The sequence below is a fragment of the Actinobacillus seminis genome (assembly GCF_002263215.1).
Taxonomy (GTDB): domain Bacteria; phylum Pseudomonadota; class Gammaproteobacteria; order Enterobacterales; family Pasteurellaceae; genus Actinobacillus_B; species Actinobacillus_B seminis.
Map to the genome: position 1 here is coordinate 115343 of NZ_NLFK01000004.1, position 97560 is coordinate 212902.

Genomic DNA, 97560 nt, shown 5'->3' on the forward strand with positions numbered 1-97560 from the left:
TGATGCCATAAAACGTTGTGAACGATCGGTTACATAATCCTCCGGGAAATGATGTACGCCGGGACGCAATGAAGTGCGGACGATTTTTTGCAAGTTTTGCACATTATTACCACGCTGCGCCGAAATTGGGATAATTTCCGCAAAATTAAATTTTCGGCTGATTTCCGTAATAAAAGGCAGCATATCATCTTTATTTTTGATATTGTCGATTTTATTGATGGCAAGTACGACAGGCGCTTTGGCTTGACGCAATTTGTTCAGCACCATTTCGTCATCATCCGTCCAGTGAGTACCATCCACGACAAAAATAATCAGATCCACATCACCGATAGCACTACTCGCCGCGCGGTTCATCAAACGGTTAATCGCGCGTTTTTCTTCAATATGCAATCCCGGCGTATCTACGTAAACCGCTTGGTAAGAACCCTCGGTGTGAATACCGACAATGCGATGACGGGTGGTTTGTGCTTTGCGCGAAGTAATGGAAATTTTTTGCCCTAAAATTTTATTTAATAATGTGGATTTTCCCACATTTGGGCGACCTACAATGGCGATAAATCCACAATAGGTTTGTTCAGTTTGAGTTGTGAGGTTTTCAGTCATTTAATATCCAGTTGTTGTAAAATTTCTTCCGCCACCATTTGCTCCGCTTTGCGGCGGCTGGAACCTTTACCAATAAAAGTGCGGTCAATATTCGGCACGTTACATTCCACCGTAAAGGTTTGGCAATGAGCCTCTCCTTGAATCTCGATCACATTGTAAGTTGGTAACGGTAAACGTTTTCCTTGCAAATATTCTTGCAAACGGGTTTTCGGATCTTTTTGGTTATCGCCCGGTTTCATTTCCTGCAACAAAGCTTGGTACCATAGGCGTACCACCGCAGAGCTTTGCGCCGGCGTGCTATCCAACGAAATAGCACCGATCACAGCCTCAACGCAATCCGCTAAAATAGATTCGCGTCGAAAACCGCCACTTTTTAATTCGCCGGGTCCCAGCAGCATGTACTCGCCCAATTCAAACTCGCGTGCTAATTCGGCAAGGGTTTGCTCGCGTACCAATGTCGCTCGCATACGACTAAGTTCACCTTCGTTGTTGTGAGGAAACCGGTGGTAGAGCGCTTCGGCAATGGTGAAATTCAAAATTGCATCCCCCAAAAACTCAAGGCGTTCATTATGTACTTTCGCCGCACTGCGATGAGTTAAGGCTTGTTTTAACAACCCTTCTTGCTTAAATTGATAACCAATTTTGCGTTGCAGTCTATCTAACTGTTTCATCATTATTTAATTTCGCTGAACATTCGATCAAAACGTAATCCTTTCGGCCACTCGCCCTCGGATTTATCTAAACTTAACCAAATATAACTTGCTTTACCGACAATATTTTTTTCCGGCACAAATCCCCAAAAACGGCTGTCGGCACTGTGATTACGATTATCGCCCATCACAAAATATTGTCCTTCGGGAACTAACCATTCTGTTTCATAATTTTGCTGTCTAACAAAATCTTTGTACATATATAGCGCAAAAGGCGGTTCCGGATCCCAGTGGATTTGATGTTCAACATTGCCATTTTCCGTTACTGCTAACGGATGAAAATTGCCGAAAATGGGTTTGTTATTGCTGGTGCCGACACGCACCCAAAAGTCTTTATCAGGTTGCGGATCGCTATAAGTAAATTCTTTGCTGACGCAATCAACGCTGCATTCTTTTCCGTCCTTACCATAGATCACACTGATATGGCGAGTCGCTTCATTATAAATTACACGATCGCCCGGCAGACCGATAACCCGTTTAATATAATCAACGTTTGGTTCCGGCGGCGCTTTAAACACAATAACATCACCTCGTTGCACCTTGCCGGTTTCTACGATCGTATTTTGGAAAACCGGATCTTTAATACCATACGCATATTTTTCAACCAGCAAAAAATCCCCTACGCGCAACGTCGGCTCCATGGATCCGGAAGGGATTTGGAATGGTTCAACAATAAATGAACGCAAAATTAAAACAAAGGCCAACACCGGAAAAAGAGAAGATAAAAACTCAACACTTTCCGGCACCGGCTCAATTTTAGCTTTTTCTTCTTCGCTTAAGGCTTTGCCCGAACGTTGTTCGGCACGCGCAATTTGGCGTTGGCGTTTCGGTTGCGCAATAAAGCGATAGTGGCACCATAACGCTCCGCAAAGTGCGGTCAAAATAATTAATAAAATGGTAAAAGTATTTGGTAACGCAAGGTAATCCAGCCATTTCCAAACACCATAACCCAAGGCAATTAAAATAATGAAAAACAGATTGGATTTAGACATAACTATCCTTAATTATCTTTTCCTACATGTAAAATCGCTAGAAATGCCTCTTGTGGAACCTCAACGTTGCCTAAGGATTTCATGCGTTTTTTACCCTCTTTTTGTTTTTGCAACAATTTTTTCTTCCGACTCACGTCGCCACCATAACATTTCGCCAAAACGTTTTTACGTAATTGTTTCACCGTCGAACGCGCAATGATATGGTTACCGATTGCCGCTTGAATAGCAATATCAAACTGTTGACGAGGAATGAGCTCACGCATTTTTTCCACCAACTCACGTCCACGATATTGCGCATTATCTTTATGGACAATCAACGCGAGTGCATCCACGCGCTCACCGTTAATCATAATATCCACGCGCACCATATCAGAGGCTTGGAAACGTTTAAAACCATAATCCAAGGAGGCATAACCGCGTGAGGTGGATTTTAAACGATCGAAGAAATCCAATACCACTTCGCCCATTGGGATTTCGTAAGTTAACGCCACTTGGTTACCATGGTAAACCATATTAGTTTGTACCCCACGTTTTTCGACGCATAGGGTGATCACATTCCCCAAATAACTTTGCGGCAATAACATATTACATTCCGCAATCGGTTCGCGAATTTCCGCAATATTATTCAGTGGCGGCAATTTTGCCGGACTATCAACATAGACAACTTCCCCGTTGGTTTGTTCCACTTCATATACGACCGTCGGCGCTGTTGTAATCAAATCCAAGTTGTATTCACGTTCCAAACGCTCTTGGATAATTTCCATGTGTAATAAGCCCAAGAAGCCGCAGCGGAAACCAAAGCCAAGTGCGGTAGAATTTTCCGGTTCATAGAACAATGACGCGTCGTTTAAGCTAAGTTTGCCCAGCGCATCACGAAATGCTTCATAATCATCAGAACTGATCGGGAAAAGCCCCGCATACACTTGCGGTTTGACTTTTTTAAAGCCCGGTAACACCGAGATTGCCGGATTGTTGTGTGAGGTTAAGGTATCGCCTACCGGTGCGCCCAAAATATCTTTGATCGCACAAACCACCCAGCCGACTTCGCCGCAATTTAATTGCGCGGTATCCACTTGTTTCGGTGTAAAAATCCCCAAGCGATCCACGTTATAAGATTGACCGGTGGACATGACCTTGATCTTATCTCCTTTGCGTAATATGCCATTTTTAATCCGCACCAAGGACACAACGCCCAAATAATTATCAAACCAAGAGTCAATGATTAAGGCTTGCAACGGGGCATTCGGATCGCCTTCCGGTGCCGGAATTTTACGCACAATTTCTTCCAATACATCATCAATGCCTTGTCCGGTTTTAGCAGAACAACGCACCGCATCCAGCGCATCAATGCCCACAATATCTTCAATTTCTTCGGCAACACGTTCCGGATCTGCTGCCGGCAAATCGATTTTGTTTAAAATCGGCACGACTTCCAAATTCATCTCAATGGCGGTGTAACAGTTAGCCAAAGTTTGCGCTTCCACCCCTTGCCCCGCATCCACCACCAACAGTGCGCCTTCACATGCGGCTAAAGAACGAGAGACTTCGTAAGAAAAGTCCACGTGTCCCGGCGTATCGATAAAATTTAATTGGTAGGTTTCGCCATCTCTTGCTTGGTAATTTAAGGTCACGCTTTGCGCTTTAATGGTGATTCCGCGCTCACGTTCTAAATCCATTGAGTCTAAAACTTGCTCCGCCATCTCACGATCGGAAAGCCCGCCACAGGTTTGAATTAAACGATCCGAAAGCGTTGATTTACCATGATCAATGTGAGCAATAATTGAAAAGTTTCTGATATTCTGCATATTTTTAAATAATGTAATACTTAAATTTAACTAAGGTTTAACTATGGGATTTTACCTGAATATCAAGAAATACGCCATACGAATAGCGGAAAGTGCGGTAATTTTTTAGCAAATTTTTTGTGACGATAAAATGCACAAATTTAATATAATGATTTTAACACCGCAAAACGATAAAGCGAATAAAAGCGCTCTTCGGATCCTTTGTCCTTTAAAATTGAACTAAATAAAAATGTAATTGGAGCATAATATAGGGGTAGTTCAATTAATTAAAGCATTAAGAAAGAAATAAAAAAGCTCTTACCTTGGCGACAAGAGCGTGATATAACGTTTTTCGAGCAATTATAAACTTTCAGTGAAAGTACGGGTAATGACATCGCGTTGTTGTTCCGGCGTCAAAGAGTTGAAACGCACGGCATAACCGGAAACACGGATAGTTAATTGCGGATATTTTTCAGGGTGTTTTACTGCATCCTCTAAGGTTTCGCGGCGTAATACGTTTACGTTTAAGTGTTGACCACCTTCTACTTTTACTGTCGGCGCAACGTCAACCGGTAATTCGCGATATTCAATTTGACCTAATTCGCTTACTGCAACCACTTGATCTTCAGCAAAATCGCCTTTGGCACATAAACAACGAGCTTCATCTTTTTCACTGTCTAATAACCAAAATGAATTTAATAGATTGTCATTCGCCGCTTGTGTAATTTGGATACCTTTAATCATAATGCCTCCTAAGTTGGCGTGTTAGTTTGTTTAAATTGGCAACAATTTTAGCAAAAAATTTGAGACTTTCAAATATTTTGATATAAATCAGATTGTTTTTTAAAACTAATTTATTGAAATTGATACAAATCAAAAAATATTAAAATTAATAAGATTTATTGCAACCAAAATTTAACATTTTATTTTCCTTGCACTAACGCTATGCAATAAATCTATTAATTTTATGTGAGGTTATTTATAATGAGACACATAGCTATTCCAGTGATAAGGGGGAAATATGAAAACGTGGAAAGAGGCAATTGGTCAAGAAAAAGTACAGCCTTATTTTCAACATATTTTACGCCAAGTACAAGAAGCGAGAAATGCCGGCAAGGTAGTTTTTCCACCGATAGAAGATATATTTACTGCATTTAAACTGACTGAATTTGATCAGGTAAAAGTAGTGATTTTAGGGCAAGATCCTTACCACCGTCCCAATCAGGCACATGGATTAGCATTTTCTGTACGCCCGGGGGTGCAACCACCACCTTCGTTACAAAATATTTATAAAGCCTTGTCAAATGATTTTTCTGATTTCGTCATCCCTAATAACTATGGTTACTTAGTACAATGGGCTCAACAGGGGGTATTGCTGTTAAATACAGTATTGACCGTTGAACAGGGACTGGCAAATTCACATGCTCATTTTGGCTGGGAAACGTTTACCGATCGCGTTATTGAGTCACTTAATCAATATCGTGACCATTTGGTATTTTTGTTGTGGGGAAGTCATGCGCAAAAAAAGGGGCAGTTTATTAACCGGCAAAAACATTATGTGCTAACTGCGCCACACCCCTCGCCATTATCCGCTCATCGAGGTTTTTTTACTTGCCGGCATTTTTTAAAAACCAATGCTTATTTGCGTCAACATCAATTAACGGAAATTAACTGGCAAATTACGCCTCAATAAATACGAAATTCATTATAGGAAAATTCATATGTTAGCCATTATTTCTCCGGCAAAAACGCTGGATTTTGAAAGTGCGGTGCAAAATTTACCGTTTTCACAGCCTTTATTAACAGAATATAGCGAACAGCTTATTCAAATTTGCCGTCAATTAAGCCCGGCGGAGGTCGCGTCGCTGATGTCAATTAGCGATAAATTAGCGGGGCTCAATGTGGCGCGTTTTGCTCAATGGCAACGTGAGCATACTGAAGAAAATGCACGTGCTGCTATTTATGCCTTTAAAGGTGATGTTTATACCAGTTTGGACGTGGAAACCCTTTCCGCCGAAGATATTTTGTTCGCGCAATCTCATTTACGGATGTTATCCGGTTTGTACGGGCTTTTACGTCCACTGGATTTGATGCAGGCCTATCGTTTAGAAATGGGAACTAAATTACATAATCCGCAAGGCAAAGATTTATATGCATTTTGGGGCAATATTATCACTCAATATTTACAACAAGCCATTGATGAACAAGGGGATAATATTTTAGTCAATTTGGCCTCTGACGAATATTACAAATCGGTGCGTAAAACGCAGTTAAAGGCAACGATTATTAAACCGGTGTTTTTGGATAATAAAAACGGGAAATATAAAGTGATCAGTTTTTATGCTAAAAAGGCGCGTGGATTAATGTGTCGCTATATCATTCAAAATCGTTTAACCGAAGTCGAACAATTAAAACAATTTGATTTAGGCAGTTACCGTTTTGACGAAGCGGCATCAAGTAAACAAGAATTTATTTTTAAACGGGATTTAGCAGAATAAGATGAAAAAAATTGTCGTTATTTTGACCGCACTTTTGTTAAGTGCTTGCGCATCACACTCCCAATTATCCGCGCCAAAAATGATTAATCATGGCAATAAAAGCTTTTATTTGGCGTTGCAACAGGATTTGGGTAAAGTAGGACATTATATGTATTTAAAAAAAGAAGATACGCTGGAAAATTGGCAAAGTGCGGTGGAATTATTGTTAGATCGTAGCCCCAAACGCGATTTTAAAGAACGCATTGCCTTGCGCAAGAATGTGTATAAAAAAACTGGCGTCGAATATTTTAAATTATATGAAAAAAATCATACGCTGTATTCTTATGTGATTTATGCACCTTCCGCACGCAATAAAAATTGGCAAGTAGATGTGGCTAAAGGAAAAAATATACCACAATGTGGATTTGTCCAATATCAATACTCCCTTAAAGTGGCAAAAAATAAAAAGCTGATGAATATGAACAATGTCAAAATTGCGAACTATTTAAAACGCTATGTGGTTGATAAAGAATTGAAAAATTTAATGAAAGCCAATTGGAATTGGGGATGTGGTAATGAATAATGTCTATTCAAAACAAGTAAAAACTGCCGCGAATTTGGCAGTTTTTACTGCCCTTATATTAATTTTGATCAAAGGTTTAGCTTGGTGGAAAACCGGATCAGTCAGTATGTTGGCGTCCATTACCGATTCAATGTTGGATCTGTTGGCTTCCTTTATGAATATGCTGATTTTGCGCTTTGCCTTAATGCCGGCGGATGACAATCATTCCTTTGGTCATGGCAAAGCGGAATCCTTAGCGGCGATAGCACAAAGCGCATTTATTTCCGGATCGGCAATTTTTCTCTTACTACAAGGTATTCACCGTCTCCATGCCCCACAACCGCTAACTAATACCCATCTCGGTTTGGTAGTTATCGCTTTTTCTATTCTTGCCACGTTATTTTTAGTGTGGTTTCAAGGGCGTGTTATCCGACAAACAGACAGCCCGGCGATCAAAGCAGATCGCCTGCATTACAAAACTGATTTGTTTATGAATATCGTCATCTTATTGTCCTTACTTTTAACCGATTTTGGGTTTATCCTGGCAGATGCCGTTTTTGCGATTTTGATTGCTTTGTATATTTTAGCCAGTGCATTAAAAATGCTATTTGATGCTATTCAGTTATTACTCGATCGCGCTTTGCCACAAGATGAAATTGATCAAATTACACAGATTATCCTGGATGATCCTAATATCTTAGGTTTTCATGACTTGCGAACTCGCCGTTCCGGCGCAACACGCTTTATTCAATTTCATTTGGAATTAGATGATAATTTGTCCTTTTTAGCTGCCCATGAGATTACGGATAGGTTGGAAAAACGCTTAACTAGCGCCTTTTCTCATGTTGATATTGTTATCCATCACGAGCCGACCGGCGTGGTTCAACAGAAAAATCATAAGCCGGATTAAAATGTGGTGTAATTCATAAAGATTTTTGTAGAGCAGAAATCATGAATAGTGTAATCTAGGCGCAATTTTAGTATTTATTTTTAAACTTAAATAGGTGTAATCTATGATTAGAAAAATTGCAGTTTTAACCAGCGGCGGTGACGCACCGGGGATGAATGCCGCGATCCGAGGCGTGGTTCGCGCAGCGTTATCGGAAGGGCTTGAGGTTTATGGTATTTATGAAGGATATAAAGGACTTTATAACAATAAAATCAAGCAGTTAACCCGTTACAGCGTTTCTGACGTCATCAATCGTGGAGGTACTTTCCTTGGTTCGGCACGTTTCCCTGAATTTAAAGATCCGGCAATTCGTGCTAAATGTGCGGAAATTTTACGTTCTCATGGCATTGACGCCTTAGTCGTCATTGGTGGGGACGGTTCTTATATGGGAGCAAAATTACTGACCGAGGAACACGGTTTCCCTTGTGTTGGGATCCTGGGAACCATTGACAACGATGTCGCCGGAACAGACTATACCATTGGCTATCAAACTGCGCTTGAAACTGCAGTAGAAGCTATCGACCGTTTACGTGATACCTCAAGCTCTCATCAACGCATTTCCATCGTAGAAATTATGGGCAGACATTGTAGCGATTTAACTATCTCTGCCGGGATTGCTGGAGGCTGCGAATATATCGTGGCATCAGAAGTGGAATTTAATCGCGAAGAACTGATCCAACAAATTGAACGTAGTATTATTAAAGGTAAACGGCATGCCATTATCGTAATTACCGAGTTAATTTGTGATGTAAATGCGCTTGCTAAAGAAATTGAAGCTCGTGTCGGACATGAAACGCGTGCCACTATCCTCGGTCACATTCAACGTGGCGGTACACCTTGTGCTTTTGACCGTATCCTCGGCTCCCGTATGGGCGTTTATGCGGTCGATTTATTATTACAAGGAAAAGGCGGCTATTGTGTCGGTATTCAAAATGAGCAATTAGTTCACCACGATATTATTGACGCCATCAATAATATGCGTCGCGAATTCAAAGCCGATTGGCTCGCAATGTCTGAGCGTTTGTATTAATCCATACAAATCCTACGACAACAAATAGTTAGGTTTTACCAAATTTATCCAATAAGCCTCCCTAATGGCTTATTGGATATTATGTTTTCTATCAATCACAAAATATTACCAAAGTATCTGATTAATTCCCCTTATCTATTCGTAATCTATTTTTTCACTTCTCTAATAATATCAATATAACCTGACAATAAACGTTGAATACAAAATTTGAACGCATGATGAAATTTATTTTTCAAAAATTTAAAAATAATATTTTTATAAAATTTAAACTTTATTGATAATAAAAGTAATAATTTGATTATTATTAGGATTTTCTTCAGCTTTATGATTTTTGTGATACACTAATCAAAATTAAAATTTTGAAATTTATCTATTTCAGAATTTATGTTTTAATTAAGCTGTATTTTTAATTTGGGAGACTAAATATGAATGCGGAAATTAAAAAACGTTATTTATTTAAAACATTAATAGAAGATGTTGGAAAAATTGCATTGGATTTTTACATTAATCGTAACCAATTAGAAGTTCAGTGCAAAAAAGGGGAAAAACAAGATCTCGTCAGCATAGCAGATCAAACGGTTGAAAAAGAAATTAAGCGTGCATTGCTGGCTCATTTTCCTGATGATGGCTTTCTTGGAGAGGAAAGTGGTGCAGACGGAATAGATCGCGAGTTTTGCTGGGTTGTAGATCCCATAGATGGCACAAGTCCGTTTTTATATGGATTACATGCTTGGTGTATTTCAATAGCGATAATGTATAAATGAGAGATTGTTGTAGGTGTAATTTATGATCCCTTACATCAAGAACTATTTCATGCCATGAAAGGACAAGGCGCATTTATAAATCAACAACCCATTTCTGTGGCTCAAGCCAATTCACTAAAAGATGGACTGGTTGGTTTAGGAATGTCTCATCGAGTACCTGCAACAACATTTGTTCCTTTTATAAATCAAGTTTTACTTGATGGCGGAATGTATGTTCGCAATGGTTCCGGTGCCTTGACATTAGCTTATGTAGCAGCCGGTAGATTAATTGGCTATTTTGAACCTCATATCAATGCTTGGGATTGTTTAGCCGGTATTTTACTTGTAATGGAAGCCGGTGGAAAAACTAATGATTTTTTAAATAATGATGGATTATTAAAAGGTAATTATATTTTAGCAAGTTGTAGTGCTGTATTTGAGAAATTAGAAACGATTAGAAACTCAATTTAAACAAGGAGTATATTATGTCTGTTTTAAACTTTTTTAAAGCTAGCCCAGCAATTCCATTAAAAGATTATACCGATAAAATGTTTAAAAGTACGAGGATGAAATCTTTTTGGGCATTTTCTTTTGCATATGCTATTTATTATGTATGCCGCCTCTCTTTTAATGTCGCTAAACCCGCTTTAGTCAATAATAATGTTTTGACGCCTACCGAACTTGGTGTTATTGGTTCAGCTATCTTTGTAACTTATGCGGTAGGAAAATTTGTAAATAGTGCGGTAGCAGATCATTCCAACATAGTTCGTTATCTTTCTGTAGGATTATTCTTTTCTGCATTATGTAATTTTATTATGGGAATGAATACCAGTGCCATTGTCCTCACCATTATTTGGGCGTTTAATGGTTGGGTTCAATCCATGGGGGTTGATCCTTGTGTTGTAGCGCTTTCTCGCTGGTATGATGATAAAGAACGAGGTTCTTATTATGGCTTTTGGTCTGTAGCACACAACGTTGGTGAAGGTATTACTTTTGTTGTCACCGCGGCAATTATTACTACATTCGGCTATCGTTTCGGCTTTACCTTTGCTGGAATTATGGGATTACTCGGGGTGTTAGTCGCCTTGATGTTTATGAAAGATTCACCGGCTGCTTGTGGCTAAACCTATCATCCCAATGGAAAAACAAGAGGAGCTGGATAACAAAGAAGTTTTAAAACACCAATGGGCAGTTATCAAAAACCCTGCAATTTGGGTATTAGCGGTTGCTTCTTGCTGTATGTATATTGGGCGCTATGGTGTGAACAGTTGGGGAGTATTTTTCTTAGAAAATGGAAAAGGATATACCGCTATAGAAGCTGCATCTATCATTAGTGTGAACAGTATCGTTGGTATTTTAGGTACTATCGTTTCAGGTTGGTTATCAGATCGCTTTTTAAAAGGTAAACGCAACATGATGACTGTCGTAGTGAGCCTATTAAATGCAATGTCACTAGCCGCATTCTTATTTGCACCGGCAGGAAATACATGGTTCTCAATTATTGCTTTATCTGTATTCGGCATTACATTAGGCATTCAACTTTGCTTCCTCGGCGGATTATTAGCAACAGACATTTCACATAAATCAGCCTCCGGAATTGCACTAGGCATGATGGGCGTATTTGGTTATGCGGGCGCTGCCGCCGGGGAAATTTTAACGGGTATTATGATCGATAAAACCACCATTATCGATGCAGCCGGTAACAAAATTTATGATTTCAACAGCCTATCTTATTTCTGGGTTGGAGCTGATTTTATGTCTGTACTTGCCGCTATTATCTTTACGATACTTGTCGCTTATCAGACAAAACAAAAAGCAAAAGTAGCATAATCTTTCATCTATAAATAAAAATCCTTGTGACCAAAACACAGAGATTTTTTATTTAAAGTGCGGTCAAAATTTTACCTATTTTACCCAAATAAAACAGATATTACCCAATCTTCAAATGAGTATTTTCCATTATCTATGCCTCAGTACTCATATTTGTTACAGTAATGGTTTGCTATTATTGACCGTAGTAGGAATTTTTACCGTGTTTACGCAGATAATGTTTATCCAACAAATCTTGTTGCATTGGTTGTAAACCTGGGTTTAATTGACGACTAAATAAATTCATATAAGCGATTTCTTCCAACACAACAGCATTGTGTACCGCATTATCCGCATCCGTTCCCCAAGCAAAAGGTCCATGGCTATTGACCAATACCGCCGGAATATCTTTCGGATCAATACCGCGCTTTTGAAAGGTTTCTACGATGACTTTGCCGGTTTCCCATTCGTATTCGCCTTGAATTTCCGCTTGAGTCATGCGGCGGGTACAAGGAATGGCGCCATAGAAATAATCTGCGTGCGTAGTCCCTGCGGCAATGAGATCTTGTCCTGCTTGCGCCCAAATGGTGGCATGGCGCGAATGGGTATGCACAATACCGCCAATCGTTGAGAATTGGCGATATAATTCCAAATGTGTCGGGGTATCGGAGGAGGGTTTTTTGCTGCCCTCAACGACTTTACCGCTGAATAAATCCACTACAACCATATCTTCCGCCGTCATCACGTCGTAGTCCACGCCGGATGGCTTGATCACCACAAGATTTTTTTCGCGATCGATTGCTGAAACATTCCCCCATGTAAAAGTAACCAAGTTATGTTTTGGTAACGCTAAATTCGCTTCTAATACTTGCTGTTTAAGTTGCTCTAACATTGAAAACCCCCGTCTTTCATTTTTTGTTCGATCCATTGGCGCGCTTGAATAATATCCGCAATCGGTTCAGCAGATTTTTCCGTCCACATTTCAATTAAAAAGGCGCCACGATAATTTAATTTTTGCAGGGTCGCAAAGCAGCTGACAAAATCCACGCACCCGTCACCAAATGGCACGTCGCGGAATTGCCCTGGGCAAGTGTCAGTCACTTTGTAAGTGTCTTTTAAGTGAATTGCCGAAATCTTATCAATGCCTAATTGCAATTCCTCCACCACGTTATCATTCCACGCGGTTAAATTACCCAAATCCGGATACACAGTAAACCAAGGCGATTTGATGATCTCATCCCATTTTTTCCAACGGGAAATCGAGCTCATAAATTTTGTATCCATGATCTCAACCGCGAGCATCACCTGATTACTTGCCGCTAATTCAGTTGCCCATTCTAAACCTTGTTGGAAACGGGCAATGGTTTGCGCATCCTGTTCTTCATAATAAACATCATAACCCGCTAATTGAATGGTACGAATGCCTAAATCCACTGCTAATTGAATGGCTTTTTCCATAATTTCATAGGCCTTTTGACGCGTTTTTTCATCGCGGCTGCCAAATGGGAAACGACGATGACCGGATAGACACATAGACGGAATAGTCACGCCGGTAGTAATAATGGCTTTAACTAATTCAATACGTTCTTCTTTTGTCCAATCCAAACGCGCTAAACGTTCGTCAGTTTCATCAATGGAAATTTCCACGAAATCAAATCCGCACACTTTGGCAATAGATAAACGATCTTGCCAACTAATATTTTTAGGTAATGCTTTTTCATAAATACCGAGTTTATGTTTTCTCATCCGAGACTCCGTTTCAGTAGCAATTAAAGTAATCTATAACAATGTTTTTAACGCATTAACAAATTGTTGATAACGCTGATATTTTTTATTGTAAGCCGCAAAATGTTGCGCATTTGGGGTAAATACTTGCATCTCCGTGCGCAACGCTTGCGGTTCTTCAGTCAATCCCGCTGCTTGCATTGCCATCCAAGCTGCACCAAGACAACCGGTTTCCTCAACCGCCGGTACTTCTAAACGACGACCGGTCAAGTCGGCTAACATTTGCATCCACACTGCCGATTTCGTTGGACCACCGGTCACTCGCAGCACATTCGTTTGCGGAAAACGTTGCAACATCCGTTCCAAATGATGCATCAAGCTAAACAGCACTCCCTCGTAGACAGCTTGTAATAAGTGCATTTGGCTGTGATGTGCTTGCATTCCGTAAAAGCCCGCTTGCATCCCTAAGCCCGCATTGGAACCATATAAAAACGGAACAAATAACACGGAACTGCTTGCAGGCGCCAAATCGGAAATGCCTTGGTTAATTTGTTCATAACTTAAATGACCGAATTGTTTCACAAACCATTCTAAGTTACCGGATGACGTCGGGCTGGCTTCATGCACAATATATTGCCCTTTTTTAGCATAACGTCCGTACACAAACGGTAAATTTTGCTGAGGATCGATATAATCGCTAATGCCGCTGACCACAGACCAAGTTCCCAACACCACATTTAATTTCGTTTCATCATCCAATCCCGCACAAAGTGCGGTGGAAACAACGTCAAATAATCCGCCTGCCACCGGCGTTCCTTCTACTAAACCGCATAATTCTGCCGCCTGTTTGCTGACAAAACCGGCGATTTCATTAGATTGTACCACTGGCGGTAATTTATCAAAAATACTTTCTAATCCTAATAATTCCGCCAGCGATAAATCATAACAACCTTTTGCTATATTGTATAAATTGGATTCGGAAATATTGGTTTCTTCACAATGCAAACTGCCGGTTAAGCAAAAACGTAAATAATCGTGCGACATTAATACGGAACCAATTTGTTGATAACGTTCCGGTTGATTTTCTTTGACCCAACGTAAAATTGACACGGGATGCCCCGTCCAAAGGGTTTGGCGTGTAATCGAGTATAATTTTTGCGGAATTTCTTCTGCTTGCCAGCGTTTGACAATATCTAATGAACGCTGATCAGAAGATAAAATCGCACGTCCCAACGGTCGATTTTGCTTATCCAGCAAAAACGCCCCTTTGCCTTGCGCAGAAATACCGACGCCTTTAATCAACGTCGACGCTACGCCGCTTTGCTCGATAGTTTGACGTACTACCTTGGCACACACTTGCCACAATTGCTCCATGTCACGTTCGGCATAACCCGCCTGTTCACTGATAACCGACACATTCTCTCGCACCATGCCAAAAAGTTGCCCATGTTGATCAAACAATGCGCTTTTGACAAAGGTTCCGCCGCAATCTATCCCTAGGTAGTAATTCATTTCTTATTCCTTGCTTAAGTAGTAAGAAAAGTGCGGTCAAAATTTTAAGATTTTTAACCGCACTTTGATGCGAAAAAATTATTGTGCTAATGCATCCACTTGTTTAATTAACTCATCACCATTTTGATCAATGAAAGATTTACGTACTTTGTCTTCCACAATCGCTTTAAATGGCGCTTTGTCAATGGTTTCTGTCACTTCTACGCCTTCTTTACGCAGATTTTCGATAATTTCTTTCTCGTTTTTCACGTTCAAATCACGTTGGAATTTACCGGCTTCTTGCGCCGCTTCAACCATCGCTTTTTGTAATTCAGGAGAAAGCGCATCGAATTTCGCTTTGTTCATCACCACAATTAACGGAGTATAACCATGGTTAGATAAGCTTAAATATTTTTGTACTTCGTATAATTTAGATGACCAGAAAATACCAATCGGATGTTCTTGCGCATCCACTGCACGGGTTTCCAATGCGGTATAAAGTTCAGATAATGGCATTGGCACTGGATTGCCGCCTAATAATGTAAAGGCTTCAATATACATCGGATTTTGGTTAGTACGCACTTTCAAACCTTTAATATCTTCCGGTTTGGTCACGGTATGTTTGGAGTTAGAAAATGCACGGAAGCCCACATCCCAGAAAGCCAAGCCTTTTAATCCGTGTTGTTCTAATTCTTTCAATAAACCTTGACCAATTTCACCATCTAATACTTTATACACGTGTTCACGATCTTTGAAGATAAACGGAATATCGATGACATTTAAGCGTTGTACTAAACCGGTAAAGTTTGGTGAACCCGACATTTCAAGATCGATAGTACCGCCACGTACACCGGAAATCATGGTTTGTGCATTACCTAATGTACTGTCTGGGAAGAGTTTTAATTTAATTTCCCCGTTGGTTTTTTGTTCCAACAATTCATTGAATTTTTTAGCAGCAACGTGTTGACTGTCGCTACGTGGTGCTTCATAACCAAAACGTAGCCTCATTTCGGCAGAGGCGGTATTGGCGGTAAATACAGCGACACCGACAACTAAGACAGCAAGTTTTTTTAAATCGAAAAGTTTCATAAGTTTCTCCTATTGAGCATTATGTTGGGTAACATGTGATCTGTGTTACTCGTCGCTGGCATTATTACGACATCCAGCTTAACGGGACTAAAATCAGTGACGGGAAGATAAGAAATAAAATTAATAAGCAAACCATCATTGCCATATAAGGTAAAACTCCGTTTGCTGCTTGATCAAATGGCAACTTTGATACGCCGGTAATCACGTTCAGTACGTTGCCGACCGGTGGTGTAATCAAGCCAATTGAGGTATTAAGAATAAATAGTACACCAAAATAGACCGGGTCAATTCCTGATTCTTGGATTAATGGCATTAATACCGGTGTTAAAATCAATACCGTCGGCGTTAAATCCATCACCATGCCGATAATAAATACAGCTATCATAATTACTACTAACAATAATTGCGGTGAATCAATTAATGGTTCAAGTAAATCGGTCAACATTTGCGGTAACTCGGCAACGGTGATTAACCAACCGGTCACGTTAGCAGATGCTACCAAGAACATCACTACCGCCGTCGTTTTACCCGCGGCTAAGACTACGCGATACAAATCTCTAAATTTCAATTCACGATAAACAAACAGCGAAACCACTAGCGCATAGAACGCCGCCACAGCACCGGCTTCCGTCGGCGTAAACATACCGGAGCGGAACCCACCGATAATAATTACCGGTAATAATAATGCCCAAATACTGTTTTTAAAGGAAATGCATAGCTCTTGTTTAGTTGCTTTAGAGAAAGTCATCAAATTCAAGCGTTTTGCTTGCCACCACCAAAGTGCGGCTAATGCCAATCCCATTAATATTCCGGGAAAAATACCGGCTAAGAATAATTTAGTAATGGAAACCCCACTTGCTACGCCGAATACGATAAACGGAATGGACGGTGGAATAATCGGCGCGATAATCCCAGCGGTACCAATCAAACCGGTAGAACGGTTCATCGGATAACCGGTGGTTTTCATCATAGGTAACAACATTGCGGCAACCGCGGCGGTATCCGCCACTGCGGAACCGGAAAGGCTCGCCATAATCATCGCGGCAAGAATTGCCACAAAACCTAAACCGCCGCGTTTGTGTCCGACTAATTTCATTGGCAAATCAATAATCCGTTTTGACAAGCCACCTTCATTCATGATTTCACCGGCCAGTACGAAAAACGGAATCGCCATTAACGAAAAGCTATCCGCACCGCTCACCAATTGTTGCGCTAAAATTTGAGAATCAAATAAATCCAAATGCAACATTAAGGCGATACCGCAAATCAACAGCGAAAACGCCACCGGAATACCCAGAATAATCGCACCCAATAATACGACAAGGAAAATGACAACTGCCATCTTATTGTTCTCCTTTCACTAATAAACCCACTCTGGAAACCCAGCGTGCGATTAATAAAACGCCCATTAATGCGCCTGCAATCACACCGGCTAAGAACGTAATCCCTTGTGGTAAACCTGAAATCGGCGCGTAATTATCCAAATTCAATACATATTGAATCCAACCGCCATCGATAATTAAATAACAGCAATAAAGCATCGCTAAATCGGTCACAATACCTAAAATATTGCGTTTTTTCGGCGATAATTTATCCACCAAAACGCCCACGTTGACGTGCCGGTTTTCATTAAAGGCTAAAATCGTGCCTAAAAACGCCAACCAAACAAACATATAACGTGAAACTTCTTCGGTCACATTGATACTGCTGTTAAAGCCATAGCGTAATACCACGTTTAAAAAAACTAAAATTGACATTGCAGATAAAATCAGTACCACCAGAGCCTCAATTGCTTTGCCAACCCAGATTGCAAAGGATTTCATAATTGACTCCTACAATTCGCTTACCGCAATTTTCACCACGACTTTTTTAATTTTTCCGGTTTCTTCCGCCCGACAAGCGCCACGATGCACATCTTCAGGGAAGAAAACCGCAAAATTCCCTTCGCGACAAAAGATTTCCTGTTCATTTTCAACGTCGGCGTAAAACAAAATATCCCGTTTTGCATCATAATCTTGCGCCACCTTATTATTGCCTAAATCCGGCGCCACACCCATGCGTTCACTACCACGATGCCAATACTGCACATCCAAATATTGACGATGCACTTCAGGTAAATAATTTTCTTTTGTCTGCGTTTCCAGATCCAACACTTGCACATAGCTTTCGCCATGCAACGGATAACGCCCCGCCGCCAATTTATCAAAATCGGTATTTTTAAGATAATCTAATGCAGCAAGTACCGCTTTCGGATAGCGATTTTCTACAACTTGAGAAATATGTCCAAAAAACATAATTACCTCTTTTAAAATAGTAAAATTTTTGACCGCACTTTATATAAATGAAGGATGTGGTCGCCACATCCTATTCATTTTAAAGCGATTTTAATTTTGCCCACACAGTCTCATCAACCGGAATACCATTTGCTTTATTGTCGGCTAAAATGGTCGTAAATTCATGTCCCGGTAAACGTACAGGCACATTTGGATCTACCGGTTCTGCGGTTCTGACATATTCCATAATGCGATTTAATTTTTCATCCTTGGTTTTGCCATCAATTAAACGATCTACTTCAATTGCAATAAAGACTTGAGATACGCAGTATTCATCGTCTTTATCTTCGGTTACTGCAGCGGTTGATTCCCCGTTGGAAAGCAAGGTTGCAATCATATCTAATACGATAGATAAGCCGGAACCTTTCCAAAAGCCCATCGGCATCAAACGACGGTTTTTCTCTACCGTTGCCGGATCACGCGTCGGATTGTTATCATCATCAAAACCGGCATCCACAAAGGTTTGACGTCCGGCTAAACGGTGAACTTCCAACATTCCGTAAGAATACATAGAACAAGACATGTCGACCATCGTAATTGGCGTCGTTGGCACAGCAACGATAAGCGGGTTTGTCCCGATACGACATTCTTTCGCTCCCCAAGGCGGCATCACTGCCAAAGCGTTGGTCCAACAAATCCCGATATAGCCTTGCTCGGCGGCTTGCCATCCATAGCTACCGCCTCGCATCCAGTGGTTGGCATTACGCAACGCCACAATACCAACACCATGTTGTTTCGCCACGTCAATGGCACGATCCATCATTTTTTTCGCGGTCAAATTACCAATCGCTTGATGCGCATCCCATTGCTCAATCGCACCTAATGACAATACTTTTGTCGGCTCGGCATCCGGCACAATATCACCGTTTTCCAATTGCTGAATAAAGCGCGGAAAGCGGTTTACCCCGTGCGAATAGGCGCCGGCTTGCGTGGTATCAGCAAATACTGTCGCACATTCTTCCGCAATGTCTTCACGCATATTGCGGGATAATAAAATGCGTTTAAATTCGGCTTTCAATTCATCGTAAGAAACTCTCAATCCCTTTTCTCCTTCGTTATCGGTTTCACATTATGAAATAATGTTTCAAAATTTACATGTTGTTGGTCAAAAAGTCAACTAAACAAAATAAATAAAAACCTTTATTAATCAATAATTTAAATTATATTTTCTTAATTTGTGATCTGGATCCCATTTTTATCAGATAGTATTTTTTTATCGGCGGCGCTCTCGTTATACTAAAACGACGAACCCAATTGGAGAAAAAAATGACAGAAGAAAGAAACGGGAAAAATCAAAGCCTCGTTCGTGGATTAAGGCTGATTGATATTTTAAGTAACTTCCCGAACGGTTGTCCGTTGGCAAAATTAGCCGAAATCTCGGAACTCAATAAAAGTACGGTACACCGCTTGTTGCAAGGGCTGCAAGATGAAGGATTTGTACAACCGGCAAGTTCTACCGGCAGCTACCGCTTAACCACCAAATGCCTCGGCATTGGGCAAAAAATTCTTGCCTCACTCAATATTATTCATATCGCCTCACCACACTTAGAAAGACTGAATTTAGCGTTAGGAGAAACCGTCAACTTTTCTAAACGTGAAAAAGATCATGCCATCATGATTTATAAATTGGAACCGACCATCGGAATGTTGAGAACACAAGCCTATATCGGGCAACGGTTGCAACTTTATTGTTCCGCCATGGGCAAAATTTATATGGCGTACGAAAGCAATAAAAATTACTTAGATTATTATTGGAATACGCAACAAAACGCCATTCAGCAATTAACCGAACATACCATTACGGATTTAACGGAAATGGAAAAAGAGCTGGCAACGGTGCGCCAAGAAGGATTTGCCATGGATCGCGAGGAAAATGAAATTGGCGTGATGTGTATCGCCTGTCCGGTTTTTGATTTCTTCGGCAAGGTGGAATATTCAGTTTCAGTTTCCATGTCAACCTACAAACTGCAACAAATCGGCATTGATTTTTTCTTACAGGAAATTCAACAAACCGCGCAAGATATTTCACGTGAGCTGGGCTATAATCTTCCCTAACAATAGGTTAGCCATACCAAACAAAAATCCTTGAGCTGTCACTCAAGGATTTTTTGTTAAGTAGCAAAGTGCGGTCGAAATTTATAAAATTTCTTTTGCTTTCGCGACCACGTTTTCTACAGTGAAACCAAATAATTTAAATAATTGGTCTGCCGGTGCAGATTCACCAAAGCTATTCATGCCCACAATGCGACCTTCAAAGCCCACGTATTTGTACCAGAAATCGCTAATGCCCGCTTCAATTGCCACACGTTTGGTGACATGACTTGGCAAGACTTTTTCACGATACGCCGCATCTTGTTTGTCAAACACATTGGTATTCGGCATAGACACCACGCGGACTTTTGTTCCTTCCGCATCCAACGCTTCCGCCGCTTTCATCGCTAATTCCACTTCGGAACCGGTTGCAATCAAGATCAAATCCGGGCAATCGCCTTTTTCACAGCATTCACGCAAGATATAACCACCGCGTTTCACGTTTTCCAATTGCTCGGAAGTGCGGTTCATTTGTGCGAGGTTTTGGCGCGTGAAAATTAATGCACTCGGACCATCTTGACGCTCAACTGCCGCTTTCCACGCAATCGCGGATTCCACTTGGTCACAAGGGCGCCATGTTTCAAGATTTGGAATTAAACGTAAGGCGCCGGTTTGTTCAACAGGTTGGTGAGTCGGACCATCTTCACCCAAACCGATAGAATCGTGGGTATAAACAAATAATGCACGTTGTTTCATCAACGCCGCCATGCGCACGGCATTGTGTGCATATTCCATAAACATTAAGAACGTCGCACCGTAAGGGATGAAGCCGCCATGCAATGCAATCCCGTTCATGATCGCAGACATACCAAATTCACGCACACCGTAGTTGATATAGTTACCATCGACGTTTTCAGTAGCACGAATTGGTTTGGAACCGGACCATAAGGTTAAGTTGGATCCTGCTAAGTCTGCTGAACCGCCTAAAAATTCCGGTAATAATTTCGCATAGGCTTCAATCGCATTTTGTGAGGCTTTGCGGCTGGCAATATTCGCCGGATTAGCTTGTAATTTTTCTACAAAGGCTTGGCTTTCTTGTGCCCAATTTGCCGGTAATTCACCGCTTAAACGACGTTTTAATTCCGCGGCTAATTCCGGATAGGCTTTCGCATATGCCGCGAATTTTTCATTCCATGCGGCTTCCGCTGCCTGACCTTTCGCTTTGGCATCCCAGTTAGCATAAATTTCCGCCGGAATTTCAAACGACGCATAGTTCCAATTTAAATTTTTACGGGTTAAGGCAATTTCTTCATCACCCAATGGCGCGCCATGGCTATCGTGGCTGTTTTGTTTGTTCGGAGAACCGAAGCCGATAATGGTTTTGCAAATAATTAGCGTCGGTTTGTTTTTCTCTGCTTGCGCTTGTTTTACGGCATCTAAAATTTGTTCGGAATTATGTCCGTCAATCGCAGGAATTACGTGCCAACCGTAAGCTTCAAAGCGTTTTTGCGTATCATCCGTAAACCAACCGTCCACATGACCATCAATCGAAATATTATTATCATCATAGAACGCAATTAATTTACCCAAGCCTAAGGTTCCCGCTAATGAACAGGCTTCGTGTGAAATCCCTTCCATTAAACAACCATCGCCCAAGAACGCGTAAGTATAATGATCAATGACTTCATGACCCGCGCGGTTAAATTGTGCCGCTAAGGTTTTTTCCGCAATTGCCATACCCACTGCATTGGTGATTCCTTGACCTAATGGACCGGTTGTGGTTTCTACGCCCGGTGCATAACCGTATTCCGGGTGCCCCGGCGTTTTTGAGTGTAATTGACGGAATTGTTTTAAATCTTCAATGGAAAGATCATAGCCGGTAAGGTGTAACAGGCTATAAATCAACATGGAACCATGTCCGTTAGAAAGCACAAATCTATCGCGGTTTGCCCATTTCGGATTGGTTGGATTATGCTTTAAAAAATCACGCCATAATACTTCTGCAATGTCCGCCATGCCCATTGGTGCGCCGGGGTGACCTGACTTCGCTTTTTGGACGGCGTCCATACTTAAAAAGCGAATTGCATTGGCTAATTCTTTACGTGTTACCATTTTGTTCTCCTTGTGTAGTTACTTTTAAACCGCTTTTAGCGATTTGCTCAATCATATTCAAATAAAAATTCAAACTCAATTATTGTACTCTATTTTAATTTAAAAAAGACGAATTAATGCTATTGGTGGCAAAAATGATACAATTTTTTACCGCCCTTTCCCTCGCTTATTGTCGTCATTCCGTTTCGTCCACATTTTGTTCGGTATTTATCGCCTTTTAGTAATTATTTCGGTAGAATTAGGCGTCTAAATAGTAATTGAGATATTTTTATGAGTTCTACCCCAAACATTGGTTTTGTCAGTTTAGGTTGCCCAAAAAACTTGGTGGATTCCGAGCGCATTTTAACGGAATTACGTGCTGACGGTTATAACATTATCCCGAGCTATGAAAATGCCGATTTAGTTATCGTCAATACTTGTGGTTTTATTGATAGTGCGGTTCAAGAATCTTTAGAAGCGATCGGCGAAGCATTGGAAGAAAACGGGAAAGTGATCGTCACAGGTTGCTTGGGCGCTAAAGAAGATCGTATTCGCGAAGTGCATCCAAAAGTCTTAGAGGTTACCGGTCCGCACAGCTATGAAGCGGTGATGACACAGGTATATAAATATGTACCGAAACCGGAATATAATCCATATCTCAACCTAGTGCCGGCACAAGGGGTGAAATTAACACCGAAACATTACGCCTATCTTAAAATTTCCGAAGGCTGCGATCATCGTTGTACTTTCTGTATCATTCCGTCCATGCGCGGCGATTTGGACAGCCGTCCTATCACCCAAATTTTGGATGAAGCAAAACGCTTGGTTAATGCCGGCGTTAAAGAATTATTGGTCGTATCGCAAGATACATCCGCTTATTCCTTAGACCAAAGGCGCGAAAATCAAAATAAAACTGTCTTTTGGGACGGAAAACCGATTAAAAATAATTTAATCAGTCTATGTGAACAACTCGGTTCTTTAGGCATTTGGGTACGCCTGCATTATGTCTATCCTTATCCGCACGTAGATGATCTTATCCCATTGATGGCTCAAGGAAAAATCCTACCTTATTTGGATATTCCATTACAGCACGCCAGCCCGAAAATTTTAAAAGCAATGAAACGGCCCGGCGCCATTGAGAAAACTCTCGAGCGGATTAAAAAATGGCGCGAAATTTGCCCGCACTTAACCTTGCGATCTACCTTTATCGTCGGCTTTCCCAGCGAAACGGAGGAGGATTTCCAATTATTATTAGATTTCCTTAAAGAAGCGCAATTAGATCGTGTCGGTTGCTTTAAATTTAGCCCGGTTGAAGGCTCGGTTGCGACCACTATGCCGGATCAAGTACCGGAAGAGGTGAAAGAAGAACGCTTTCATCGCTTTATGCAATTGCAACAGCAAATTTCTGCAGCACGTTTGCAGCAAAAAATCGGACAAACCTTAAGTGTAATCGTGGACGACATTGATGAAGACGGGATTATTGGTCGCTCCATGGCAGATGCGCCGGAAATTGATGGTGTAGTTTATGTTGAAAACCGTTCGAATTTGGAAGTAAAAGTAGGGCAATTGATTTCCGTGACCATCACCCAAGCCGATAATTATGACTTGTGGGGAACATGTTAAACCTATCAGTTACAACACTTAGAAACAATTTATGTCAGAAAATACGAATTCACCAATCCAAACCAAAGGCGAAAGCAAAACGCAAGCCTACGACCAAGAAAAAGGTCTGAAATTACAGTGACACTAGTAAAAAAATGGTTGGTGGAAAGTAGTTTAAAGCCTTATGTTACAGGCTTTAAACCACTATTTTTAAATTAGGGGGTGTCCTCAAATTTCCTTTAAACATCTCTACGTAAAGACTGTTTTCGATAGATGAATAGACGTAAACATGAAAATGCTGCAGTCATTTTGTTTACATTTACTCACTATGTGGCTGTTTTGGCGGTAACGCCGGTAACAAAAACAGTTCAATGAGTTTATTTTGTTTATGCTGACTTAGATGACTTTTTCTCATTGGGTTATCTTAACTGAAATATAGTTTTTAGTTGTTATCTAGGTCAGCCCCTTAAGTTATACTATTTTGCCAATTTTGCACGGATATCAGAGGCAAGCTGTAGGCTGACTTTCTCAAAGTGCGCCAATTGTTTTTCTACTACTGCAGGATCAGTAACTTCCGCTAAACTTGCAGCAAAGTTGCTTGCCAAGCGAGATTTTTGGTTCGTATCGAAAAGATGATACAACGCCGCTGGTTGGCTGTAGTAATCTTCATCATATTCACGGAAATCAAAATGTGCGGCTTCGCGTTCCAACTGCAATGAAAGCTGATCATGCGTTGGAACATAAGTATCAAAACGGTTTGGTGCATAGTTCGGATGTTCTCCACCGTTATTATCCACGCGCATTGCCCCATCTCGGTGAGTAGTATGGTATGGACATTTCGGTGCATTAACCGGAATTTGATGGTGATTTACCCCGAGACGATAACGTTGCGCATCTTGGTAAGAGAACAAACGACCTTGGAGCATACGATCCGGCGAGAAGCCAATTCCGGGCACGATATTAGACGGTGCAAATGCGGCTTGTTCCACTTCGGCAAAATAGTTTTGTGGGTTACGATTTAATTCCAACACACCAATATCAATAACCGGATATTCTTTGTGTGGCCATACTTTAGTTAAATCAAAGGCATAATTATGTTTCGCAGCGTCTGCTTCCGGCATAATTTGGATTTGCACATTCCAGCGCGGGAAATCCCCTTTAGCAATAGCTTCATATAAATCTTGTTGGCTGGATTCACGATTTTCACCAATCACTCTTGCCGCTTCTTCATTGGTAAAATAGCGATGTCCTTGTTGGGTTTTGAAATGGAATTTCACCCAAAAACGCTCATTGTTGGCATTAATAAAACTATAGGTATGACTGCCATAACCATTCATATGACGCAATGACGCCGGAATACCGCGATCGCTAAATAAAATCATGATTTGATGCATGGATTCAGGATGGCGAGACCAGAAATCCCACGCCGCCGTAGCATCACGTAGGTTTGTTTGCGGATTGCGTTTTTGTGTATGAATAAAATCAGGGAATTTAAGCGGATCACGAATAAAGAAAACCGGCGTATTATTACCCACTAAATCCCAGTTCCCTTCTTCAGTATAAAATTTTAAAGAGAAACCGCGTACATCACGTTCCGCATCCGCCGCACCGCGTTCCCCTGCCACGGTTGAAAAACGCAATAACACTTCCGTTTTTGCACCCGGCTTAAATACTGCCGCTTTGGTATATTGTGTTATATCTTCGGTCACCGTAAATGTCCCATATGCGGCAGAGCCTTTAGCGTGAACCACACGTTCAGGAATGCGCTCACGAGCAAAATGCGCTAATTTTTCTTGAAACCAAACATCTTGTAGCAATAACGGGCCTTTCGGACCGGCTGACATGGTATTATCGTTATCTACAACCGGTGCGCCGGCGGCATTCGTTAATGTTTTAGATTGATGATCAAATGGACATTTTGACATAAATTTACCCCTTTTTTCTTGTATTTACGATTTTGGATTAACAATCTGAAATCAAATGAGCGACTGCTCATAGTTGATTATAGTATTATCCGGAAAACGAAGGCAATCTATCAGTTTAATCGAACTTGACGATTAAATTTCAATTATTGAACTATTAAAACTATCAAAATAATTTGATATAGACAAAAGTGTGATCAGTTTTCTATCTATAGTTTGTGCTTTATGGCAGCATATAGCAAAATTTTAGCTAGACTCTTCACATATTTAACCCATTTCAAACCATATATTCGGTACAATACCGATATGAATTAAGTCGTAGACCAAGTGCACAGTTATCAGCCGTTATTAGCGAAAAATAGGATTCAACAACGTATGTCTAGAAAAGGAAAAAGCCTAGATGATAATGCAACAATAGAAAGTTTTTTCGAACGAATGAATACAGAACATGTTTACGGAAAACCTTGAATATATTGATAGACTCAAACAGGCAGTCCATGACAATCGACGTTACTATAATGAAGAACGAATTCAACTAAAACTAAAAAAACTGACTCCGATACAATATCGAAATCAGTCCTTTGAATGATTGTCCGGCTTTTTGAGAGCAGATCAAAAAACATACGTTTTTTACATAAAAAGTGCGGTTAACTTTTGAAAAGTTTTCTAATTTCTACCGCACTTTATTCCTCTTAGTAACAAATATCCTGCACCACAAATTGAAGTACGTGTCGAGCGGCACGTCTGGCTTTACTCTGTTTTAAGCGTCTTATCCGTGCGGTGCGTTGTGATAAATTATTAATTGTACTTTTCTTTTTCAAAAATGTTTTGCGTTTAAGCATAATATACCTCTAGTCTTTTTCATTATTGTTGTTATTTTTTAATTCATTTTCATTTGATACGGGCTCCTGTGACACTGTCGGAGCTTCTGCCGGCGTTACATTTTCTTCCTGCAAGTTTTGCTGAACACGATAATAATTCATGATACTATTCATATAGCGACGGATATTTTCCACATATTGATAAGCTTCGTAGCCACGCGCATAACCATATTTCAAATGGGTATAATAGCGTTTCTCCGCCAATAACGGTAAATTTTTCTTTACATCCAACCAATTATCTTGATTGCCGCCCAAATTTTTCGTCAAACGGCGCGCATCCAATAAATGCCCTAAGCCCATATTATATGCTGCTAAAGCAAACCAAATTCGATCTTCTTGCATAATACTATCAGGCAGTTGCGATAAGAGTAAATGCAAATATTTCGAACCGGCTTTGATACTTTGTTCCGGATCTAGACGATTGGTGATTTTCATTCGATCGGCGGTGGCTTTGGTTAACATCATCATACCTCTCACACCGGTCGGCGAGGTCGCCTCTGGATTCCAGTGGGATTCTTGATAAGCAATGGCTGCCAATAACCGCCAATCCAAATCACCGCGATATTTTTCAAATAAAGCAGCAAATTTGGGTAACACCGTCTCAATTGCATTCAGATAGGAACGCGTATCTACATAATCAAATTCAGCCAAGTGACTAAAATATTTTTCTTCAATGCGAGCAATCAGACCGTTTTCAATGGATTGATTCATAAAATCCAACAATGCCGCTTGCAATTCACTATAAGCATGATTAACCAAATACCAATGTACCGTAGCTTCATCCGCCACATCAAACGCAACAGCAATTTGCGGTTTAATCTGCTGCGTAACAGAAACATTGATGGAATTGGCAATAGTGTAATCTAATTTACCTTCGGCGACTTGTAACAATAACTCTTCCGGTGATCGATCCGAGACTGTCCAAGTTAAATTAGGCAATTTTCCTTTTAATTCGGATAACAAGGTATTGATTTCCGAACCTTTTGAAATAACTAATTTTCCATTTAGCCCGTTTAAGGAAGAGGGACGAGTTTTGCCTTTTTGATAAACCAATTGCCAAGAAGCCGAGTAATATGCCGGTCCCAGTTGAAAATGATCAATTTTCTGCTTTTGATATAATAAATTTGCGGCCGCAATATCAATTTTGTGGCTTGTCAATGCAGAAAATAATTCATCCTCAGTGGACATAGGAACAATATCTAATTCAACATTAAGATACTCGGCAAAGGCTTTTGCCAGTTCATATTCCAATCCTGCCGGACCGTTTGAACCGATAAAATAAGATACCGGATTATTTATTGTTCCAACGACGAGTTTACCTCGAGTTTGAATGGCAATATAAGGGTTTTCTTCCGATTGCATGATCCGTTGCCAAGGAAATACCATGTCAATCGCCCAAAGCAGCAATGCGACAGCACAAATCAGTCGAATAAATAAACCTTTCAAATACGACTATCCTATTTTCAATTGATTATATTGTTTCTTCATTAGATGGCCAAGATGTGACCACCGCCTTTACCAAGGTCGCCAGTGGGATCGCAAAAAATACCCCCCAAAATCCCCATAAGCCACCAAAAACTAAGACCGCGATGATAATGGTTAACGGGTGTAAATTCACTGCTTCGGAAAATAAAAAGGGAACCAGTAAATTTCCGTCCAAAATTTGGCTAATCACATAAATAATTATTAAATACCAAAATGCTGAGGTATCTCCAAATTGAAACGCTGCAACCAACACAACAGGAATCGTTACTAATACAGCACCGATATAAGGCACCAGTACCGATAACCCCACTGCAACCGCCAACAACAACGGATAATTTAAACCGAAAAATAAAAAGATGGCATAGGTCACCCCGGCGACAATCAAAATTTCCAACAATTTACCGCGGATGTAATTGGCGATTTGCACCTGCATTTCCATCCAAACTTTAGAAGCTAACCCGCGATTACGTGGCAAAAAACCGCTGATGTAGGTCATCAACTCCTTTTTATCTTTCAATAAAAAGAAGATCATTAAAGGAACTAAAAACGCATAAATCCCCAAGGTCACCAAGCTAAGCAAGGAACTGACCGAAAGTTTTAGCGCCGATTCCCCGGCACCCAGTATTTTTTCCTTGATAGTACTGAATACCGAATCGACCATTTGATAATCCACCAATTCAGGATAAGATTCCGGCAGCGATAATAACCATTCATTCAACTTATTAAACATATGCGGCAAATCGCTAAACAAATTCACGGTTTGGTTAACCAACATTGGGATCACAATCAATGCGGTCAGCAATGCCACGCCGATAAAACCGCCTAAAATGAAAATTGTCGCTAACATGCGCGGAAACTTTAATTTTTCATGTAAAATACGGATCGGCCATTCCAATAAATATGCCAACACAATGGCGATTAATAGTGGTGCTAAAATATCGCTGAAAAAATAGATCGCAATAAAACAAAACAGTAAAATGGTTAATAACGCCATCGCCTGCGGATCCGTAAAGCGGCGAATGTACCAATTTTTCAACATTTCCAGCATAATTAATTTTTCCCTCGTTCTAACCGCAAGATTTTTAAGCGATTATAAGGTAAAATGAACAAAATTTATATCAGCAAAGGAATTTTTCTATGAGCATTACGATCTATCACAACCCCCGTTGTTCTAAAAGCCGAGAAACGCTTGCCTTACTGGAACAACAACATATTCAACCCGAAATTGAATTGTATTTGCAAAAACAGTATTCCGTAGAGCATTTGCAATCCTTGGCACAAAAATTACAAATTGACGACATTCGCCACATGATGCGAACCAAAGATGAACTTTACCGTTCGCTGCACTTAGATGATCCCAATATTACGCAACAACAGTTATTACAAGCCATTTCCGATCATTCTGCTCTATTAGAGCGCCCGATTGTAGTGAATGGCGACAAAGCAAAAATTGGACGTCCGCCGGAAAATGTTTTAGCGATTCTATAAATTTCATCTATAATAACGCCCGCTCAACGCGAGCGTTATTATTTATTTTCATTCAAAGAGAGGACATTATGACTAAGAAAAATCGTCAATCCTCGTCGCAACTACTTGATATACAAACACAAACGGTATATCAACATCAGCGCGGCGTTATTAAAGATAATGCATTGCATGCATTATTACACGATCGTTTATTTCGTCAACGCATTGAGAAAAAACGGAAAGGCAAAGGCAGCTACCAAAGAAAAGCCAAACATGTCATAAAATATGTTGAAAAGCCCGATTATCAGATTTTTGATTTCAGAAATTTAATAATCGGGTTTTTCTTAATAAACAAAATGCAAACAGACTAAACGAGGTAATACTATGTCAGTTAAAACCGAAATTTTATTTAATCATGAGTGGAATGTGCGGATAAGCGATCCGGGTGAAGAAGGGGCAAACAGCCATTTTTTTGAAAAAGTGTATATCACCTTAGTGGCGCACATTGCCAATGATAACATCAGCTACGAATTTATTCGTAAAGTAGAAGATCAAGTAAAAATTGACCGCACTTTCACGGAATTAAACGAGTTATTTAAATTCTTAAGCGATTATTTAGACGCGGTTTCACTCGGCTTACTCGGCGTAAAAATCGGACAACTCGGCGAAAAAGCGGAATAACAAAACGCTCATCAAAATAAAAGTGCGATTAAAAATTTATAATTTTTCAATCGCACTTTTTCATTAAATCAACTAATCGCTTTCTTTTTCATCCATTTTATGCAATTTTTGTTTATAGGCATAACTGCCCCATAAAGCATAAGCCAGCGCTTGTTTTTTCATTTCTGCCGGAATATCCGTCGGAATAAGTTCGCCGCTTTGCGGGTGATAAGTATAGCCTTTGGCCTCTTGGGATTGTTGCAAAATCGCTACACGATCGCCGCGCATATAAGCAAAGGTTTTATCAAATTGAATTAACGCACGATTCGGATCTTCTGCTTTGGTTAAATCATAGCCTAACATTGGATAATTGCCACTCGCACCGACCAATGATAATAACGTGGTCGGCATATCAATTTGGCTTACCAAACGAGCATCACGTTTGGTGTCGATTCCTTCGCCTAAAATTAATGCCGGAATATGGAAATGTTTCACCGGCACCAAACTGCTACCGTATACGCGGGAATCATGATCGGCGATCACTAAAAAAACCGTATCTTTCCAATAATCCGCCTGTTTTGCCAATTTAAAGAAATGCCCCAAGGCATAATCGGCATATTTTGCCGCATTGTCGCGAGTTTGTTTCGGTTGGTCGTATAACTCAATTTTGCCATCCGGAAACTCAAACGGATCGTGGTTGCTTGAAGTAAAAACGAGGCTGAAAAACGGTTTACCTTGTTGGTGTAATTGTTTAAAAGTTTCATCCGCTTTATCAAATAAATCTTCGTCGCTTACGCCCCACGTTGCCACAAATTTTGGATTTTTATAATCAGTCTGATCGATAATTTGTTGAAATCCGTTACCATAGAAGAAATTTGCCATATTATCGAAATGTTTTTCGCCGCCATAGATAAATGAGGTGTGGTAACCTTGTTTACCCAAAAATTCAGCAATGGAGAAAAATCCGTGCTGGCTGCCGGAAAGTTTAACCACCGCACGCGCCGGCGTTGGCGTAAATCCGGAGATCACCGCTTCAATACCGCGTACGGAACGGGTACCGGTGGCGTAGAGATTTTCAAATAACCAGCCTTCTTTGGCTAATTCATCAAAATTCGGCGAAAGCGGTTTACCGCCTAATGTGCCGATAAATTGCGCACCTAAACTTTCTTCCAAAATAATGACTAAATTTTTTGGTTTTCCTTGATAGGTGGCTTGGTTATAGGTCAAGGTTGGAAGTGCGGTCGAAATATAATCCGTTTCTGCACGTCCACGCGCTTGTTTCAAAGTATTGACAACCTCTGCCAATTCCATTCGGCCATAGATCTCTGATGAATTTTCTTCATCTTTCATTTGTTGTACAGCAAAAATCACCGAATACCCTGAGTTTAATACCAACGAATTTACTAAAGGATCGGAAGAAAATGCCACCATAGCGGGGTTGATACCGCGGTGTTGAAAAGTTGAACGTCCACCGATAAAGGTTAAAAGTCCGACAATAACAAAAAAGACGGGACGCCAATACCATTTCGGATACACCAAATCTTGTGTCACTCTGCCGGAGACTTTCCAAAAGAAAGTCGCGAATAAAACAGTTAAAATCGGCGTTGCCACTAACGCGAACAGATGCCCGTTCGCCAACATGGTAAAGACTTCTTTTGGATTAACCAAATATTCCACAAATAAAATATTCGGACGGAAATCATAGGTTTCGATAAATGCCGGAGTAGCAATTTCCATAAAAATAATGAAGATACTCGCGATCGTTAACCATAAGCGGATAAACACTAACGCGACATTGCCGACCGCATGATGACCGGTAAGAAAAAATGCCGCCACAATCGGCACGGAAAACAGCCAACACAAGCTGGATACGTCAATTCGTACCCCTTGCAGCAATAGCTGTCCCCAACCGTCAACCGCATTCACCCGCTTGCTTTGCCATAACCCTAAACCGATTCGGCTAAGCGAGAGAATGATTAAATTCAGTATGAAAAAAATAATGATTGGATACATCGAGCCGAGGAAGGATCTCATGGAAGACATTCAAAAATTCCTTGTAAATAACAAATTAGACGAGCCATCTTGTAATAAGTTCATCTAGGTGAAAAAAATGGATTCCGGTTTACACTAAAATCCACTTTTTTTGACCGCACTTTTATGCTTTTTCTACTTCTAAGCGTTCAAACACCAGCACGCGGTGTTCCAATTTGCGTAAAAGTAGCGTGGTAATTCCGGTGATGATCAGATAAATCAGACCGGCAATCCCATAAATGGTCAACGCATCATATTCCGTTCCGTATAAACGTCTGGCATACCCCATAATATCCAAAATAGTGATTGTTGATGCCAATGAGGTGCCTTTAAATACTAAAATAATTTCGTTACTGTAAGATGGTAACGCACGTTTTAAGGCGAAAGGAACCAAAATTTTTAAGGTCTGCCAACGCGTTAATCCTAAGGCGGCACAACTTTCCCATTGTCCTTTGGAAATGGCTTTCACGGCGCCATAAAAAAGCTGCGTCGAATACGCCGCACTGTTTAACGCCAGCGCTAAAATCGCGCAAAACCAAGCACTGGACAGCAATGACCATAAGGGACCTTCCGTAATCCAAGTAAACTGGGCAGGTCCGAAATAAATCAGGAAAAACTGAATAAGCAGCGGCGTTCCGGTAAAGACGGTTAAATACAGATTAATCAGACGACTTATCGCTTTATTATTCATGGACAATAAAAAAGTCAATCCAACCGCTAGGACAAAGGCGATCACCAACGAGACGACCGTCAACATCAAACTCGCCGGAATGCCTTGTGCGATAGTCATAAAATAGTCTTTAAACATTATTTTCCCCCTCTTTCAAAGCGGGTAAAACGCCACTCCAATTTACCGATAAAATATTGGCTGATTAACGTGATCATTAAATAAATCAAGGCGGAAAAACCGTACCAAGTGAACGGCTCTTGGGTATTGGTATTAATTAATTGCGCTTGGCGCATAATATCGTGTACACCGATTAAGGAAACTAATGCAGTATCTTTTAATAACACCAGCCATTGATTGCTTAACCCCGGCAAGGCATGACGCCATACTTGCGGCATCACAATATTGACAAAAGTATAGGCACGACTTAATCCTAACGCGGCGCCGGATTCCCATTGTCCTAAGGGAATCGCTTGAATTGCACCACGCAAAGACTGCGAGGCGTAAGCTGCAAAAATAATGGACAATGCTACTACACCGCAAATAAATGGACCCAGTTCAATATATTTTCCGGTAATCAGTTGCAAAATTTCAGGCACACCGAAGTAAATTAAAAATACCACTAAAATTTCCGGAAGGCCGCGTAATAACGTGATGATAACCGAAGTTGGTTTGCGCACACATTGCCATTTGTTGGTTTCCAACACGACAAAAAGGATGGAAAGCACCAGCCCTAATAATAACGAACAAACCGCTAACCCTAAGGTCATTAGGGTTGCGGTGTACATTAAAGGAAGATAATCAAAAAACATAAAGATTATTTAGTCATCCATTTATCATAAATTTTTTGGTATTCACCATTGGCTTTAATTGCTGCCAAACCTTTATTTAAACTGTCTAACAAGGCAGTATTTGATTTGTTTACTGCAATACCCAATCCATTATTAAAATAGCGTTTGTCAGTCACACGCTCACCCACGAAAGCTAACTCAGGATTTTTGTTAATCATATCTCTTAACACATCTGTATCACCAAAGATCAATTGGATACGTCCACCTTTTAAGTCTTTGATCGCATCTTGTAAACTTTGGTAAGAGCTGGAAGTATATTGGGTCGCTTCTTTGGTCGCATATTGTTCATAAGTGGTACCGATTTGCACACCGATATTTTTCGCACTCGCTAAATCCGCTTTATCTTTCACCCCAACAAAACTGGCGGAACTTTCATAGTAAGAATCACTAAACGCGACTTGTTTGGCACGCGCTTCGGTAATATCGATAGCGGAAATTGCCGCATCAAATCCACGACCTTTGATTAAAGATGGGATTAACGCATCAAAAGCTTTCGCTGTGAAAGAACAATTCGCTTGAATTTCTTTACAAATTGCAGTTGCGATATCCACATCAAAACCAATAATTTCGCCTTGCGTATTGGTCATTTCAAACGGAGGATAGCTCGGCTCCATGGCAAAGGTGATATCTTGTGCGCTCGTGGCAATGGCTGATCCTGCTAAAAGGGTCGCTAAAAGAAGTTTTTTCATAATAAATTCCTTAATAAGAGTGAGATAGATATTGTTTAAATTGTTCTGTTTGTGGATGTTCAAAACAACTTGTATCGCCCATTTCCACAATATGCCCTTGCTCCATATAGACAACTTTGGTAGCAACTTTTCTCGCCATTGCAACCTCATGGGTTACAATCACTTGAGTAATTCCGGTTTCTTGTAATTCCTGAATAATTGAGATAATTTGCGCGGTAATTTCAGGATCCAATGCGGCTGTCGGTTCATCAAACAACAACACTTGCGGTTTCATCATCAAAGCCCGTGCAATCGCCACACGTTGTTGCTGCCCCCCGGATAAATGCAACGGAAAACGCTCGGCGAACTCTTCCAAACGCAAACGAGAAAGTAATTCCATTGCCTGTGCCTTGGCTTGCTCTTTATCCAAATTCAATACTTTAATAGGCGCTTCAATCAAATTCTCAATCACGGTTAAGTGTGGCCATAAATGATATTGTTGAAAGACCATACCAACATCTTGGCGCAACTGACGCATTTTCTTCGGATTGGCTATCGCAACGGATAAATCAAATTGATTGTTAGCAATCATCAACTCGCCGGATGTCGGTACTTCCAGTAAATTTAACGTACGAATAAGGGTACTTTTCCCCGCACCGCTCGGACCGAGTAACACTAAGGTATCGCCATCTTCCGCACTTAAATTAATATCAAATAAGGCTTGAGACGAACCATAAAAGAAGTTTAAATTTTTAACACTAATTGTCATTTTGTAATAAAGAGATCTCTGCTTTTATCGAATTGTGGGTATAGTATTATTTTTTGCATACTTATGCAATAGTAGCACATAAAAATTTAATATTTGCTAAATAATTTTATATTAATGAAAACAGATTTTCTTTCTTCCATAACCCGTGCCAATTATCATTTGGATATGACTCCCAACACGCTATGTGACTTGGTTGTCATATATTAAAATAATAAGAATTGCTATATGTATAGCGCGATTTGATTTCCTTTTCTAAATCGAATCGCACGATCAACTGCATCCTCAAGTAAACGTTTTCTCGTATTGCTTTTCATCATCGCTACCAAAAATTTGTGCGTAGATTAGGTTTAATTTTCTACGGGTATTTTAGTTAATGATTGATCTAAGACAATGTTCTAATTATTTATTTTTGTATAATAAAAACCTTAAATAAGTTGTTTAGCTATAGTTTAGTATTTCAACAGGTTAATAATTGAGAGATTTTTATCGTATTTGAGGGATTTTGATGAAAATAATCCAAACAATAAAACGCATCTTTTTTACTAAAAAATTTGCCGCTTTGCTGTTAGCGGCAATTGTGGGAGCAGCCGGTTGGCAGTTATTTAATGATGGTCTTGAATATACCAGTCAAGAGGAGTTTTGTGTCAGTTGTCATTCTATGCAGCAACCGCAACAAGAATTAAAACAGACCGTGCACTGGTCCAATGCCAAAGGGGTAACAGCAACTTGTGCGGATTGCCACTTGCCGCATGACAAATTAAACAAATATATTCGCAAAGTACAAGCATTAAAAGAAGTTTACGCCGAAATGACCGGCAAATTTGCCGGCGAAGGAGAATTTGACAAGCATCGTTTGGAAATGGCGGAGCGGGAATGGGCAAGAATGTCGGCGAATGGTTCTAAAGAGTGTAAAACCTGCCATAACTATCAACGAATGGATTTTACAAAAATGTCAGCGTCGGCACGTAATGCGATGAAACCTGCTGCAGAAAGAGACCAAAGTTGTATTGATTGTCATAAAGGTATTGCGCACCATCTGCCAAAAGCAACAAAAAATACTGATATGGGAACACCATCTAAATTTGAACATTTGGTAGTAAATTCCTTAACTCCTGCGAAAAACTATTATACGAAAAGTAAAGTTGAGCTGTTCGCTGATGAAGCAATGACACAAAATATCGGGAATTTGGAAACAGCTGTTCCAGTTACTTTTGTGAAAGCCGGTGAGAAAGCTGATTTAATAGAACTGAAAATGTGGCGTAAAGCAAAAGGATTTGGACGTATTTGGTACAATGATTTCGGCAAGAATATTACCGATGCAATATTAAGTAAGGCGTTTATGTCATCAACTCCTCAGTTTGAAGTAATAGAAAGTAAAGATGATCCAATTACCGGATTAACTTGGCAGAATGTAAAAATGCAAGCATGGATTGCAAAATCAAATCTGATTGAAAATATTAGTGCAGTTTGGGAAGACGCTGAAAATAGTTATAAAACACAATGTAGTACTTGTCACAGGCAGCCGGAAGTTACCCACTTTGATTCTAATACTTGGATTGGTTTATTTAAAGGAATGGTCGGGTTTACTAATATGAACAAAGGAACCGCCAATGAAGTGCTGCGTTATTTACAAATGCATTCTTCAGATTTTAATTCACATGCTGAAAATATGCCTAGTGAGAATAAATAAGGAATATACAATGGAACAATCTCGTCGTCAGTTTTTAAAAAATATGTCTGCAATGGCAGCGACTTTTACCATGCCAAACTTTCTTATCGCAAAAAATGCCGTTGAGAATACAAAAATGTCTGAATGGAAAATAAGCGGTTCTCATTGGGGGGCAATTCGTGCAAAAGTGGTAAATGGAAAAGTCAGTGACATACAACCATTTGAGTACGATAAGTATCCTACTGAAATGATTAAAGGGATTAAGGGACTGATTTACAGTAAATCAAGAATTCGTTACCCGATGGTAAGATTAGATTGGCTAAAAAAACGCCAAAATAGCGATGTAACGCAACGCGGTGATAATCGCTTTGTACGTGTAACTTGGGATGAAGCTCTTGATTTATTTTATGAGGAGCTTGAACGTATTCAACAAAACTACGGTCCATGGGCTTTGCATACCGGTAATGTTGGTTGGCGTTCAACCGGTCAATTTCACAGTTGCGGTAACCATATGCTTAGAGCAATTGGAATGCACGGACACAGTGTCGGCACAATGGGGGATTATTCAACCGGTGCAGGACAAACTATTTTGCCTTACGTACTGGGTTCGACCGAAGTTTATTCGCAAGGTACTTCTTGGGAAATCATCTTGCAAGAAAGTAAAAATATTATCTTTTGGGCAAGCGATCCGGTGAAAAATTTACAAGTTGGTTGGAATTGTGAGACTCACGAAGCTTATGTTTATTTAGAAAAATTGAAACAAAAGGTTGCAGAGGGAAGCATTAATGTCATTTGTGTCGATCCGGTAAAAAGTAAAACACAAAATTATTTAGCCTGTACCCACCAATATGTTAATCCGCAAACTGACGTAGCATTCATGTTAGCTCTTGCTTATACTTTATATATTGAGAATTTGTATGATAAGCAATTTATTGACATGTATACTATTGGATTTGAGAAATTTCTACCCTATTTATTGGGCGAAAGCGAAGATAAAGTCGCAAAAACTCCGGAATGGGCAGAGGAAATTTGCGCCATTCCGGCAGAAGATATTCGCCAATTTGCTCGTATGTTAGTAGCAAAACGTACCCAACTCATTTTTGGTTGGGCAATTCAACGTCAACAACATGGTGAACAACCATACTGGATGGGGGCGGTACTCGCAGCAATGTTAGGGCAAATTGGTCTGCCCGGCGGAGGAATAAGCTATGCACATCATTACAGTTCCATTGGCATTCCCGAGTCCGGTGCAGCAATGCCGGGATCTTTTCCTCTCAATATAGATGAAGGGCAACAACCAAAGTATGATAATACAGATTATAAGGGATACAGCGCCGCAATTCCTGTTGCAAGGGCTTCCGACTCCCTACTTTTTGCGGGAAAAACCATTGATTACAATGGTCAAAAAATTGTATATGCGCCTTATAAAATGGCGATTTTTACCGGCTGTAACCAATGGCACCGTCATTCAGAACGCAATAAAATGAAACGTGCTTTCCAACAATTGGAGACTATTGTATCAATTAACTATAGTTGGACTGCAACCTGTCGTTTCTCCGATATTGTACTTCCCGCCTGTACACCGTTTGAGAGAAATGATATTGATTCTTATGGTTCATACAGCAATCGCGGCATTATTGCTATGCAAAAACTGGTTGATCCGTTATATCAATCTCGTTCGGATTTTGAAATTTTCCGAGAGCTTTGTCGACGGTTTGGTAAGGAAAAAGAATACTGTCGCAATATGGATGAAATGGATTGGGTTGAGAAACTTTACGAAGATTGTCGCAAAGAAAACCAAGGAAAATTTGATATGCCTCCGTTTGATCAATTCTGGCAACAAGGTTATATATTATTTCCACAAGGAAAACCTTGGGTGCGTCATGCTGACTTCCGCGAAGATCCGGAATTACATGCCTTAGGAACGCCGTCAGGATTTATTGAAATCTTTAGCAATAAAATAGCCGGTTACGGTTATGCCGACTGCAAAGGACACCCGATGTGGTTTGAAAAAACAGAGCGTTCTCACGGAGGTCCGCAGTCAGATAAATTTGACTTTTGGCTTCAATCGGTTCATCCGGATAAACGTTTACATTCACAGTTGTGTGAATCCGAAGAATTACGCAATACGTATACGATACAAGGACGGGAACCGCTATTTATCAACCCTGAAGATGCAAAAAAACGAGGCATTCAACATGGCGATCTTGTTCGTGTATATAACGATCGCGGACAAGCAATCGCCGGTGCGCATATTTCAGATAATATGTCTGTAGGTGTACTGCGTTTACAAGAAGGTGCTTGGTACTCTCCGTTGGATGAAAAAATCGGTGCTATTGATACTTATGGTGATCCAAATACGATGACGCTCGACATCGGCACATCCCGTTTAGCTCAAGCTGTATCTTCTAATACCTGTTTAGTTAATATTGAAAAATATCAAGGCGATGCACCACAACCTACCGGTTTTAACGGACCAATTGAAATTGAATTATGATAGCATTATCCTACGAAGAAAAAGCTTTCATCTATTCATGGCTTAAAAATCTTTTAAGTCATGAATTGACGGAAGAACAATTAATACAATATCAGCAAGGCGAATTTTCCCCACTGTTTGATTTTCTATCTGCAGAAGGTATGGTGGAGGAAACGCAGTTAATCCGTAATGAACTGATGAAATTACGCAAAATTCCATTTTCACATTTAGAATTAGCTGCTGATTTTTCCCAACTTTTTCTGTTAGATTTGACTGCCAGCGCACTTCCTTACGCCTCGGCTTATTTAGAAAAAGATGTCTTAACCGAGCATTTAGCTTTTTTAGACAAATTATTATCGACCTTACAACTTGCTATCAATAAAGTGACCAAAGAACCGAGTGATCATTTAGCAGTATATCTTGAAATCTTGATACATTTAGAAAAAAACAATGATAATGCTCAAGTTGTCCATTTTATTAACGCCTACTTTTTGTCATGGTTAAAACCGTTCTATCATAAAGCATGTTCAATTCACACTCAGACCCGTTTTTACCAATATGTCATTATGTTACTAATTACATTGTTGACAAAACGAATAGGCTAGATGATCCCGTCACAATGATTCACCCATCTTTCATTTGGTGATATGTCGAATTTGAACCGACTTTAACTTGAATTTAAAGTCGGTTTGATTTTTCCTGACAATTAAGCCGCTTTTGCCATTTCAAATTCAATCAACATCATCAAAATATGGATGACTTTAATATGAATTTCCTGAATGCGATCAGCGTAACGAAAATGTGGTACACGAATTTCTACATCCGCTAATCCTGCCATTTTGCCCCCGTCTTTACCGGTCATAGCAATGACTTTCATGCCTTTTTCTTTTGCTGCTTGAATAGCATTCAACACATTTTTTGAATTCCCTGAAGTGGATAAACCAAATAGCACGTCACCTTTTTGCCCCACCGCTTCTACATAGCGAGAAAACACATAATCATAGCCAAAATCATTACTCACACAACTTAAATGACTCACATCAGAAATCGCAATCGCCGGATAACCCGGGCGGTTTTCCCGATAGCGACCGGTTAATTCTTCGGCAAAATGCATTGCATCACAATGAGAACCGCCATTCCCGCAAGACAATACTTTGCCGCCTTGTTTAAAACTATCAGAAATTAACAGCGCTGCCTGTTGAATTAATTTCATATTATTTTCATCATTAATAAATTTATTTAATACATCTTGTGCTTCTACCAATTCAGCTTTGATTTGAGCTAAGTACATAAATGACTCCTTTATTTTGTGTAAAATACTGTCCTGATTTTACGTGATTAACATGCATTATTCCAGTAACTGTTTTAGCAAATTCTCGATGAATTCCAACCGCACTTTATGCTCGTTCAGCGGTGTATTAAAACGGAATTTTGTCGGACCATCAAATTTAAACACAGCCGGTTGTTGTTGAATTAACGTAATAAATTTCATTGGATCCGAATCCGCATTTGCCGCAAATTCAATAAATCCGCCTTGTAAAGTGGCATCAATTTTCGTAATTTTTAACACTTTCGCCGCCAGACGCAATTCTGCAATACGCATTAAATTTTTTGCTGCTTCCGGTAATAATCCAAAGCGATCAATAAGTTCCACTTTCAGTTCATCCAATTGATGTTTATGGCTCACACCGGCAATACGTTTATAAAAAGACAAGCGCATATTCACGTCGCCTAAATAATCTTCCGGTAATAATGCCGGCAGCCGCAAATCGATTTCCACTTGTTGTTGCGTCAATTCATCCAAAGACGGTTCGCGCCCCTCTTTTAACGCATTGACCGCACTTTCCAACAATTCCATATACAACGCAAAGCCGATACTTTCAATTTGCCCGCTTTGCTCATCTCCCAACAATTCACCGGCGCCGCGAATTTCCAAATCATGAGTCGCCAACATAAAACCGGCGCCCAAATTATCCAAGCTTTCCAACGCTTCCAAGCGCTTCAATGCATCTTTAGTCATCACTTTTGGATGTGGCGTTAATAAATAAGCATAGGCTTGATGATGTGAACGACCGACGCGCCCGCGTAATTGATGCAATTGCGCCAACCCAAAATGATCGGCGCGTTCAATAATAATCGTATTGGCGGTTGGCACATCAATCCCGGTTTCAATAATCGTCGAACAAACCAATACATTAAAACGCTGATGATAAAAATCCGACATCACTCGTTCCAACTCACGTTCGCGCATTTGCCCATGCCCAATCGTAATCCGTGCTTCCGGTATAAGTGCGGTCAATTTTTCTGCACAATTTTCAATACTCGCCACATCATTATGCAAATAATACACCTGTCCGCCGCGCAAAATTTCGCGCAAAATCGCCTCGCGCACTACATTATCGTCTGCTTGGCGCACAAAGGTTTTGATACTCAAGCGACGTGCCGGTGGCGTTGAAATAATCGACAAATCGCGAATTCCGTTCATAGCCATATTTAAGGTGCGCGGAATCGGCGTGGCGGTGAGAGTCAAAATATCAATATTGGCGCGCAATTGTTTAATTTTTTCCTTTTGACGTACGCCAAAACGGTGTTCTTCATCAATGATCAGCAAACCGAGATCATGAAATTTCACATCGGATTGGATCAATTTATGTGTTCCGATCAAAATATCGACTTTCCCTTCCGCCAAATTTTGTAAAATTTGTTTCTGCTCCTTGGCAGTCTTAAAGCGTGATAAGACTTCTACATTCACTGGCAAATTAGCAAACCGATCCTTAAAATTATCATAATGTTGTTGCGCTAATAAGGTGGTCGGCACCAACACTGCCACCTGTTTATGGTTCATTACGGCTAAAAATGCCGCGCGCATTGCCACTTCTGTTTTGCCAAATCCCACATCACCACACACCAAACGATCCATGGCTTTCGGCCGGCACATATCAGCAATTACCGCATTAATCGCTATCTCTTGATCTTGGGTTTCTTCAAATGGAAATGTGGCGGAAAATTGGCGAAATTCGTCGCGATCATAGTGAAACGCAAACCCTTTTTTCGCTTCCCGTTGAGCATACATGTCTAATAATTCTGCTGCTACATCACGGATTTTCTCCGCCGCTTTGTGTCGTGTTTTAATCCAAGCATCACTGCCCAATTTATGCAATGGTGCGGTTTCATCCGAACCGCCAACATAACGACTGATCAAATGCAAGGACGCCACCGGCACATATAATTTGGCTTGGTTTGCATAATTTAATAGCAAATATTCTGCCGCCGTTCCCGCATTTTCCAAGGTGACCAAACCACCATAGCGCCCCACCCCGTGTTCCAAATGTACGACCGGTTGCCCAATTTTTAATTCGGCCAAATTGCGAATAAGGGTATCCGGATTGACGGATTTTCGTTTATCGCGTGTCCGTTGCTGCACCCGCTCGCCCAATAATTCCGTTTCACAAATCACCGCCAAAGGCACCTCTTGTTCGAGAATAAAACCTCGATCTAAGCGACTGACAAGTAAGTTAATTTTCTCTTTTGTTGTCGAAAAATGGGTTACTTGTTTCGGGTTTAATTTTAACGGTCGCAGCAAATCCAACAGGGTTTCTCGCCGTCCTTCCGTTTCTACGGAAAATAAAAGATTGCCGGAAAATTGTTCGATAAATTGTCGCAACAATTGCAACGGTTCTTTTTGTTGCGATTGAATAGTCAGTTGGGGTAAGGTTTGCAGTGGTAAATTTTTCTGCCGCACAGAGGTTCGCACTTTTTCCGTTTTTAAACTCAAGCGTGGGTAATATTTGAGTTGGCGGTTGACATCTTCTAGGGGCAACCACAACTGATCCGGAGGCAATAGCGGGCGCATCGGATCAATGCGGCGGCTTTCAAAACGTTGCTGCGCATCTTGATAAAAACGCGCGCCTTGTTCTTGCAATTGTTCCAATTCAACAAATAGCGTATGTGTCGGCAAATAAGAAAACAAGCTTGCCATTTGATTGAAAAATAAAGGTTGCCAATACTCAATCCCTGCAGCGAAGGTGCCTTTACTAATCTGTTGATAAATATGTTCCGGATCGCGACGGATTTCACCGAATGTCTCCCGAAATTGAGCGCGGAAAAATTCGATCCCCTTGTTATCTGTTGGAAACTCGCGTGCCGGCAGTAAATTAATTGCCTCAATTTCCGTTTGTGTGCGCTGCGTATCTACATCAAAAATACGGATACTGTCGATTTCGTCATCAAAAAAATCTAAGCGAAAAGGCACTGCACTTCCCATGGGAAACAAATCCAACAAGGCGCCGCGCACTGCATATTCGCCATGTTCCAAGACTTGCTCCACCGCGCGATAACCGGCGTTTTCCAATTGCAAACGCAATTTATCAATCAGCAAATTATCGCCTTTTTTAATTAATAAAACGTTTTGTTGTAAAAAATCCGGCGGACATAATCGTTGCATCAGCGTGGAAATGGCTAAAATCAAAAAGCCTTGTTTGACATTTTGTAAATAAAATAAAGCACTTAAGCGTGCCGACGTAATATTTTGGTGGGGCGAAAAATTATCATAAGGCAAAGTTTCCCAATCGGGAAAAAAGGTGACCGGCAGACAAGTAAATTCCGTTAAAACTCGCTCTAAACGTACCGCACTTTTCGTATCCGGCGTCACCACTACCGTTAAGCCGGCATATTGTTCAGCAATTTCGGCGATAGCAAGACTATCAGCGCCGGCAAGTACGTTGCCGATAATTTTATGATCTTGCGGTTGAATGGGAATATCGAGATTAAAATACTTCATAAGTGCGGTCAAAATTTACTTAATTTACAAATAAGGTGTTAGTTTAACGGAAATTCAGCGCTTTTTAAACGATTAAGCGCACGAGTGCAATAACTCGCGTGGCAAAATAAAACTACAACAACTTTTTTCCCACTTCGCTACTGATTTACCGCTGCGCTTTGTACTGTTCTAAAGCGTGTTTTACCAAAGTTTGCCGTTAAACCTCGTCCTTTAGGGAGGTGATATTTAAAGCCTTGTTGTGAGAGAAACCAAATAACCATTTCTCGGATTGCATGTTCATTTTCAACCGCTAATGGCGTTTTTGACATGTCTTTTCCCGTTTTAAGCCAAAAAATAAGGGAAATTGATACGCCAATTTCCCTTTATTTTCTACATTAATGATCTTTCTTTTCGAAATAAATCCACTCTGCCACTTGTTTAGCAAAGTAGGTCAAAATGCCATCCGCACCGGCACGCTTAAAGCAAAGCAAGCTTTCCATAATCGCCTCTTTTTCTTTTAGCCAGCCATTTTGAATTGCCGCCATCAACATAGCGTACTCGCCGGAAACTTGGTAGGCAAACGTCGGCACGCCAAAATAATCTTTCACGCGATACACCATATCCAAATAAGGCATTCCCGGTTTGATCATTACCATATCCGCCCCCTCTTGCAAATCCAATGCCACTTCTTGCAAGCCTTCGTTGCTATTGGCGGGATCCACTTGATAGGTTTTCTTATCGCCGCCTTTCAAATTTGCCGCCGAGCCGATCGCATCGCGGAACGGTCCATAATAACAAGAAGCATATTTAGCGGAATACGCCATAATTTGCGTATTAATCCATCCCTGTTCTTCAAGTGCGGTGCGAATTTTGCCAATTCTACCGTCCATCATATCACTTGGCGCCACAATATCCGCACCGGCTTGTGCATGAGACAAAGCTTGTTTTACCAACACTTCTATGGTGATGTCATTTAACACATAATTATCGTCATCAATAATGCCGTCTTGCCCATGCAGCGTGTAAGGATCTAACGCCACATCAGTTAATACTCCTAATTGCGGATAATGAGATTTCAGCGCTTTTACCGCACGTTGCACCAAGCCATTAGGATTATAGGCTTCTTCCGCCATCAATGATTTTTTATCTTGTTCCACCACAGGGAACAACGCAATCACCGGCACACCGTATTTCACCAATAATCCCGCTTCAATCAATAATTGATCAATGGTTAAACGTTCAACCCTCGGCATGGACGGAACCGGCTCACGATAATTTTCACCTTCAATAATAAACACCGGATAAATTAAATCATCCACCGTTAACTTATTTTCCGCCACTAAACGACGACTAAAATCATGTTTGCGTAAACGACGTAAACGACGAGTCGGAAATCCGGTAAAAATTTGTTTTGTCATAATCTTCTCTCCAAATATGAAAGGCATTTACCTTTTTACTTTCTTTTGTGATGTTTATTTCTCATTAACGTTTTCCGCGCGTTCATCTTCCTCGGCATCATCTTCTTCATCCTCTTTCGAGCGATAGAAACGGGCGCAAATAACGCCAACTTCAAATAACAAACACATTGGCACCGCGAGTAACGTTTGTGAAATCGCATCCGGCGGCGTTAGCAACATGCCGATAAAAAACGCAGCAACGATAATATAAGGACGTTTTTTCTTCAAATCTTCCGGCGTCGTCACCCCGGACCAACACAGCAAAATAATCGCCACCGGCACTTCAAAACACACACCGAAAGCCAGGAAAATTGCCAACACAAAATCCAAATAACTGCTGATGTCTGTGGCAATAGCAACGCCCTCCGGCGCCGTTTTGGTCAAAAAGGCGAACACCAACGGGAAAACCACATAATAAGCAAACGCCACACCCAAATAAAAGAGCAAGGTACTGGAAAATAGTAAGGGATAAACTAAGCGTTTTTCATGTTGATACAACGCCGGCGCCACAAACGCCCAGATTTGATAAAGTAAAAATGGAACAGAAATAAAAATAGCCACCACCGCAGTCAATTTAATCGGCGTAAAAAATGGGGTAGCGATATTGGTCGCGATCATGGTCGCCCCCGCCGGCATAACTTCCAATAAAGGCGAGGCAACAAAGTTATAAATATCGTTAGAAAAATAAACTAACGCCAAAAATACTAAAGACACAAAAACGACGCTACGCAACAAGCGGTTGCGTAACTCGAGTAAGTGAGTGATTAGCGGTTGAGTTTCTTCAACAGTCATAAATCTTCTCGTAGGTTATGATTTTTCTGACGGGGTCTTATTGGATGGAGATAACTCCATTAACGCTTCATCTTCGGGATAATATTGCGTCGCGCTAAGCGTAATCGGATCTGCTTGTTCGGCAAGTTCGGCTTGTTCCTCCGGCGAAAGTGCGGTGGTTTTTGACGAAGTTTCAGCAAGATGCTCCGCCGGCTGAATTTTAACCGGCGCCGTCGCTGCAGTACTTTGATCTTCAACCTGTTGCACTTTCGACCGCTCTTCAATGCTTGGCGCCACGGCTTTTGCTGCGTTTTCCGCCGCTGTTGAATGACTTGATTGAATTGCCGCTTTCAACGCTTTTGCTTGTTGTTCAAAGCTGGTATTGGTTTCCGCTGCTTTTTTCTCTAAGTCAGCTTTAATTTTTTGCGCAGACTCACGCAACTCCTCCACCGTTTTATTTAATTCCGGCGAAAGCTGTTGTAAATTTAGGTGTTCCGCTTTTTTGATGCTTTCTTGCAATTCCTGCAATTTCAATTCTTGGCTTAGCTCGTTTTGCACATTCGCCGCCAAACCTCGAATGGTACGCACCCAACCCATCACAGTGCGAATTGCCACCGGCAACCGTTGCGGACCAAGTACGATCAAGCCCACAATAAATAGAACAACTAATTCTGAAAAGCCGATATCAAACACGAATTATGCCTGCTCTTTATCTTTCACTTTATCACTTTGATTGGTTTGTGCCGCTTCATCTTTAATTTTTTTGAATTCCGCATCTTTGGTCGCACTCGACTCATCTTCGCTCATTGCTTTTTTGAATCCTTTCACCGCCGCGCCTAAATCAGAGCCGACATTTCTTAATTTTTTAGTACCGAAAATCACGATAATAACTAATAAAAAAATGAATAATTGTTGCCAACTGATTCCCATTTTAAATCTCCTAGGGTAGAATGAAATAGACAATAAATTGCCGCTCAATATAACTTTTTTAATCTTGATGAACAATAGCCAAATCAGATTATTTTAAAAAAGCTCTGCTTATGGCAAGAGAAAACCAATCAACCAAATCACAAAACTACACAAAAATAACACCGCACTTAGTCCAAGCGGCAACACGTTAAATTGCCATAAGGTACCAATAAAAATAATCCCACCGGTCAATGCTGCAAAGGCTTTTTTGTGGAAACGTTGCTGTACACTTAATTTTTGGTTAATTTCCCGCAATTGCCGGTTAATTAATTTCTGTTGTTTCATCGCCTCAAGTACGGTTTCCGGAAAATCAGGAAAATTCTCATACCAATAAGGCAGTTTTTGTTTCATCTTTTTCAACAAGGCGTTGGCGCTCATTTGTTGGTTCAGCCAATCTTGCAAAAACGGTTTCGCGGTATCCCATAAATCCAATTGCGGATATAATTGACGCCCCAAGCCTTCAATATACAGCAAGGTTTTTTGCAACAATACTAACTGTGGCTGTACTTGCATATTAAATTCGCGCGCCACATTAAATAAATTCAACAACACTTGTCCAAAAGATATTTCCGACAAAGGTTTAGCAAAAATCGGTTCACACACTTCGCGAAAGGCTTGCTCAAACGCATCAATATTGGTGTCTTTCGGCGTCCAGCCGGCATCCACGTGCATCTGCGCCACACGTCGATAATCACGATTGAAAAATGCGACAAAACTTTCTGCCAAATAGCGTTTATCGTTATCGTTTAACCGCCCCACAATCCCACAGTCGATCCCGATATATTGGGGATCTTCCGGGTGATTTGGATTAACAAAAATATTGCCCGGGTGCATATCCGCATGGAAAAAACTGTCACGAAATACCTGGGTGAAAAACACTTGGACACCTCGTTCCGCCAATAACTTCATATTGGTGCGATTTTGTTGCAAGGCATCAATATCCGATACCGGAATACCGTAAATACGCTCCATCACAATCACATTGCGATGACAAAATTCAGGGTACATTTCCGGTATATAAAGCATCGGGCTTTGCGCAAAATTATTGCGCAATTGGATGGCATTCGCCATTTCCGTACGCAAATCTAACTCATCACGCAATGTTTTTTCATATTCACGAATTACCTCAACCGCACGCAAACGGTAACCTTCTTTAAATAATTTTGGTAACCAACCTGCCAGTTTATACATCCAGCTCAAATCCGCTTCAATTTGCGGTTGGATATCCGGACGCAATACTTTAATCACCACTTCTTTTCCCGCTAAGGCTTGTTGTTGATTAAAGGTCGCGGTATGTACCTGCGCAATGGAGGCGGAAGCGAGAGCTTGTTCGTCAAAATGACTAAACCAGTTTTCCAAGGGCCCACCTAATACCAGCTCAATTTGTGCACGTGCGATTTTTCCGTCAAAGGCGTCTACTTGATCTTGCAATAGCGCCAGTTCGTCGGCAATTTCCGGCGGAAATAAATCTCGGCGAGTGGACAACATTTGCCCTAATTTGATCCAAACCGGTCCTAATTCTTGCAACGCCAAACGTAAACGCATACCAAAGATTTTATCGGAATGTTGATTTCTTAGCCAAAACAACGAATTACGCCAACAACGAATGGGACGAGTGTAACGATTTCGCGGCAACACTTCATCAATGCCATAATGCAAAAAAGTACGCAAAATATGATATAAACGAGAAAAATCTTTTAATTTCATTATCAATTAACTTAATTGTAACTTGGCTAATTTTTGCTCAAAAAGTGCGGTGTCTTTTTCCAACGTTTTAACTTGTTCACAAAAATCCACAACGGCTAAACTCGGCGAAACCACTTGCCACTCTTCCGTCAAGCGTTCCCCCCAATATTGTTGGCTTTGTCCTAATTTTTGCTTCAATGTACGGATAAAGTTTTGCAAAAAACTGACCGCACTATGCGCCGGTACATCGCCGATATAGCGCGACAATAATTCCGCCGGATCTTTTTCCACAAACTCCATCATCGCGACAACATCTTGTAATACCTGCAAATCCCCTTGCATAAGAATCGATTGATCGTTAATGTATTGACTTAATTGTGCTTTTTTCGGCATATTGAGCAATACGGATAACGCCACACTCACTGCGCAATCTGCCTCACCTTCATATTGATGCAAAAGATCAATGCGTTGGGAAGAAAAAATAAAATAAATCGGAAAATTAAATTTTTGTGCATTCACTTTCAGCACTTTTCCGTTCAGTTTACGCAAATACAAACCGGCGTTCGGCGTTTTTTGGAGGAGATAATTGATGATCGTCTCCAAGCCGCCATGTAACAGCTGCGGCAGCATCAGTTGCATTTTCAATTGCTCAAAACGGGGTAGCATAGCGCCTCCTAAAATTTATAGCCACGGTGTAACGCCACAATACCGGCACTTAAATTATAATAGCTGACTTGCTCAAATCCGGCTTCGCTCATCATCTCTTTTAGCACGGCTTGCTCCGGATGCATACGGATGGACTCTGCTAAATAACGGTAACTTTCTCCATCATTAACCACCACTTCGCCCACCTTAGGCAAAATATTGAAAGAATAGAAATTATAAATTTTACTCAACGGATCTAAAATCGGTTTGGAAAACTCCAATACCAACAAGCGTCCGCCCGGTTTTAAAACACGAAACATGGAACGCAGAGCTTTGTCTTTATCAGTCACATTACGCAAACCAAAACTTATCACCACGCAATCAAAGGTATTATCGGCGAAAGGTAAGGCTTCCGCATTCGCTTGCACATAATTAATATTGCCCACTATGCCAAGATTGCGCAATTTTTCGCGCCCAACTTCAAGCATGGACGAATTAATATCCGCCAGTACCACTTCGCCGTTTTCGCCCACTAAATGAGAAAATTTCGCGCTAAAATCGCCGGTTCCGCCGGCAAGATCCAACACTTTATGTCCTTTGCGCACACCGCTGCAATCAATCGTGAAACGCTTCCATACGCGATGAATACCGAAAGATAATAAGTCGTTCATTAAATCGTATTTATCTGCTACCGAATGAAACACATTTGCTACCATTTTTTGTTTTTCCGACTTAGCAACGGTTTTGAAACCAAAGTGGGTAGTATCTTCTGTGGGGGAAAATTGCGGTTGATTTGGCGAGCGATTTTCGTTATTCATAAGCTATAATCCATAAAACTAAATTTATATTAGAATAACAAAAAATAGCGAAGTTTTCTTCGCTATTTTGGTTTTAAATGAGAAAAACTAAAGCCAGAAAAGGTATGCGACTGTCGCAATAACAAAGATACAAACAATATTTAGAATAATCCCGGCTTTAACCATCTCCCGTTGCCGCACTTCTCCTGTACCAAAAACGATAGCATTCGGCGGCGTTGCTACCGGTAACATAAATGCACAAGAGGCACCCAAACCGATAATCAATGCTAATCCGAGTTCCGGCATACCTAAAGATTGCGCAATGGAGATAAAAATCGGTACAAGTAACGCTGCACTGGCGGTATTTGAAGTAAATTCGGTGAGAAAAATAATGAAAGCAGCCACTAATAAACCAATTAAATAGAAATGCCCATCTTCAATCATGAAAACAACACTGTCCGCTAAAACTTTACTTGCGCCGGAATCTTTAAGTACCGCACTAAGCGTCAATCCGCCGCCGAAAAGCATCAACACGCCCCAGTCCGTATTTTCCTGAATTTGACTCCAATTCGCTACACCGCTGATACAAATTGCCACTGCAGCCAATAAAGCAACAACACTGTCAAAAGCACCAATGTTTTTTTCCAACCCCAATAATCCTGAAAGTACCGGTTTGATTGAATTACTGAAGACCCAACAAAACGCAATAATCACAAAGATGACCAAAGTCGTCACACGATCTTTGTTCATCTCAATTTTCTCAAAAGTTTGGTCAAAGCGAAGATCAAGTTTTGGCTTAAATACCACATATAACGTACCAATCATAATCGGCATTAAAATGAACACCATTGGCAATCCGTACCATAACCAATCTGAGAATGTCAAATTCAATTGTGAAGCAACAATTGCATTCGGCGGACTACCTACCACGGTTCCCATACCGCCGATACTCGCACTATATGCAATTCCCAATAAAATGAATACATAGGTATTATGGTGTGTATTTTTATCCATTTGGCTTAAAATCCCCATTGCCAACGGAAGCATCATTGCTGCTGTAGCAGTATTACTCATCCACATTGATAAAAAGGCGGTAATACTGAAAAGGTAAATTGCAGCAACAAAAAATTTACCTTGAGCTAATGCCATAATTTTATTGGCAATCATGCGATCGAGTTTTTGTATATGCAGTGCAGTGGCTAATGCAAACCCACCGAAAAACAGAAAAATTGTCGGATCAGCAAAAGCAGACAGTGCCTGTTTTGTTGTCACTAAATCCAATATCACCGCAAGTAGCGGTACAAGCAGGGCAGTAACCGTGACATGCAACGCTTCCGTTAACCATAATATGGCAATAAAAACCAACAGCGCCAGCCCTTTATTTGCGTGTGACTCAAATGGTAAGACATTTAATAAAATAAAAAATATGACAGTATCAATAATAAAAATGAGTGCATTTTTACTCAATATAGTCGGTTGTGAAGATGCTGTGTTCATAGGATTATCCTTAAAATCAATAAAACGGATATGATTTATTCATCTGTTTCCTTATGCAACAAGGTAACCCGTCCAAGTTAGCAATTTGTTAAGAAAAATCAATAAAATTTTTGTGGATTTGTGACGTACGTCAGAAAATAAACAAAAAAAGTGCGGTTATTTTTCAAAAACACACCGCACTTATTGAATATTTTTTATACAGGAAAGGAAGGGTTATTCGTCTTCAAAATCCGTTAACTCAAGCGGTTCTTGCGACAAGATAATCCCCGTCAAATCAGCATACACATAATCTTCCGGGAAAAAGGTCACGCCACCGAAATTTACCGGCACATCGCTTTCGCCCACATTATTTTCATTAGCACCCACCGGAATTGGCGCGAGTGCATGAATTCCAATGTCAATATTTTCCAATTGTTGTAACTGACGCACTGCACCATACACAATGATACCTTCCCAACCATTATCTGCCGCAAGTTGCGCTAATTCGGCATCAATTAGTGCACGTCGTACCGCGCCGCCGCCATCGATCAATAATACGCGACCTTCCCCGTTTTCTTCTAAAATTTCTGCGATCAATCCGTTATTTTCAAAGCACTTAACCGTCGTAACTTTGCCATAAAACGAACTCAATCCGCCAAAACTGGAAAAAATCGGTTCAACCACATCCACCTGATCAAGATAAATATCACAGAGTTCTGAAGTATCAATGAACATAAAATTACCTTTTCTAATTGAAAATAATCCGGTCTAGTATATGCCGATCAGACGCCGAGAAGCAAGCCAAAACTAAATAACAGATTGATAAATAACGCTAATAATGACATTTTTGCTAACATCGGGCGCAGCTGCACCGGTTCTTGACTGCGATAAACAAACAAGGCGTGTTTAAGCAATAACGGATATGCCAACACGAATAAAAAATGCCACGGGTTTTGTGCGGTCAATAAGGCAAACAGCAAATAACAACCCGCCGCCACGCCAAGTAACCAACAATGATAAATACGCCCATTTTTAGCTCCCAATCTAACCGCCAACGTATTTTTACCCGCTTTTCTGTCTTGTTCAATATCACGTAAGTTATTGATATTTAATACTGCCGCTGCTAATAACCCGGTAGCGAATGCCGGCAGAAAAATAAGCCAATTTAGCTGATGTGTTTGCAAATAATAAGTCCCGCCCACACCCAACAAACCAAAAAAAATCAACACCGAAATATCGCCCAAACCGCGATAGCCATAGGGTTTAGCGCCCACGGTGTATGTAATTGACGCGATAATCGCTAAAATACCTAACAGGGAAAAAGTAAGTAAATCATTGAGCGTTTCATAAGCTATCACGATCAATAACGCACCACAAAACAAACCGGCAACGCCAATCCATATCAACGCGCGTTTTAATTGTCGCGCGCTAATGCCGCCTTTTTGAATGCCGCGCAGCGGTCCGATACGTTCAGTGGTATCCGAGCCTTTTTGATGATCGCCATAGTCATTGGCAAAATTCGACAAAATTTGCAATAACAAGGTTGTCAGCAAACAAAGTAAGGCAATTATTCCATTAAATTGCCCCGCCCAATACGCCAGTGCTGAACCGGTTACAATTGAGGCGGCTGCCACCGGCAAGGTTTTTGGTCTTGCCGTTTCGAACCACATTTTTAATGTGTTTTTTTCCATAATTCCCACTTTTATTGATAAATGACCCGTTTTTTCACCGCACTTTTGCGTAAAATAGCGTATATTCTACAGGGTTATTAAACGCTTTTTAACTGTTTTAAGGAAAATATGACGAATTTATCGCTGAACTTGCAACCGATCGCCATTATGCACAGCCCTTACAAAGAAAAATTTTCCGTTCCGCGCCAGCCAAATTTAGTGCAGGATGGAACCGGAATCTTAGAATTTCTCCCGCCTTACGATAAACCTGAAGTGGTGAGAGGGTTGGAGCAATTTTCCCATTTATGGCTGATTTTTCAATTTGACCGCATTCCTCAAGGCAAATGGCAACCGACGGTACGCCCACCGAGATTAAATGGCAACCAACGCATTGGCGTATTTGCGTCCCGTTCCACCCATCGCCCCAATCCTCTCGGATTGTCGAAAGTGGAATTAAAGCAAATTGAATATAAAAAAGGCAAACTTTTTCTGCATCTTGGATCGGTTGATCTGGTGGATGGCACCCCGATTTTTGATATCAAACCTTATCTTGCCTATGCTGATCACGAACCTTATGCGCAATCCGGTTTTGCTCAACACAAGCCCACCGCCACGCTTAACGTCGAGTTTAGCCCACAAGCACAGCAACAATTGCAAGAAATCGCCGAAAAACGACCGCACTTCGTGCATTTTCCCCGCTTTATTCGCGAGGTAATCCAACAAGATCCGCGACCCGCGTATCAACAAGGTAAACCTACTGAACGCATTTATGGCATTACGTTGCATGAATTTAATATTCGCTGGAAACTTAAAAGCGGTACGCTGGATGAAGTGGAAGTGTTGGAGGTTAGACAAATAACAACTTAATTGGAAAATAAATAACTCACTGATTAAGAGGCGATTTTTATGGTCAAGCACAATATTTTTTCTTTCTATTCTGTGAGCAATCTCACAAAAGAAACAATTTTTTAAAAATTAACTTACAAATATAAAACCTTTCCATTACACTGTAGTCAGTCGCTTTTCATTTTGTGGGAGGTTATTTTGATTACGTTCATTGGTCTCTGCATTATCTTTGCAATTGTTACTTTGTTACTAACCGAAAAAACATCGCCGATTATTGCACTTATCCTTATTCCGTTTATTGGCGCATTATTAGCAGGATTTTCGTTAGATGAGATTGGCAAATTTTATCAATCGGGAACAAGATCGGTGATGCAAATTGCCATCATGTTCATTTTTGCTATTTTGTTTTTTGGAATTATGAATGATGTCGGTTTATTTAATCCTCTTATTAGAAAACTCGTTGAATTGACTCGTGGCAACGTCATCGCAGTGACGGTCGGTACTGTAATTATTTCTACTATTGCCCAATTGGATGGTGCCGGTGCTTCAACGTTTTTGTTGGTTGTACCGCCCCTCCTGCCACTGTATAAACAATTGCGAATGAATCCTTATTTACTTTTCTTGCTACTTGCAGCCAGTGCCGGCGTGGTAAATATGCTTCCATGGGGCGGACCGACAGGACGTGTTGCGACTGTACTTGGTAAAGATGTAGCAGAGTTATACCCCCCCCTTGATCGCTGTACAAGCCATCGGTTTAGGCGTTATTTTGATTGTTGCCGTATTACTTGGTATTCGCGAGAAACGTCGTATTGTTAAGGAGTATGGTCATAGCCGATACGATGTGCATTTTGATGCTGCAAGCGGTATGCAAGAGAATCTGGAACAGCGTAGTCACATTGAACGTCCAAAACGGTTTTGGATTAATATCGTACTTTTTATTGCCACGTTAGGCGTACTGGTTGCTGCCATTTTACCCTCCGCCTATGTTTTTATGATTGCAACGGTATTAGCATTAGTGATTAATTTTCGAACGACAAAAGATCAATTGAAACGTATTGAAGCACATGCAGGAAGTGCAGTGATGATGGCAAGCATTATTTTAAGTGCCGGTACATTTTTGGGTGTGCTGAAAGAGTCGGGTATGCTTGATGCAATAGCTAAAGATTTGGTGGTGGTTTTACCTAATTCTATTTTACCTTACCTGCATCTAATTATCGGTTTTTTAGGTGTACCATTTGAACTGGTATTTAGTACCGATGCCTACTATTTCGGTTTGTTCCCGATTGTTGAGCAGATTACCACTTCGGCAGGTGTTGCACCGACATCGGCAGCCTACGCTATGTTAATCGGTAGCATTGTTGGTACGTTTGTTTCTCCTTTTTCGCCGGCGTTATGGATGGGGTTGGGATTGGCAAAACTTTCCATGGGACAGCATATTAAATATTCGTTTTTTTGGATCTGGGCAATTTCGATTATTACGTTGCTTGGTGCAATAGCAATTGGTGTAGTAATCTAATTTCGCAAGTAATAAAACAGAAAATACCGCGTAATGGTTTTTGTAGAAGATTTGCGAGTAGAAAATATGTCGGCATTGGCAAAAGACACAGCAAAAGAACACGGAAAACTGCATTAATAATCGTATTGTTCACTTTAGGTTTAATTTCATCAGGTAGAGGTTGAGCAAGAGCCTGTGTTACTATCCCTTTTTTGTCAAAATGAATAATTGCCGTGCCTTGTTTCAGAGTTTGGTAAGCTTGTTAAAGGAAAATGTCGTCCCTTACTGTTGGCTGAACGGGTAATACCGGTGTACCGAGCAGATACTGAACCTGTCGGCTGTTCATTCCCACTTTTACTTATGAAAGTATCGCGACTTCCAAATAGTTCCCTTGCGGCACTACAACGAAGAACGCCTTCAATTAAAACTAAAAGGACTGTCCGATACAATACCGAAAACAGTCCTTTGAATGATTATCTGACTTTTGAGGGGAAGATCATGGATTAACCCTTTTTGTTGTTATATGTCGTTTAATGTTATTCACTTAATAATGCCGCGGCTTTCACCACAATTTCCACCGCCTTTTGTTCCGTCTGATGGATTGTGGCTTCGTTTGGAATTTCTTGTTGTGTGCGGTTTACAATGGCACCGGCAACCATCCCTGCACGCAATCCCAATGCGGCGCACATCGTAAATAATGTGGCACTTTCCATTTCATAGTTCATCACGTTTAATTCTTGCCATTGCTTTAATGAACCTTGAAAATGCCGATATACTTTCCCACTGTAAGTATCATAACGTTCTTGCCCCGGATAGAAAGTATCTGAGGAGGCTGTAATCCCGATATGTACCTTGGTTTTTGGCGTATCTTGGGCTGCATGATAAAGTGCGGAAGTACAAGTGAAATCAGCTACCGCCGGATATTCCAGTGGCGCAAAGTGACAACTTGCTCCATCTAAACGAACCGCACCGGTGGTGATCAAAATATCGCCGACATTAATATGTGGCTGAATCGCACCGGTGGTACCAATACGCAAAAATGTTCGTACACCGAGCTGTGCCAGTTCTTCTACCGCAATGGAAACGGACGGCCCGCCAATCCCGGTAGAGCAAACCACAATTGATTTGCCATTGATATAGCCTAACCAAGAAGTAAATTCTCGCGTGGATGCCAAAAACTTCGGCTTGTCTAATAATTTTGCAATTCGTTCAACCCGTTCCGGCGCTCCGGGAACAATTGCTAATGTGGCACCGTTCAACATGGATTTGGTTAAACCAAGATGAAACACTTCTGACATTTATCTCTCCTTAACTGCGTTGTCGTATCATGGATGACTATGGTTTGACATCCCTTAAAATTGGATTTTGCATAGAAATTAGGGTTTCCGTTGATTGAATTTCATCAATTAACTGAATTTTAGTCGCTAGTACAGAATGTAATTCGGCGATAGTATGGGTCATCACTTTTAAGAAAATCGAATAGTTTCCGGTGGTATAATAGGCTTCGACCACTTCATCAATACTCTCTAATTTTTTAATTACTTTTTCATAATCTTTGGCACTTTTTAGAATAATTCCAATAAAACAACACACATCATATCCTAATTTTCGCTCATCAATTTTGATTTTTGTACCTTGAATAATTCCCGATTGACGCATTTTTTCCACTCGTACATGAATAGTTCCGGGGCTGACACCGAAGTTTTTTGCCATTTCGGCATAAGGGGTTCGGGCATCTTTGAGTAGAACGCGTAAAATTTGTTCATCTAAATTATCAATATTGTACATATTATTACCTATTTTAAATTTTATTTAAGAAATATACCCATATTTTATTTTATTTTCATCAATAAAGCCATGGTTAATAAAAAACATTGAATATTAAATTTCATTTATTAGATAATGTTTCACATTAAATAAAAATAAAACGAATATAATCATTTTTAAGGTGAATTTAATGAAAAAGTCTTTCATTTTACAACAACAAGAAATTAGCTTTGCCAAAAACACATTTACGGAAAAATTGGCAGAGCATTTAGGTATTATTGAAGTTCAAGGTCCTATCCTAAGCCAAATTGGTAATGGTATTCAAGATAATCTTTCAGGTTCAGAGAAAGCTGTTCAAGTAAATGTGAAGCAGATCACAGATGCGAGCTTTGAAGTTGTACATTCTTTAGCCAAGTGGAAACGTCATACGCTTGCTCGTTTCAATTTTGCCGAAGGTGAAGGTTTGTTTGTGCATATGAAAGCTTTGCGACCTGACGAAGATAGCCTTGACCAAACGCATTCGGTTTATGTGGATCAATGGGACTGGGAGTTGGTCATTCCGGCCGGTCGTCGTAATTTAGATTATCTTAAACAGACCGTGCGCTCAATTTATCAAGCCGTTTTAGAAACCGAAGATGCTATTCATCAAAAATATACCTTGGAAAAATTCTTACCAAAAGAAATCACCTTTGTGCATAGCGAAGATTTGGTGCAACGTTTCCCGGGTATGACGGATAAAGAGCGAGAGAACGCCATTTGCAAAGAATATGGTGCAGTGTTTTTAATCGGTATAGGCGGTAAATTGTCTGACGGTAAACCTCATGATGTGCGCGCACCGGATTACGACGATTGGACAACCGTTTCCGAAGGTGAATACAAAGGTTTGAACGGCGATATTTTAGTGTGGAACCCGGTTTTAGAGCGTGCATTTGAGTTATCATCTATGGGGATTCGCGTAGATGAAAATGCATTGCGCAAACAGTTAGCTTTAACCGGCGACGAAGATCGCTTAAAATTCGACTGGCATCAAGATTTGGTTAACGGGCGCTTACCGCTTTCCATAGGCGGTGGTATCGGACAGTCGCGTTTAGCCATGTTATTGCTACAGAAAAAACATATCGGAGAAGTCCAATCAAGTGTTTGGCCGAAAGCGGTTATGCAAGAGTTTGACAATATTCTATAAGCAGAAACTCGGATATTAAATCAATAAAGTGCGGTAAAAAAATTTAGAGGTTTTTCACCGCATTTTTTATGAATAAATATCTCTTAACCTCTTAATGTTGGAAAACAAACCTCATCTTATTTTTAAAATTACAGTGTCTGTAAGCTTGATTTAAGATTAAAAAAATTTTTTTGCCCATCAAGAAATATTACTATTTACATTCTTCATATATTTCCAATAAAAAGGATTTCTTCTGTCCCAATTTATATTGGACTTTATAATTTTAGCAGGGGAACCGGCAATAATTACATTGGGAGAGTTAAACTTACCAATTACCATACTGCCCATGCCAATCACAGAATTATCGGCAATATTACTTCCTTTCAATACAGATACTCTGCGACCACACCACACATGATTCCCTATTATAATCGGTTTAGCTTCATTCAGCAGCTCTTTTGTTTCATTGTTGTATATAGCATGAACATCGGTAGGGTAGATTAATATTTCTTCAGAAAACATACAATCATCTCCAATTTGTACTTCTGATTGTGGTTCATGACATCTAATTTCAATGCCCCAACAGGAAAAGTCTTTTCCAATAATAACCCGAGCACAATTTCCCCAGATTTTCAGTCTAGTGATATTATTCTTGCTTTTTTTAATCGTAATTTCAGTATTAGATCTTAAAACCATTCTGCAATGATGGAATATTGTTCCTTCATAAACAGTCACTCTATTTCCTGTTCCTAGAACTTGAATATCAAAACCAGGAATGCTATTTACTATTTCAATCGTATTATCAAGTCTAACAAGCTGTATTGTTAACTTTCTTTGGGATCTTGATTGCAATAACTCATGTATGTAACTCTCAGCTCGTTTGATAAGCTCAATAAATACTCTTATTTTATCAATTTCATCAAGTGGATTTATATCTATAAAATAAGTGTGACCTTAAAAAAAAAAAAAAACCTGAACACAGCAGTTTTACCGGCTGCACCACGACCTCGTTTATCTTTGCGGGTTCCGCCGAAATAGCTTTCGTCCGCTTCAATTTCGCCCTCAAACATTTCCAGATGAGGGCTATGTTGATAGATGAGCAATCGCAAACGGTGAAAGTAATAGGCTGCGGTAGTTTTGTTTACATTCATCAACTCAGCCACGGTTCGAGCAGTTACACCTGCCACAAACAGTTCTATGAGTTTATGTTGTTTGTACTGACTTAGACGGCTTTTTTCATTGGGTTATCTTAACCTAAATGGGGGTTTTAGTCGTTATCTAGGACAACCCCAAAAATTTTTATTTTTACCTACATTGTATTTGGTTAATTTCGTTTTTATTAGTTTTTTGTGTAAATTTTGTGCCAACTTTTTATCTTCTTGCGAAAGTGAAATATGCTGCAGAATATTTTCCAACCGAGAAGGCTGTTCTGCATTAAAATAAATTCCCAGATCATCGATTACGAGAGAAAGGGGCGCAACTAAATTCGAGCCTAATCCAACAGAACGTAAAAAACCATCTTCCATTCGTAGAATAGGAATTTGATGTGCTTGAGCATAAGATAATACATTGGGGTTACCTTGCCCCCAAATTAATAAACGGCAATGTTGAGATTTATCTCTATTATCCAGTTGATGTAGCGAACGAATAAAATGTAATTTACATTGTGGCAAATTAAAAAACGGTTTAATTACTGCCTGTTTCCACCAAGACATACCATAGCAGTAAAGATTTCCTTGTAATAATTGATTGAGTACTTTTGTTTGATGTAAATACCGGATAACATCAAAAATATTACCTGATTTATTGGTATAGGGATTAAGATAGCGGAAAACAATGTTAATAGACTACGTGGTCTATGTCTGTGTTGTGCTATCAATGTGGATACTTGGGGATGTCTGTCATCCGTCAATCCCCAACCGGCAAACCAAGGAACACCGAATGTGACGACTTTTTTGTTCAGTAATAACGCTTCAAAGCCCATTTGTGAGGTAACACAATAAACTGTGTCCGCATAAGCAAGCAAGGACATAGGGTTAACATCTTTTGCCAATAGTGTTACTCGTTGATGTTGGGCGATTGTGGTTAGGTAGCCTTGCTTTTTTTTGCTAAGGACGTCGGGATGGGTTTTTACCCAAATTTCCACCTCCGGATTTTCATCAACGGCAGATTGTAACATGTATTGAAAATCCTGTTCATTCGCTTGACCATAATGCACCGCCATATCACCGAACGTTTGATCAATCACTAATACAATATGACGATGATTGGAACATTCATGCACAAAATCTAGCGCATGATTATACTTAGACAGTTGATATTGAACGATCAAATTTTTCGCGTTCTCCGCCTCTTTTAATTGCTTTTCGTTGGTCTCAAAATTTAAAATGAGCATTTCCAGCCGAGATGGCTTTGTTGTATCGTAATAGATCCCAAGATCATCATAAACTAATGAAAAAGTAGGATATTTATTGACACCTAAACCAAGTGAGCGCAAAAAAACCGTCCTCCAATGCAATATAGGGAAGATGATGTTTTGCAGCGTATTTTCTAGCCCTATCTGCGGTCGGTTTTAATCCCCAACCAATGACACGATTGATTTTTGATCCGTTGTTGAAAAAAGAAAAAGGAACAATATTTTCATCCACTAAAAATTGTTTCAGAAACGGAATATTAAGTATTCCTTTGGAGAAAATGAGCGAAGAATTTTTCATTTGGTGTTAAGAGTAAGTTAATCTGAGGTTAATTATAACAAATCTATTTTTATCAATATTTTTAAAAAAAAAAAAAAAATTTTATTCATGATGATACTATAATAGATTCTGTTTTGATATTTTAATCATTTTGTTTTCTAATCCAATAATTTTCCAATTTCCAATGACGACCGGATACGTATTCTATTTTTTAGTATAACTTTTATTTCTTTGATTTCTCTATTTTGTAAAATGTTTTTTTATTTTGTGATCTATCTCACGCTATCACTATGATAACTATCATAGTTTTCCAATTTTCTTTGTATTAGGCTAACAATATTTCCTATATGCTTAGTAAGAGGGTCATAGAGTATGTTAATTACTATAATTTCTTTTTTGTTTGTAACGGCGAGTGTGGGATATATCTCTTGGCTGAAAACGAGGAATGATGACTTAACCGGTTCAAAGGGGTATTTTCTTGCCGGGCGAGGGTTGGGCGGGTTGGTAATTGGTTGTTCAATGATACTGACTTCGCTTTCTACAGAACAACTCATTGGTGTCAATGCGGTTTCTTATCAAGGTAATTTTTCCATTATTGCATGGACAGTTCCAACGGTTATTCCACTGTGTTTTTTGGCAATTTATATGTTGCCGAAATATTTGCGTAATGGTTATACCACTGTGCCGGAGTTTTTTGAGAGCCGTTTTGATCGGCAAACCCGATTGATTATGTCCGGATTATTTTGGTTTTTTATCTTCTTATCGTTATCCCGACCGCACTTTATACCGGTGCAATTGCTTTTAATAAAATTTTCAATCTTGAAACTGCATTTGGTTTGAATTACGGTGAGGCGATCACTTATACCGTGATCGCTATCGGTGTTATTGGTGCGATTTATGCTATTTTTGGTGGATTGAAGGCGGTAGCAGTATCTGATACGGTGAATGCAGTACTCTTGGTCATTGGCGCGTTACTTGTACCTTATTTTGCACTTCTGTATTTGGGACATGGTAGTCTAATTGATGGATTGCATATTATTACGACTAACCATGAGGAAAAATGGAATGCTGTAGGCGGAGTCGATGATGCGACGCCTTGGCCGACAATTTTTACCGGTATTATGGTGGTACATTTTTTCTATTGGACGACGAATCAAGCGATTGTACAACGCTGTTTAGGGGCTAAGGATTTAAAATCCGGTCAAAAAGGTATTCTTATTGCTGCTTTGTTTTTATTAACGTTGCCTGTAATTCTAAATCTCCCGGGGTTATTGAGCTATTATATTCTTGGTGAAGACCTAAATCCGATTGATATGGCGTATCCGTTATTGGTAAGTAAAGTATTACCGACATGGTTACAAGGTTTTTTTATGGCAGCGTTATTCGGAGCGATTTTAAGTACGTTTAACTCATTTTTAAATTCTGCTGCTACGATATATTGTAAGGATTTACTCCCGTCCATCAGTAAAAAAGTGCGGTCGGAAACCGAGCTGATTTTATATGCTAAAAAAGTATCTACGGTCATGGCTGTGATAACCATGATTTTTGCACCTTTGTTGATGTTCGGTACAGAGGGTATTTTTCTTATCACTAAACGTTTTGCCGGTTTTGTGAATATTCCGATTGTGGCATTATTTGCAGTAGGCATGTTTAATCGTACTGTATCGGGAGTGGCGGCGCGTATTACTTTGTTACTTCACGTTATTTTATATTTCTCCATCGTATGGCTCTTTGACGTACAAATTAATTTTGTGTATGTGATGGGCGGCTTGTTCTTATTTGATGTAATTTTTATGCTTTTATTAGGTAAAGTATTAAAACGTGAGCCTTATGTAGAAAATAAAGAAAATCTCAGCAATGTTGATTTAACAAACTGGAAATATTTAAAAGTCACGTCGGTATCATTAATATTAGGGTTATGTGCTCTTTACGCTTTTTTTTCTCCAATCGGTTTGGCTTCTCCAAACGGTTATCCAATGGGCGTGATTAGCGTGTATTTAGTGTTGCAACTCTTGGTTTTATTATTTGTTCGTTCAGATAAAGCAGGTGCATAAATGAATATTATCTACATTTTATTGGATCAAGTTCGTAAAGATATGTTGGGTCCTTACGGACACCAAATTGTAAAAACGCCAAATTTAGATCAATTGGCACAAGAAGGAGTTCGTTTTAACAATGCGTTTACACCGGCGTCGGTTTGCGGACCGGCGCGAACCTCTCTATTTACCGGATTGATGCCATCTTCCCATGGTATTATTCGTAATGGTGAAAAAGGCGGTACTGGAGAAGTGAGCAGGGAATCGCCCCATATCGGTAAGTTGGACGGTTATAATACTTATGTATTGGGGAAATGGCATGTGGGAACAAAATCTGTACCGAAAGACTACGGCATTCAAGGGCATAATTTTGATGGTTACGGTTACCCGGGTAGTGGCGTGTATAAAAATTTAGTTTTTAATCAACCGCCGACCTATGCTAACCGCTATAAAGAATGGTTGGAGGAAAAAGGGTTTGATATTCCGGCAGTCAGCCAAGCTTATTTTGGCGATAATCCGCATTTACAGGTACAAGAGTTATGTGGTTTGCTTTCCGGTACGAAAGAACATACCATTCCATACTTTATCATTGATGAAGCCAAACACTATATTCAACAATCCTTAACAGAGGAAAAACCATTTTTTGCTTGGATCAATTTTTGGGGACCACATACGCCTTGTATTGTTCCTGAACCTTATTATTCAATGTATCGTAAAGAAGATGTTGTGTTGGATTCCAGCTTTTTTAAACCATTGGAGGGTAAACCGGGGCATTATCGTACCATATCCAAAATGTGGGGAATGTGGGAAGCAAGTGAAGATCACTGGAAAGAAGTGATTACCAAATTTTGGGGATATATTACATTAATTGATGATGCTATCGGTGAATTATTTACCTTTTTAAAACACAAAGCAATTTATGATCACACTTTTATGGTCGTTACCGCGGATCACGGGGATGCAATGGGTGCTCATCGAATGATTGAAAAAGGAGAGTTTATGTTTGATAAGACCTATAATATTCCATTGCTCATCAAGGATCCTTATTCAAATCGAATAAATCAACAAGATGATAATTTGGTTTATCTGCATGATTTGACTTCAACCGTTTTTGATTTAGCCGGGCAGACCGTTCCGCATGAGTTTGAGGGACGAACTCTTTTACCGATCGTGCGAGAAAACTTGGATAATGGGCGTAAAGGGGTATTGGCGCAATTAGCCGGACATTTTGTGTCTTTTGAGCAGCGTATGTGGCGACGTAAAGATTATAAATTGGTTTTTAATGCATCGGATTTGTGTGAGTTGTACGATGTGCGTCAAGATCCGGAAGAAATGCACAATTTGTTTTATGATCCGAATTATTGTGTAATCAAACGGGAGCTGCTGGAAGAAATGCGGGAGGAAATGTGTCGACTTGGTGATCCGTTAGAAAATTGGGTTTATCGCATTATTAACGAAATTTAACGAAAAAAGTGAAAATATTCGTTTATGTTTATGGATAATAAAGTATATTTAGTTATCGCTTTATATTGGCAGGAATAATCCACATGTCATTTTTTTCACCTCAGGCCTATTTTCATTTAATGGCGAAGCCGAGCAGTTTTCATTGCAATATTCAGTGTGAATACTGTTTTTATTTGCAAAAGGAAAAAGAGTTTGGCGTGAAAACGCCTTTTATGTCATTAACTACGTTGAGAAATTATGTTAAAAACTACATAGAATCCCACGCAGGGGAGCGGGTAGAATTCACTTGGCAGGGTGGTGAACCGACATTATTAGGGGTAGACTTCTTCAAAAGTGCGGTCATTTTTCAACGGGAATTTGCTAATGGCAAACAAATTACCAATGCTTTTCAAACTAACGGATTGGCATTAAATCATCAATGGGTTGAATTTTTTAAACAACACCAATTTCTTATCGGCTTATCAATTGACGGTATTCGCGCCGTACATAACCGTTATCGAATTTCCCGTAATGGAAATACGACCTTTGATAAGGTGGTGACTGCCATGGAGTTGTTAAAAGAATATCAGGTGGATTTTAATACGTTGACCGTGGTGAATGATCAGAATTGGAGTAAAGGAAAGGAAACCTATCTAGCATTAAAATCACTCGGTGCCAACTTTATGCAGTTTATTCCGCTCGTGGAGCGTCAACATCGACAATCGTCACAAACGACAGATTTTTCTGTTCCGCTACAGGGATTCGGGTATTTTCTCACAGATGTATTTCGAGAATGGCAAAAACAAGACATTGGGTCTATTTTTGTGTTGGAGTTTGACAGTTTATTAGGACAATATTTAGGTTATCCTTCAAGCAGTTGTGTACATCAACCCTCCTGTGGAAAATCGCTTGTTGTCGAGGCGAATGGTGATGTTTATTCTTGTGATCATTTTGTCTGTCCCAAACATAAATTAGGTAATTTAAACACCACTTCTCTTAAACAACTTGTGTTATCTCCTCAACAACAGCAATTTGGTCTGGAAAAACTTACTCATCTAACGTCCGTTTGTCAGCAATGTAATGTACGAAAACTCTGTCATGGCGGTTGCCCGAAACATCGTTTTATTGCGATACCGAATGAAGATATTAAGCATAATTACCTATGTGCATCTTACCGTTATTTTTTACAACAAACAGCTGTTGATTTTCAACAAATGAGCCAAAAAATCCATATTGGAGTCAGAGCATAAATTAAGTAAAAAAGTACCGCACTTCTATCTTACTAAACTTAGAGCCGAGCCAAATAAAGATAAGAAAATTGGATTGTAAATATCATCAATGATTACTGCAAATGACGGATAAAATACCCAAGCTAAATTGTGGTATCCGTATTGATCCATCACTGCTTTAGTATTTGCCACTGCATTTGGTCCCGAACCGCATCCCCATCCACAATTTCCTGCAGCCATGACAGCTGCACCATAATCTTTTCCAAACAGTTTGTATGCAATGAATATAGCGAATAATATCATTAAAATTGCTTGTACAATTAAAATAATACCTAACTGACCGGCATTTGAACTAAGTGCAGTAATATCAATAGTCATCAATACCAGTGCTAAATAAAGCTCAAGGAACATGTATTCAATCGCATTCACTTCGGGAATATAAGTTTCCGCCTTTTTCACTTCAAGGATATTTCTGGCAATGGCACCGGCGAAAAGACAACCGATAAATTTTGGCATTTCGATTACCGGAATAGCATCTAAAAGAAAATAAATCGGCATTCCGAGCGCACCAATTAATAAAACCATGGCAAAAGATTTGATCATTCGGGTGTTATTAAGAATGGGCAATTGTGCTGATTTTACTTCCTCCGGTTTATCGTTAGGATTTGCTTTGAGCGCGTGTTTGGCGATTAAATAGGCAGCAACCGGTCCACCGATAAGTGATCCTATAATATTGCCCATAGTACCGGCGGCAACGCCAAACTCTGTCGCGTTCGCCGGGGCGCCGAGCTCGATAAAAATCGGGCCAAAAGCAGAGGCTGTACCGACGCCTCCGCTCATGGCGGCAGAAGAAGCTTGTAAGGCCAGTAGCGGATGCAATCCGATGGCATTGCCGACTAAAACACCGACAATATTTTGTAATGTGATTAAAAGGCAAGTCGCAATGATAACATTGATAACTAATTTTTTGCCCGCACTGCGTAATAAACGAGAACTAAACCCGTATCCTATACAAAGAAAGAAAATGTTTTGAGATAAATCTTTCATCATTGCAACATCAAAGCTGAAAGAAATCAGCCCGGTAGATTTTATCATGGCAATAAGAATAGAAAAGAGCAAGCCTGAAACAACGGGAGCGGGAATGGCATATTTTTGTAAGGATTTCGAGTTTTTTACAAGATACCGACCGAAAAAAATAACGATAGCGGCAATGCCGAGAGAGGTGAGATATTCAAATTTGAAATTTGGTACTTCACCGATTTTATATGTCAACGTGCCAAAATAACTTAAGAATTTTTCCAATTCCATAGGGAACCTCCTGTTGAAATTTATCGAAAAAGAGACGAATAGGAAAAAGAGAAGATTAAAAAATTATATACCTCAAACATATAATGTAAATAAAAAGTGGTTTTTATGTAGATTTTTTGTAAAAATTTGTGATAAAGATCTTATTTTACAATGTACCGAGAGCGAGTTTCGCAATGAACAGCGGAATAGATAAGGGATAATACTTTCTTAAACTTTGGACGGTTTTCGTCGTTTAGCTTCATCCCGTTTGATTATCTCGTCTAATTTTTTTGGAAGGATAGATCAATATGCGGGATTTTTTATTACATGATTTTACTTTTTAGCCAACGCACGAAAGTATTGACTTTAGGTAGTTGGATATAGGGTGTCACGACATAATAACGCTGTAAACAAGGTAATTTTAATGATTGAAATGGTGTTATCAATGCTGCTTTTTCTAGATAAGGAGCGATGAGGTGTTCTCTACCCATAGCAACTCCGATATGGTTAATAGCTGCGGTTAACGCAAGATCGGAACGGTCAAAAATCATTGATTGTTGATGGGTTAAATCAATTTTAAGCTGAAAGTGATTTAGCCAACACAGCCATTCTTCAATATCGGATGTATGGTTCCATGCTTGACCATCGTGTAAGAGTGTACAATAACATAAATTTTCCGGATTTTCATATAGATGAAATTGCTTAGCATATTTTGGACTACAGACAGGAATAATACTCTCTGACATTAATTCATAATGTTGAAGATTTTTGTCATAAAGATCATCATAGTAGATTGCTAAATCTATTTTATATCTTTCAAAGTTAATAATTTCATTGCCGGTTAAAATATTTAACTGAATAAATGGATGTTTCTGATAAAAGCCGGCTAATTTGGGTACTAACCAACTTTGAGCTAATGAGGGTCTTACATAAATAGTTAATTCACCGCTAATTTCCTGTTGCCTGATTTCAAAAACTTCTTTATTTACTGCTTCAAATACCTGTTTTAAGGTGTGAAACAGTTTTTCGCCCTCATAAGTCAATGCTATTTTTCGATGAAAACGTTTAAATAAAAGAAACCCAAGCTCTTCTTCTAATTTATGTATCTGATGACTTACTGCACTGGCAGTAATACAAAGTTCTTCAGCAGCAAGCGTAAAAGATAAATGCCTTGCACAGACTTCAAAGGTATGTAATTTGGCTAATTGATAACGATCTATGCGTCTATTTTTGTATAAATATTGATGTATATTTCGCATTGCTAAGATCTTCTTTATTGTAGATTATCTCATTTAAAAAGTGATTTTAAGATATTTGAGAAGTAAGTCACACTTTTGATTGAATTAAATTCATTCAAATTAAATTATTCATCATTTGTCATGTATTTGTCAATATCGTTTAATTTTATTGGATTATTTCAACTCATAAGGAGACTATTATGGATTCACAACTTTGGCTCATAGCAGTTTTAATTACGAGCATTGCATTGATTATTATCACGATTGTGAAATTTAAATTACATCCGTTTTTGGCATTATTGCTATCAAGTTTTTATGTTGGTGGATTAATGGGGATGAAACCTACCGAGATGATTGATGCTATAGAAAATGGGATAGGTAGTACGTTAGGTTTTCTCGCCGCAGTCATTGCTTTAGGTACAATCCTAGGAAAAATGATAGAAGTTTCAGGTGGTGCGGAAAAAATAGGGATTGTTTTACAAAAAAGTCGGTGGTTATCTCCGGATGTTATTATGGTTATCATTGGATTAATTTGTGGGATAACGTTATTTGTTGAAATTGGCGTAGTTTTATTAATTCCGTTAGCATTTTCTATCGCTAAAAAGACGAACACTTCATTGCTTAATCTTGCTATTCCATTATGTACCGCATTAATGGCAGTTCATTGTATTGTTCCTCCTCACCCGGCGGCATTATATGTCACTAACGCTTTAGACGCCGATATGGGAAAAGTTATTGTGTATGGTTTATTAATTGGATTATTTGCCTCTTTACTCGGTGGTCCGGTCTTTTTAATATTAGTGAAAAATAAAATCCCATTTAAAAAAGTACCGGATGAGTTTTCAGATATTAGAATTAGAGATGAAAGTGAATTACCTTCATTTTCTGCAACATTATTTACTATTTTGTTACCAATTGTTTTAATGTTAATAAAAACGGTTGCAGAATTAAATATGGATAAATCGATTTCGTTATATTTATTTTTTGAATTCATAGGTAATCCAATTACCGCAATGTTTATTAGTGCTTTTGTTGCTTATTATATTCTAGGTATTAGACGTAATATGGGAATGTCGGACTTATTAGGTCAAACGGAAGGTTGTTTTTCATCAATTGCAAATATTTTATTGATTATTGGAGCCGGTGGTGCTTTTAATGGTATTTTAAAAGCCGGCGGTTTAAGTGACGGGCTTGCAACTATTTTAGCTAATTTTGATATGCATCCGATTTTATTAGCTTGGCTTGTGGCAATTATTTTACACGCTGCGGTGGGTTCGGCAACTGTTGCTATGATGGGAGCTACAGCTATTGTCTCCCCTATGTTGGTAGCCTATCCTGAGATCAGTCCTGAGATTATTACTCTTGCCATAGGTTCAGGCTCGATTGGTTGCACTATCGTGACAGATTCTTTATTTTGGTTGGTAAAACAATATTGTGGTGCAACAATGAATGAAATTTTCAAATACTATACCGGTGCAACATTTATCGCATCATTTTTTGCTTTAGTATGCACTTTTTTATTGTCATATATGATCTAACGGAGAGAGGTATACAAATGAATATCGAACAATTAAAACGAGACTATCCATTAATAAATCATCTCGTTAATTTAGAAGAGGTTACATGGTTTAATCAGAAAAGTACCACACTGGTTGAAGGGCTACCTCATGTAGGACTAACAGAAAAAGACGTAAAAGATGCGGCAATGCGGCTTACAAGATTCGCTCCCTATTTTTGCAAAGTTTTTCCTGAAACTCAAAAGACAAATGGAATTTTAGAATCGGAAGTTATCGGAATTCCGGCGATGAAAAGAGCGCTGGAACAACGTTATAAACAAAAAATTCAGGGAAATCTTTTATTAAAAAAAGATAGTCATTTGCCTATATCCGGTTCAATTAAAGCAAGAGGTGGAATATATGAAGTGTTAGCTCATGCAGAAAAATTAGCAATGACGCATGGATTACTTATGGAGCAAGATGATTACAGTAAATTGCATACTCCTGAATTTAAAAAATTCTTTAGCCGGTATAGCATTGCAGTAGGTTCTACCGGCAATTTGGGATTATCTATTGGCATTATGAGTGCAAAACTGGGATTTAATGTTAGCGTGCATATGTCTGCAGATGCAAGAGAATGGAAAAAACAAAAGTTACGTTTGCATGGTGTGAATGTTGTGGAATATGAACAAGATTATGGGGTAGCTGTGGCTCAAGGACGTAAAGCGGCAGAATCCGATCCAAATTGTTTTTTATTGATGATGAAAATTCAAAAACACTATTTTTAGGTTACTCCGTTGCAGGAGAGCGTTTAAAACAACAATTTCAACAACAGGGAATTCCGGTGGATAAAGATCATCCTTTATTTGTCTATTTGCCTTGTGGCGTGGGTGGCGGTCCTGGTGGTGTTGCATTTGGGCTTAAGCTCGCATTTGGTGATCATGTACATTGTATTTTTGCCGAACCTACACATTCGCCTTGTATGTTACTTGGGGTGTATACAGGATTACATGACAATATTTCTGTTCAAGATATTGGTTTAGATAATATTACTGCTGCAGATGGCTTGGCTGTCGGACGAGCTTCCGGATTTGTCGGTAAAGCGATGGAACGATTACTTGATGGTTTTTATACTATAGATGATCAAGAACTTTATGACTTGCTTAGATTATTAGATAAAACTGAACAAGTTCAATTGGAACCTTCCGCTTTAGCTGGTATGGTAGGAGCTATTCGCATTTGTGATAATACTTATTTTAATAAATTAAATTTATCAAATGACCGGTTAGAAAATGCGACTCATTTGGTATGGGCAACTGGTGGTGGCATGGTTCCTAAAGATGAAATGCAAAAATATTTATCTCTAGGAAGGGTTTAGAAAAATAAAGGAAAAGTGCGGTCAAAAATGATTGATTTAACCGCACTTTTGTTTTACCAATCAATTTTCTTCGACAAATCCCAATGCGGTTTCCACTACTTCGACGCCGGCGCCGGGGCGATAGGCATTTTCACTTAAATAGCGGCGCCATTGGCGAGCACCTTTGCAATGTTGGAATGCGCCGAGCATATGGCGGACAATATGATTTAAATGTACACCTTGTGCGCGTTGTTGTTCGATGTAAGGCAACATTCGGCGCACTGCTTGGTGAGGTGTGATGACCGGCAAACTCGGCTCAAACAGTGCTTGGTCAATATAACCCAATAGACTTGGGTTTTGATAAGCTTCACGCCCTACCATGACACCGTCCACATGTTGGAGATGTCGTTTAATTTCTTCTAGGGTTTTAATGCCCCCGTTGATGCTGAGCCGCAATGTAGGAAAATCCCGTTTGAGTTGATAGACCCTTGCATAATCGAGCGGCGGGATTTCGCGGTTTTCTTTTGGGCTTAAGCCAGAGAGCCACGCTTTGCGAGCGTGAATAATTAATTCTTGGCAGCCGGCTTGCCGTACTTTTCCCACAAATTCACAAAGAAAGTCATAACTGTCTAAATCATCAATGCCGATGCGGGTTTTGATCGTTACGGGAATATCGACTGCACGTTGCATTTGCGCTACACATTGCGCCACTAAATCGGCTTTTGCCATTAAACAGGCGCCAAACATACCATTTTGCACACGATCCGACGGGCAGCCGACGTTGAGGTTAATTTCTTGATAGCCACGTTGTTGCGCTAATGTAGCGCAGTGCGCCAATTGTGCCGGATCGCTGCCGCCTAGCTGCAATGCCAGCGGCATTTCTGGTGGCGAGAAATCCAAATGATCATATTTGGCATGGATAATCGCGCCGGTGGTGACCATTTCTGTATAAAGTAAGATATATTGGCTAAATTGGCGATGAAAATAGCGACAATGACGCGTTGTCCAATCTAACATTGGCGCCACGGAACAGCGTCCGCGATAAAAGTGCGGTGAATTTTGAGCAAGTTTCATTCTGTTTTATTTTCTTTTTCCTGTACGCGTTGGAGAAAACTGGCGACGGCAAGCGGATATTGCCGGTTCCAATGGGCATTTAATTCCAATCCTAAACAGGCTCATTTATTAAATCCGTTGGAAAACAGTGCCGCCAATGAAGCAGCGCTTAATGGGCAAAAAAATCCGGTACTTTTATGCAAAATTCGGTGAGTGTGGTGACTTTTTTTATATAAAATATAACGAATTTTGCCGGGCAGTCGTGGAGAAATCATAGGCATTCAATCCGGTGGATAATATTAAACAGGCGAAATTATAGCAGTAATTTTAAGCCAATGTCAGTATGGATATGGTTTTGTTTGCAGAAATATGAAAATCTGCTTTAAGCCCCGTGCGCTTTATGCCACAATGTGGCAACATCTTTATTTTATAAAGTGCGGTTAAAATTTAAAAAGTTTTTGAAAGGAATAATTATGACACAACAATATCAAATTGATACGCTGCTTGCGCAAGCGGGCAATCGTACAGATGAACGCACCGGCGCGGTTTCTACGCCGATTTTTCTTTCTACGGCTTATGGGCATCATGGCATAGGTGAGAGTACCGGTTTTGACTATACGCGCACTAAAAACCCGACGCGTAGCGTGTTGGAAGATACGATTGCGCAATTAGAAGGCGGTGATCGCGGTTTTGCTTGTTCTTCCGGTATGGCGGCAATTCAGTTGTTGATGACGTTATTTGCCGCGCCGGATGAATGGATTGTTTCCAGTGATGTGTATGGTGGAACCTATCGTTTGTTAGATTTTGCTTATAAAAATACCCATGGCGTTAAACCGGTTTATGTTAATACTGCGTCGGTGGAAGCCATTGAACAAGCTATTACGCCGAACACTAAGGCGATTTTTGTGGAAACACCGTCTAACCCATTGATGGAAGAATGCGATGTTGATGCTATTTCAGCAATTGCGAAAAAACATAACTTGTTGTTAATTGTGGATAATACATTTTTAACTCCGGTGTTATTCAGACCAATGGAACATGGCGCGGATATTGTGATCCACAGTGGTACCAAATATCTTGCCGGCCATAATGACGTGTTGGTGGGATTAATTGTGGCGAAGGGGCAAGAATTATGCGATCGTTTATTTTATATTCAAAACGGTGCCGGTCCCGTATTATCGCCATTTGATGCTTGGTTAACGATTCGTGGTATGAAAACCTTGGCATTGCGTATGGAGCGCCATGAGAAAAATGCCAAAGAATTGGTTAAGTTCTTAAATGCACAGCCACAAGTGGCAGATGTGCTGTATGCGGATAAAGGCGGAATGTTGTCTTTCCGTTTGCAAGACGAGAAATGGGTTAATCCGTTCTTAAAAGCGATAAAATTGATCACCTTTGCAGAAAGTTTGGGGGGATCTGAAAGTTTTATTACCTATCCCGCCACCCAAACCCATATGGATATTCCGGAAGTAGAACGCATTGCGCGCGGGATTTGCAACCGTTTGTTGCGTTTTTCCGTCGGTTTGGAAAATGTCGAAGATATTAAAGCGGACTTGGCGCAAGCCTTTGCCCAATTAAAATAATTTTGTAAAATTCGACCGCACTTGGTGATAGCACAATCATTTTGTCTAATCGTGTAAACAACAGCGAGTGTTTTGCTTTTTCGCTCTCCGGTATAAGAGTTTAACGATTAGAATGATTTGTGTTATTTAGTTTTCAATGTGTTATGATGTGAAACACTTGAGATGTATAAAATTTCCATTATTTTGATGGGAATATTGTTAACGAATAAGGAAAAAAAGAATATGACTGAAGTATTACATACAAATGATGCAAACTTTGAAACGGACGTATTAAGATCAGCAGTGCCTGTATTATTGGATTTCTGGGCGCCATGGTGTGGTCCTTGTCGCATGATCTCGCCAATTTTAGATGAATTAGCGGCTGAATTCGGTGATAAAGTAAAAATCGTTAAAATTAATATTGATGAAAATCAAGGTACACCGGCACAATTTGGTGTGCGTAGTATTCCAACATTAATGCTATTCAAAGAAGGTAAAGCAGTAGCGACTCAAGTTGGCGCATTACCTAAAAATCAATTAGCCAATTTTGTTAACCAAAATATCTAATTGCTTGTTAGTAAAGAAGCCTTCTTATAGGGCTCTATCCCGTATTCTGTGCAAATACTATTTTGACTTAAAGGTGATCGTTTAAGCGATCACCAGATTTGATTATATATCATATTTTAGAACTGATGGCTTGGTGCTTAATTTTATATTGCATCTAAGCCTTTAATTTTTGTTCATTCATAATAAAAATACCTGTTTTAGTGTATATTATCTTAGAAACAGGTATTTACACAAAGTTTGATTTAGACTTGGAAAAAATTTCCTCCTTTCTCTTAAAATTAATGCCGAGACTCTCGTTTTTCATTAAAGTCTTCTTCATCATCAAAGAATTCTCCCTCTTCGCCGTATTCATCTTCTTCGGCGTTTGGATCTTCGAAATAGGTTCCCCAACCGTCATAAATCCCCCCAAATTTATCGATTAATGGAAGTAATTCTTTTTGTTGGGCGTCAATTATTTCTGCTTTTAAGTGGATTTCGCTGATAATATCAAAACAGAAAATCACTTTTCCGTTGTCATCTTCAAATTCTTCCGCTTCCGATACTTCATAGCCGGCTTTAAAGGCATCCACTGCGATTTTTTCTAATTTATCAAAATCATAATGGGCAATATGATGTTCAATAATATAAAGGGCGTTAGGATCACTACCATCATTTAATAAATCATGAATAATTTTTCTGGTTTCTTCTTGTAATTGTTTTGTTTCCGACATAATCAGCCTCCTCAATAAGATTTAGCACATTGTAGCATTATTTTTTGTCCCTAAATAAAAAATCTTCCCGTTTGAGAAGATTTTTCTATGATGAAACACTGTTGATTATTTTTTCAATAGGTCACGAATTTCAGTTAGCAATTTTTCTTCATTAGAGGGAGCCGGTGCTGCTTTTTTTACCGGTTTTTTCAATTTATTTAACACCTTGATCATCATAAAGATAGCGAATGCGATAATCACAAAATCAAAGATATTTTGGATAAACGCACCATAATTTAAACTCACCGCCGGCGTTTCGCCAACCGCTTCTTGCAATACGATTTTAAGATCTTTAAAATCCACACCTCCGGTTAAAATACCCAGTACCGGCATAATCACATCACCAACTAATGAGCTGACAATCTTACCAAAAGCACCGCCGATGATCACACCGACTGCCATATCTACTACGTTGCCGCGCATCGCAAATTCGCGAAACTCTTTAATAAAACTCATAAACGCTCCTCACTTTTATTTATACCTCAAAGAGTGATTATTATAAAAAGTTGATGTAATAAGTATAGTAGCTTTACATAACTTTATAACTTTAAATAAAAAATGAACTTGGCTGGAATAGCTTTTCGATATCCGGAATAAATTTTTTATCGCTCACATACACGATTACATGATCTTTTTCTTTAAAAATTAAATTCTTACCGGCAATAATCACTTCATTATCACGAAAAACCGCGCCAATAATAGCACCAACGGGTAATTTGAGCTCACTGATTTTTCGTCCAACCAATTGGGAACTATTTTCATCACCATGCACTACAATTTCTAAGGCTTCCGCAATACCGTGGCGCAGTGATACCACACCGGCAACATCTCCTTTGCGAATATACCCAAGCAATGCCGAAATGGTTGCTTGCTGTGGCGAAACTGCGATATCAATGGTTCCGCCTTGGATAATATTGATATATGCCATACGCTGAATAAGAACCATGGCTTTTTTCGCACCAAGGCGTTTTGCCAGTAACGCCGACATAATATTGGCTTCATCATCACTGGTTAATGATAGAAAAACATCAATATTTTCAATATGTTCTTCAAATAATAAGGATTGATCGGAGGCATCACCACAAAATACTAGAGTTTTGGACAATTTTTCTGCCAGTTGAGAGGCACGCTCATGATTACGATCAATTAATTTGACTGAACAAAATTCCTCGAGGCGTTTCGCCACCCCCATACCAATATTACCGGCACCTGCAATCATGACCCGCTTATAGGGTTTTTCTAGGCGTTGCAATTCGCTCATTACTGCCTTGATATGAATAGTCGCACAAATAAAAGTGACTTCATCACCGGCCTCTACAATGGTCGAACCCTGAGGACGAATCACTTTATCTTGGCGCAAAATTGATACGATTCGGCAATCAATATGCGGCATATGATCTTTCAAGGTGGACAAAGAATAGCCCACCAACGGCCCGCCATAATAGGCTTTCACCACTACAATACTAATGCGACCGTCAGCAAAATGGGAAACCTGCAATGCCCCCGGATAATTAATTAAGCGCACAATTTCTTCCGTGACCAAATTTTCCGGCGAAATAATATGATCAATCGGGATAACATTGGATTGAAACAATTTCTCTTTTTCGCGAATATATTCCGCACCACGAATGCGCGCAATTTTCGTTGGCGTATTAAATAACGTATAAGATACTTGGCAGGCGACCATATTGGCTTCGTCGGAACTGGTTACCGCCACCAACAAATCCGCATCCGCAGCGCCGGCTTCGCGCAAGACACGCGGCGAGGATGCCGAACCGGTCACCACGCGTAAGTCATGCTTGTCTTGTAAACTGTCCAAACGAGCGGCTTCATTATCCACCAAGGTAATATCATTGTCTTCGCCGACTAAATTTTCCGCCAAGGTAGAGCCTACCTGTCCGGCACCTAAGATGATGATTTTCATGTTATTCTCTCTCTAGACGTAGGGGAATAATGACCTCAATCAACGGAAATTCCATGGCTTACCCCATTTTTCGTAATTTTGCGTAATAAAACCCATCACCGCCATTTTCTGTCGGGAAGAGTTGAATTTCGCCTTGTTGCTGCGGATCAAGGAAAGGCAAAGGTTCGCGTTTGGCGTCATTATGACGTTGCAAAAAATGCGCGATTTGCCGGCAGTTTTCTTCCGGCAATAAGGAACAAGTGGCATAAAGCAACACACCGTTCGGTTTTAATCTTGCCCACAACGCATCTAAAATTTGCTCTTGCAACGCCACTAAGGCGGCAATATCACTTTCTTGTCGTAACCATTTAATATCCGGATGGCGACGAATGACACCGGTCGCCGAACAAGGCGCATCGAGTAAAATTCGATCAAATTGCACCGCACTTTGTGTTGCATTTGACGGTAAATGAAAATGCGCCTCAATTTGCGTCAACCATTGCTGCGGTTGAGCGGCATCGCCACAAATTACTAACGCTTGCTGCTGCATTCGGGCTAAATTTTCCTGTACGCGTACCAAGCGTTCCGCTTCCACATCAAGGGCGACCACTTTTGCTTGTGGCGCCAACTCTAAAATATGCGTGGTCTTTCCGCCCGGCGCGGCGCAAGCATCCAGAATCAATTCGTCATTTTGCGCTTGCAATAATAGCGCTGACCATTGCGCGGAAAGATCTTGTACCGTGACCCAACCTTGGGCGAAATTCGGCAAATTTTGTACCGCACTTGGTTGTGCCAAACGCAGAGCTTGCGGATGTGTCGTGCTTGAGGCGTTAATATCTTGTTGTACCAATAGTTGACGATAATCTTCGGCACTACAATGTTGCTTATTTACGCGCAACCACATAGGCGGTTTTTGATTATTGGCTTGTACAATATCTTGCCAATGCGGGTAGGCTTTTTTCAATCGATTAACCAACCATTCCGGATGCAAGGTTTGCCAATGTTGATCCGCTTTAGCTAATAATTGCGCTTGTTCGCGTAAAAAACGGCGCAATACCGCATTTACCAAACCGCGAAAACTGTCGGCTTTTAAGGCGGACGTGGCGTTGACCACTTCATCCACTGCCGCATGAGGCGGAATGCGGGTGTAAAGCAATTGATACAAACCTACAAGCAGCAAGCAATGCACAATACGTGTTTTGCCTTTTAGCGAGCGATCGACTAATAAACTAATTAACTTTTCCAAGCGTGGCAACACGCGGCAAACACCAAAGCAGATTTCTTGTAGCAACGGAAAATCTTGCGCTTTGACTTGGGCTTGATATTCGGGCAGCAAGGATGACAGAGATTGCCCCTGATCTAATACTTGCAAAATGATCTTTGCCGCCGACGCACGTACGGAAAGTGCGATGCTTTTTTGCGAGGTTTTTACGCGCTGTTTATTAGTGGAGCGAACCGTTGTTTTCATTATGCCAATACCTTACCGACGTTAAACCAACCCGCGCGACCGTTGAGTAAATCTTGTGCGGACATTGATTTTTTCCCCGCCGGTTGCAATTGCGTTAAATTTAATACGCCTTGACCGGTGGCAATTTGAATTCCTTTTTTGTTGGCGGCAATAATGGTTCCCGCTGCTTTATCTTGATGCGGTAACACTTGCGCTTGATAGACTTTTAAGGTTTGCGCATTACCTTGTTCATCTTGCGTGGAAAAATAGCAAATTGGCCATGGATTAAAGGCGCGAATATTGCGCTCTAACTGCGCTGCCGGCATATTCCAATCTAATTTCGCTTCTTCTTTACTTAATTTTTCCGCGTAATTAGCGGCATTTTCCTCTTGCGGCTGCGCGAAAAATTGCTGCTGTTCCAATCCATTTAACACTTCAAGTAAGGCGGGTGGTGCTATTTCGGCTAATTTGGCATATAAATCGGCGGAGGTTTCTGTTGGGGTAATGTCGCAAACTACCTTGTGCAACATGGCGCCGGTATCCAGTCCTTCATCCATTTGCATAATGGTGACGCCGGTTTGCGCATCACCTGCCCAAATGGCACGCTGAATCGGCGCCGCACCGCGCCAACGCGGCAGTAAAGAACCATGTACATTCAAACAACCCAAACGTGGCGCGACTAATACTGCTTTTGGCAAAATTAACCCATACGCCACGACTACCATCACATCCGCATTGAGCGCCTGTAATTCGGCTTGCACTTCCGCTTTGCGTAAAGATTTCGGTTGATAAACGGGAATGTGGTGTTGCTCGGCTAATAATTTGACCGCGCCGGCTTGCAGTTTTTTCCCGCGTCCCGCCGGTTTATCCGGCTGAGTATAAACCGCAATCACGTGATGGGGCGAGTCTAACAGGGCTTGCAGATGTTGCGCTGCAAAATCCGGCGTACCGGCAAAAATAATATTTAATGGTTTCATTATGTTCTAGGTTACGGAAAATAAAAGGTGGGAAGCTCCCACCAACGTTGATTTCATTACCTCGGCGTGCGGAGGATTATCCCCGTTTTGCCGCTTGTTTTTGCCATTTGATCAGTTTTTCTTTCATACGTTGACGTTTCAACGGAGAAAGATAATCGGCAAACACAATACCGTTTAAATGATCGATTTCGTGTTGAATACAGATGGCAAGCAAGTCCTCCGCTTGCAATATAAATTCTTCCCCTTTGCGATTTAGCGCTTTAACCGTCACTTTTTCTTTGCGTGGCACCAACGCGCGCAATCCCGGCAGCGACAAACAGCCTTCCTCAATCCCGGTTTCTCCGCAACTTTCGATAATTTCAGGGTTGATCAATACTAATTGATTTTGTTTATTACCCTCAATATCAATGGTAATAATGCGTTGATGAACATCGACTTGGGTTGCCGCCAAACCAATGCCTTCCTCTTGATACATGGTTTCAAACATGTCATCAATAAACTTGTTTAATTTTTCATCAAACACTTCTACCGGTTTGGCAATGGTTTTCAAGCGCTCGTCCGGATAAATCAATACATTTAATAACGCCATAGGTTTCCTTTATTAATCTCTAAAATTGTTGAATTGGAATGGCTGTCCCAATTCGGCAGCTTTGACTAACTGAATTGCCGCTTGTAAATCGTCACGAGATTTTCCCGTCACGCGTACTTGTTCCCCTTGAATTTGGGTTTGCACTTTCAGTTTTGCGTCTTTAATTAATTTGGTAATTTTTTTCGCCATCTCGGTTTCAATACCTTGTTTGAGCTTAATTTCTTTGCTGTACAATTTTCCGTGATGTTCGCTTTCCGCCGGAATATCCAACGAGCTGTGTTCAATGCCACGTTTTATGCAAGAACCGATTAAAATTTCAATTAATTGTTCCAATTGAAAATCTGATTCTGTGGTTAATTTGATGGTTTCGCATTTTTCGTTTAATTCAATCACTGCTTCAACACCACGAAAATCGTAACGCGTACTTAATACCCGGTTGGCATTTTTCACCGCATTGCGTACTTCGTGTAAGGTAATTTCCGACACAATATCAAATGAAGGCATACTTATTTCCCCTTATTTATTGCTTGTATTTTATCATTCGCACTTAAAATACATAAAAGTGCGGTCAAGTTTGTAAAGTTTATCACAATTTTCGCCTGTTGTTGTACCTTTGGTTTCGCATGATATGCCATGCCCAAATCCGCCACTTGCATCATTGCCAAATCATTGGCGCCATCGCCGATTGCTACCGTATTACCCGCCGGAATGGCAAATTGCGTCGCTAATCGCTGCAATGTGTTAGCTTTATATGCGGCATCCACCACATCGCCCAGTACTAGACCGGTCAAACGTCCGTCAGTAATTTCAAATTGATTAGAAACGGCGTAATCTAAATTCAGTAATGCTTTCAAATAATTCGCGAAATAGGTAAATCCACCGGAGGCGATCGCGGTTTTCCAGCCGTATTGTTGTAAACCTTGGATGGTTTCTTTTAATCCGGGCATTAAGGGCAAATTTTCCCGCACCTGTTGCAAAATCGTTTCCGGCGCATTTTTTAAGGTGCTGACACGGTGGCGTAAACTTTGCTCAAAATCCAATTCACCACGCATAGCGCGTTCGGTAATTTCCGAAACGAGTTTACCGGTACCCGCCAATTTGGCAATTTCGTCGATACATTCGATTTGAATAATGGTGGAATCCATATCCATCACCAATAATCCGCTTTGTTGCAAACTTGGGGTAAAATCAAGGCGAGCGCAATCTAGAGAAAATTCATGTGCATTTGCCACCCATTTTGCTTGCCATTGACCGCGTAATAGCACCACTGTATTCTGCACCACATTCCATGCCTCAAAAATCACAAAATTTTCACCGCACTTTTGTTGAAATTGTTGTAATAACGCCAGATTGAGCGACTCGCCATAAACAATAAAATGATCTTTTCCCTCGGTCGCATTCTGATTAGTTAAAAATGCGCGGGGAAATGACGTATAATGTTCAACAATACGACAAAGATTTTGGACATGGAGACTTTGTGTTTGCATAAGAAATCCTGTAAATTATTATCATTAATCGGCACATATTTTAGCCGATTTGTTCAGTTTTGGGGAAAATAACTTGTATTTAACAAAAGAAAAATTGGTGAAAATCATGCTGATTGTCAGCATTATCGGATTTTGTGGTATTATTTTGGGCGTGATTTTATTCGGCGTCCAACAATTCAAAATCGGATCGCAACTTGCCAGCGTAAAACAGGTTTCTCATTTGTCGCATTTATTGGTGCGCCAACAAGCTGATTTATTTTCTATGTTATTGGTTAATGATGCCAAAACGGAACAATTAACGGAAAATTTGGATAATTTCAGCAAAGAGAATTTTGTCATCGACGCCTCTATTTATAGCAATGCCGGCGAATTATTGGCGCAAAGCAGCCATTCCCTCAATGTACGTCATCAACTGGGGCTGGATGCCAATACCGGCACACCAACCGGCACGCAGCAAATTGTCGAACTGATTTATTCGCCAAACGGCATTGAAGGCTTTTTGCGCGTTACCTTTGATGCTAAATACGGGCAAACGACGCAAAGTAAAATCAACCAGCTCTTTCACCAGTTATATGGTGAATTAATTATCGTTTTTCTTGCCGGCATTGTGTTTGCCAGCTCTATCCACTATTTCCTTAGTCATTACCGTCGCGCGCACCGCAAGGCAATTGAACCAAAACCGCTTGCCAAGGTCAGCAAAATTAACCCTACCTTAAATTTCCACCGCCGGCGAAAACGCTTTGTGAAATAAGCACAATGCTAAAGAAAGAAGTGCGGTTAAAGATCTTTGAGTTTTTTAACCGCACTTTTTATTTTTATGCCCTGAATGTAGCAATTAACGCATGGTCACGAATTCTTCCGAACCGGTCGGGTGGATGGCGACGGTGTTGTCAAAGTCCGCTTTGGTGGCCCCCATTTTAATTGCTACTGCAAAGCCTTGGATCATTTCATCCACGCCGAAGCCGATACCATGTAAGCCAACGATTCGCTCATCTTTGCCCGCGCAAATTAATTTCATGCGACAAGGTTGACGGTGTTGGGTCACTGCGCTGTACATTGGAGTGAATGCCGACTGATATACTTTTACATTATCTGCGCCATATTGCTCAATCGCTTTTGGCTCGGTTAAGCCGACAGTACCGATTGGCGGATGGCTAAAGACGACAGTCGGTACTAACTGATAATCTAAGTGTTCATTCGGTTTGTTGTTAAATAAGCGTTCGGATAAACGACGCCCTGCAGCGACTGCAACAGGCGTGAGCTCAATGCCACCTTCGATAATATCGCCGACCGCATAAATACCTTTGACATTGGTATTTTGGTATTTATCTACTTTAATAAAACCGCGCTCGTTGGTCTCAACGCCGGTCACCGCAAGATTGATCACATCTGTTGCCGGTTCACGACCGATTGCCCAAATGAGGCAATCTACCTCTTGTGCTCGACCATCTTCTAATTTTAAGGTGAATGAACCGTCCGAATTTTTCACCACTTCCTGTGGGATTGCTTCGGTATGTAATTGAATACCATCCGTTTTCATCACTTCCAACAAGGTTTCAACAATGTAAGGATCGAAGCTGCGTAGTGGCGCATGGCGACGGACGAATAAATGAGTTTCTACGCCAAAACTGTTCATTACGCCAGCAAGTTCTACTGCAATATAACCGGCACCAACCACCGCAACGCGTTTCGGCAAGCCGGTTAAGGCAAACACGCCATCAGAATCAATCCCGTATTCTGCGCCTTTAATGCTTGGACGCGTCGGACGACCGCCGGTGGCAATTAAAATATGATCGGCGGTAATTAATTCTCCATTCACTTCCACGGTGTTAGCGTTGACGAACTTGGCAAATCCGTTGATTACGTCAACTTGATTTTTGGTAAAAACATTTTGATAAGAAGTATGGATACGGCTGATATAGGCTTGGCGACTTTCGACTAATTTACTAAAATCAAATTGATTTACGCTAACATCAAAGCCATAATCCGGCGCATAATGATTAATGGCTTCTGCCACTTGTGCGCCATACCACATGACTTTTTTTGGTACGCAACCGACATTCACACAAGTTCCGCCAATGTGTTTTGCTTCGATAATCGCACATTTTTTGCCATAACTTGCCGCACGGTTAATGGAGGCGATGCCGCCGCTGCCACCACCGATAGAAATATAATCATAATGTCTTGTCATTTTCTTCTCCTTACTGGATTTAAATTTTACTACCTATTTTGCACGAATACGGTATAAAGGCAAACTGGCTGAATAAATTAATTTAATCGGTAATTTCTTCAATTATTCCGGCGTAATCCAGTTTACCGACCAACCGCCGATCTCTTCCAGCACCAAAGTGCGGTGTAAATAAGGCAAGATTTCTTTCATTTGTGCTTCCAATGTCCATGGTGGATTGATTACAATCATGCCGCTGGCGGTCATCCCGCTCTGTTCCGAGTCGGGACGCACCGCTAATTCAATTTGCAAGATTTTGCGAATACCGGTGGCTTCCAATCCTTTGATGATACGTTTGGTATACTGACGTAGTACCACCGGATACCAAATAGCGTAAATGCCGGTAGCAAAGCGTTTATAGCCTTCTTCAATCGCTTGTACCACCAAATCATAATCCTCTTTCATTTCATAAGGCGGATCAATTAACACCAACCCGCGTCGCTCTTTGGGCGGCAAAGTGGCTTTTAATTGTTGAAAGCCGTTATTCCGTTTGGTGGTAATATTGTCATATTGTTTAAAATTATTGCGCAATAAAGGATAATCTGTTGGATGCAATTCGGTTAGCAGCGCGCGATCTTGCGGGCGGAGCAAACTTGCGGCAATCAATGGCGAACCGGCGTAATAACGCAGCTCTTTTTCACCATAATTCAGCTTTTTAATTAATTGTACATAGCGCGCAACATCCGGCGGAAAATCCTCTTGCTGCCAAAGGCGCCCGATTCCTTCTTGATATTCCGCGGTTTTTTCCGCTTCTTCGGAAAACAAACGATATTGCCCCACGCCGGCATGGGTATCCAAATAATAAAAGCCTTTTTCTTTTTGGCGCAAATTTTCCAAAATTAACATTAATACGATATGTTTAACGACATCTGCATGGTTGCCTGCGTGAAAACTGTGACGATAACTCAGCATAATTTTGCCTTTTAAAAATAGAAAAACAGACCGCACTTGCTCAAAGTGCGGTACTTTTTTAGGTTAAATTAGAATAATTCTTGACGTTCATATTGTTGCGCTGGCAAATGGCTTGGCACAGGACTTTCGCCACCCTTATTATGATTCATCTGATCGACGCGAGGTGGCAATTCCGGTAGTGCATCATCACCTTTTTGCAGATCATAACCGTCGATAAAATAGCCTTTTTCTTCCACATAAGCCCGTTTAGGTTCGGTGCCTTTGATGAAATATTCTGTCATTCCTCCGTTATTTGATAATAAGCCGGAACCACTGTGAATCTGTTTTTCCACAATGTTTGCCGGCAATGGAAGTGTACGTTCCGGAATATCTTTTAAGGTGGTCTTCATGTAGGAAATCCACGCCGGCATTGCGGTGAATGATCCGGATTCACCACGCCCTAACACGCGTTTATTATCATCAAATCCGACATACACTGCCACGGTAAAATTAGCACCAAATCCGGCATACCACGCGTCTTTGGAATTATTAGTAGTTCCCGTTTTTCCCCCGATATCACGGCGAGCAAAGGAGTTTGCAATACGCCAGCTGGTTCCTTTCCATGATTGCTCTTTTTCACCGTAGATGGCGGAAGTCAACGCACTGCGAATTAAAAACGCCAATTCACCACTAATGACACGAGGAGCGTACTGTACTTGAGAGCCCACTGTTTTTGCCTCAGCCATCAAATCTACGTTATCTGTTATCTCTTTATTTGTTGTCATCATCTCCAATTCCGGTACATCAGGAACCAAATCAATTTGCGGATCTAACTCCTCTCCGTTAGTTTCGCTATCGGTTACCTGTAAATTTCCTTCGTTCTCCATTGGAGTATCTGTCTTTTTAAATCCATCTAATTTTTCTGTTTCACCATAAATTACCGGAATATTGTCACAGCTTACACAAGCAATTTGCGGGTTAGCCACAAACAGTTCCGTACCGTCATTATCAATGATTTTGTCAATTAAATAGGGATCTACTAAGAAACCGCCGTTATTAAATACCGCATACCCCCTCGCCATTTCTAATGGCGTAAAAGAGGCCGCTCCTAAAGCTAAGGCTTCGCTGGCAAAATATTGCTCACGTTTAAATCCGAAACGTTGTAAAAAATCCGCGGTAAAATCAATACCTGCCATTTGCATTGCACGGACAGCAATCATATTTTTTGATTGCCCGATACCGACTCTTAAACGCAAGGGACCATCATAACGATTCGGCGAGTTTTTAGGCATCCACGCTTTCTGTCCCGGATTTTGAATAACAATAGGCGCATCTAACAACACACTGGATAATGTTAAGCCTTTCTCCAAGGCGGCGGCATAAATAAAGGGTTTAATTGACGAACCGACTTGAACTAAAGATTGAGTTGCTCGATTGAACTTACTTTGTTCAAAACTAAAACCGCCCACGATAGCTTCAATGGCACCGTTGTCGCTATTTAATGCCACCAAGGCGGAATTTGCCTCGGGAATTTGTCCTAACATCCATTCCCCGTTATCCCGTTTACGGATCCAAATTTGTTCATTGACTTTTGGTATTTTTTTACCGGCCCAACGCATCATGGCATTTGACAGCGATACATTTTCCCCGTTTGCCAATAATAAAGTTAAACCGTTTTTATCTGCCCCCACAACTGCAGCAGGCACAAAGGGAGGAGAATATGGTAAGCGTTTTAAAAAGCCGATAATTTGCTCCGTTGTCCAGGCATTTTCCCCTTTTTTCCATAAGGGCGCACCTCCACGATAGCCATGACGCATGTCATATGCAATCAAATTATCACGCAGTGCGATTTGTGCAGTTTCCTGATCTTTAGATTGCACAGTCGTGTAAACTTTATAACCGCCGGTATAGGCTTTTTCTTCACCAAAACGTTTCACCATTTCTTGGCGCACCATTTCGGTTACATAATCCGCACGAAAATCCAATTGCGCTCCGTGATAGCTGGCGACAATTGGTTCTTTAGAGGCCTCATCATATTCCGCTTTGCTGATATAATTCATATCCAACATCCGTCCCAGCACCACATTACGACGTTCTTCCGCCCGTTTAAGGGAGTAGAGCGGATTCATAGTCGAAGGCGCTTTTGGCAGACCGGCGATAATCGCTATTTCCGATAAGGTCAATTGATTTAACGCTTTACCAAAGTAGGTTTTTGCCGCCGCTGCAACTCCGTAGGCACGATAACCTAAATAAATTTTATTTAAATACAATTCCAAAATTTCATCTTTGGTCAGTGTATTTTCAATCTCAATAGCCAAAATTGCTTCTTTGGCTTTACGAATGATATTTTTTTCTGGTGTTAAAAAGAAATTTCGCGCTAATTGTTGTGTAATGGTACTCGCTCCTTGAGATGCCCCTCCTTGCGAAATTGCCACAGAAATTGCCCGCGCAATTCCGATAGGATCTAATCCGTGGTGTTCATAAAAACGACTGTCTTCTGTGGCCAGCACCGCTTCAATTAATTTTTTCGGCACATCGGCAAGTTTCACCGGAATACGACGTTGCTCCCCCACTTCTCCGATTAACTTACCATCAGCGGTATAAATTTGCATGGGCTGTTGTAATTCTACCGTTTTTAAGCTATCTACATTGGGCAAGTCCGATTTTAGCTGCACATAAAAAATACCACCTGCAACACAGCCTAAAATAATCAATGTTAATAGCGAACTAAATATTAATTTTGCGATCCGCATCGAAAAATTCTCTCTTGTTTAATGCAAAGACGATAAAAATTCGAAAAACTTAATTCAAATTTCAATCTTGAATAAGTCACTTTAACTTTAAGCCCTTAGTATAAAGTTTACTGAGCAAAAACCAAAGCTAAATGTGTAATGACAAATGTAAAATAAGGTAAAGACTATGTTATTTTTTGATAATTCTCAGTCAATGGAACTTCAAGTCGGACTCTGGAAAGTGAGTAAAAAATGGCAAATTCTGTGGTTTTACCCACAAAATCAACCGCACTTTATCCAAGTCGAATCGCTCTCGCTTAAAGATATTGAAGCGAAAATTTTGCAACAATGTCCGCTGCTGGATAATCTGGATTTAAATTTTGTTTATGCCGTGCCGGCACAATATGTTTGGCAAAAAACAGTGATTTTGTCGCAGTTTACTAATTTAGAAGAATGCGAGCAACAATGCCGTTTTGTCTTGGAAAAAGAACTGCCGGTGCCATTGAATAAAATCTGGTTTGATTTTCGTCCGGTACCGCTAAAACAAGGTTTTCGCCTTGATATTTTTGCGATTAAAACGGAGACCGTAGCAGAATATTTGGCTGAATTTCTTCCGTTTCCGGTAACCGTCTTGGACAGTACAACCAACGCGATTATTCGAGCCTTTGAATATTGTTTGCAGCAAGAGAAAAAAGACAGCTTATTGATTTATCAAGATAATGAGCAAATTATTGCTATTCAACAAAAACCGCATGAACTCAGAATTTTGCAAAAAAAGGGTAAAAACTTGACCGCACTTTTTGAGCAATTTTGTAAACGTTATCAAGAAACACCAACGCTTATTTATTTCCACAGCACAATCGCGGTCACAGAAGTAATTCCACAAGATTGGCAATTGATTGAATGTGATTTGCCTTTTATTGCGCTCGGCAATGCGCTTTGGAAACGCGCAACGTTTGAGCCGAATTTATCTACCATGCAAGTGCCGATAGAAATGGAAGACAGTTATGAGCATTAATTTGTTACCTTGGCGCCTTTATCAACATCAAGCGAAGAGAAAAACTTTTCTTTTCGGGCTATTGATCGTAGTGTTGTTGACGTTGCTTATTTTTAGCTGGATTTTTTACCAGAATGCGCAGCTTCAACAACAGCGTCGCCAAAAACAAGAAGATCTCAACCAAATTCGCCAAGATTTAACACATTTGCAGCAAGATATAGCACAACTTCGTCAACGTTATCAACCGAATGCGAAAGTGACGACCTTTTCCTCCCCTTCGGTTTTGCATTTATTGGAGCACTTGGCGAAATTGCCGCTTGAACAAGGCGAATTACAACAATTGAAATTGGCAGAGCATCAATTGGTGATAAGCGGTAAGGCGGAAAATGCTGCGGAATTTGAAGGCTTGCAAAAATATCTCAAACAGCATGTATTTACCGGCGTAAAATTAACGCAATTTAATCCCACTCAAACGCAGATTTTTTTTGAATTTCAATTGTCATTGGAGGAGAAAAAATGACGACTACCCTTTTGAATATTAATCGGTTATCTGCAACGCGCCTGAATGATATAAGTTGGTTAAATGATCCCAATAATTGGTTTGGAAAACTGCTTAAATTGCCCAAATGGCAGCAATATGTTCTCTTGCTTGCTATCAGTGGCGGTAGCTTGATTTTACCAATAACGGATTATATTCACTTGCAACAAGTGCAAGCTAATCTTGAGCAACAGCTTTTGCAACAACGCCGCGAATTACAACGGCAACAACAGCGTTTACGTAGCTTGCGACAGCAATCCAACGCCGTTTTTCTTGCGCCGGAACGTGCAGAAAAACTGACCGGATTTACTCAACAAATGAATAGCTTGTTGAAAAATCGGCTACAGGTCAAGCATAATCAATGGGAATTTCATCAATTTCCCTTATTATCGTTGCAAGTTCAAGGCAATTTTACTAATTTATCGCAATTTTTGACCGCACTTTTAACGCAATATCCGGCGTTAAATGTAGTAAGTGTGCATATTGAACGTGCGGATCAGGAGGCGGATTTTTCGATACAAAGTGAAATGATATTGCAATTTAAGGACAAATAATGAAAGTTAGACGTTATTTACCCATACTTTTCTGCCTAATCGCTACATTAACGCAAGCCTCCGATCCTTTTGATCGTCGCCAACGTCAAACCGGAGCGCCGATGGATACAGCAATAGCAACCTCCCTTTGCCGGCGTGATGTGGCGACGCTTGCACCAAAAACGCCGATAAATCAGTTAAAGATTATTGGCGTTATCATCCAATTCGAACAGGCGAAAGTGCTTTTTTCTTCGCCAGATCAAACAGTTATCAGTGCATCCAAGGGGGATAATATCGGGCAGGAGAAGATGCAAATTGCACAAATTTCAACACATCAAATTCAATTATTAAACTGGCAAAACAGTGTCGATTGTCGGCAGGCAGAAACGGTTTTATTAAAATTTTAGGATTAAAGTATGCAAAAAATGAGGTTATTTGTTTTTAAGTGCGGTCTGTTTTTTCTGTGTTTTTCCGCTTCCTTTGCCGCGGACAATCATTCATTAGGACAACAAAGCTTTAATATTCGTTTAAAACAAGCGCCTTTGGTACCAACCTTGCAGCAATTGGCACTGGATCATCAAACGAATTTAATTATTGACGACGAATTGGAAGGCACGATTTCCTTGCAATTAAATGCGACTAATTTAGATCAACTGCTGCATTCTGTTGCGAAAATTAAGCAACTGAATTTGTGGCAAGAAGATGGCATTTATTATTTAAATCAAAAAGATAATGAATTAAATAAGGCGGTTTCAACAGCTGATGCTTTTGATCGTTTTCCGTCCCTGCCTGCGGAAGTGGCGGCTCCTTCGCTTGTCACAACGTCAATTAAATTGCATTATGCCAAGGCGTCTGAGGTGATGAAATCCTTAACCGGCGGGAGCGGTTCTTTATTATCTGCCAACGGAAATTTAACGTTTGATGATCGCAGTAATTTATTATTGATCCAAGACGAAAAGCCTATTGTCAATCAAATTAAAAAGCTGGTGGCAGAATTGGATAAGCCCATTGAACAAATTGCTATTGAAGCGCGTATCGTGACTATCAGTGATGAAAATTTAAAAGAACTTGGCGTGCGCTGGGGAATTTTTAATCCATCCGGCAGTAGTCATAAAATTAGTGGTAGCTTGGAAGGCAACGGTTTTTCTTCAATTGCCAAGCAGCTGAATGTCAATTTTGCTTCGCCTATCACACCTGCCGGTTCAGTGGCGTTGCAAGTGGCAAAAATTAATGGGCGTTTATTGGATTTGGAATTAAGCGCCTTGGAGCGGGAAAATAATGTGGAAATTATTGCCAGCCCGCGTTTGCTGACTACCAATAAAAAAAGTGCCAGTATTAAACAAGGGACAGATATTCCCTATGTGATCACCAATGGCAATAATGATACACAATCGGTGGAATTTCGAGAAGCAGTGCTGGGCTTGGAAGTCACGCCGCATATTTCACAAGGTAATACTATTTTATTGGATTTGCTCGTTAGCCAAAATTCGCCAAGTGGTAAGGTTACCTATGGGCAAAGCGAAGTGGTATCCATTGATAAACAAGAAATTAGCACACAGGTTTTTGCGCATGATGGTGAAACCATTGTGTTGGGTGGCGTTTTTCACGATACGGTTAGCAAAGGCGTGGACAAAGTGCCACTGCTTGGCGATATTCCGGGGCTTAAACGTCTATTTAGTCGAGAAAGTGAACGCCATCAAAAACGGGAGTTGGTGATTTTCGTGACGCCACATATTTTACGACAAGGAAAACCCGTAGAAAAGAACGCTCGCACAACCTCTCCCAAAATAGCGGCGTCGAAAATTTCTATATCTAAGAAAAAATAACACTAAAAATCCACAAAAAATGACCGCACTTTATTAGATGATGTTAAATAAATTCACCAAAATGTCCGCTAATCTTGAAAAATTGCAAGATTACATTGAGATCAGGGCTGTAAAATAGTAGAGTAGCCAGCTGTTCGTTTATTTCCTAAATCAATTAAAAAGGTGGAATATATGGGAAAAAGTGTTGTTATCCTCGGCGCTCAATGGGGCGATGAAGGAAAGGGAAAAATTGTTGATTTATTAACCGATCGGGTGAAATATGTCGTGCGCTATCAAGGTGGTCACAACGCCGGTCATACGTTGATTATTAACGGTGAAAAAACTGTACTTCGTTTAATTCCATCTGGTATTTTGCGCGATAATGTGACCTGTTTAATTGGTAACGGTGTGGTGCTTTCGCCTTCAGCATTGATGCAAGAAATGGGCGAGTTGGAAAGCCGAGGTATCAAGGTTCGCGAACGTTTGTTGATTTCTGAAGCCTGCCCATTAATTTTGCCTTACCACGTAGCAATGGATCATGCGCGTGAAGCGGCATTGGGTAAAAAGGCTATTGGTACTACCGGTCGCGGTATTGGTCCTGCGTATGAAGATAAAGTGGCACGCCGCGGTTTACGCGTCGGCGATTTATTTGATCGCAACACCTTTGCGGAAAAATTAAAAATATTTTGCAATACTATAATTTTCAATTGGTTCACTACTATAAAGTTGAACCGGTAGATTATCAAAAAACCTTGGATGATGTGTTGGCAGTTGCTGATGTGATCACCTCTATGGTAGCAGATGTTACCACAATTTTAGATACCGCTCGCAAAAACGGAGACAATATTTTATTTGAGGGAGCGCAAGGTACCATGTTGGATATTGACCAAGGAACCTATCCTTATGTGACTAGTTCCAACACCACTGCCGGCGGCGTTTCTACCGGTTCAGGTTTTGGTCCGCGCTATATTAACTATGTGTTAGGGATTGTAAAAGCCTATTGTACACGCGTTGGCGGTGGTCCGTTCACCACGGAACTTTTCGATGAAGTTGGCGCGGAAATCGCTCGCAAAGGGAATGAATTTGGTGCGGTAACCGGTCGTCCACGTCGTTGTGGTTGGTTTGATGCGGTGGCTATTCGTCGCGCCATTCAAGTGAACTCCATTTCCGGTTTTTGTATGACCAAATTGGACGTATTAGATGGTTTTGATGAAGTGAAAATTTGTGTTGGTTATAAAATGCCGAATGGTGATGTCGTAGAATATGCACCATTAGCGGCGAAAAACTGGGAAGGCGTTGAGCCAATTTATGAAACCGTGCCGGGGTGGAAAGAAAATACTTTTGGTATAACCGATGTTAACCAACTTCCGTTAAATTGCCGCAATTATATTAAACGCATTGAAGAGGTAACCGGCGTACCGGTGGATATTCTTTCAACCGGTCCGGATCGCGTTGAAACCATGATTTTAAACGATCCTTTTGCAGCATAAACTCGCTATATTTTGACCGCACTTTGTGTGGTCAATAACGTCATAAATATAAATGATGGTATGGTAGATAAAATAGTTTGTATTTTCCCTAAAATACCTGTTTATAGCTATAGTAGATAAAAGAGTTGGTTTTTACCAACTCATACCAATGAACAAACCTCTAGACATTTATCTGGAGGTTTGAGCTGATAAGCATATCAAGCAGAGGAAATGCTTATGCTCAAAAATACCCAATGCCCTCAATATGAGTTCAAGAGGATAAGTCTTGAACAGCTCGTACCTAAAGACCGCTTTGTCCGTAAAATCAATGAAGCGATTGAGTTTGAATTTATTCGTGATGAAGTCGCACACTTTTATTACCAAGATAATGGTCGCCTGCTGTCGACCCGGTTCGCCTATTTAAGATTATGTTACTAGGCTTTTGGACTTAAAAGCGAACGCCGGCTCGTCAAAGAACTTGAAGTTAATGTTGCTTACCGTTGGTTTGCGCGAATGTCTTTAACAGAAAAATTGATGCAAACACCTTAAGTCAAAATCGCCTCCGTCGTTTTAATGGAACAGATGTCTTCAAACGCCTCTTCACTCAAATTGTGCGGCAAGCGGTTGTAGAGGATTAAGCAAAGTTCAAATGCAATGCTTTTTGGCGAGTATTGCCCAAAATATCAAGAAGATAACCCTTGTTATCCGGGCTATTTTATATTGTTTTATGGCTTGGATAAGGGAATATATTGAGGTATATCGCCGAATATTCGGAATGAGCGTTCTAAAATTAGTAGGGCAAGAATATTGGTTTACAAGCCATCAAATACAAAACAACCCCACTATTTTTTATTGATTGTAAAAATAGTGGGGTTTGTCATTGGTCTGACCGCACTCAAGTGCGGTTTAATTTTGCTAAGTTTTCAAAAATTAAGCCAATTTTTTGATTTGAGCAGATAATTTAGATTTGTGGTTAGCGGCTTTATTGGCGTGGATTAATCCTTTAGACGCCATACGATCCACAACTTTTTGCATTTCTACAAATGCGCTTTCTGCTACAGATTTATCTCCAGCGCTCACTGCTGCATATACTTTTTTGATGTAAGTACGCATCATAGAACGTTGACTTGCGTTATGCTGACGGCGTTTTTCAGATTGAATCGCACGTTTTTTAGCTGACTTGATATTAGCCAAGGTCAAACTCCTAAAAATTTCTGTTGGTTTATTAAATAAAATCAAAGGCGTAAAATATGCCTTTTTTCTATACTATTGTCAATCAATAATTGCAACTAAATTAGTTTGAGGATTTCGGTGAGACACAACCGAAAGTCAGCATCGTTTTAAAAATGCGCTTTCTTTTAGCCCACCCGAACGATGTGGGCAAGATTTTAACAGTTTTTTTGCTTAGAATATAGCGTAAAAACAAAATTTCTATACAATTAGAGCAATTTTTTCTGCATGAGAATATTATTTTGAGTACAAGATTATTACGCTCCGGTATTGTTGTCAGCGCCATGACCTTACTTTCCCGTATGTTAGGTTTAGCGCGTGATGTGATTACTGCTCAATTAATCGGCGCCGGTGTGGCGGCGGATGTTTTTCTTTTTGCTAACCGAATTCCGAATTTTTTGCGTCGCTTATTTGCCGAGGGCGCCTTTTCTCAGGCCTTTGTACCGGTATTAGCAGAATACCAAAAAGCCGGCGATTTAAGTAAAATGCAAGCCTTTATTGGCAAAGTATCCGGTACTTTGGGCGGCTTGGTAACCATTGCTACCGCGTTTGCCATGATTTTCTCGCCGGTGGTTGCCGCTATTTTTGGTACCGGTTGGTTTATGGATTGGCTGAACGACGGTCCCAACGCAGTAAAATTTGAACAAGCGTCGTTGTTGTTAAAAATTACCTTTCCGTATTTATGGTTTATTACTTTCGTGGCGCTATCCGGTGCAATTTTAAATACGCTGGGAAAATTTGGTGTGATGTCATTTTCGCCCGTGTTGCTCAATATTGCAATGATTGCCACTGCACTTTTTCTCGCGCCACACGTCAGCAGCCCGGATTTAGCTTTGGCAATCGGGATTTTTCTCGGCGGATTATTGCAATTTTTGTTCCAAATTCCGTTTTTAAAACAAGCTGGGTTATTGGTAAAACCCAAGTGGGCGTGGAACGATGCGGGTGTGAAAAAAATTCGTACCCTCATGATTCCCGCCTTATTCGGCGTATCTGTTAGTCAAATTAATTTGTTGTTGGATACTTTTATTGCCAGTTTTTTGATGACCGGCTCCATCAGTTGGCTGTATTATTCTGACCGCTTGTTGGAATTTCCTCTCGGATTATTTGGTATTGCGATCTCCACCGTGATTCTGCCGACACTCGCCAGACACCATGTCAATCGTAGCGATAATGAAGCAAGTTCGTTAGATTTTCACAATACAATGGATTGGGGGGTGCGCATGATTTTATTGCTAGGCGTGCCGGCAATGGTAGGCATTGCTATTTTGGCGCAACCTATGTTGGTCGTACTTTTTATGCGCGGTGAATTTTTATTTTCTGATGTACAAGCGGCATCTTATTCGCTGTGGGCATTTAACGGCGGGCTATTAAGCTTTATGCTGATTAAAATTTTAGCTAATGGCTACTATGCGCGACAAGATACCAAAACACCGGTAAAAATTGGGATTATCGCCATGATTAGCAATATGGGCTTTAATTTACTTGCCATTCCGTTTAGCTATGTCGGCTTGGCTATTGCCTCGGCAATGTCTGCAACACTCAATGCCTATTTGCTGTATCGCGGTTTAGCCAAAGCGGATGTTTATCATTTCAGTAAACAAAGTGCGGTCTTTTTTCTGAAAGTTTTATGCGCCGCTTTGGTCATGGGTACGGTAGTATGGCACTATACGCCACCAATTGAACATTGGCAACACATGAGTTTTTTGACTCGTACGCATTGGTTAGGTTGGCTGATTGGGCTTGCCGCCATGGTTTATGTGGGTGCACTATTGTTATTGGGGATCCGTAAACATCACCTGATTTATAAATAACAATTGTTAACAAGTTGTTAAATATGTATTTGCTATTTTGCCTATTGTTATTTTAGTGTTAGCGAATATAATCAACAACGTCCTCAGTTTTTAAAGAGAGTTCTTGAAGATGGAGCAACATGCTTATCCGCAGAGTGATTTATACCACCAATGCGGTGGAATCGTTAAACAGCGTTATCCGCCGAATCATCAAAAAACGCAATGTATTCCCAACGGATGATTCGGTGTTCAAAGTGATATGGTTGGCGATGAAAGATGTGTCTTTATCTGGCTTCTCAAATATAACTAAAGAAGTGTATTGCCCATATTGTCTACTATTATTTACAAAATTTTTCAAATACGGGGCTATATTTTCTGGCGTAGCTTCCTCCATAAAAACATACCTTAACTGATCCTTTAGAAAGCCTTTCACTCCAAATATGCATTGGAAAGAGCCTTATTTTATTCGTAATTGAAGACTCAAATTCATTAAAATAAACCTCCATCCATTTTTCCAAATGAGAGGCTTGTATATCTTTTCTAGACAATAATTTCATAGGTAACTCCTGTTGTGTTTTAGTAAATATTTATCAAATAAAGAACGAATAAAAAATTCATCACGTTCTATTTGTTTTTTTATTATAATGAGATAACCATACAATTCCCGTTATATTAGTAAGATCAGTTGTTAATGGTAATATTTCATTATTTCCAAAGAAGATTTTTGCTCCAACAAAACTGTCTAATTTATATAACTTCGGCTTAAAAGATTCTACATCTAATAATGAGTTCTCATCAGAATTAATTAAGAAAATTATTTTTCCATTTTTATTTAGCTTAGATTTTTTATTTTTAGGAAGTTTATTTTCAATAAAATAAGTAACGGTTGTATCTAATAGATTATCTTCATAACATTCTTTAAATAGTAAAGGAGCAATTCCACCATGTAATCTAGCACCAACTTCAATCATTATTGGTTTATTTTCTGCGGTATAAAATAGTTCCATATGAGCTGGACCATGCTTTATTTTTAGCGCTTTTGCACATTGTTTCGCATAATCAATTAATGGCTAAAATCTATTATCATTTGGATCTAATGTTATAAGAGATTTATAAATAAACTTACTATTATTAATATAACACTTTTCATATTTACATAATGAAGCAA

General features: G+C 40.2%; 85 protein-coding genes and 12 pseudogenes (1 of these 97 running past the window's edge). 38 read left to right on the forward strand and 59 right to left on the reverse strand.

Features of this window, described 5'->3' with window-relative positions:
- The 5 genes from era to grcA all read right to left on the reverse strand — a co-directional run.
- On the reverse strand, positions 1-603 hold the 5' portion of the coding sequence (gene era, locus CFY87_RS05280; RefSeq protein WP_094946207.1) for a GTPase Era. 318 nt of this gene lie to the left of the window's left edge; 603 of the gene's 921 nt are visible here — the first part of the coding sequence; it begins with the start codon at positions 601-603; the stop codon falls past the left edge of the window.
- Positions 600-1274, reverse strand: a complete 675-nt coding sequence (gene rnc / locus CFY87_RS05285) for a ribonuclease III (protein ID WP_094946292.1) — start codon at positions 1272-1274, stop codon at positions 600-602. Before rnc ends, era begins: the two co-directional genes overlap by 4 nt.
- 2 nt (positions 1275-1276) lie before the next feature.
- Positions 1277-2305, reverse strand: coding sequence for a signal peptidase I (gene lepB, locus CFY87_RS05290; RefSeq protein ID WP_094946208.1), 1029 nt, complete (start codon positions 2303-2305; stop codon positions 1277-1279).
- Positions 2306-2313: 8 nt separating this feature from the next.
- Entirely contained in the window at positions 2314-4110 is a 1797-nt protein-coding gene (gene lepA / locus CFY87_RS05295; RefSeq protein ID WP_094946209.1) for a translation elongation factor 4, read from the reverse strand.
- A gap of 339 nt (positions 4111-4449) precedes the next feature.
- Complete coding sequence (grcA, locus tag CFY87_RS05300; RefSeq protein WP_094946210.1) at positions 4450-4833, reverse strand: autonomous glycyl radical cofactor GrcA; 384 nt, start codon at positions 4831-4833, stop codon at positions 4450-4452.
- A gap of 277 nt (positions 4834-5110) precedes the next feature.
- On the opposite strand from grcA, the gene ung reads away from it, so the two are divergent.
- The 7 genes and pseudogenes from ung (at position 5111) to CFY87_RS05335 (ending at position 11680) form a co-directional block, all read left to right on the forward strand.
- Complete coding sequence (gene ung, locus CFY87_RS05305; protein WP_094946211.1) at positions 5111-5782, forward strand: uracil-DNA glycosylase; 672 nt, start codon at positions 5111-5113, stop codon at positions 5780-5782.
- 28 nt (positions 5783-5810) lie between these two features.
- Positions 5811-6587: a peroxide stress protein YaaA gene (yaaA, locus tag CFY87_RS05310; protein WP_094946212.1), complete on the forward strand. Its 777-nt coding sequence runs from the start codon at positions 5811-5813 to the stop codon at positions 6585-6587.
- Position 6588: 1 nt separating this feature from the next.
- Positions 6589-7149: a hypothetical protein gene (locus tag CFY87_RS05315; RefSeq protein ID WP_094946213.1), complete on the forward strand. Its 561-nt coding sequence runs from the start codon at positions 6589-6591 to the stop codon at positions 7147-7149.
- On the forward strand, positions 7142-8038 hold the full coding sequence (locus CFY87_RS05320) for a cation diffusion facilitator family transporter (RefSeq protein ID WP_094946214.1): 897 nt from the start codon (positions 7142-7144) through the stop codon (positions 8036-8038). Before CFY87_RS05315 ends, CFY87_RS05320 begins: the two co-directional genes overlap by 8 nt.
- 103 nt (positions 8039-8141) lie before the next feature.
- Complete coding sequence (pfkA, locus tag CFY87_RS05325) at positions 8142-9107, forward strand: 6-phosphofructokinase (protein WP_094946215.1); 966 nt, start codon at positions 8142-8144, stop codon at positions 9105-9107.
- 425 nt (positions 9108-9532) lie between these two features.
- A pseudogene (locus CFY87_RS05330) lies at positions 9533-10321 on the forward strand (inositol monophosphatase family protein).
- Positions 10322-10335: 14 nt separating this feature from the next.
- Positions 10336-11680, forward strand: a pseudogene (locus CFY87_RS05335) (MFS transporter).
- A gap of 175 nt (positions 11681-11855) precedes the next feature.
- Here CFY87_RS05335 and araD read toward each other — a convergent pair.
- From araD to yiaK, 8 genes are all read right to left on the reverse strand, one after another.
- Positions 11856-12551: an L-ribulose-5-phosphate 4-epimerase gene (gene araD, locus CFY87_RS05340; protein WP_094946216.1), complete on the reverse strand. Its 696-nt coding sequence runs from the start codon at positions 12549-12551 to the stop codon at positions 11856-11858.
- Positions 12545-13405: an L-ribulose-5-phosphate 3-epimerase gene (locus CFY87_RS05345; RefSeq protein ID WP_094946217.1), complete on the reverse strand. Its 861-nt coding sequence runs from the start codon at positions 13403-13405 to the stop codon at positions 12545-12547. The genes araD and CFY87_RS05345 overlap by 7 nt, the downstream gene beginning before the upstream one ends.
- A 33-nt stretch (positions 13406-13438) precedes the next feature.
- Entirely contained in the window at positions 13439-14896 is a 1458-nt protein-coding gene (locus CFY87_RS05350) for an FGGY-family carbohydrate kinase (protein WP_094946218.1), read from the reverse strand.
- Positions 14897-14974: 78 nt separating this feature from the next.
- Entirely contained in the window at positions 14975-15964 is a 990-nt protein-coding gene (locus CFY87_RS05355) for a TRAP transporter substrate-binding protein (protein WP_094946219.1), read from the reverse strand.
- 64 nt (positions 15965-16028) lie between these two features.
- Positions 16029-17306 (reverse strand): TRAP transporter large permease subunit, encoded by a 1278-nt coding sequence (locus CFY87_RS05360; protein WP_094946220.1) that lies wholly within the window; start codon positions 17304-17306, stop codon positions 16029-16031.
- A 1-nt stretch (position 17307) separates the two neighbouring features.
- Positions 17308-17787, reverse strand: coding sequence for a TRAP transporter small permease (locus CFY87_RS05365; RefSeq protein ID WP_094946221.1), 480 nt, complete (start codon positions 17785-17787; stop codon positions 17308-17310).
- A gap of 9 nt (positions 17788-17796) precedes the next feature.
- Positions 17797-18258, reverse strand: a complete 462-nt coding sequence (locus CFY87_RS05370) for a NanQ anomerase/TabA/YiaL family protein (RefSeq protein ID WP_094946222.1) — start codon at positions 18256-18258, stop codon at positions 17797-17799.
- 79 nt (positions 18259-18337) lie between these two features.
- Positions 18338-19336 carry a 3-dehydro-L-gulonate 2-dehydrogenase gene (gene yiaK, locus CFY87_RS05375; protein WP_094946223.1) on the reverse strand — a complete coding sequence of 333 codons (999 nt, stop codon included), beginning with the start codon at positions 19334-19336 and terminating at the stop codon, positions 18338-18340.
- 227 nt (positions 19337-19563) lie between these two features.
- On the opposite strand from yiaK, the gene CFY87_RS05380 reads away from it, so the two are divergent.
- Positions 19564-20352 (forward strand): IclR family transcriptional regulator, encoded by a 789-nt coding sequence (locus CFY87_RS05380; RefSeq protein WP_094946224.1) that lies wholly within the window; start codon positions 19564-19566, stop codon positions 20350-20352.
- An 81-nt stretch (positions 20353-20433) separates the two neighbouring features.
- Here the strand turns inward: CFY87_RS05380 and tkt are convergent, their stop codons facing one another.
- Positions 20434-22440: a transketolase gene (tkt, locus tag CFY87_RS05385; RefSeq protein WP_094946225.1), complete on the reverse strand. Its 2007-nt coding sequence runs from the start codon at positions 22438-22440 to the stop codon at positions 20434-20436.
- 270 nt (positions 22441-22710) lie between these two features.
- Between tkt and rimO the strand changes: the two genes are divergently transcribed.
- A complete protein-coding gene (rimO, locus tag CFY87_RS05390) occupies positions 22711-24042 on the forward strand; it encodes a 30S ribosomal protein S12 methylthiotransferase RimO (protein ID WP_094946226.1) in 1332 nt (443 codons plus the stop codon).
- Between the two features lie 208 nt (positions 24043-24250).
- Here the strand turns inward: rimO and CFY87_RS11520 are convergent.
- Positions 24251-24436: pseudogene (locus tag CFY87_RS11520) on the reverse strand (IS1595 family transposase); the annotation flags it as partial.
- Positions 24437-24497: 61 nt separating this feature from the next.
- Positions 24498-25946 carry a catalase gene (locus tag CFY87_RS05395; protein WP_094946227.1) on the reverse strand — a complete coding sequence of 483 codons (1449 nt, stop codon included), beginning with the start codon at positions 25944-25946 and terminating at the stop codon, positions 24498-24500.
- 445 nt (positions 25947-26391) lie between these two features.
- Here CFY87_RS05395 and CFY87_RS12685 point away from each other — a divergent pair, with 445 nt between their 5' ends.
- Positions 26392-26532 carry an IS3 family transposase gene (locus tag CFY87_RS12685; RefSeq protein ID WP_094946228.1) on the forward strand — a complete coding sequence of 47 codons (141 nt, stop codon included), beginning with the start codon at positions 26392-26394 and terminating at the stop codon, positions 26530-26532.
- A gap of 262 nt (positions 26533-26794) precedes the next feature.
- Here CFY87_RS12685 and mltF read toward each other — a convergent pair whose 3' ends face one another.
- Together mltF and CFY87_RS05410 are read right to left on the reverse strand one after the other, a co-directional pair.
- Positions 26795-28270 (reverse strand): membrane-bound lytic murein transglycosylase MltF, encoded by a 1476-nt coding sequence (gene mltF, locus CFY87_RS05405; protein ID WP_094946229.1) that lies wholly within the window; start codon positions 28268-28270, stop codon positions 26795-26797.
- Positions 28271-28295: 25 nt separating this feature from the next.
- The gene (locus CFY87_RS05410) at positions 28296-29357 is read right to left on the reverse strand and encodes an AI-2E family transporter (RefSeq protein WP_094946230.1); all 1062 of its coding nucleotides are present in this window, start codon (positions 29355-29357) and stop codon (positions 28296-28298) included.
- A gap of 89 nt (positions 29358-29446) precedes the next feature.
- On the opposite strand from CFY87_RS05410, the gene arsC reads away from it, so the two are divergent.
- The 3 genes from arsC to CFY87_RS05425 all read left to right on the forward strand — a co-directional run bounded on the left by arsC (position 29447) and on the right by CFY87_RS05425 (position 30457).
- The gene (gene arsC / locus CFY87_RS05415; protein WP_094946231.1) at positions 29447-29797 is read left to right on the forward strand and encodes an arsenate reductase (glutaredoxin); all 351 of its coding nucleotides are present in this window, start codon (positions 29447-29449) and stop codon (positions 29795-29797) included.
- A gap of 68 nt (positions 29798-29865) precedes the next feature.
- Positions 29866-30147 carry an alternative ribosome-rescue factor A gene (locus CFY87_RS05420; RefSeq protein ID WP_094946232.1) on the forward strand — a complete coding sequence of 94 codons (282 nt, stop codon included), beginning with the start codon at positions 29866-29868 and terminating at the stop codon, positions 30145-30147.
- A 13-nt stretch (positions 30148-30160) separates the two neighbouring features.
- Positions 30161-30457, forward strand: a complete 297-nt coding sequence (locus CFY87_RS05425) for a DUF5377 family protein (protein ID WP_094946233.1) — start codon at positions 30161-30163, stop codon at positions 30455-30457.
- A 72-nt stretch (positions 30458-30529) separates the two neighbouring features.
- On the opposite strand, the gene CFY87_RS05430 is transcribed toward CFY87_RS05425, so the two are convergent.
- The 5 genes from CFY87_RS05430 to artP form a co-directional block, all read right to left on the reverse strand.
- Positions 30530-32479, reverse strand: coding sequence for an LTA synthase family protein (locus CFY87_RS05430; protein ID WP_094946234.1), 1950 nt, complete (start codon positions 32477-32479; stop codon positions 30530-30532).
- A gap of 112 nt (positions 32480-32591) precedes the next feature.
- Positions 32592-33275 carry an arginine ABC transporter permease ArtM gene (gene artM, locus CFY87_RS05435; protein WP_094946235.1) on the reverse strand — a complete coding sequence of 228 codons (684 nt, stop codon included), beginning with the start codon at positions 33273-33275 and terminating at the stop codon, positions 32592-32594.
- Positions 33275-33946, reverse strand: coding sequence for an arginine ABC transporter permease ArtQ (artQ, locus tag CFY87_RS05440; RefSeq protein ID WP_094946236.1), 672 nt, complete (start codon positions 33944-33946; stop codon positions 33275-33277). The genes artM and artQ overlap by 1 nt, the downstream gene beginning before the upstream one ends.
- A gap of 5 nt (positions 33947-33951) precedes the next feature.
- Positions 33952-34674: a transporter substrate-binding domain-containing protein gene (locus CFY87_RS05445; RefSeq protein WP_094946237.1), complete on the reverse strand. Its 723-nt coding sequence runs from the start codon at positions 34672-34674 to the stop codon at positions 33952-33954.
- Positions 34675-34684: 10 nt separating this feature from the next.
- A complete protein-coding gene (gene artP, locus CFY87_RS05450; protein ID WP_094946238.1) occupies positions 34685-35422 on the reverse strand; it encodes an arginine ABC transporter ATP-binding protein ArtP in 738 nt (245 codons plus the stop codon).
- A 505-nt stretch (positions 35423-35927) separates the two neighbouring features.
- On the opposite strand from artP, the gene torC reads away from it, so the two are divergent.
- Genes torC through torD form a run of 3 tightly spaced genes read left to right on the forward strand, consistent with a single transcriptional unit; the run spans position 35928 to position 40172 of the window.
- A complete protein-coding gene (gene torC, locus CFY87_RS05455; protein WP_094946239.1) occupies positions 35928-37112 on the forward strand; it encodes a pentaheme c-type cytochrome TorC in 1185 nt (394 codons plus the stop codon).
- 10 nt (positions 37113-37122) lie between these two features.
- Complete coding sequence (torA, locus tag CFY87_RS05460) at positions 37123-39588, forward strand: trimethylamine-N-oxide reductase TorA (RefSeq protein ID WP_094946240.1); 2466 nt, start codon at positions 37123-37125, stop codon at positions 39586-39588.
- Positions 39585-40172: a molecular chaperone TorD gene (torD, locus tag CFY87_RS05465; RefSeq protein ID WP_094946241.1), complete on the forward strand. Its 588-nt coding sequence runs from the start codon at positions 39585-39587 to the stop codon at positions 40170-40172. Before torA ends, torD begins: the two co-directional genes overlap by 4 nt.
- Positions 40173-40273: 101 nt before the next feature.
- Here the strand turns inward: torD and lpcA are convergent, their stop codons facing one another.
- The 13 genes from lpcA to CFY87_RS05525 all read right to left on the reverse strand — a co-directional run bounded on the left by lpcA (position 40274) and on the right by CFY87_RS05525 (position 53818).
- Entirely contained in the window at positions 40274-40858 is a 585-nt protein-coding gene (gene lpcA, locus CFY87_RS05470) for a D-sedoheptulose 7-phosphate isomerase (protein ID WP_094946242.1), read from the reverse strand.
- 57 nt (positions 40859-40915) lie between these two features.
- A complete protein-coding gene (gene mfd / locus CFY87_RS05475) occupies positions 40916-44347 on the reverse strand; it encodes a transcription-repair coupling factor (protein ID WP_094946243.1) in 3432 nt (1143 codons plus the stop codon).
- A 137-nt stretch (positions 44348-44484) separates the two neighbouring features.
- Entirely contained in the window at positions 44485-44655 is a 171-nt protein-coding gene (locus CFY87_RS11685; protein WP_158216615.1) for a response regulator, read from the reverse strand.
- 66 nt (positions 44656-44721) lie between these two features.
- On the reverse strand, positions 44722-45744 hold the full coding sequence (hemB, locus tag CFY87_RS05480) for a porphobilinogen synthase (RefSeq protein ID WP_094946244.1): 1023 nt from the start codon (positions 45742-45744) through the stop codon (positions 44722-44724).
- Positions 45745-45798: 54 nt separating this feature from the next.
- Positions 45799-46575 carry a twin-arginine translocase subunit TatC gene (gene tatC / locus CFY87_RS05485; RefSeq protein WP_094946245.1) on the reverse strand — a complete coding sequence of 259 codons (777 nt, stop codon included), beginning with the start codon at positions 46573-46575 and terminating at the stop codon, positions 45799-45801.
- A gap of 15 nt (positions 46576-46590) precedes the next feature.
- Positions 46591-47247 carry a Sec-independent protein translocase protein TatB gene (gene tatB, locus CFY87_RS05490; protein ID WP_094946246.1) on the reverse strand — a complete coding sequence of 219 codons (657 nt, stop codon included), beginning with the start codon at positions 47245-47247 and terminating at the stop codon, positions 46591-46593.
- Between the two features lie 3 nt (positions 47248-47250).
- Positions 47251-47484, reverse strand: a complete 234-nt coding sequence (gene tatA / locus CFY87_RS05495; RefSeq protein ID WP_094946247.1) for a twin-arginine translocase TatA/TatE family subunit — start codon at positions 47482-47484, stop codon at positions 47251-47253.
- A 108-nt stretch (positions 47485-47592) separates the two neighbouring features.
- Positions 47593-49230, reverse strand: a complete 1638-nt coding sequence (gene ubiB / locus CFY87_RS05500; protein ID WP_094946248.1) for a ubiquinone biosynthesis regulatory protein kinase UbiB — start codon at positions 49228-49230, stop codon at positions 47593-47595.
- 6 nt (positions 49231-49236) lie between these two features.
- Entirely contained in the window at positions 49237-49875 is a 639-nt protein-coding gene (locus CFY87_RS05505; RefSeq protein ID WP_094946249.1) for a ubiquinone biosynthesis accessory factor UbiJ, read from the reverse strand.
- 8 nt (positions 49876-49883) lie between these two features.
- Complete coding sequence (gene ubiE, locus CFY87_RS05510) at positions 49884-50672, reverse strand: bifunctional demethylmenaquinone methyltransferase/2-methoxy-6-polyprenyl-1,4-benzoquinol methylase UbiE (protein ID WP_094946250.1); 789 nt, start codon at positions 50670-50672, stop codon at positions 49884-49886.
- A gap of 87 nt (positions 50673-50759) precedes the next feature.
- Positions 50760-52148 carry a DASS family sodium-coupled anion symporter gene (locus CFY87_RS05515; protein WP_094946251.1) on the reverse strand — a complete coding sequence of 463 codons (1389 nt, stop codon included), beginning with the start codon at positions 52146-52148 and terminating at the stop codon, positions 50760-50762.
- A gap of 213 nt (positions 52149-52361) precedes the next feature.
- On the reverse strand, positions 52362-52862 hold the full coding sequence (gene rraA, locus CFY87_RS05520) for a ribonuclease E activity regulator RraA (protein WP_094946252.1): 501 nt from the start codon (positions 52860-52862) through the stop codon (positions 52362-52364).
- A gap of 47 nt (positions 52863-52909) precedes the next feature.
- Positions 52910-53818, reverse strand: coding sequence for a 1,4-dihydroxy-2-naphthoate polyprenyltransferase (locus CFY87_RS05525; protein WP_094946253.1), 909 nt, complete (start codon positions 53816-53818; stop codon positions 52910-52912).
- Between the two features lie 108 nt (positions 53819-53926).
- On the opposite strand from CFY87_RS05525, the gene tsaA reads away from it, so the two are divergent.
- The 3 genes from tsaA (at position 53927) to CFY87_RS12460 (ending at position 56159) form a co-directional block, all read left to right on the forward strand.
- Positions 53927-54664: a tRNA (N6-threonylcarbamoyladenosine(37)-N6)-methyltransferase TrmO gene (gene tsaA, locus CFY87_RS05530; protein ID WP_094946254.1), complete on the forward strand. Its 738-nt coding sequence runs from the start codon at positions 53927-53929 to the stop codon at positions 54662-54664.
- A 162-nt stretch (positions 54665-54826) separates the two neighbouring features.
- Positions 54827-55459: an SLC13 family permease gene (locus tag CFY87_RS12455; protein WP_272896441.1), complete on the forward strand. Its 633-nt coding sequence runs from the start codon at positions 54827-54829 to the stop codon at positions 55457-55459.
- Positions 55374-56159 (forward strand): SLC13 family permease, encoded by a 786-nt coding sequence (locus CFY87_RS12460; RefSeq protein WP_201793241.1) that lies wholly within the window; start codon positions 55374-55376, stop codon positions 56157-56159. Before CFY87_RS12455 ends, CFY87_RS12460 begins: the two co-directional genes overlap by 86 nt.
- 241 nt (positions 56160-56400) lie before the next feature.
- On the opposite strand, the pseudogene bamE reads toward CFY87_RS12460, so the two are convergent.
- From bamE to asnC, 3 genes and pseudogenes are all read right to left on the reverse strand, one after another.
- Positions 56401-56493: pseudogene (bamE, locus tag CFY87_RS12690) on the reverse strand (outer membrane protein assembly factor BamE domain-containing protein); the annotation flags it as partial.
- Between the two features lie 181 nt (positions 56494-56674).
- Positions 56675-57436 (reverse strand): uridine phosphorylase, encoded by a 762-nt coding sequence (gene udp / locus CFY87_RS05540; protein WP_094946255.1) that lies wholly within the window; start codon positions 57434-57436, stop codon positions 56675-56677.
- Between the two features lie 37 nt (positions 57437-57473).
- The gene (gene asnC / locus CFY87_RS05545; RefSeq protein WP_094946256.1) at positions 57474-57926 is read right to left on the reverse strand and encodes a transcriptional regulator AsnC; all 453 of its coding nucleotides are present in this window, start codon (positions 57924-57926) and stop codon (positions 57474-57476) included.
- A gap of 169 nt (positions 57927-58095) precedes the next feature.
- Here asnC and asnA point away from each other — a divergent pair, with 169 nt between their 5' ends.
- Positions 58096-59088, forward strand: coding sequence for an aspartate--ammonia ligase (asnA, locus tag CFY87_RS05550; RefSeq protein WP_094946257.1), 993 nt, complete (start codon positions 58096-58098; stop codon positions 59086-59088).
- A 177-nt stretch (positions 59089-59265) separates the two neighbouring features.
- Here the strand turns inward: asnA and CFY87_RS05555 are convergent, their stop codons facing one another.
- The 3 genes and pseudogenes from CFY87_RS05555 to CFY87_RS12570 form a co-directional block, all read right to left on the reverse strand.
- Positions 59266-59802 carry an acyltransferase gene (locus tag CFY87_RS05555; protein WP_094946258.1) on the reverse strand — a complete coding sequence of 179 codons (537 nt, stop codon included), beginning with the start codon at positions 59800-59802 and terminating at the stop codon, positions 59266-59268.
- Positions 59803-60041: 239 nt separating this feature from the next.
- Positions 60042-60266, reverse strand: a pseudogene (locus tag CFY87_RS05560) (IS1595 family transposase); the annotation flags it as partial.
- A 108-nt stretch (positions 60267-60374) separates the two neighbouring features.
- Positions 60375-61781: pseudogene (locus CFY87_RS12570) on the reverse strand (capsular polysaccharide biosynthesis protein); the annotation flags it as partial.
- 351 nt (positions 61782-62132) lie between these two features.
- Between CFY87_RS12570 and CFY87_RS05570 the strand changes: the two are divergent.
- The 3 genes and pseudogenes from CFY87_RS05570 to CFY87_RS05580 all read left to right on the forward strand — a co-directional run bounded on the left by CFY87_RS05570 (position 62133) and on the right by CFY87_RS05580 (position 66489).
- Positions 62133-63814: pseudogene (locus tag CFY87_RS05570) on the forward strand (solute:sodium symporter family transporter).
- Positions 63815-65260, forward strand: coding sequence for a sulfatase family protein (locus CFY87_RS05575; RefSeq protein WP_094946259.1), 1446 nt, complete (start codon positions 63815-63817; stop codon positions 65258-65260).
- An 83-nt stretch (positions 65261-65343) separates the two neighbouring features.
- Positions 65344-66489: an anaerobic sulfatase maturase gene (locus tag CFY87_RS05580; RefSeq protein ID WP_094946260.1), complete on the forward strand. Its 1146-nt coding sequence runs from the start codon at positions 65344-65346 to the stop codon at positions 66487-66489.
- A 24-nt stretch (positions 66490-66513) separates the two neighbouring features.
- Here the strand turns inward: CFY87_RS05580 and CFY87_RS05585 are convergent, their stop codons facing one another.
- Together CFY87_RS05585 and dsdC are read right to left on the reverse strand one after the other, a co-directional pair.
- Complete coding sequence (locus CFY87_RS05585) at positions 66514-67776, reverse strand: sodium/glutamate symporter (protein WP_172539969.1); 1263 nt, start codon at positions 67774-67776, stop codon at positions 66514-66516.
- Between the two features lie 302 nt (positions 67777-68078).
- Positions 68079-69014 carry a DNA-binding transcriptional regulator DsdC gene (gene dsdC / locus CFY87_RS05590; RefSeq protein WP_094946261.1) on the reverse strand — a complete coding sequence of 312 codons (936 nt, stop codon included), beginning with the start codon at positions 69012-69014 and terminating at the stop codon, positions 68079-68081.
- A 179-nt stretch (positions 69015-69193) separates the two neighbouring features.
- Between dsdC and dsdX the strand changes: the two genes are divergently transcribed.
- Positions 69194-70531, forward strand: coding sequence for a D-serine transporter DsdX (dsdX, locus tag CFY87_RS05595; RefSeq protein ID WP_094946262.1), 1338 nt, complete (start codon positions 69194-69196; stop codon positions 70529-70531).
- Positions 70532-70548: 17 nt separating this feature from the next.
- Positions 70549-71867: pseudogene (locus tag CFY87_RS05600) on the forward strand (D-serine ammonia-lyase).
- Positions 71868-71927: 60 nt separating this feature from the next.
- On the opposite strand, the gene dusA reads toward CFY87_RS05600, so the two are convergent.
- Positions 71928-72920, reverse strand: coding sequence for a tRNA dihydrouridine(20/20a) synthase DusA (dusA, locus tag CFY87_RS05605; RefSeq protein ID WP_094946263.1), 993 nt, complete (start codon positions 72918-72920; stop codon positions 71928-71930).
- Between dusA and CFY87_RS11525 the strand changes: the two genes are divergently transcribed.
- The 3 genes from CFY87_RS11525 to trxA all read left to right on the forward strand — a co-directional run bounded on the left by CFY87_RS11525 (position 72906) and on the right by trxA (position 75028).
- Positions 72906-73112: a hypothetical protein gene (locus CFY87_RS11525; RefSeq protein ID WP_143226164.1), complete on the forward strand. Its 207-nt coding sequence runs from the start codon at positions 72906-72908 to the stop codon at positions 73110-73112. The two genes, dusA and CFY87_RS11525, sit on opposite strands and share 15 nt — an antisense overlap.
- A gap of 260 nt (positions 73113-73372) precedes the next feature.
- Positions 73373-74482, forward strand: a complete 1110-nt coding sequence (locus CFY87_RS05610; RefSeq protein WP_094946264.1) for a methionine biosynthesis PLP-dependent protein — start codon at positions 73373-73375, stop codon at positions 74480-74482.
- A 222-nt stretch (positions 74483-74704) separates the two neighbouring features.
- Positions 74705-75028 carry a thioredoxin gene (gene trxA, locus CFY87_RS05615; RefSeq protein WP_094946265.1) on the forward strand — a complete coding sequence of 108 codons (324 nt, stop codon included), beginning with the start codon at positions 74705-74707 and terminating at the stop codon, positions 75026-75028.
- Between the two features lie 278 nt (positions 75029-75306).
- Here trxA and rraB read toward each other — a convergent pair whose 3' ends face one another.
- The 8 genes from rraB to serB all read right to left on the reverse strand — a co-directional run bounded on the left by rraB (position 75307) and on the right by serB (position 82180).
- Entirely contained in the window at positions 75307-75738 is a 432-nt protein-coding gene (rraB, locus tag CFY87_RS05620; protein ID WP_094946266.1) for a ribonuclease E inhibitor RraB, read from the reverse strand.
- Positions 75739-75843: 105 nt separating this feature from the next.
- Positions 75844-76233: a large-conductance mechanosensitive channel protein MscL gene (mscL, locus tag CFY87_RS05625; protein ID WP_094946267.1), complete on the reverse strand. Its 390-nt coding sequence runs from the start codon at positions 76231-76233 to the stop codon at positions 75844-75846.
- Positions 76234-76324: 91 nt separating this feature from the next.
- Positions 76325-77701 (reverse strand): Trk system potassium transporter TrkA, encoded by a 1377-nt coding sequence (gene trkA, locus CFY87_RS05630; RefSeq protein ID WP_094946268.1) that lies wholly within the window; start codon positions 77699-77701, stop codon positions 76325-76327.
- Between the two features lie 58 nt (positions 77702-77759).
- Positions 77760-79148 carry a 16S rRNA (cytosine(967)-C(5))-methyltransferase RsmB gene (gene rsmB, locus CFY87_RS05635; RefSeq protein ID WP_094946269.1) on the reverse strand — a complete coding sequence of 463 codons (1389 nt, stop codon included), beginning with the start codon at positions 79146-79148 and terminating at the stop codon, positions 77760-77762.
- Positions 79148-80104, reverse strand: coding sequence for a methionyl-tRNA formyltransferase (gene fmt, locus CFY87_RS05640; protein ID WP_094946270.1), 957 nt, complete (start codon positions 80102-80104; stop codon positions 79148-79150). The genes rsmB and fmt overlap by 1 nt, the downstream gene beginning before the upstream one ends.
- Before the next feature lie 76 nt (positions 80105-80180).
- Positions 80181-80693 (reverse strand): peptide deformylase, encoded by a 513-nt coding sequence (gene def, locus CFY87_RS05645; protein ID WP_094946271.1) that lies wholly within the window; start codon positions 80691-80693, stop codon positions 80181-80183.
- A gap of 12 nt (positions 80694-80705) precedes the next feature.
- The gene (locus CFY87_RS05650) at positions 80706-81197 is read right to left on the reverse strand and encodes a YajQ family cyclic di-GMP-binding protein (protein ID WP_094946272.1); all 492 of its coding nucleotides are present in this window, start codon (positions 81195-81197) and stop codon (positions 80706-80708) included.
- A 2-nt stretch (positions 81198-81199) separates the two neighbouring features.
- On the reverse strand, positions 81200-82180 hold the full coding sequence (gene serB, locus CFY87_RS05655; protein WP_094946273.1) for a phosphoserine phosphatase: 981 nt from the start codon (positions 82178-82180) through the stop codon (positions 81200-81202).
- A 73-nt stretch (positions 82181-82253) separates the two neighbouring features.
- Here serB and CFY87_RS05660 point away from each other — a divergent pair, with 73 nt between their 5' ends.
- Positions 82254-82931, forward strand: a complete 678-nt coding sequence (locus CFY87_RS05660; protein WP_094946274.1) for a YtjB family periplasmic protein — start codon at positions 82254-82256, stop codon at positions 82929-82931.
- An 84-nt stretch (positions 82932-83015) separates the two neighbouring features.
- Here the strand turns inward: CFY87_RS05660 and gorA are convergent, their stop codons facing one another.
- From gorA to CFY87_RS05675, 3 genes are all read right to left on the reverse strand, one after another.
- Positions 83016-84371 (reverse strand): glutathione-disulfide reductase, encoded by a 1356-nt coding sequence (gene gorA / locus CFY87_RS05665; RefSeq protein ID WP_094946275.1) that lies wholly within the window; start codon positions 84369-84371, stop codon positions 83016-83018.
- Positions 84372-84473: 102 nt separating this feature from the next.
- Positions 84474-85319 carry a 23S rRNA (adenine(2030)-N(6))-methyltransferase RlmJ gene (locus tag CFY87_RS05670; protein ID WP_094946276.1) on the reverse strand — a complete coding sequence of 282 codons (846 nt, stop codon included), beginning with the start codon at positions 85317-85319 and terminating at the stop codon, positions 84474-84476.
- Positions 85320-85387: 68 nt separating this feature from the next.
- Complete coding sequence (locus CFY87_RS05675) at positions 85388-88051, reverse strand: penicillin-binding protein 1A (RefSeq protein ID WP_094946277.1); 2664 nt, start codon at positions 88049-88051, stop codon at positions 85388-85390.
- Between the two features lie 166 nt (positions 88052-88217).
- Here CFY87_RS05675 and CFY87_RS05680 point away from each other — a divergent pair, with 166 nt between their 5' ends.
- The 7 genes and pseudogenes from CFY87_RS05680 (at position 88218) to CFY87_RS05710 (ending at position 93921) form a co-directional block, all read left to right on the forward strand.
- Positions 88218-89048: a hypothetical protein gene (locus CFY87_RS05680; protein WP_094946278.1), complete on the forward strand. Its 831-nt coding sequence runs from the start codon at positions 88218-88220 to the stop codon at positions 89046-89048.
- Positions 89038-89547, forward strand: a complete 510-nt coding sequence (locus CFY87_RS05685) for a hypothetical protein (RefSeq protein ID WP_094946279.1) — start codon at positions 89038-89040, stop codon at positions 89545-89547. The genes CFY87_RS05680 and CFY87_RS05685 overlap by 11 nt, the downstream gene beginning before the upstream one ends.
- The gene (locus CFY87_RS05690; protein WP_094946280.1) at positions 89544-90119 is read left to right on the forward strand and encodes a hypothetical protein; all 576 of its coding nucleotides are present in this window, start codon (positions 89544-89546) and stop codon (positions 90117-90119) included. Before CFY87_RS05685 ends, CFY87_RS05690 begins: the two co-directional genes overlap by 4 nt.
- Positions 90119-90505 (forward strand): pilus assembly protein PilP, encoded by a 387-nt coding sequence (locus tag CFY87_RS05695; RefSeq protein ID WP_094946281.1) that lies wholly within the window; start codon positions 90119-90121, stop codon positions 90503-90505. Before CFY87_RS05690 ends, CFY87_RS05695 begins: the two co-directional genes overlap by 1 nt.
- Positions 90506-90514: 9 nt before the next feature.
- The gene (locus CFY87_RS05700; protein WP_094946282.1) at positions 90515-91924 is read left to right on the forward strand and encodes a type IV pilus secretin PilQ; all 1410 of its coding nucleotides are present in this window, start codon (positions 90515-90517) and stop codon (positions 91922-91924) included.
- Between the two features lie 171 nt (positions 91925-92095).
- Positions 92096-93393 (forward strand): annotated as a pseudogene (gene purA / locus CFY87_RS05705) (adenylosuccinate synthase).
- Positions 93394-93609: 216 nt separating this feature from the next.
- Positions 93610-93921, forward strand: a pseudogene (locus tag CFY87_RS05710) (transposase).
- A 381-nt stretch (positions 93922-94302) separates the two neighbouring features.
- On the opposite strand, the gene rpsT reads toward CFY87_RS05710, so the two are convergent.
- Complete coding sequence (gene rpsT, locus CFY87_RS05715) at positions 94303-94566, reverse strand: 30S ribosomal protein S20 (RefSeq protein ID WP_094946283.1); 264 nt, start codon at positions 94564-94566, stop codon at positions 94303-94305.
- Positions 94567-94844: 278 nt separating this feature from the next.
- Between rpsT and murJ the strand changes: the two genes are divergently transcribed.
- Positions 94845-96413, forward strand: coding sequence for a murein biosynthesis integral membrane protein MurJ (gene murJ / locus CFY87_RS05725; protein ID WP_094946285.1), 1569 nt, complete (start codon positions 94845-94847; stop codon positions 96411-96413).
- A gap of 125 nt (positions 96414-96538) precedes the next feature.
- Positions 96539-96676 (forward strand): annotated as a pseudogene (locus CFY87_RS11530) (transposase); the annotation flags it as partial.
- A 53-nt stretch (positions 96677-96729) separates the two neighbouring features.
- Here the strand turns inward: CFY87_RS11530 and CFY87_RS12695 are convergent.
- Positions 96730-96786: pseudogene (locus tag CFY87_RS12695) on the reverse strand (hypothetical protein); the annotation flags it as partial.
- A 223-nt stretch (positions 96787-97009) separates the two neighbouring features.
- Positions 97010-97399 carry a hypothetical protein gene (locus CFY87_RS05735; RefSeq protein WP_094946287.1) on the reverse strand — a complete coding sequence of 130 codons (390 nt, stop codon included), beginning with the start codon at positions 97397-97399 and terminating at the stop codon, positions 97010-97012.
- Positions 97400-97560: the final 161 nt, after the last annotated feature.

Coding starts and splice junctions, on each gene's coding strand:
- CFY87_RS11685 (WP_158216615.1), bottom strand. CDS start 44,655: ATGTCAAAAACGCCATTAGCGGTTGAAAATGAACATGCAATCCGAGAA.
- CFY87_RS05580 (WP_094946260.1), top strand. CDS start 65,344: ATGTCATTTTTTTCACCTCAGGCCTATTTTCATTTAATGGCGAAGCCG.
- rimO (WP_094946226.1), top strand. CDS start 22,711: ATGAGTTCTACCCCAAACATTGGTTTTGTCAGTTTAGGTTGCCCAAAA.
- tatC (WP_094946245.1), bottom strand. CDS start 46,575: ATGACTGTTGAAGAAACTCAACCGCTAATCACTCACTTACTCGAGTTA.
- pfkA (WP_094946215.1), top strand. CDS start 8,142: ATGATTAGAAAAATTGCAGTTTTAACCAGCGGCGGTGACGCACCGGGG.
- lpcA (WP_094946242.1), bottom strand. CDS start 40,858: ATGTACTTAGCTCAAATCAAAGCTGAATTGGTAGAAGCACAAGATGTA.
- CFY87_RS05410 (WP_094946230.1), bottom strand. CDS start 29,357: ATGCTGGAAATGTTGAAAAATTGGTACATTCGCCGCTTTACGGATCCG.
- CFY87_RS05445 (WP_094946237.1), bottom strand. CDS start 34,674: ATGAAAAAACTTCTTTTAGCGACCCTTTTAGCAGGATCAGCCATTGCC.
- mfd (WP_094946243.1), bottom strand. CDS start 44,347: ATGAAGTATTTTAATCTCGATATTCCCATTCAACCGCAAGATCATAAA.
- CFY87_RS05350 (WP_094946218.1), bottom strand. CDS start 14,896: ATGAATTACTACCTAGGGATAGATTGCGGCGGAACCTTTGTCAAAAGC.
- tkt (WP_094946225.1), bottom strand. CDS start 22,440: ATGGTAACACGTAAAGAATTAGCCAATGCAATTCGCTTTTTAAGTATG.
- torC (WP_094946239.1), top strand. CDS start 35,928: ATGAAAATAATCCAAACAATAAAACGCATCTTTTTTACTAAAAAATTT.
- CFY87_RS05505 (WP_094946249.1), bottom strand. CDS start 49,875: ATGCTACCCCGTTTTGAGCAATTGAAAATGCAACTGATGCTGCCGCAG.
- CFY87_RS12685 (WP_094946228.1), top strand. CDS start 26,392: ATGTTTACGGAAAACCTTGAATATATTGATAGACTCAAACAGGCAGTC.
- CFY87_RS05380 (WP_094946224.1), top strand. CDS start 19,564: ATGACAGAAGAAAGAAACGGGAAAAATCAAAGCCTCGTTCGTGGATTA.
- CFY87_RS05610 (WP_094946264.1), top strand. CDS start 73,373: ATGACACAACAATATCAAATTGATACGCTGCTTGCGCAAGCGGGCAAT.
- ubiB (WP_094946248.1), bottom strand. CDS start 49,230: ATGAAATTAAAAGATTTTTCTCGTTTATATCATATTTTGCGTACTTTT.
- torA (WP_094946240.1), top strand. CDS start 37,123: ATGGAACAATCTCGTCGTCAGTTTTTAAAAAATATGTCTGCAATGGCA.
- fmt (WP_094946270.1), bottom strand. CDS start 80,104: ATGAAACCATTAAATATTATTTTTGCCGGTACGCCGGATTTTGCAGCG.
- asnC (WP_094946256.1), bottom strand. CDS start 57,926: ATGTACAATATTGATAATTTAGATGAACAAATTTTACGCGTTCTACTC.
- trxA (WP_094946265.1), top strand. CDS start 74,705: ATGACTGAAGTATTACATACAAATGATGCAAACTTTGAAACGGACGTA.
- dsdX (WP_094946262.1), top strand. CDS start 69,194: ATGGATTCACAACTTTGGCTCATAGCAGTTTTAATTACGAGCATTGCA.
- gorA (WP_094946275.1), bottom strand. CDS start 84,371: ATGACAAGACATTATGATTATATTTCTATCGGTGGTGGCAGCGGCGGC.
- CFY87_RS05670 (WP_094946276.1), bottom strand. CDS start 85,319: ATGCTGAGTTATCGTCACAGTTTTCACGCAGGCAACCATGCAGATGTC.
- grcA (WP_094946210.1), bottom strand. CDS start 4,833: ATGATTAAAGGTATCCAAATTACACAAGCGGCGAATGACAATCTATTA.
- CFY87_RS05515 (WP_094946251.1), bottom strand. CDS start 52,148: ATGAACACAGCATCTTCACAACCGACTATATTGAGTAAAAATGCACTC.
- serB (WP_094946273.1), bottom strand. CDS start 82,180: ATGCAAACACAAAGTCTCCATGTCCAAAATCTTTGTCGTATTGTTGAA.
- CFY87_RS05395 (WP_094946227.1), bottom strand. CDS start 25,946: ATGTCAAAATGTCCATTTGATCATCAATCTAAAACATTAACGAATGCC.
- CFY87_RS05735 (WP_094946287.1), bottom strand. CDS start 97,399: ATGGAACTATTTTATACCGCAGAAAATAAACCAATAATGATTGAAGTT.
- CFY87_RS05685 (WP_094946279.1), top strand. CDS start 89,038: ATGAGCATTAATTTGTTACCTTGGCGCCTTTATCAACATCAAGCGAAG.
- CFY87_RS05420 (WP_094946232.1), top strand. CDS start 29,866: ATGACTAAGAAAAATCGTCAATCCTCGTCGCAACTACTTGATATACAA.
- def (WP_094946271.1), bottom strand. CDS start 80,693: ATGGCGTTATTAAATGTATTGATTTATCCGGACGAGCGCTTGAAAACC.
- artQ (WP_094946236.1), bottom strand. CDS start 33,946: ATGTTTTTTGATTATCTTCCTTTAATGTACACCGCAACCCTAATGACC.
- CFY87_RS05675 (WP_094946277.1), bottom strand. CDS start 88,051: ATGCGGATCGCAAAATTAATATTTAGTTCGCTATTAACATTGATTATT.
- ung (WP_094946211.1), top strand. CDS start 5,111: ATGAAAACGTGGAAAGAGGCAATTGGTCAAGAAAAAGTACAGCCTTAT.
- CFY87_RS05315 (WP_094946213.1), top strand. CDS start 6,589: ATGAAAAAAATTGTCGTTATTTTGACCGCACTTTTGTTAAGTGCTTGC.
- CFY87_RS05690 (WP_094946280.1), top strand. CDS start 89,544: ATGACGACTACCCTTTTGAATATTAATCGGTTATCTGCAACGCGCCTG.
- rraB (WP_094946266.1), bottom strand. CDS start 75,738: ATGTCGGAAACAAAACAATTACAAGAAGAAACCAGAAAAATTATTCAT.
- rsmB (WP_094946269.1), bottom strand. CDS start 79,148: ATGAAAACAACGGTTCGCTCCACTAATAAACAGCGCGTAAAAACCTCG.
- dusA (WP_094946263.1), bottom strand. CDS start 72,920: ATGAAACTTGCTCAAAATTCACCGCACTTTTATCGCGGACGCTGTTCC.
- CFY87_RS05430 (WP_094946234.1), bottom strand. CDS start 32,479: ATGTCTTCCATGAGATCCTTCCTCGGCTCGATGTATCCAATCATTATT.
- CFY87_RS05365 (WP_094946221.1), bottom strand. CDS start 17,787: ATGAAATCCTTTGCAATCTGGGTTGGCAAAGCAATTGAGGCTCTGGTG.
- torD (WP_094946241.1), top strand. CDS start 39,585: ATGATAGCATTATCCTACGAAGAAAAAGCTTTCATCTATTCATGGCTT.
- CFY87_RS05425 (WP_094946233.1), top strand. CDS start 30,161: ATGTCAGTTAAAACCGAAATTTTATTTAATCATGAGTGGAATGTGCGG.
- arsC (WP_094946231.1), top strand. CDS start 29,447: ATGAGCATTACGATCTATCACAACCCCCGTTGTTCTAAAAGCCGAGAA.
- artM (WP_094946235.1), bottom strand. CDS start 33,275: ATGTTTAAAGACTATTTTATGACTATCGCACAAGGCATTCCGGCGAGT.
- araD (WP_094946216.1), bottom strand. CDS start 12,551: ATGTTAGAGCAACTTAAACAGCAAGTATTAGAAGCGAATTTAGCGTTA.
- mscL (WP_094946267.1), bottom strand. CDS start 76,233: ATGAGTTTTATTAAAGAGTTTCGCGAATTTGCGATGCGCGGCAACGTA.
- lepB (WP_094946208.1), bottom strand. CDS start 2,305: ATGTCTAAATCCAATCTGTTTTTCATTATTTTAATTGCCTTGGGTTAT.
- CFY87_RS05360 (WP_094946220.1), bottom strand. CDS start 17,306: ATGGCAGTTGTCATTTTCCTTGTCGTATTATTGGGTGCGATTATTCTG.
- ubiE (WP_094946250.1), bottom strand. CDS start 50,672: ATGAATAACGAAAATCGCTCGCCAAATCAACCGCAATTTTCCCCCACA.
- CFY87_RS05345 (WP_094946217.1), bottom strand. CDS start 13,405: ATGAGAAAACATAAACTCGGTATTTATGAAAAAGCATTACCTAAAAAT.
- hemB (WP_094946244.1), bottom strand. CDS start 45,744: ATGACAAAACAAATTTTTACCGGATTTCCGACTCGTCGTTTACGTCGT.
- CFY87_RS05680 (WP_094946278.1), top strand. CDS start 88,218: ATGTTATTTTTTGATAATTCTCAGTCAATGGAACTTCAAGTCGGACTC.
- tatA (WP_094946247.1), bottom strand. CDS start 47,484: ATGGGAATCAGTTGGCAACAATTATTCATTTTTTTATTAGTTATTATC.
- asnA (WP_094946257.1), top strand. CDS start 58,096: ATGAAAAAGTCTTTCATTTTACAACAACAAGAAATTAGCTTTGCCAAA.
- yaaA (WP_094946212.1), top strand. CDS start 5,811: ATGTTAGCCATTATTTCTCCGGCAAAAACGCTGGATTTTGAAAGTGCG.
- CFY87_RS05700 (WP_094946282.1), top strand. CDS start 90,515: ATGCAAAAAATGAGGTTATTTGTTTTTAAGTGCGGTCTGTTTTTTCTG.
- trkA (WP_094946268.1), bottom strand. CDS start 77,701: ATGAAAATCATCATCTTAGGTGCCGGACAGGTAGGCTCTACCTTGGCG.
- rraA (WP_094946252.1), bottom strand. CDS start 52,862: ATGTTCATTGATACTTCAGAACTCTGTGATATTTATCTTGATCAGGTG.
- dsdC (WP_094946261.1), bottom strand. CDS start 69,014: ATGCGAAATATACATCAATATTTATACAAAAATAGACGCATAGATCGT.
- CFY87_RS05575 (WP_094946259.1), top strand. CDS start 63,815: ATGAATATTATCTACATTTTATTGGATCAAGTTCGTAAAGATATGTTG.
- tsaA (WP_094946254.1), top strand. CDS start 53,927: ATGACGAATTTATCGCTGAACTTGCAACCGATCGCCATTATGCACAGC.
- CFY87_RS05355 (WP_094946219.1), bottom strand. CDS start 15,964: ATGAAACTTTTCGATTTAAAAAAACTTGCTGTCTTAGTTGTCGGTGTC.
- rnc (WP_094946292.1), bottom strand. CDS start 1,274: ATGAAACAGTTAGATAGACTGCAACGCAAAATTGGTTATCAATTTAAG.
- lepA (WP_094946209.1), bottom strand. CDS start 4,110: ATGCAGAATATCAGAAACTTTTCAATTATTGCTCACATTGATCATGGT.
- artP (WP_094946238.1), bottom strand. CDS start 35,422: ATGACAATTAGTGTTAAAAATTTAAACTTCTTTTATGGTTCGTCTCAA.
- CFY87_RS05370 (WP_094946222.1), bottom strand. CDS start 18,258: ATGTTTTTTGGACATATTTCTCAAGTTGTAGAAAATCGCTATCCGAAA.
- CFY87_RS05585 (WP_172539969.1), bottom strand. CDS start 67,776: ATGGAATTGGAAAAATTCTTAAGTTATTTTGGCACGTTGACATATAAA.
- CFY87_RS05525 (WP_094946253.1), bottom strand. CDS start 53,818: ATGGAAAAAAACACATTAAAAATGTGGTTCGAAACGGCAAGACCAAAA.
- CFY87_RS05650 (WP_094946272.1), bottom strand. CDS start 81,197: ATGCCTTCATTTGATATTGTGTCGGAAATTACCTTACACGAAGTACGC.
- CFY87_RS05695 (WP_094946281.1), top strand. CDS start 90,119: ATGAAAGTTAGACGTTATTTACCCATACTTTTCTGCCTAATCGCTACA.
- CFY87_RS05320 (WP_094946214.1), top strand. CDS start 7,142: ATGAATAATGTCTATTCAAAACAAGTAAAAACTGCCGCGAATTTGGCA.
- udp (WP_094946255.1), bottom strand. CDS start 57,436: ATGTCAGAAGTGTTTCATCTTGGTTTAACCAAATCCATGTTGAACGGT.